This window comes from Xanthocytophaga flava (assembly GCF_030068545.1).
Taxonomy (GTDB): domain Bacteria; phylum Bacteroidota; class Bacteroidia; order Cytophagales; family 172606-1; genus Xanthocytophaga; species Xanthocytophaga flava.
This window is the reverse complement of record NZ_JASJOR010000028.1, coordinates 1-110,670: the sequence shown is the minus strand read 5'-3', so window position 1 is coordinate 110,670 and position 110,670 is coordinate 1. Positions and strand designations below refer to the sequence as shown.

86 protein-coding genes and 1 rRNA gene are annotated in these 110,670 nt (G+C 37.8%); 56 read left to right on the top strand and 31 right to left on the bottom strand.

What is annotated here, in order from left to right; genetic code table 11:
* Nucleotides 1-115: 115 nt before the first annotated feature.
* The 16 genes from QNI15_RS30165 (at nt 116) to QNI15_RS30090 (ending at nt 21,684) form a co-directional block, all read left to right on the top strand.
* Nucleotides 116-463 (top strand): Imm30 family immunity protein, encoded by a 348-nt coding sequence (locus tag QNI15_RS30165; RefSeq protein WP_314035417.1) that lies wholly within the window; start codon nt 116-118, stop codon nt 461-463.
* A 706-nt stretch (nt 464-1,169) separates the two neighbouring features.
* On the top strand, nt 1,170-4,037 hold the full coding sequence (locus QNI15_RS30160) for a TonB-dependent receptor (protein WP_314035415.1): 2,868 nt from the start codon (nt 1,170-1,172) through the stop codon (nt 4,035-4,037).
* A 42-nt stretch (nt 4,038-4,079) separates the two neighbouring features.
* Entirely contained in the window at nt 4,080-5,741 is a 1,662-nt protein-coding gene (locus QNI15_RS30155) for an IPT/TIG domain-containing protein (RefSeq protein ID WP_314035413.1), read from the top strand.
* Nucleotides 5,742-5,946: 205 nt separating this feature from the next.
* Nucleotides 5,947-6,519, top strand: coding sequence for a DUF6273 domain-containing protein (locus tag QNI15_RS30150; protein WP_314035411.1), 573 nt, complete (start codon nt 5,947-5,949; stop codon nt 6,517-6,519).
* Between the two features lie 605 nt (nt 6,520-7,124).
* The gene (locus tag QNI15_RS30145; protein ID WP_314035409.1) at nt 7,125-7,700 is read left to right on the top strand and encodes a hypothetical protein; all 576 of its coding nucleotides are present in this window, start codon (nt 7,125-7,127) and stop codon (nt 7,698-7,700) included.
* A gap of 224 nt (nt 7,701-7,924) precedes the next feature.
* Entirely contained in the window at nt 7,925-8,485 is a 561-nt protein-coding gene (locus tag QNI15_RS30140; RefSeq protein ID WP_314035407.1) for a carboxymuconolactone decarboxylase family protein, read from the top strand.
* A 94-nt stretch (nt 8,486-8,579) separates the two neighbouring features.
* Nucleotides 8,580-11,327: a TonB-dependent receptor gene (locus tag QNI15_RS30135; RefSeq protein WP_314035405.1), complete on the top strand. Its 2,748-nt coding sequence runs from the start codon at nt 8,580-8,582 to the stop codon at nt 11,325-11,327.
* Between the two features lie 43 nt (nt 11,328-11,370).
* A complete protein-coding gene (locus tag QNI15_RS30130; protein ID WP_314035403.1) occupies nt 11,371-12,606 on the top strand; it encodes an MFS transporter in 1,236 nt (411 codons plus the stop codon).
* Between the two features lie 37 nt (nt 12,607-12,643).
* Nucleotides 12,644-13,792: a DUF3179 domain-containing (seleno)protein gene (locus QNI15_RS30125; protein ID WP_314035402.1), complete on the top strand. Its 1,149-nt coding sequence runs from the start codon at nt 12,644-12,646 to the stop codon at nt 13,790-13,792.
* A 57-nt stretch (nt 13,793-13,849) separates the two neighbouring features.
* On the top strand, nt 13,850-14,413 hold the full coding sequence (locus tag QNI15_RS30120; RefSeq protein WP_314035400.1) for a carboxymuconolactone decarboxylase family protein: 564 nt from the start codon (nt 13,850-13,852) through the stop codon (nt 14,411-14,413).
* 24 nt (nt 14,414-14,437) lie between these two features.
* Nucleotides 14,438-14,983, top strand: coding sequence for a carboxymuconolactone decarboxylase family protein (locus QNI15_RS30115; RefSeq protein ID WP_314035398.1), 546 nt, complete (start codon nt 14,438-14,440; stop codon nt 14,981-14,983).
* A 253-nt stretch (nt 14,984-15,236) separates the two neighbouring features.
* On the top strand, nt 15,237-15,776 hold the full coding sequence (locus tag QNI15_RS30110; RefSeq protein ID WP_314035396.1) for an MOSC domain-containing protein: 540 nt from the start codon (nt 15,237-15,239) through the stop codon (nt 15,774-15,776).
* 277 nt (nt 15,777-16,053) lie between these two features.
* Nucleotides 16,054-17,904, top strand: coding sequence for an asparagine synthase (glutamine-hydrolyzing) (gene asnB, locus QNI15_RS30105; protein WP_314035394.1), 1,851 nt, complete (start codon nt 16,054-16,056; stop codon nt 17,902-17,904).
* A 138-nt stretch (nt 17,905-18,042) separates the two neighbouring features.
* Nucleotides 18,043-19,284 (top strand): glycosyltransferase, encoded by a 1,242-nt coding sequence (locus QNI15_RS30100; protein WP_313998909.1) that lies wholly within the window; start codon nt 18,043-18,045, stop codon nt 19,282-19,284.
* Nucleotides 19,277-20,398, top strand: a complete 1,122-nt coding sequence (locus QNI15_RS30095) for a glycosyltransferase (RefSeq protein ID WP_313998907.1) — start codon at nt 19,277-19,279, stop codon at nt 20,396-20,398. Before QNI15_RS30100 ends, QNI15_RS30095 begins: the two co-directional genes overlap by 8 nt.
* Entirely contained in the window at nt 20,398-21,684 is a 1,287-nt protein-coding gene (locus QNI15_RS30090) for a glycosyltransferase family 39 protein (RefSeq protein ID WP_313998905.1), read from the top strand. Before QNI15_RS30095 ends, QNI15_RS30090 begins: the two co-directional genes overlap by 1 nt.
* Here the strand turns inward: QNI15_RS30090 and QNI15_RS30085 are convergent.
* Entirely contained in the window at nt 21,681-23,054 is a 1,374-nt protein-coding gene (locus QNI15_RS30085; RefSeq protein ID WP_314035392.1) for a hypothetical protein, read from the bottom strand. The genes QNI15_RS30090 and QNI15_RS30085 overlap by 4 nt on opposite strands.
* 104 nt (nt 23,055-23,158) lie before the next feature.
* A complete protein-coding gene (locus QNI15_RS30080; protein ID WP_314035390.1) occupies nt 23,159-23,746 on the bottom strand; it encodes a helix-turn-helix domain-containing protein in 588 nt (195 codons plus the stop codon).
* 412 nt (nt 23,747-24,158) lie between these two features.
* Between QNI15_RS30080 and QNI15_RS30075 the strand changes: the two genes are divergently transcribed.
* The 6 genes from QNI15_RS30075 (at nt 24,159) to QNI15_RS30050 (ending at nt 32,568) form a co-directional block, all read left to right on the top strand.
* Nucleotides 24,159-27,437 carry a SusC/RagA family TonB-linked outer membrane protein gene (locus QNI15_RS30075; RefSeq protein WP_314035388.1) on the top strand — a complete coding sequence of 1,093 codons (3,279 nt, stop codon included), beginning with the start codon at nt 24,159-24,161 and terminating at the stop codon, nt 27,435-27,437.
* A gap of 85 nt (nt 27,438-27,522) precedes the next feature.
* Complete coding sequence (locus tag QNI15_RS30070) at nt 27,523-29,103, top strand: SusD/RagB family nutrient-binding outer membrane lipoprotein (protein ID WP_314035386.1); 1,581 nt, start codon at nt 27,523-27,525, stop codon at nt 29,101-29,103.
* Nucleotides 29,104-29,189: 86 nt separating this feature from the next.
* Nucleotides 29,190-30,044 carry a glycerophosphodiester phosphodiesterase family protein gene (locus QNI15_RS30065; protein WP_314035384.1) on the top strand — a complete coding sequence of 285 codons (855 nt, stop codon included), beginning with the start codon at nt 29,190-29,192 and terminating at the stop codon, nt 30,042-30,044.
* A gap of 14 nt (nt 30,045-30,058) precedes the next feature.
* Nucleotides 30,059-30,745, top strand: a complete 687-nt coding sequence (locus QNI15_RS30060) for an HAD hydrolase-like protein (protein ID WP_314035382.1) — start codon at nt 30,059-30,061, stop codon at nt 30,743-30,745.
* 33 nt (nt 30,746-30,778) lie between these two features.
* A complete protein-coding gene (locus QNI15_RS30055; RefSeq protein ID WP_313998891.1) occupies nt 30,779-31,954 on the top strand; it encodes a TIGR03364 family FAD-dependent oxidoreductase in 1,176 nt (391 codons plus the stop codon).
* Between the two features lie 50 nt (nt 31,955-32,004).
* Nucleotides 32,005-32,568: a phosphonate degradation HD-domain oxygenase gene (locus tag QNI15_RS30050; protein WP_313998889.1), complete on the top strand. Its 564-nt coding sequence runs from the start codon at nt 32,005-32,007 to the stop codon at nt 32,566-32,568.
* 58 nt (nt 32,569-32,626) lie between these two features.
* Here QNI15_RS30050 and QNI15_RS30045 read toward each other — a convergent pair whose 3' ends face one another.
* From QNI15_RS30045 to QNI15_RS30030, 4 genes are all read right to left on the bottom strand, one after another.
* On the bottom strand, nt 32,627-33,547 hold the full coding sequence (locus QNI15_RS30045; protein ID WP_314035380.1) for a glycosyltransferase: 921 nt from the start codon (nt 33,545-33,547) through the stop codon (nt 32,627-32,629).
* 134 nt (nt 33,548-33,681) lie between these two features.
* The gene (locus QNI15_RS30040; protein WP_313998885.1) at nt 33,682-34,134 is read right to left on the bottom strand and encodes a hypothetical protein; all 453 of its coding nucleotides are present in this window, start codon (nt 34,132-34,134) and stop codon (nt 33,682-33,684) included.
* 310 nt (nt 34,135-34,444) lie between these two features.
* Nucleotides 34,445-35,755 (bottom strand): adenosylhomocysteinase, encoded by a 1,311-nt coding sequence (gene ahcY, locus QNI15_RS30035; RefSeq protein WP_313998883.1) that lies wholly within the window; start codon nt 35,753-35,755, stop codon nt 34,445-34,447.
* Between the two features lie 236 nt (nt 35,756-35,991).
* A complete protein-coding gene (locus tag QNI15_RS30030) occupies nt 35,992-36,768 on the bottom strand; it encodes a biotin--[acetyl-CoA-carboxylase] ligase (protein WP_314035378.1) in 777 nt (258 codons plus the stop codon).
* A gap of 115 nt (nt 36,769-36,883) precedes the next feature.
* Between QNI15_RS30030 and rsfS the strand changes: the two genes are divergently transcribed.
* Both rsfS and ftsH read left to right on the top strand, forming a co-directional pair.
* Nucleotides 36,884-37,267, top strand: coding sequence for a ribosome silencing factor (gene rsfS / locus QNI15_RS30025; RefSeq protein ID WP_313985579.1), 384 nt, complete (start codon nt 36,884-36,886; stop codon nt 37,265-37,267).
* A gap of 103 nt (nt 37,268-37,370) precedes the next feature.
* Nucleotides 37,371-39,422: an ATP-dependent zinc metalloprotease FtsH gene (gene ftsH, locus QNI15_RS30020; RefSeq protein ID WP_313998879.1), complete on the top strand. Its 2,052-nt coding sequence runs from the start codon at nt 37,371-37,373 to the stop codon at nt 39,420-39,422.
* A gap of 127 nt (nt 39,423-39,549) precedes the next feature.
* On the opposite strand, the gene QNI15_RS30015 is transcribed toward ftsH, so the two are convergent.
* The 4 genes from QNI15_RS30015 to QNI15_RS30000 all read right to left on the bottom strand — a co-directional run bounded on the left by QNI15_RS30015 (nt 39,550) and on the right by QNI15_RS30000 (nt 45,083).
* Complete coding sequence (locus QNI15_RS30015) at nt 39,550-40,377, bottom strand: hypothetical protein (protein WP_313998877.1); 828 nt, start codon at nt 40,375-40,377, stop codon at nt 39,550-39,552.
* Between the two features lie 151 nt (nt 40,378-40,528).
* The gene (locus QNI15_RS30010) at nt 40,529-40,738 is read right to left on the bottom strand and encodes a hypothetical protein (RefSeq protein WP_313985588.1); all 210 of its coding nucleotides are present in this window, start codon (nt 40,736-40,738) and stop codon (nt 40,529-40,531) included.
* A gap of 311 nt (nt 40,739-41,049) precedes the next feature.
* Complete coding sequence (locus QNI15_RS30005) at nt 41,050-41,724, bottom strand: hypothetical protein (RefSeq protein ID WP_313985590.1); 675 nt, start codon at nt 41,722-41,724, stop codon at nt 41,050-41,052.
* Between the two features lie 143 nt (nt 41,725-41,867).
* On the bottom strand, nt 41,868-45,083 hold the full coding sequence (locus tag QNI15_RS30000; RefSeq protein WP_314035376.1) for a glycoside hydrolase family 2 TIM barrel-domain containing protein: 3,216 nt from the start codon (nt 45,081-45,083) through the stop codon (nt 41,868-41,870).
* Between the two features lie 809 nt (nt 45,084-45,892).
* Between QNI15_RS30000 and QNI15_RS29995 the strand changes: the two genes are divergently transcribed.
* From QNI15_RS29995 to QNI15_RS29980, 4 genes are all read left to right on the top strand, one after another.
* Nucleotides 45,893-46,885, top strand: a complete 993-nt coding sequence (locus QNI15_RS29995; protein ID WP_313998872.1) for a ribonucleoside-diphosphate reductase small subunit — start codon at nt 45,893-45,895, stop codon at nt 46,883-46,885.
* 428 nt (nt 46,886-47,313) lie between these two features.
* The gene (locus tag QNI15_RS29990) at nt 47,314-49,785 is read left to right on the top strand and encodes a ribonucleoside-diphosphate reductase subunit alpha (protein WP_313998870.1); all 2,472 of its coding nucleotides are present in this window, start codon (nt 47,314-47,316) and stop codon (nt 49,783-49,785) included.
* A gap of 674 nt (nt 49,786-50,459) precedes the next feature.
* Nucleotides 50,460-51,374 (top strand): hypothetical protein, encoded by a 915-nt coding sequence (locus QNI15_RS29985; RefSeq protein ID WP_313998868.1) that lies wholly within the window; start codon nt 50,460-50,462, stop codon nt 51,372-51,374.
* 472 nt (nt 51,375-51,846) lie between these two features.
* Nucleotides 51,847-54,849: a leucine-rich repeat domain-containing protein gene (locus QNI15_RS29980; protein WP_314035374.1), complete on the top strand. Its 3,003-nt coding sequence runs from the start codon at nt 51,847-51,849 to the stop codon at nt 54,847-54,849.
* 171 nt (nt 54,850-55,020) lie between these two features.
* Here QNI15_RS29980 and QNI15_RS29975 read toward each other — a convergent pair whose 3' ends face one another.
* The 4 genes from QNI15_RS29975 to QNI15_RS29960 form a co-directional block, all read right to left on the bottom strand.
* Entirely contained in the window at nt 55,021-56,409 is a 1,389-nt protein-coding gene (locus tag QNI15_RS29975) for a serine hydrolase domain-containing protein (RefSeq protein ID WP_314035372.1), read from the bottom strand.
* 23 nt (nt 56,410-56,432) lie between these two features.
* Nucleotides 56,433-57,125: a LytR/AlgR family response regulator transcription factor gene (locus tag QNI15_RS29970; protein WP_314035370.1), complete on the bottom strand. Its 693-nt coding sequence runs from the start codon at nt 57,123-57,125 to the stop codon at nt 56,433-56,435.
* Between the two features lie 7 nt (nt 57,126-57,132).
* On the bottom strand, nt 57,133-58,728 hold the full coding sequence (locus QNI15_RS29965; protein ID WP_314035368.1) for a sensor histidine kinase: 1,596 nt from the start codon (nt 58,726-58,728) through the stop codon (nt 57,133-57,135).
* A gap of 207 nt (nt 58,729-58,935) precedes the next feature.
* Nucleotides 58,936-59,871, bottom strand: coding sequence for an extracellular catalytic domain type 1 short-chain-length polyhydroxyalkanoate depolymerase (locus QNI15_RS29960; RefSeq protein ID WP_314035366.1), 936 nt, complete (start codon nt 59,869-59,871; stop codon nt 58,936-58,938).
* 183 nt (nt 59,872-60,054) lie between these two features.
* On the opposite strand from QNI15_RS29960, the gene QNI15_RS29955 reads away from it, so the two are divergent.
* Together QNI15_RS29955 and QNI15_RS29950 are read left to right on the top strand one after the other, a co-directional pair.
* Nucleotides 60,055-60,969, top strand: a complete 915-nt coding sequence (locus QNI15_RS29955) for an SMI1/KNR4 family protein (protein ID WP_314035365.1) — start codon at nt 60,055-60,057, stop codon at nt 60,967-60,969.
* A 183-nt stretch (nt 60,970-61,152) separates the two neighbouring features.
* Nucleotides 61,153-61,971: a DUF1963 domain-containing protein gene (locus tag QNI15_RS29950; protein ID WP_314035363.1), complete on the top strand. Its 819-nt coding sequence runs from the start codon at nt 61,153-61,155 to the stop codon at nt 61,969-61,971.
* 87 nt (nt 61,972-62,058) lie between these two features.
* Here the strand turns inward: QNI15_RS29950 and QNI15_RS29945 are convergent, their stop codons facing one another.
* Complete coding sequence (locus QNI15_RS29945) at nt 62,059-62,514, bottom strand: GNAT family N-acetyltransferase (RefSeq protein WP_314035360.1); 456 nt, start codon at nt 62,512-62,514, stop codon at nt 62,059-62,061.
* A 209-nt stretch (nt 62,515-62,723) separates the two neighbouring features.
* On the opposite strand from QNI15_RS29945, the gene QNI15_RS29940 reads away from it, so the two are divergent.
* A complete protein-coding gene (locus QNI15_RS29940) occupies nt 62,724-64,142 on the top strand; it encodes an alpha/beta hydrolase family protein (RefSeq protein WP_314035358.1) in 1,419 nt (472 codons plus the stop codon).
* 213 nt (nt 64,143-64,355) lie between these two features.
* On the opposite strand, the gene QNI15_RS29935 is transcribed toward QNI15_RS29940, so the two are convergent.
* On the bottom strand, nt 64,356-64,670 hold the full coding sequence (locus tag QNI15_RS29935) for a hypothetical protein (protein ID WP_313985625.1): 315 nt from the start codon (nt 64,668-64,670) through the stop codon (nt 64,356-64,358).
* Nucleotides 64,671-64,981: 311 nt separating this feature from the next.
* On the opposite strand from QNI15_RS29935, the gene QNI15_RS29930 reads away from it, so the two are divergent.
* From QNI15_RS29930 to QNI15_RS29915, 4 genes are all read left to right on the top strand, one after another.
* Entirely contained in the window at nt 64,982-65,911 is a 930-nt protein-coding gene (locus QNI15_RS29930) for a DMT family transporter (RefSeq protein ID WP_314035356.1), read from the top strand.
* 134 nt (nt 65,912-66,045) lie between these two features.
* Nucleotides 66,046-67,689 carry an ABC-F family ATP-binding cassette domain-containing protein gene (locus tag QNI15_RS29925; protein ID WP_313998843.1) on the top strand — a complete coding sequence of 548 codons (1,644 nt, stop codon included), beginning with the start codon at nt 66,046-66,048 and terminating at the stop codon, nt 67,687-67,689.
* A 184-nt stretch (nt 67,690-67,873) separates the two neighbouring features.
* The gene (locus tag QNI15_RS29920) at nt 67,874-68,356 is read left to right on the top strand and encodes a hypothetical protein (protein ID WP_313998841.1); all 483 of its coding nucleotides are present in this window, start codon (nt 67,874-67,876) and stop codon (nt 68,354-68,356) included.
* A gap of 273 nt (nt 68,357-68,629) precedes the next feature.
* Nucleotides 68,630-69,889, top strand: coding sequence for an Hsp70 family protein (locus tag QNI15_RS29915; protein ID WP_314035354.1), 1,260 nt, complete (start codon nt 68,630-68,632; stop codon nt 69,887-69,889).
* 84 nt (nt 69,890-69,973) lie between these two features.
* On the opposite strand, the gene QNI15_RS29910 is transcribed toward QNI15_RS29915, so the two are convergent.
* The 5 genes from QNI15_RS29910 to QNI15_RS29890 all read right to left on the bottom strand — a co-directional run bounded on the left by QNI15_RS29910 (nt 69,974) and on the right by QNI15_RS29890 (nt 74,003).
* Complete coding sequence (locus QNI15_RS29910; RefSeq protein WP_314035352.1) at nt 69,974-70,447, bottom strand: hypothetical protein; 474 nt, start codon at nt 70,445-70,447, stop codon at nt 69,974-69,976.
* Between the two features lie 282 nt (nt 70,448-70,729).
* Nucleotides 70,730-71,035: a (2Fe-2S) ferredoxin domain-containing protein gene (locus tag QNI15_RS29905; protein WP_314035349.1), complete on the bottom strand. Its 306-nt coding sequence runs from the start codon at nt 71,033-71,035 to the stop codon at nt 70,730-70,732.
* A gap of 39 nt (nt 71,036-71,074) precedes the next feature.
* Nucleotides 71,075-71,485 (bottom strand): ArsR/SmtB family transcription factor, encoded by a 411-nt coding sequence (locus QNI15_RS29900; protein ID WP_313985642.1) that lies wholly within the window; start codon nt 71,483-71,485, stop codon nt 71,075-71,077.
* Between the two features lie 77 nt (nt 71,486-71,562).
* Nucleotides 71,563-72,201 (bottom strand): acetyltransferase, encoded by a 639-nt coding sequence (locus QNI15_RS29895; protein ID WP_314035347.1) that lies wholly within the window; start codon nt 72,199-72,201, stop codon nt 71,563-71,565.
* A 38-nt stretch (nt 72,202-72,239) separates the two neighbouring features.
* Nucleotides 72,240-74,003 carry a hypothetical protein gene (locus QNI15_RS29890; protein ID WP_314035345.1) on the bottom strand — a complete coding sequence of 588 codons (1,764 nt, stop codon included), beginning with the start codon at nt 74,001-74,003 and terminating at the stop codon, nt 72,240-72,242.
* Between the two features lie 55 nt (nt 74,004-74,058).
* Between QNI15_RS29890 and QNI15_RS29885 the strand changes: the two genes are divergently transcribed.
* Nucleotides 74,059-74,457, top strand: a complete 399-nt coding sequence (locus QNI15_RS29885; RefSeq protein WP_314035343.1) for a hypothetical protein — start codon at nt 74,059-74,061, stop codon at nt 74,455-74,457.
* The gene (locus tag QNI15_RS29880; RefSeq protein ID WP_314035341.1) at nt 74,450-75,562 is read left to right on the top strand and encodes an HTTM domain-containing protein; all 1,113 of its coding nucleotides are present in this window, start codon (nt 74,450-74,452) and stop codon (nt 75,560-75,562) included. The genes QNI15_RS29885 and QNI15_RS29880 overlap by 8 nt, the downstream gene beginning before the upstream one ends.
* On the opposite strand, the gene QNI15_RS29875 is transcribed toward QNI15_RS29880, so the two are convergent.
* A complete protein-coding gene (locus tag QNI15_RS29875) occupies nt 75,559-76,107 on the bottom strand; it encodes a GNAT family N-acetyltransferase (RefSeq protein ID WP_313998828.1) in 549 nt (182 codons plus the stop codon). The two genes, QNI15_RS29880 and QNI15_RS29875, sit on opposite strands and share 4 nt — an antisense overlap.
* Nucleotides 76,108-76,450: 343 nt before the next feature.
* Here QNI15_RS29875 and QNI15_RS29870 point away from each other — a divergent pair, with 343 nt between their 5' ends.
* The 10 genes from QNI15_RS29870 to QNI15_RS29825 all read left to right on the top strand — a co-directional run bounded on the left by QNI15_RS29870 (nt 76,451) and on the right by QNI15_RS29825 (nt 89,953).
* Nucleotides 76,451-79,531 (top strand): SusC/RagA family TonB-linked outer membrane protein, encoded by a 3,081-nt coding sequence (locus tag QNI15_RS29870; protein WP_314035339.1) that lies wholly within the window; start codon nt 76,451-76,453, stop codon nt 79,529-79,531.
* Nucleotides 79,532-79,557: 26 nt separating this feature from the next.
* Nucleotides 79,558-80,925, top strand: coding sequence for a RagB/SusD family nutrient uptake outer membrane protein (locus QNI15_RS29865; protein ID WP_314035337.1), 1,368 nt, complete (start codon nt 79,558-79,560; stop codon nt 80,923-80,925).
* A 50-nt stretch (nt 80,926-80,975) separates the two neighbouring features.
* Entirely contained in the window at nt 80,976-81,824 is an 849-nt protein-coding gene (locus QNI15_RS29860; protein ID WP_313998821.1) for a Calx-beta domain-containing protein, read from the top strand.
* Nucleotides 81,825-81,830: 6 nt separating this feature from the next.
* On the top strand, nt 81,831-82,334 hold the full coding sequence (locus tag QNI15_RS29855) for a lipocalin family protein (RefSeq protein WP_313998819.1): 504 nt from the start codon (nt 81,831-81,833) through the stop codon (nt 82,332-82,334).
* Nucleotides 82,335-82,416: 82 nt separating this feature from the next.
* Nucleotides 82,417-84,792, top strand: a complete 2,376-nt coding sequence (locus tag QNI15_RS29850) for a M43 family zinc metalloprotease (protein ID WP_314035335.1) — start codon at nt 82,417-82,419, stop codon at nt 84,790-84,792.
* Between the two features lie 120 nt (nt 84,793-84,912).
* Nucleotides 84,913-85,425 (top strand): hypothetical protein, encoded by a 513-nt coding sequence (locus QNI15_RS29845; RefSeq protein ID WP_314035333.1) that lies wholly within the window; start codon nt 84,913-84,915, stop codon nt 85,423-85,425.
* A 143-nt stretch (nt 85,426-85,568) separates the two neighbouring features.
* The gene (locus tag QNI15_RS29840; RefSeq protein ID WP_314035331.1) at nt 85,569-87,314 is read left to right on the top strand and encodes a GMC family oxidoreductase; all 1,746 of its coding nucleotides are present in this window, start codon (nt 85,569-85,571) and stop codon (nt 87,312-87,314) included.
* 63 nt (nt 87,315-87,377) lie between these two features.
* Complete coding sequence (locus QNI15_RS29835; RefSeq protein WP_314035329.1) at nt 87,378-87,983, top strand: gluconate 2-dehydrogenase subunit 3 family protein; 606 nt, start codon at nt 87,378-87,380, stop codon at nt 87,981-87,983.
* 354 nt (nt 87,984-88,337) lie between these two features.
* Entirely contained in the window at nt 88,338-89,291 is a 954-nt protein-coding gene (locus QNI15_RS29830) for a DUF3078 domain-containing protein (protein WP_313998810.1), read from the top strand.
* 155 nt (nt 89,292-89,446) lie between these two features.
* A complete protein-coding gene (locus QNI15_RS29825; protein WP_314035327.1) occupies nt 89,447-89,953 on the top strand; it encodes a hypothetical protein in 507 nt (168 codons plus the stop codon).
* A gap of 8 nt (nt 89,954-89,961) precedes the next feature.
* Here the strand turns inward: QNI15_RS29825 and QNI15_RS29820 are convergent, their stop codons facing one another.
* From QNI15_RS29820 to QNI15_RS29800, 5 genes are all read right to left on the bottom strand, one after another.
* Nucleotides 89,962-90,318: a hypothetical protein gene (locus QNI15_RS29820; protein WP_314035325.1), complete on the bottom strand. Its 357-nt coding sequence runs from the start codon at nt 90,316-90,318 to the stop codon at nt 89,962-89,964.
* Between the two features lie 452 nt (nt 90,319-90,770).
* Complete coding sequence (locus tag QNI15_RS29815) at nt 90,771-91,610, bottom strand: hypothetical protein (protein WP_313998805.1); 840 nt, start codon at nt 91,608-91,610, stop codon at nt 90,771-90,773.
* Between the two features lie 193 nt (nt 91,611-91,803).
* Complete coding sequence (locus QNI15_RS29810) at nt 91,804-92,241, bottom strand: hypothetical protein (protein WP_313998803.1); 438 nt, start codon at nt 92,239-92,241, stop codon at nt 91,804-91,806.
* A gap of 372 nt (nt 92,242-92,613) precedes the next feature.
* The gene (locus tag QNI15_RS29805; protein ID WP_314035323.1) at nt 92,614-93,585 is read right to left on the bottom strand and encodes a quinone oxidoreductase family protein; all 972 of its coding nucleotides are present in this window, start codon (nt 93,583-93,585) and stop codon (nt 92,614-92,616) included.
* Between the two features lie 164 nt (nt 93,586-93,749).
* On the bottom strand, nt 93,750-94,328 hold the full coding sequence (locus QNI15_RS29800; RefSeq protein WP_314035321.1) for a Crp/Fnr family transcriptional regulator: 579 nt from the start codon (nt 94,326-94,328) through the stop codon (nt 93,750-93,752).
* A gap of 222 nt (nt 94,329-94,550) precedes the next feature.
* Between QNI15_RS29800 and QNI15_RS29795 the strand changes: the two genes are divergently transcribed.
* Entirely contained in the window at nt 94,551-95,222 is a 672-nt protein-coding gene (locus QNI15_RS29795) for a type 1 glutamine amidotransferase domain-containing protein (protein WP_314035319.1), read from the top strand.
* A 134-nt stretch (nt 95,223-95,356) separates the two neighbouring features.
* Here the strand turns inward: QNI15_RS29795 and QNI15_RS29790 are convergent, their stop codons facing one another.
* The gene (locus QNI15_RS29790; protein WP_314035317.1) at nt 95,357-95,908 is read right to left on the bottom strand and encodes a redoxin domain-containing protein; all 552 of its coding nucleotides are present in this window, start codon (nt 95,906-95,908) and stop codon (nt 95,357-95,359) included.
* A gap of 248 nt (nt 95,909-96,156) precedes the next feature.
* Here QNI15_RS29790 and QNI15_RS29785 point away from each other — a divergent pair, with 248 nt between their 5' ends.
* Nucleotides 96,157-96,738, top strand: a complete 582-nt coding sequence (locus tag QNI15_RS29785) for a DUF308 domain-containing protein (protein WP_313998794.1) — start codon at nt 96,157-96,159, stop codon at nt 96,736-96,738.
* A gap of 100 nt (nt 96,739-96,838) precedes the next feature.
* On the opposite strand, the gene QNI15_RS29780 is transcribed toward QNI15_RS29785, so the two are convergent.
* Entirely contained in the window at nt 96,839-97,426 is a 588-nt protein-coding gene (locus tag QNI15_RS29780; RefSeq protein WP_313998791.1) for a Crp/Fnr family transcriptional regulator, read from the bottom strand.
* Between the two features lie 631 nt (nt 97,427-98,057).
* Here QNI15_RS29780 and QNI15_RS29775 point away from each other — a divergent pair.
* The 3 genes from QNI15_RS29775 to QNI15_RS29765 all read left to right on the top strand — a co-directional run bounded on the left by QNI15_RS29775 (nt 98,058) and on the right by QNI15_RS29765 (nt 101,007).
* A complete protein-coding gene (locus QNI15_RS29775) occupies nt 98,058-98,636 on the top strand; it encodes a Crp/Fnr family transcriptional regulator (RefSeq protein ID WP_314035315.1) in 579 nt (192 codons plus the stop codon).
* Between the two features lie 74 nt (nt 98,637-98,710).
* On the top strand, nt 98,711-99,598 hold the full coding sequence (locus QNI15_RS29770; RefSeq protein WP_313998780.1) for an SDR family oxidoreductase: 888 nt from the start codon (nt 98,711-98,713) through the stop codon (nt 99,596-99,598).
* A 1,172-nt stretch (nt 99,599-100,770) separates the two neighbouring features.
* Entirely contained in the window at nt 100,771-101,007 is a 237-nt protein-coding gene (locus tag QNI15_RS29765; protein WP_313998779.1) for a hypothetical protein, read from the top strand.
* Nucleotides 101,008-101,863: 856 nt separating this feature from the next.
* Here QNI15_RS29765 and QNI15_RS29760 read toward each other — a convergent pair.
* Together QNI15_RS29760 and QNI15_RS29755 are read right to left on the bottom strand one after the other, a co-directional pair.
* Nucleotides 101,864-103,084 carry a GAF domain-containing sensor histidine kinase gene (locus tag QNI15_RS29760; RefSeq protein WP_314035313.1) on the bottom strand — a complete coding sequence of 407 codons (1,221 nt, stop codon included), beginning with the start codon at nt 103,082-103,084 and terminating at the stop codon, nt 101,864-101,866.
* Between the two features lie 570 nt (nt 103,085-103,654).
* Nucleotides 103,655-105,571 (bottom strand): YfbK domain-containing protein, encoded by a 1,917-nt coding sequence (locus tag QNI15_RS29755; RefSeq protein WP_314035311.1) that lies wholly within the window; start codon nt 105,569-105,571, stop codon nt 103,655-103,657.
* Nucleotides 105,572-106,344: 773 nt separating this feature from the next.
* Between QNI15_RS29755 and QNI15_RS29750 the strand changes: the two genes are divergently transcribed.
* The 4 genes from QNI15_RS29750 to QNI15_RS29735 form a co-directional block, all read left to right on the top strand.
* On the top strand, nt 106,345-106,926 hold the full coding sequence (locus QNI15_RS29750; protein WP_314035309.1) for an RNA polymerase sigma factor: 582 nt from the start codon (nt 106,345-106,347) through the stop codon (nt 106,924-106,926).
* 69 nt (nt 106,927-106,995) lie between these two features.
* The gene (locus QNI15_RS29745) at nt 106,996-108,438 is read left to right on the top strand and encodes an energy transducer TonB (protein WP_314035307.1); all 1,443 of its coding nucleotides are present in this window, start codon (nt 106,996-106,998) and stop codon (nt 108,436-108,438) included.
* 258 nt (nt 108,439-108,696) lie between these two features.
* Nucleotides 108,697-109,806: a glycoside hydrolase family 43 protein gene (locus QNI15_RS29740; protein WP_314035305.1), complete on the top strand. Its 1,110-nt coding sequence runs from the start codon at nt 108,697-108,699 to the stop codon at nt 109,804-109,806.
* Nucleotides 109,807-110,565: 759 nt separating this feature from the next.
* Nucleotides 110,566-110,670: ribosomal RNA gene (locus tag QNI15_RS29735) — 16S ribosomal RNA — on the top strand; the annotation flags it as partial.

Genomic DNA, 110,670 nt, shown 5'->3' with positions numbered 1-110,670 from the left:
CATTACTTTAAAGGCTCTGTCATAGAGTTTTCGTGTGCTACTCATCTTGCTTACAGATTAAGTTCAACTATATAATAAAGATAGCAATTGATCTTAACTTGATGTCCACTTAAAGATAGCAACTACACGTTGTATTACCTTACTTGTAGATCATTTTAATGATCATTCAGAATTTAGTGAGTTAATGTTTGGGATAATTCACTTACTGGAAAGCTTTGATGATGAATCCTATATTAAAGAACTTATAAAAGTATCACCAAAATTATTTGAAAAAGCTCCTGGATGGGCATCTACTCTGTTTATAAGGATAATGAATCATCCCCCATCATTATTTATACTAAGAGAAGTCTTAAACAATATCAATGAAGCAAATCCGGAAAGGCAAGCTGTTGCTAGTATACTAGGATATGTAAAAGTCAATGAACCAGCATTGATAGAAAAAGTCAATATTGTATTAAACTAAGTGCAGTGATCGTTTTAGATGCGATTTTTTAGTGCACCTGAAAAGGAGCTTACCTCTCTGTCCTTCTGTAATGATTTTCCCGCTATTGTCGGGACAGGTTTGACAAGAATGGTAGCCTTCCCCTACTGGAATACATTCTCTCATAATCCAAACATGGCTCTATTTGTCACAAGATTCTTTCAGAAGGACAGCGAGGGAGACAACGGAGGACAATAATGCTGTTCCTTTTTTATTACAGGATCTTTGTTCTACAAAAGATAGGAGACAAGATAAGACTTCTGTACTACACCTTTACTTATTTTAACCCATCACCTCGTCTCACACCCGAATCCGCTCATTGACTCTTTAATCATATAGAGACGCCCACAAAAAATATGTGGTCTGTTATAACTGGCTAGAGGACAGCTATGTGTGAGATACTTATACTTTGTGGTGAGTATTTATACTTCTCTTTTGCATAGATGAAAATAACTTGTCATCACTGTTTTAAATAGGTAATCCGTTTAAATTCAAAACCTTACATAGTATTTATGTATACATATTATGTCAAAATGTTTCGAATTGGTGATTCGGTAACAAATCGGTAACATTCGGCGCTCCTCTAATAACGTTTATTTAACTTCTCAATAAACATGGGCTAATTCTGTAGATCTACCTTTGCTGCATCAAAAATCTACCAGAGAAATATCATAAAAAGTATTCGCCAATGTTACATCCCAACTCATTTCTAGCTTCGCTAGTAATCTCATTATTTTCCATATCAGTCCTTATAGCCCAAACAGGCAGTATAAAAGGAACTGTAAAAGACTCTAAAACAAACGAACCCCTAATCGGTGCTGCCGTAGCTATTCAAGGCACCACCAATGGTTCGATAACCGACTCCGAAGGAAATTTCCTTATCTCCAAAGCCCCTGTAGGGAAACAAGTTCTTACAATCACCTACATTTCCTATCTAACTAAGAAAATCGAAATTTCTGTAGAAGCAGGAAAACAAATCATTTTGAATACAGCTCTGGATGAAGACGCTGGACAGACATTACAGGAGGTAGTCGTAACAGCTTCCAAAGCAACCAACACAGAGGTTGCGGTTATTTCAGAAATTAAAAGTATTCAACAGGTAGCCGTGGGTGTATCTGCCCAGCAGATTACCAAATCCCAGGATAGAGATGCTGCACAGGTTGCCAGACGTATTCCTGGAGTATCGATTGTCGATAATCGTTTTATATTAATTCGTGGCTTAAGCCAACGCTATAATACAGTAATGATTAATGATATTATAGCACCTAGTACTGAGATAGATAGTAGAGCCTTCTCATTTGACATGATTCCAAGTAATATCATTGATAGGATTCTAATATATAAATCTGGTGCAGCAGAACTACCTGGTGAATTCGCTGGGGGAATAATTAAGATTTATACCAAAAGAGCTCCAGAAGAAAACTTTACCAATGTTGGGCTGTCCTTGGGATACAGAGCTAATACGACATTTCAACAGGTACAAAGAACAAATTATGGAAAATGGGATTTCTTAGGCTTTGAGGGTAAAGATAGACAAGTTCCAAGCAGTATTCCATCCAATCCAACTCTATTTAACAGTTTAAGTCCAGAAGCTAGAGCGCTGTATGCAAATAAGTTACCTAACACATGGGATGTTCAGTCTAAAAATGTTCCCCTGGATATCAGAGGAAGTTTAAACTTTGGCCGTAGATTCGACGCGGGTTCTGTTCAAATAGGTAATTTAACAAGTATCAATTATACCTCAACAAATCAGTATTCTGAAAATCAATTTGGGATTTACAGAAACGGAACAACTGCAGGGAGTAGATCTGTAAATTATACAGATGATCAGTTCGTTTATAACTCCAGGTTAGGTCTATTACATAACTGGTCTTTTAGATTCAATCCGAAATTTACCTTAGAATTTAAAAACTTATTTAATCAGTTAGGATTTTCTGAGACTGTTGTCCGAAATGGGCAAGATGTTGATGACAACAGAGAAATAAAAAGTTATTCCGAAAGATTTGAAAGTAGAAGTATCTATTCTGGCCAGTTGATTGGTAAGCATAATTTTACACCGCGCTGGATGCTTAACTGGCAATTAGGCTATTCCTATACAAGACGTACTGAACCAGACTGGAGACGATTAAAATATACTCGCAATATTCCAGAACCAGGAGAAACTCCACAAGAGTTTTCTGCTCAGACAGATGGTCTTTTGGTTAATTCTGCAAGATTTAATTCTAAACTCACCGAATCAGTTTATTCAATAAATATAAATAATGAATATACACTTGGTTCTAAAGTAGAAGAAGGTTCAGATAGTCCAAAATTGCGATTTGGTTTATATGCAGAGAAAAAGATGAGAGACTTCTCTTCTCGATGGTTCGGATATACAGGAGGAGATCAAGCTGTCCGCAAACAGGATATTGGTACTATTTTTAACCCTGCCAATGTTACAGGAGCCTCCAATGCATATTTCACAATTGTTGAGGGCACTCAGCCTAATGACAAATACACAGCATCCAATGATTTAGTTGCTGGATATGTGGGGACGACACTTCCTGTTACAACGAAGTTTAATCTTACAGCAGGAGTACGTGTAGAAGCTAATAATCAGTATATGAAGAGTAAGCCTAGTCCAACTACAGGAAGTACTACAGATTTGAAAGTAGATAAGAATGTAGTAGTTGCCTTACCGTCTTTAAACTTAACTTATGACTTGAATGATAAGCAATTGGTAAGGTTAGCATACTTCTCTTCTATAAACAGGCCAGAACTTAGAGAGTTAGCACCTTTTCAATATTATGACTTTAACAATAACGCAAACGTTCAAGGAAACGAATCTCTGAAAACAGTCCGCATCCAAAACGTTGATGCTCGTTGGGAATATTATCCAACTCCTAGTGAACTGGTATCATTTGGAGCATTCTATAAACACTTTAAAAATCCGATCGAAACATTTTTACCTGAACCTAATACTCCTCTTATCCTGGATTACACATTTATTAATGCAAAATCAGCTTATAGTTATGGATTAGAGGCAGAAGTAAGAAAATCCTTTAGCGAATTATCATCTAATAGCTTCTTACAAAAACTCACAGTAGTAGCAAATGCTTCTTACATTATTAGTCGCATCGATTTAGGAGACTATGTACAACTTCCTTCAGCTATTACAACAGAACCATATGATGTAAGAGGTATTACAGATACCAAACGTCCTATGATGAATCAGTCTCCTTATCTTATAAATGCAGGATTGTATTATAACAATGAGGCTACAGGAATACAGGCAAATATTTTATACAACGTATATGGCCCTAGAATTTACGCAGTTGGAAGTAGCTTAACCAGAACCATTTATGAAATGCCAAGAAACGTTATTGACCTCACGTTTATTAAGACTTTTGCTCAGAAATGGGAGATTAAAGCGGGTATTCAGGATATCCTTAATCAAAAATTTCGCCTTGAACAAGATTATAACAGAGATGCAAAGATTACAGCTGCTGATAAGCAACCTGTAAGAACCTTCCGTCGGGGATCTTATCTTACATTAGGCGTTACTTATAACTTTTAAATATCAACCACAAATTAAACTTTTCACCAAAACGCAGAAACTATGAGAAATTTGAAAATTCTCGCATTTATGTTTGCCTTAACATTTATTGCATTTTCTTGTAAAAATGATGATGACGATAACGAAGTATTATCTATTGTTGATTTCACCCCTAAAACTGCTACAGCGGGTACAGAAGTAACGATAGTTGGTACTAAATTCAGTGCTACTGCTTCAGAAAATGTAGTAAAGTTTGGAACTGTGGAGGCTGCTATTAAGTCTGCAACTACTAATCAAATTGTTGCAATTGTTCCATCTAATGCTACTACAGGTAAAATATCAGTAACAGTAAATGGCCAGACTGTATCTTCATCTTCAGACTTCACAATCTCTACTCGTTCTGTAGTTGAAGTTTCTGGAGAAATTAAATCATCTCGTACATGGTCTTCTGATAGTATATATCTTTTGAAAGGATTTGTGTATGTAACAGATGGCGTTACACTTACAATAGAGCCAGGTACGCTTATTAAAGGTGATAAAGAAAGTAAAGGGGCCTTAGTAATCGAAAAAGGTGCTAAACTTATCGCAGAAGGAACTGCTCAAAATCCAATCGTATTTACATCTAATCAAGCTAAAGGTAGTAGAAGTTATGGTGATTGGGGTGGGGTGGTTTTAATGGGCAAGGCTCCTCACAACCGTTTGGCAACTCAAACTTTTGAAGGCGGACTACGTGGTACATATGGTGCTTTTAATGTTGCTGATGATAACTCAGGTTCATTAAAGTATGTTAGAATAGAATTTGCAGGTGTTGCTCTTACTGCTTCTGCGAATAGTGAAGTCAATGGTTTGACATTGTATAGCGTAGGTTCTGGAACAACACTGGAACACATTCAGGTTTCTTACAGTGGTGATGATTCTTACGAATGGTTTGGAGGAACAGTAAATGCCAAATATCTTGTTGCTTACAGAGGCTTTGATGATGATTTTGATACAGACTTTGGGTTCTCAGGAAAAGTACAATATGGTGTATCTTTGAGAGACCCAAATGTAGCTGACCAATCTGGTTCTAATGGATTTGAATCTGATAACTTTGGAAATTCTGGTACACCTGCAACAGATCAAAATAATGGGTTACCTCTTACTAGCCCTGTATTCGCGAATATAAGTGTTTTTGGAACTAGTGGAACACCTTCTTCTGCCGCAACTCCAGCTCCAGGAAGCGGACCTTATCAGTCAGCTATGCACTTAAGAAGAAATACCTCTATTAGTATTTTTAACTCTGTACTTGTAGGATACCCAGAAGGCTTGAGACTAGATAATAACGATGTTGACACAACTGTTCAAACTGTTGGTACTAGTACGTATGCAAATGCAATAAGTGGAAATCTTCAATTACGTGGTATTGTATTAGCTAATGTAACAAATGCACTCCTTGGTAAAGGAAAAGTTACCAACGATCAGGCATCTAAAGTATTCAACATGACAGGTAACAACAATTTGGTTGCTACAACACTATCTGAACTATCACTAAATGCCGCGAACTTCACTTTAGGAACGCCTAACTTCCTACCTGCCAGTAGTTCTCCTTTGTTGCAAAATGCAGTTTGGACTGGAAAGGGTGATAATGCTTTCTTTACGAAAGAAACTTTCAGAGGTGCATTTGGTACTGTGGATTGGACTGCAGGTTGGACTAACTTCGATCCTCAAAACACTGATTATAAATAACAATTGATCTAAAATACTTTTTGAATATCTCTTTTGATATTTCTCCACTACAAAAGCCGAGGCAATTTGCCTCGGTTTTTTGTTTTTATACCCATTGCTTACTCTAGATTTGTCGGTTATAACTTAAAAGAAACTTAATGAATAGATTTTAAAACAAGACAATACTATTTTGCAGGCGTTAAACCATTTAAGACTCCTACAAGAAATGGTAAAAGGCGATATACTACCCTTTGGCGATTATACATGGCAAGTACTTGCCGTTAAAGACAACAGAGCCCTGATTATTACTGAAAACATAGTAGCGCTGCGTTGGTATCACACTCAATTTATAGAGACCACCTGGGCTGACTGTGCGGTAAGAAACTATCTTAACAATGATTTTTACAATACCTTCAGTCAGGAGGAAAAGGCAAATATCCTCACTGTTACCAATAGAAATCCGGATAGTCCCTGGTTTAAATCAAAAGGAGGGGAAGATACTACCGATAGTATATTTCTGCTAAGTCTGGAAGAAGTCTGTGAATATTTCGGGGATAGTAAAGCAAAGCTACAGCATAAAGACAGTCAGACATGGTATATAGATGACGAAAACAACAGCAAGCGACAAGCAAAGTATGGCAACGACTTTCACTGGTGGAGGCTTCGGTCACCAGGCTATTACGGTCGCACAGCTGCAAGTATTACCAAAGACGGTTATGTCTATGTCCGTGGCAATGGCGTCTATGGAACACCCAAAGATGGCGGCGGCCTTCGCCCCGCCTTATGGTTGTTGATGTAAGAGCATTTTACTCTTATTTATTTCTGTCCTTTTGATAGAAACTTCCCCTTTGTCGGGACACGTGTAACAAATACAGTAATCTCTGTTTCCAGAGAAGAAAATATTTTCCAAGTACAAAGGCCGCCGGTCTTGCCACGAGTTCCTTTCAGGAGGACAAAAAAGGAGAGATCTTTTAGGAAATACGCTACAAAGAGAGCAATGTTTACTTTAATCGTGAGTGGCAGTGTAGGTGCGTGAGGATAAAAATTCCGCGGGCCTAGCGTTAGCCTGTGGGGCGAAGCTTTGCAATTTTTTGCCCTTTTTTGCTCACGCACAAATCTGGCTCACCAAATTCTCATTTGGTGCCCTGCTTTTTGGGCAAGCAAAAAATGAAGAAGCCTGTGGAAGAGAAAAGTAAGAGACTATAAACCAACTTAGGAAAAGGCAAGCAAAAAAGTGACAAGGCGATAAGAAGAGATATGTTCTGGATTATAAACCGACTTTGCAAACAAGCAAACTTATATTCATAATCTGATACTACTCATGTTTATCAATAAAATAATGCATTATTTTATTGATAAAGTATAAATAACTTCTATATTTGGCGTACATACCGTCGCACTGTCTTGAAAAGACCTATCTCCATACTCCTTTTGGGCTTACTTCTCTATAATACAATAGGGTATTACCTGTATTATGAGTATGCACAGGTACAGGCACGATTACACCTACGTACGGTACTGGAAAGCAAAGGACAGGGAGTATATAGCAGTATGGAAAATAGCAAAGACAATGAAAACTGGATTGTCTTTCGGATTCCCATTGAACTTTATCACCAGATAGACAGAGATCTGGAGCCTGTAGAAGGAGAATTTCGCTACCAGGATAAGATCTACGAAAAAGCCCTGCGACGCATTCACAATGATACCTTATATCTGTATTGTATCAATAATCAGGCAAAGGAACAGGTACAGGACGACTTGTCAAAACATGTCAAAACACATGTGGTTGACTATACAGATACACATACTTCTAAAAATCATAAAATCGCCAAACTGGTTTTACAGGAATATTTACCTTTGGGTGAAGAGCCTTTCTCCCTTTTGCCTGTAAGTGCTATGGCTGACTACTCATATTGTCCGGATTTTTCGTATTCCTCTTTGTATCCGGAAACAACCTCACCTCCTCCCAGACATAGTTAATCTTCTTTTACTGGAACTGGATTGCTGCTTTGGATTCTATTGAGTCAATGGATAGTCTTATCACTTTGTTTACGCAAAGCTGTTTAGATTTTTAATTGCTGCCTGGTGCTCCAGGTATCGATTATTCACGCCGTTTACCAGATCCGCAGCCCTTCCTTCTATGCCTGTTTCACTACAGGACATCTTTCTATTCTTTCCACACCACTTTACTAAAAAGATTATCTATGCCACATATACCTCTGGAAGAACATCTTCCTGGAATTACCGGATTGCTTGAATATCGTCAGGATTCTGCTGCTCCTATTCGTGTACTTACTCAGATACTGCTTCGGGGTGATTCTACCCTTACGCAAGGCGAACGAGAGCTAATCGCTACACTGGTATCACACCGCAACCAATGCCGGTTCTGTACTACGGCTCACACAGCAGCAGCTGACCTGCTGTTACATGAAGCGGAAACCTGTGAAGCTGTAAAACAGGATTTTGAAACAGCCCCGGTTTCAGAGAAAATGAAAGCATTGCTGGCAATCGCTGCACTGGTACAGCAAAATGGCAAAAATGTGACTACAGAAGCTGTAGACAGAGCCAAGAAGGAAGGAGCTACTGATTTGGAGATCCATGACACGGTACTGATTGCTTCCCTGTTTTGCCTGTACAACAAGTATGTAGATGGCCTTGCCAGTGTTACACCTACCGACCCTGCTTTTTATACACGTCTGGGAGAACGGATTGTGAATCATGGCTATACCCGCTTGCCAGGAGGATACGATCATCTGAAAAAATAATTTTCATGTAATGCCTGATTGACCAATGGTGTAGTGCCATTGGATACCACTGTCTTACCCTTTCTTTATTTACCCCTAAACTCGTAATCAATTTATGAAACAACTGTACGCTTGCCTTTTATTTCTCTGTAGTGTTACATTTTCTATTGCGCAAACCTTAACAGGTACTATCACCGATGCTTCTACGCAAAAGCCATTGGCAGGTGTGTCTGTTACTGTAAAAGGCACTACAAAAGGAGTTGTTACCAATGCTTCCGGAGAATTCGAAATAACCTCTAAGGCCGATAATCCTGTTTTGGTGATCTCAATGATTGGATACGACAAACAGGAGATTACAGCCAGCAGTGGACAACCTATACAGGTGAGTCTGGTGGTAGCCAATGAACTGTTACAGCAAGTAGTAGTTTCTGCTTCCCGTGTGGAAGAGAACATTCTGCGTTCGCCTGTAAGTATCGAAAAAATGGACGTTCGTATGATCCAGCAGACGCCTTCTGTGAGCTTTTATGATGCGTTGCTGAATGTGAAGTCTATAGATATGGTGACTAGTAGTCTTACCTACAAACAAATCAATACCAGAGGATTTAATGGTACAGGTAATAGCCGTTTTCTACAACTTATCGATGGTGTAGACAACCAGACACCCGGTCTGGGATTTGCGGTAGGGAATTTGTTTGGCTCTTCTGATCTGGATGTAGAGAGTGTCGAACTAATCCCGGGTGCAGCCTCTGCTTTGTATGGTCCGGTGGCCTTTAATGGACTACTGATGACCCGTACAAAAAATCCATTTCAGTATACAGGTTTGAGTGCACAAACCAAAGTAGGCGTAAACCATTTGTCTGATCCTGCTGGGGGAGGTGCAAAACTGTTTAATGAAACAGCCCTGCGTTATGCTCAGGTTATCAATGAAAAGCTGGCTTTTAAAGTAAATGCTTCCTATTTGACAGGAACAGACTGGTATGGAAGTAATTATACTGATATTGATCCTAATACTCCTGTTAATCAACGTGGTCCTTCCAACCCAGGACGGAATGCATTAAATATTTATGGAGATGAAGTAGCACAAACACTTCAGGGGATTGGCAGAGTGTCACGCACAGGCTATGAAGAAAAAGATTTATCACCTTATGGTGTATATAGTGTGAAACTAAATGGTGCCGTGCATTATCGTTTTACAGACAAGCTGGAAGCTATTTATCAGGCTAATTATAGTCAGGGAACTACCAACTATACAGGAAGTAGCCGGTTTGCACTAAATGACTTCCATTTATGGCAACATAGAGTAGAACTCCGCGGAACCAATTTCTTTGTTCGGGCATATTCTACTGCTGAAAACTCAACCAACTCTTACAATAGCCGTTCACTGGCCCAGCAGCTTAACCGAAGCTGGGTGCAGGATCTGGACGGAAATGTAGTGACTCCGGATAAGGCAGATGCCACCTGGTTTACCCGTTATGCTGCTGCTTATAATGGGAGTGTTGAGAATGTAACGGCGGGCAATCATACCGCTGCCCGAAATTTTGCTGATGAAGGACGTTTCTTACCAGGAACAACAAACTTTAATCAGCAAAAAGATCGCCTGATTCATACCGCAGGTCTGGCAGGTGCAGGCGTATTGAGTAAAAGTAAACTCTATCATATAGATGCCCAGTATGATTTAAGTTCACTGGTTAAAGTTGTTCAGTTACAGGCAGGTGGTAACTTCCGCTATTATGATATGTTTACCAATGGTACTTTATTTGATGATAAAGAAAATAAAGTACGGGTGAAGGAGTATGGGTTGTTTGTACAGGCCTCTAAAACCTTATTCAATGAGAAATTAAAACTTATTGCTTCTGGCCGCTATGACAAGAATGAGAACTTTGATGGCAACTTTACACCCCGTGCCTCCGCTGTATTCTCGCCTACTCAGAATCATAACTTCAGAGCCTCTTACCAGACTGGATTCCGAAACCCTACGGTTCCTGATCAGTTTATTAAGCTGAATGTTGGGCCTATCATTATTCTGGGTGGTGCTCCTGCCAATAGTGCCGGATTGAATGCCTATGAAAACTCCTTTACTGCGGCTTCTGTAGGTGCCTTTGCCAGCGGATTCCAGGCTGATATGCAACAGGGTGTTTCTTTTTCACAGGCTGTTGAAAACAACAAATCAAAGCTGGTAAAATCCAATGTGCCTTACATTCGTCCCGAACAACTCCAGTCTTTTGAAATTGGTTACAAAGGTTTGCTTGGCAAAAACGTAATGATAGATCTGAACTTCTATCAAAGCTGGTACACCAACTTCCTGATTAACCAGGTGGTTATTCGTCCCGACAGCCCTGTATTAGCAGGAGATGGTAGTATTAATTCGGCAGCTGCACAGGATATTCTGAATCGGAAAACACAAGCCTTTCAGCTGTATACCAATGCCGCAGACCGGGTAACAGCTCAGGGTGCCTCACTGGGGCTAACCTATTTTCTTCCCAAAGGGTATCGGGTAAATGCCAACTCTACCTGGTCCAAGTTTAATCTGCTGGATGCTAACCCCAATAACATTCCTGCTTTCAATACACCTGAATGGAAAACCAACCTGACTGTAAGCAATGCCAATCTGTTTGATAAAGTAGGCTTTAGCATTGCCTGGCACTGGCAATCTGCTTTTGACTGGTATAGCACCTTCACCGAGTTAGCACCAGGCCGTATTTCATCTTATAGCTTGCTGGATGCACAGGTTAGCTATCGTATTCCTACTATACGCACCATGCTCAAGTTAGGGGCCAGCAACCTTACCAATCAGTACAGAATGCAAGCCTATGGGTCACCTGCTGTGGGAGGGTTGTATTATCTAAGTCTGACATTTGAATGAAAAATTATGGAATTAAACTCATTGTTGCCTAATCATTTTTCCTATGCAAACGATTACTTCTTCTCAGTCAACAGTTAGCTTGCGCAATGCGCTGGCTTTTGGATTGTGTCTGGTCTGTTATCTTCTGGGAGGTACTGTCTCTACGTTATTGTCAGTATACCTGCCTGTGGCTATTCCTGAATTGTTGCAGACAAGTGTATCAGAAGCAGAAATGGGACGCATCGGAGCTTACCTGAATTCTGCTTTTATCTATGGCTGGATGCTGGGTGGGTTAACCCTGGGGATTGTCAGTGATAGAGTAGGTCGGTTAAAAACACTGGCTTTTTCTACGGGTTTGTATGGCCTGTTTACACTATGCATTGTATTTATCTCAGACTGGCATATTTTACTGGCCTGTCGTTTTATAGCAGGTATAGGCGTAGGAGGGGTATTACTAATCAGCACTGTATACATAGCTGAAATATGGGACGAGAAAACTCGTCCCATTGCACTAGGCATTCTGGCCGTGGCATTTCCTGTTGGTATCATCCTGGCAGGTATTCTTAACGTCCAGATTCCTTATTGGAAACATGCATTCTGGTTGGGTGTACTACCTGTAACATTGTCTTTAGTGTTACCTGTGGTTTTGTCTGAGCCAGCTCAATGGAAAGATGCCCGCAAAACAAAAGCTGTAGAGATGCAGACGATCTTTTCGCCCGAGTACCGCAGAAATTTGCTGATAGGGGGGCTGATTTTTGGCTCCGTGCTGATTGGCTTGTGGGCCGTTTTTTCCTGGGTGCCTACCTGGGTACAGAGCTTACTTTCCAATACCTCTGATGGACAAAAGGAAAGAGGTACTGTCATGATGCTTTTTGGAATGGGAGGGATCATAGGGGGGATTGTGTCTGGCTTCCTGATTCGTGCCATGGGAACCCGCTATACATTACTCTTTACGTTTAGTGGCTGTATTGTGGCCTGTATCGCTTTATTTATGAACAAACAGTTTTCGCCTGTAATCTATATAGAAACAGCAGTACTTGCGCTATTCTTTGGAATTAGCCAGGGAACGCTCTCCAGTTATATACCGGCACTGTTTCCAACATCGATCCGGGCTACTGCTACTGGATTTTGCTTCAATATCGGACGTTTTTTCACGGCTACAGCTGTGTTTTTTGTAGGTAATCTGGTATCTGTAGTAGGAGGATTCAACAATGCCCTGCTGCTATTTTCTTCTACCTTTATTATAGCCTGGATAGTTGCTTTTTACAATCGGGAAGCAAACGAAAAGACGCCTGAATAATGTATTCTCTATAGTTAGTTACACCTTACCATCTGTTATGAAACTGCTCTTTTATCTTGGATTAGCCGGATTTCTATTGTTTGAAATACTGAATGTCTATTTTATTATGCCCATGCCCGGTAGTCAACGTATGGAAAGCATTGATTTTGCCTATTTTCTCTATTCGTGGCGATGGGTTTTCAGAAGTTTATTCGGTTTAGCCATACTGGTCAGCATTTGGCCAATGTATCAGAAACAACGTTGGGTTGTAGTGGGTGGTTTGGTTATTTTGCTGGGAATAATCTACTTCTTCAATTTCCGTATGTCTGCTGATCATATGTTTTATCAGCCAGAAAAGCTACAAATGCTGAATAGCCAGGAGAATAAGGTCAAAACAGAAAAACTGATAACCGGTATTGTGCTGAATGGAGAAGCCAGAGCCTATCCCATTCAGTTGATTGCCTATCACCATCAGGTACTGGATACGGTAGGAGGTAAGCCTATAATGGTGACGTATTGCTCGGTATGTCGTACAGGCCGAATTTTTGATCCCGCTGTGAATGGTAAACCTGAATCCTTCCGATTAGTAGGAATGGACCACTTCAATGCCATGTTTGAAGATGCTGCTACCGGCAGCTGGTGGAGGCAGGCTACCGGTGAGGCTATTACGGGTGAACGGAAAGGAGAAGCTTTGACAGAACTGCTTTCAGAACAGATGACCTTGTCCCAATGGCTAACTCTCCATCCGAAAAGTCTGATTATGCAACCCGATGTAGCCGCTGAAGAAAAGTACAAAGGGTTACTTACCTATGAAGATGGCAAAAGCAAAGGTGATCTGACCCGGACGGACAGTCTTTCCTGGAAAGATAAGTCATGGGTAGTAGGGATTGAGATAGATAAACATAGCAAAGCCTTTGACTGGAATCGTCTGAAGAAAGAACGTATTATCAACGAAACCGTAGGCAATAGGCCTATAGTGCTGGTGCTGGCTAACGACAACAAAAGCTTTACAGCCTTTGCCCGCCCAACTTCAGAGGCTCTCTTTACTGTGAAGAACGATACCTTATTTTCTGGTGATCAGTCATTTTTACTTAGTGGACAATCGGTTAGTAATGACAGTAAAATTACTGGTCTCACACCTGTAAATGCCTATCAGGAGTTCTGGCATAGCTGGCAGACCTTTCACCCAAAGACAGAACAGTACTAAAATAATTCGTTTCCATTGACAATAGATTATTCTTACAACTTCTAAACAGATCATACCATGCCACACATTTCTTTACCAGAAGGAGTACCCGGTATTCGGAGCCTGGTTTTATTTCGTCCGGACACGGGCCAGCCTTTATATGAGTTAGCTCAGATCTTACTGAGAGGTGAGTCCCCATTAAGTCCTGCCGAGCGGGAGTTGATTGCCACCTATGTATCCTTTCTGAATGCTTGCGTTTTTTGTTCCTGTAGTCATGCTGCAGCAGCACGTTACCTATACAAAGACGAACAACAGACAGTAGATCTGGTATTGGAGGATTATCAGAATGCACCTATTTCTGATAAGCTTAAATCCCTATTGACCATTGCCGGAAGAGTTCAGAAAGATGCCCGTACCGTATCAACGGACGATGTTGCACTGGCCCGGAGTTTTGGGGCGACAGATCGGGATATTCATGATACTGTATTAATCGCTGCTACTTTTTGTATGTTCAACAGATATGTAGATGGATTGGCAACTATTGCTCCTGCAAAAGACGACATAAGCGCCTATGCTCAAATGGGTGAACGTATGGGTACCATAGGGTATGTAATGCCTAAACCAGTTTCTGCCGCAGTCTGATATATAGTAAACGTACTTATCCCTATGGCTCATATCCAACTTCCTGAAGAATTACCTGGTATTCGCGGACTTATGGCATTTCGTCCTTATACAGCGAAACCTTTAAATGCTTTAGCAGAAGCGTTGTTACGTATTGATGAAGGTCTCTCAAAAGGAGAGCGGGAGTTGATCGCAACTTTTGTATCATATCTCAACGATTGCTTTTTCTGTCAGAGTATTCATGGGGCTGTGGCCCAATACTACTATCCGGACTCGGAGATTGTACAACAAGTAAAAGCAGATTATCTGTCAGCTCCTATCTCCGATAAAATGAAAGCTTTACTGACCATTGCCAAAAGTGTACAGCAAGGAGGAAAATATGTTACAGAAGAACAAATCTCACAGGCAAAGAATGCAGGTGCCACTGATCTGGAAATTCATGATACGGTTCTGATTGCAGCCGCCTTCTGTATGTTCAACCGATACGTAGATGGGTTGGGAACATTTGCCCCTAATTCTCCTGAATTGTATCAGCAACGTGCCAAACGGATAGCCGAAGAAACAGGATATCAATATTCTGTGCCTCAATAATATTTATCAAACAAAGATATTGTGGAAGTTTTTCTACATGCTATTTATTTTCTGATTATGCGCCTTCATTCCTATACTATCGGAGTGAAGGCGCATTTTTTGTAAATCCCTTTTTATTTTATATGTTGCTGAAAAAGAACTTTTTGATACTTTTTTACATTTTCAGAATAGTACAGTTTTCTTTAGCCGACATACTTAGTTTATTAGGTTCTAAGAAACTTTATGATTTAACTAGAAACTGGTTTTACAATAAATGAACCTTCCCAAAGATTCTGCTATAGGCCAATTAATGGGCCATTTTCCAAAAGCTGGTATCATTACATGGATAGGATTACGTCCGGACAGAAGAGTCCCTGTTCAGGCAGTAGATCAGGTTGAAGCGATTGCTGGGAAAGGATTAGTAGGTGATCATTACCAGGGGCGATCTACCAGCAACCGTCAGGTTACACTGATTCAGGAAGAACATTTGTCAACTGTTGCTTCATTCCTTTTTGTGGAGAGACTTGATCCTGCCTTGGTTAGGCGTAATATTGTGGTGAAAGGTCTCAATTTACTTGCACTAAAAGATAAACAATTTTATATAGGAGATGTTCTTCTGGAAATGACAGGCTTATGTCAGCCATGCTCACGAATGGAAGAGGTGCTGGGGCCGGGAGGATACAATGCTATGAGAGGGCATGGTGGTATAACAGCAAAGATACTTCAAGGTGGTATTATACAATTGGGAGCTCAGGTAATTGTAGCAGAGAAAGAAGAGGTTAAGGACCTATATGTTTATGGAAAAAGCTTATAAAATAAGCTTGGCAAAGATTGTAACAAATTTGACAAACTATACTTTTTCCTGATCGGGGAGAAAATATGTTTTCCATATACTAAATCGTTAAAATGCAGGTTAACATATAGTGCGACAGATAAGGTATAGATGGTATTTCTTAAAACCTTACCTTTGTAAGGTAATCGACTCAATTATTACTAAAATCACGGTTACTTTTTCGGTACTTTATAAGTGTCAACCCAAGCTATAATGCGCTAAAAAGGTACTACATCAGGATAACTATTTATTTACAGCTATGTGCGGTATTACAGGGTTCTATTCGACTCAACAAGATTTCTCTGAACACGATTTGCGGGAGATGACTGCAGCTATTCGTCATCGGGGACCCAATGCTGAAGGACACTTTTTAGACGAAATTTGTGGCTTAGGGCATCGCCGGTTAAGTATTCTTGACTTATCTGAAGGTGCAAACCAACCATTTTACAGTAACAATGATCGATTCGTTATTGTTTACAATGGTGAAGTCTATAATTACAAAGAGGTTGCCAATCAGTATGGTATTACACCACACACAACCTCTGATACAGAGATCATTCTTGAAGCTTTTGTAAAAGATGGCATACACTGTGTGAATTATTTCAATGGCATGTTTGCCTTTGCCGTGTATGATAAACATAAAAAAGAACTGTGGTTATGTCGGGATCGACTAGGTATTAAGCCTTTATTTTATTATTGGGATGGGAGTAAACTGGCTTTTGCCTCTGAACTGAAATCTTTGTTAACTCTGCCCATAGCCAAAACTCTGAATAAGCCCGCTATTGCTGAGTTTTTACATCGTGGCTTTATTCCTGCCCCATACACCATTTATCAGAATATCTACAAACTATCTCCTGGTAGCTGGCTAAAAATTTCCGATAATGTATTGGAAGAACAGAAATACTGGAAGATAACTGAGAATATTGGTAAAGAAATTATTTCGGATGAGCGCCAGGCGATGGAGCGTGTAGAGGAATTATTACTCAGTTCGGTTAAGTATCAATTGATTAGTGATGTTCCGACAGGGGTATTTCTCAGCGGTGGAGTGGATTCCAGTACAGTGGCTGCCCTTACTGCTCACCAGCTTTCACATCCTATCAATACATTTTCTATTGGCTTTAGAGAATCGCGTCATAACGAAGCCCCTTATGCAAGAGAAGTAGCTGAGCATTTACATACAAACCATCATGAGTTTATTGTTTCTGTTCAGGATGCAAAAGACCTGGTAGAAACAATGCTGGATATTTATGATGAACCTTATGCTGATTCATCTGCTATTCCAACTATGCTTGTTTCTCAGATGGCAAGTAAGTATGTGGGTGTAGTATTAACAGGTGAAGGCGGAGATGAGCTTTTTCATGGGTATGGTATGTACCAGTGGGCAGATCGTTTATCACAGGGTTGGCTTAAACTTTTGCGAAAACCTCTGGCATCTCTATTAGCTGTAGGAAAAGAAGCCCGATACCAGAAAGCAGCAGAGTTGTTGGAATATTTTTCTGAAGATGATATATCCAGCCATATTTTTTGTAAGGAACAAGGGTATTTCTCTTATCCGGACCTGAAAAAACTGGTAGGAGAGCCTTGGGTAAATGGGAAAGGATTTCTTTCCAAATCGAGTTTGCCTCCTGTTGTAGAGAATCGTCTGTTAACGGCATCCGAGACACAGAGTCTGTTTGATATGGTAATGTATCTGCCTGACGATTTGCTTACAAAGGTGGATAGAGCTAGTATGCAATATGGCCTTGAAGCTCGTGTGCCGTTACTGGATCACAGATTAGTTGAGCTGGCTTTAAATATCTCACCTGAATTAAAAAATAATGGAGGCACTACAAAATATATCCTAAAGCAGATCCTCTATAAATATCTTCCTTCTGAGTTATTCAATCGACCCAAGCAAGGATTCTCCATTCCATTGTATGACTGGCTGCTGACAGATCTACGTTATTTGATAGATACTTATTTAAGTAATGACGTAATAGAACGGCATGGATATGTCAACAAGGAAATGGTAAGTACGATGAAAAAAGAGTTCTTTGCCGGAAAAAAATATGTGTATAACCGGTTGTGGACACTTATTATTCTACACCGTTGGTTGGAGAAAAATACCTAAACCTGCTAAATTTCCAGAGCGCCAATTGATATTGGCGCTTTTTTATTACCAGTACAAGGCGCTCTAATAAGTCAGAGGCCGGTGGGATGAATGGTAAAAAGAATATCTTTGTCCCTCTAAAATGATTTCTTCTTTTGTATGTCCTCAGATACTATTCATACTATAACACCTGCTACACCTACCTCTGTTCTTTATCTTAGTTATGATGGCTTAACTGATCCTTTGGGACAGTCGCAGGTATTACCTTATATCATGGGACTTGCTAAACGTGGCTATCAGTTTACTATTATTAGTACAGAGAAGACAGAGGCTTATGAAAAAAGAAAAGATATAATTAAGGGACTTATTGAGCCATTTGGGAAAGATATTGATTGGCAACCCATTTTCTATACCAAAAAACCCCCTGTAGTATCAACGCTATGGGATGTGAGGAAAATGCAAAGCAAGGCAGTTGAGTTGCATAAGAAAAAACACTTTCAGATAGTACATTGTCGCAGTTATATCACAGCCTTGGTAGGTGCATTTCTGAAAAAGAAGTTTCAGATTACTTTTATCTTTGACATGCGTGGTTTTTGGGCAGACGAACGAATAGAAGGTGGAATCTGGAATCTGAAGAATCCGCTTTTTAAAAGTGTTTATCAATTCTTCAAGAAAAAAGAAAAACAGTTTCTGCAACTTGCAGACCATACCATATCACTTACATTTAATGCGAAGCAGGAGATTCATTCCTGGCCTGGCTTTAGCACTGTCCCTATTCAGGTGATACCTTGTTGTGTTGATACGCAATTATTTCAACGCAATAACGATCTGTCTGAGTCTAAAGAATTAACGATTTCCTATCTGGGTTCATTGGGAACTTGGTACATGCTTGATGAGATGCTGCATTTTTTCAAGCGGGTTCTGGTTTACTATCCTCATGCTCATTTTCTATTTATTACTCCGGATGATCCCGAAATGATTCGAACTAATGCCCGAAAGTATGGAATTTCAGGCGATACCATTCGTATTATGAAAGCAGAACGAAAAGAAGTGCCGATCCGACTGGCAGAAAGCCATATCTCGTTATTTTTTATTAAGCCCTCTTTCTCAAAAAAAGCATCTTCTCCAACAAAGATGGGCGAGATCCTGTCTATGGGGATTCCTGTGATTTGTAATGCCAATGTAGGAGATGCTAACTATCTAATGGAGAATTATTCTTCAGGAGAGTTGGTCAGAACTTTCACAGAGGTCGAATATGATAGAGTAATCAGTCAGCTTGATGAGATTCGTAAGATTTCTTCTGAATCTTTACGTCAGACAGCTCTCGATTATTTTGACCTGGAGAAAGGGATTGGTTTATATGAGGAAGTGTATCAGAAACTATCTACTGCTAATGTCTGAAAAGAAATCTAAAGCTATCCGTTCCATTCTTTTTATATTTCCTTATCCATCAGGCACCGCTGCTTCTCAACGATTCCGGTTTGAACAGTATCTGGATTTCTTACCAGAAAATGGTTTGCAGTATCAGCTAGCTCCTTTTATGGATGAAGAAACCTGGAAGATTCTCTATAAACCAGGTAATACCTGGAAGAAGATAAAAGGAATTGGGAAGGGATTTTTACGTCGAATAGGTTTATTGTTCTCTGTACATAAATATGACTTTGTTTTTATTCATAGAGAAGCTACTCCTGTTGGCCCGCCATTTATTGAGTGGATCATCGCAAAAGTATTTCGCAAACGCATTATTTTTGACTTTGACGATGCTATATGGTTACCCAATACCTCTGAGAATAATAGCATCATAGCAGGGATAAAGTGGCACCAAAAAACGAAAAGTATTTGTCAATGGGCATGGAAGATAAGCGCTGGCAATAAATACCTAGCAGATTTTGCGAAAAGTTCTAGAAAAGCTGATAAAAGTGAGGAAAAAAGTGTCATTGTTAACCCTACAACCATTGATACAAAGAACCTGCACAATCGCTTAAAAGAACAGAATACTGACAGTTTTGTTATTGGCTGGACAGGAACTCACTCTACGATTGGATACCTGGAGTCTTTATTGCCAGTTTTGAAGAAACTAGAGGAAGATTACTCCTTTACTTTCCTTGTTATCTCAGATCGTAAACCAGACTTTAACCTTAAGTCATTGCAGTATATCCCCTGGACAAAAGCTACGGAAGCTAATGACCTGCTGAGAATGAATGTAGGGGTGATGCCGTTACGTGATGATCAATGGAGCCGTGGTAAGTGTGGATTTAAGGCATTACAATATATGTCTTTAGGAATACCTGCGTTAGCTTCTCCTGTTGGCGTAAACGCAGATATTATTCAACATGGAACTGACGGTTTTCTATGTTCCGAACCTCAGGAATGGATAGATTGTATAAAGTTATTAATCCATGATGTTGAATTACGTACCACAATGGGATTTATCGCAAGACAAAAAATTGATAAAATATATTCAGTTACAGGTAATCAGAATAATTTTATATGCTTATTCCAAACACAAAACTGATGATCCTACAAAAAAGAGCTTCTGCTTTGGCCAATAGCCGTTATGTAAATATTTATATCTTTTTCCTTTTTTTCTTTGTCAGATTAGCCTTCGTATTTTTTAGTAGGTTTGATAATTATGAATTAAGTGGTGATAGTGGATGGATTATTAAGTTAGGTATGAATGTATTGGATGGAAATCTGGATTTTGACATTGGTCGTTTTATTGCAGCTCCTTTCTATCCTTACTTTATTGCTGTTAATATGTGGATTTTTGGATCTTTCTGGAATGTAAGTGTGGTATTTTTTCAATTGGTTCTTTCTGCTTTGTCTGGAGTAGCTTTGTACAAAATTGCTCTATACTACTTTGATAAATTAACCAGTTTACTAGCGACTCATCTCTACGCTCTATTCCCATTAACATTTTGGTGGGTACATACATTTGCTACGGAAATGGTCTTCCAGTGTTTTCTTATATTTGCGATATATTATTTGATTGTTTTTGTACATTCACAAAAGAAAGTGCATTTGATCGTATCTGCATTATTATTTTCGCTATGTTATCTGACAAAGTCCCATATACTACTATTCTCTCCTTTCATTATTCTATACATTTTTTATAATCTGAAGAGCGCAATTCATACAAAAATAATATATGGGGGGATATATGGAGGAATATGTTTGTTGGCCTCTTTACCTTTCGGAGTTTATAATATAACATCTCATCAAATATATGTTATTTCAAGTAATGGGTTGGGGTATCAGTATTATTTAGGTAATTCAGATGCAGGCTATGTTACAATTGTAGATGTACCTCCTGTGGGAAGTGAGGCCTACCAGAAGATGAAAAATATAAATGAAGATGCGGGTTTTTTTAATGGGAGCAAATACGATAGTATTTTAGTTCTGCCACAACGGGTGAAACAGTCTTTATTTTTACAGGAAAGTATGCGGTGGATTATACTACATCCACAGAAGTTCTTGAAGATAAAAGTGTACAACCTATTTTTCTTTTTGATGCCCGGTGTTTCGTTCAGACATTATTCAATAGGGGCATGGGCCTTTTCGTTTATTTTATCTTGCCCTATATATTTACTGGCTTATAGTGGAATGTTTACTTTATTCAGACAGGATTTTAAAAAGCATATATGGATGGCAGGCTTATTTATTGCTATGCTTGTATTTTCCGTTGGAATATATGTGCAAAACCGTTTCAGAACTATTACACTTGAACCATTTTTTCTTATATACGCAGCCTATACATTGACAAGTCTTTATCAAAAGTGGAAACTTACTCAGAAAACCTAACTTTTCAATACTAGAGGATTTTCTAGAGTATTGTTCTGAAATGAATTCTGGAAGATTTTCTTTTTTTTCTTTTTTATTGCCTGACTTTGAATGATATACAAAGCTGAAAGAAAGAATGGCATCATAGGAATTTTGTATCTTACCAATGTTCCAAAGTTGTAACTACTTACACCAACGGCAAAAGAGAACGTAATAGCAAAGATCAGACAGAATAAAAGAATAGGTTGAGAGGTGAGTATGGAAAATAAGCGACTCAGCTTTATTTGTATCAGGATACGGACAGTGAGAAATAAAAAGAATGTAGCTTCCAATGCAGACAAAAGCATAACAGGGTTCTTAGCTTCCCAAAGATAAGGGCGGTATAAACTTACGTTAATTGCAACTGGAGCTTTGGAAATCATGTTTGTCCATGTTCCATCAAATTCGCCTAATGAGTAAACGGAACCTCCCTGACTAGTTCCAACAGTACGTAGCCATTCTGCAGTGGTCTTAGTTGTAGCAGTAATATTATCTAGTTGATAACGGGTGTTTTCTTCTGTAATCTTTGTAATAGCCCGATAACTGATGGGTATTGAGATGGCTATGACAATGGGAAGAGTTATAAAGCGTAGAAGACCTGAACGTATACGCGCTCTATATTCCATAAAAATCCAAAAGAATGCTGCAGGTAGAAAACAAAGCAAAATATATACCTTTATACCTTGTACAACCAGAATAGCTAGAAACATAACAACAATGTTGGTTACTATGTATTGCCGTTTGATAATACCAAAATAAAAGGCATGAAACATCCATCCCAATGCACCCAATGTAATGGTATCCTTCAAAAGGCCTGATCCCCAGAAAAATACGGATGGAATAAAGAATATAGCATAGGCTAACTTTTTATGTAAGTGAGGATATAAGTCATAAAAGACTTTGTACAATGCCCACATACCAGAAAAGCACGTAATAGCAAAAAATATAGCAATCAGACTATAGGTATGAAATGTAAATAGCCCAAAAAAGCCGGAAAGGCGAACAACATGATAGGAATTGGGGTCAACATAGAAATAAATACGTCTTACATACTCATAGATGCTGGGATCATACTGTCTATCAGTGAAAATAATACTGATAGCTTTGAATGGAGAATCCAGAAACGCTTCCCATATAACTTTACTATCTTTAAAATAATTATATGTATCACCTCCATAATAATAAAACTGATAAATAAGTCCCAATGCTATGGCCCCTATAATCTTTACATTGAGTGCAGGAATAAAATAAGGGCGAATGACTTTATTGCGGATTCGGTTGTTTATCATGAATGCGACTGCATAGATAAACAGCAGATATACTGGGGTTAAAAACAGGTCTTTTATATCCATTCGGGTATGACTACTGATTGTCCTATCTGAAGAGATCCATTCTCACATATAGGCAAATACTTAAAATTCAGATCTACTTTTATGTAAATATAGTCGTTGTTACCCTAATTTCCATTACTACCTGTTGGCAAAAGAAGATATATAACCAGAATTGATGCAGGTGAAGTTGTACGATTTACAGGTACATGTGGAATCTTACCATTAAAAAACAAAGAATCACCTTCCTGCATTACAACCACTTCATCACCTAAGTGATATTCTATTTCACCTTTAAGCAGATACTTAAATTCGTATCCATCCGTTATAACCTGATCTCTTTGCGAACCTGGTTGAAGATCCAGAATAACAGCCTCGATAGTGACAGAAGGAATGCTGGAGGTTAGGATGGAATGATAAAGGAATCCGAAACCTTCTTCTTTCTCAAAGGGTGTATACTCTGATTTGCGACGAAGAATATATTTTTGTTGTTCAGGTAGGTCAAGCCCTTCAAAAAAAACATCCAGATTTATTTTTAATGACCTGACAATGGATAGAAGTACAGGTAGAGAGGGAATAGTGCGTCCATTTTCAATACGAGATAGTAAGCCCTTACTTATTTGTGATTCTTCTGCTAGTTCGTGGAGTTTGATTTGTTGCTGGTTTCGTATCTCCCGAATTTTCTTTCCAATTCGTATAAAGATTTGATTATTCATGCCATTATTTTGAGTACTGGTGCATTTGAGATTCTCACTGAAATGGTGTCTGTTGTATCATGCAAATATGGAGAATAGTTTAATGTAGTTAAACTTGAGTTGCCATCAGGGGCAAAATTTAACAATCATTTAAAATTAAGTTGTATATTAGTAAACTTAGAGTTTATACTTTTGAACCATACAAAACCTAAACCAACCTTCTCTCTATCTAATAGACTATGATAAAATAAAAGACTCCCTATTTTCATAAGGCTATAAAAAAACCGGGATTGCGGCAACAACCCCGGTTAATGCAAAAGCCTTTGTTTGTCCATCTTCCCATGAACACCAGGTCACTTTTCAGTTAAAAAGTGATCCAGGGCTTTCTTTGTTTTTAACAAATACCACTATTCATTAAAAAACGACCAAATGTATGAAAAATTATTTACACAACACATTTGATTTACCAAAGAGGTGTGTAAGATTTACGCTTTTCTGTGTATTTTCCTTGCTTGCGTTCAGTAGCTATGCTCAAACCCGAATTATTACAGGAAAGGTTACTTCTGTAGAGGAGGCATCTGGATTACCTGGAGTATCTGTTGTGGTTAAAGGTACCACAAAAGGCACTACTACTGGGGCTGATGGTAAATATTCCATAGAAGTGCCAGAAGGGAAAGATATACTGATATTTTCTTTTATAGGTTTTTTGCCACAAGAGGTGGCTGTAGGTAATAGAGCTGTTATAGATGTACCTATGGATGTTGATACTAAGGCATTGCAGGAAGTAGTTGTGACAGCCCTGGGTATTAAAAAAGATGCGAAAACTATTGGGTATGCTACACAGGAAGTAAAAGGTGCTGACTTAATTAAAGCACGTGAACCTAATCCTATTAATTCATTGGTAGGTAAAGTAGCAGGTTTGACTGTTGGTGCTTCTGCTGAAATGCTGGGTCGCCCTCAACTGGTACTTAGAGGAAATGAAGATGTACTTTTTGTGGTAGATGGTGTACCTGTAAACTCAGATACCTGGAATGTAAGCCCTGATGACATAGAAACATATACTGTTTTGAAAGGGCCAAACGCATCTGCTCTCTATGGTTTTAGAGGTAAGAATGGGGCCATTCTGATTACTACCAAAAGAGGTTCTTCTGATAAAAGAGGATTTTCTATAGAGTTTAATTCAAGTACTATGTTTGATAGAGGATTTAATGCAATCCCTAAAACACAGAATATGTATGGTCCTGGAGACCATGGAGTGTATGCGTTTGGTGATGGCAAAGGTGCTGGAAAAAATGATGGAGATTATGACATCTGGGGACCTGCACTGAATGGACAATTGTTGCCTCAATATGATAGTCCTATTACACCTGGAAAAACATATACTACTACATTCCCGAATGGAGTTGCATTTACCAGTGACAGACAGCCTACACCTTTTATAGCTCGTGGTAAAGATAACCTGAATAGATTTATTCAAACCGGGATATTGTCTACCAACAATATCTCAATATCATCCAGTAATGACAAGTATGATCTGCGGTTTTCAGTTTCTAATTCTTATCAGAAAGGGATTGTTCCTAATACCCAGTTGAATATTACCAACTTCAACATGGCAAATGGAATAAATTTCTCTCCTAAGCTTCGTCTGGAATCAAGTATTAACTACAACCGACAGAGTACTCCCAATATTCCGGATGTAAATTATGGACCTAATAGCTTAATCTATAACATTACTATATGGGGAGGTGCAGACTGGAACATTGATGATTTCAACCCGGATAAGGGTGGATCATACTGGCAACCTGGTAAAGAAGGTACTAGTCAGATTTATGCCGAATACCAGCGGTATAACAACCCATGGTTTGTTGTAAAAGAATGGTTGCGTGGACATTACAAAAATGATGTATATGGGTATACTTCATTACGTTACAAACTGAGTGATTATCTGGAAGCAACTTTGCGCACTCAGGTAACTACCTGGAATGTGTTGAGAACAGAAAAGATGCCTTTCTCTGCTATCTCTTATGACAAAACTCAAGGATTTGGGGATTACCGGGAAGATCGTAGAAACCTGTTTGAAAATAATACAGATGTATTGTTAAAGTTTGCGAAAGATGTATTGCCTGGTTTGAACATGACCGTTTTTGCAGGTGGTAGCATTCGGACATTTAATTATACATCTACCTATGCTACAACAGATTATCTTAATACACCTGGTGTATATAATTTTAGTAACTCCCGTAATGCCGTTCAGGTCTATAACTTTAATTCAAAGATGCAGGTTATTGGCGGCTACTACTCACTTGATCTTTCATACAAAGGATTTCTTAATCTTTCCACAACGGGTCGTGTAGATAAACTTTCCACATTACCGTCTCAGAATAATACTTATTTCTATCCATCTGTTGCAGCAAGTACTGTGATTTCTGATTATGTACATTTGCCTTCTGTTGTCTCCTTTCTGAAAGTAAGAGGATCTTACGCAAATGTGAAAGATGGTGGTACTTCTTCTACAATTGGGCCTGCAGGATATCCTATTGGATATGGTGCACCTTATTCATCCTCTTATGATGGGCCAAGTTATATCAATTCTCCTACTTATACATTAGGTAAGTATTACAACAATCAACCTTATGCTGTCTATACAGATGTTATAAATAATCCTAATTTAAAACGTGCCTCAAATTCTTCTTTTGAAACAGGTTTTGATATACGCTTTCTACAAAACCGACTAGGGTTAGATCTGACCTATTATACTACTCTTAATGGACCACAGATATTTCCTCTGACAATATCGGAAGGTACTGGATATTTAAAGGCTTTAGTGAATGCTATTAAAACACGTAAAACAGGTTTGGAAATTTCTGTAACAGGAACTCCTATAAAATCTACTAACGGATTTACTTGGGATGTATTGGCTAACTGGTCAACGTATAAAGAGGTTTATAAAGAATTTCACCCAAGTTTAGATGTTTTATATAATTATTTTAAAGTAGGAGATCGTGTAGATAAGTATTATGATCAGGCATTCGTGCGGACTCCTGATGGCCAGATTATTAATGATGCCGGTGGACGACCTATTCAAACAACTAGGAATCAGTTTCTGGGGTATTCAAATCCTGACTGGGTTTGGTCTATTAATAACAAGTTCAACTACAAAGGAATCACATTAAGCTTACAGTTTGATGGTCGTGTAGGAGGTGTTATGGTTGACTATGTGAAACGCCAGACTTTCCGTGGTGGTCGTCATATCGCTACTGTGGAAGGTGAAATGGGCATTGCTAGAGCAAATGATGTTCAAAATGTAAAATCTTATGTAGGTCAGGGAGTAGTCGTTTCTAATGGTGCAGCTATTAACTACGATTCAGAGGGAAAGGTGACAAACTATAATGAGTTGGCCTATGCGCCTAATACTACTAAGACCTTCTTACAGGATTATATAAGCCGTTACTACTCTACAGCTGAAGGGAACCTGATTAGCAAAACATTTGGAAAACTTAGAGAAGTAGTCGTAGGATATACTATCCCGTCTTCCTGGTTGTCAAAAACGTTTATCAGACAAGCAAATGTCTCTTTTGTAGGACGTAACCTTCTTTATTTTGCAAAAGAGAAAGATGTAGACATAGATCAGTATGCAGGTAACCAAAGTTCTTCCAACCTTCAGACACCTACTACGCGCCGTTACGGATTTAACCTAAATGTGGTTTTCTAAATAATCTTTCTGTATAGAAGGCAACTATCTAAGATTCTATTGCCTTCTGTACTTTATTCTGCTATCAATTTAAAAATACACATCCATGAAGACATATATATCTATATTCATTATTCTTTCCGGAACGTTTTTTCTGGGGGGATGTCAGAACTTCAAAGAATTAGAAAAGAACCCTAATAACCCAACTTCTGTACCTGCCTCTCTGGTATTGCAAGGTGTGTTGAAAGATCTTTATTCTCCAACAGGTGTTGAACAACCATGGGGAGATGTACATCGCTGGAATCAGTTTTATTGTATCAACTATAATTACTATGGTAATAACCAATATACCTGGACTTCTACTTCCTGGAATTATACAACCTTAAAAAATGTGGTAAAGATGGAGGAAGAAGCGTTGGCAGCAGGAGCTGGTGACGTAAATCCCTATTCTGCATTAGCGAAATTCTTTAAGGCTTACTTTTTCATTTATATGACACAACGAGTAGGAGATATACCAATGACTGACGCATTGAAGGGACTTGAACTTACTCATCCTACATATGATACGCAAAAATCTGTATACATACAATCTTTGAAATTACTGGATGAGGCTAATTCGGATCTGGCTGAACTTATTGCTGCCAATAATACGACACTGATTGGAGATTTTTATTATGACGCTGCAGGTGGTACAGACAAGGTAACACTACTGAAACAATGGCAAAAGCTTGTGAATACTTATACTCTTCGGGTTTTGATAAGTCTAAGCAAGAAGGAAGCTGATGCTGATTTAAACATCAAACAAAAGTTTGCTGCTATTATTAATAATCCAACTCAGTATCCGATAATGACTGGTTTGGGTGATAATCTTCAGTTTACTTATGATGCTACATACAATAAATATCCTACTAATCCTGGTAATTTTGGAAATGATGCTACTCGTCAGAACATGTCCAAACTGCATCTTGATTTGCTGAAATCATTAAAAGATCCTCGTATCTTTATTGCTGCTGCTCCTGCACAAGCTAAGCTAAATGCTGGAATTAAATTTGACAGTTTTGATGCATATGTTGGAGCTAGTTCAGGCGAAGATCTAGGGGATATGTCTACTAAAGCAAACCAGGGCGAGTATTCTTTTATCAACCGCTTGAGATATTATAGTAACTATACCGGTGAGCCAGGTATTATTGTAGGATATTCGGAAATGTGCTTTAACATTGCAGAAGCTATCAACAGAGGATGGATAAGTGGGAATGCAGAGGAATCTTATGTAAAAGGAATTAAAGCTTCTATGAAGTTTTATGACATTACTGATGGTGGAACTATTACGGTAGCTGATCAGGACAGGAAGCAACTAGGAACTGTAACAACTTCAGTAACTGATTATTTGGATCAGTCTTCAGTAAAATATAAGGGCAATAATGCAGATGGATTAACCCAGATTCTTACACAAAAATATCTTTCATTTTTTCAGAACTCAGGATTTGAGGCATTTTATAATCAAAGGCGTACAGGTGTGCCTGCTTTCCTGACAGGGGTTGGGACAGGTAACAGTGCTCGGATTCCGAGAAGATGGCTCTATCCACAATCAGAAGAATCTACAAATACAGAAAATCTAAAGAATGCATTACAATCTCAGTTTGGAGGTACAGACGATATTAATACTGATATGTGGTTATTAAAATAATTTCCTCTTTTTGACTTTCCTCATGAGCATCTCTATATCTGATATAGAGATGCTCATATACTATTCTCTCATATTAGTTTTTAGGAATGAAATATTATCATATAACTTGTTCTGTCATTACTATTTGGAATGTATTAATTGCATGTCTGGTAACTACTTCAATCTTTGGATGGAGTGGTTTTTCTGACAAACATAAATCTGTTGTATTTCCTTCTACCCGTTATCCATTTATTGTTATTGCGCATCGCGGAAATCATGTGAATGCACCTGAAAACTCTATTCAGAGTTTACAGGACGCAATACGGGTTGGAGCTGATTATGTTGAAGTAGATATCCGAACTACCCAAGATGGGCATCTGGTAATTATGCATGATGGCTCTGTAAACCGAACTACCAATGGGGAGGGCAAAATAGCAGAAATGACTTTGTCCCAGTTTAAAGCATTAAAGCTGAAAAATGACCCTACCAATCAAACTCCTCCTATGTTTGAAGAGATTCTGAAAGAAGCTCGGGGGAAAATAAATCTTTATCTGGATTGCAAAGATGTCAAGCCGGAACAGGTTAAGAGTTTACTAAACAAATACAAAATGCTGGGTTCTGTTATTGTATATACAGAGCCTGGAGAAGTCCAGGACTGGAAGAAAACAATGCCTTCTGTACCTGTAATGGTTAGCATGCCAGATTCTATAACTAGTTATGCTGAACTCAAACAATGGATTGTAAAGAATCCGGTAGATATTCTGGACGGATCTGTATTGTCTTATACCAGAGAGAATGTGGATTTTCTTACAAAGCAGGATATCAAAGTCTGGCCTGATATTCAAAACCCTGATGAAAATCCTACACAATGGCAGAAAGCAATAGATATGGGTATTACAAGCTTGCAGACCGACCATCCTCAAGAATTAATTCAGTATTTGAAAACATTAGGTAAACACTAATTTATTATTATCCTATGTTACCACAATTGATTGTATTTGATCTGGCAGGAACCACTGTAGATGGTGCAGACAAAGTGCCTCATTTCCTGCAAAAAGCGCTAGCAGATTACCAGGTGACTATTCCGTTTGCGGATGCCAATGAACTGATGGGATTACCTAAGCCTGTTGCTATCCGGCAATTACTGGAACGCCATGCAAGCCCCGCACTCATAACAGAAGAACTGATAGATCAGATTCACCAACGTTTTGTAGAAGATATGACAGACTATTATCAGAATAGTCCGGATGTAAAAGAAAAAGAAGGTGCAAGCGAAACGTTTGCTTTATTAAAGAAGCACAATGTCAAAGTGGTGGTAGATACAGGTTTTGACCGTCAGATCACTAATGCTATTCTTGAAAGATTGTTATGGAAAGCAAAGGATCTGATAGATAATAGTGTGACTAGTGATGAAGTTGAAAATGGAAGACCTTTTCCGGATATGATATTTAGAGCTATGGAACTGACTCATGTACAGGATAGCAAGCAAGTGGCAAAAGTAGGAGATACTGCATCCGACATGCAACAGGGAAATTCTGCTGGTTGTGGATGGGTAATTGGTGTAACTACTGGAGCTTATACTACTGAAGAGTTGGAGCAAGAGCCTCATACACATCTGATTCATACTCTTGCTGACTTGCAGCAGATTTTCTCCTTCTCCTAAATAAAATTTCTGAAGAACTAAAAATAAAAGAGTATGACTCATTCACCTACAAACAGTACGCAAAGCAGATATGATATTGCCATAGTTGGAGCAGGGATTGTGGGACTAGCTATGGCTTATACCGCTGCCAGACGAGGTCTTAAGGTTGGTGTTTTCGAACGTAATGGCAAAGCCATTGGTGCATCTATTCGTAATTTTGGGATGATATGGCCGATAGGACAACCTTCTGGAGTACTGTTAGAACGTGCATTAAGAAGCCGTGAGATCTATCTGGACGTGGCTAAACAGGCTGGTTTCTGGTATAATCCCAATGGGTCATTACATGTCGCATATCACAAAGATGAATGGGCTGTTTTGGAAGAATTTGTGGAACAGAATCGTGGTAATGGATATACCTGTGAACTTATCACTGATACAAAAAAGATTCAGGAAAAGAGTCCCGCTGTAAAAGCGGAGGGTTTGATAGGTGCCTTATGGAGCGAGACTGAAATGATTGTAGACCCACGTGAAGTTATTGCTACATTACCTGACTTTCTACACCAAAAATATGAGGTTGATTTTCATTTTGGTACTGCCATTACTGGCGTAAATGGTTCTTACCTGGAAGCTGGTAACCAAAAGTGGCAAGCAGACCGAATAGTGATATGTAGTGGTGCTGACTTTGAAACATTGTATCCTGAACTATTTGCCTCTTCGTCTATCACAAAATGCAAACTGCAGATGATGAGAACCAGTTCTCAAGGTAATGGTTGGAGTATGGGTGCTTCTCTGTGTGCGGGTTTAACACTTACTCATTATGCTGCTTTTAAGGATTGTCCCTCTTTAGCTGATTTAAATGAACGCTTTGCACAAACAATGCCTGCATATAAGAAGTATGGTATCCATGTATTGGTTTCTCAGAATGCAAAAGGTGAATTGACTTTAGGTGATTCACATGAATATGGTCTTACACCAGAACCATTTGACAAATCTGAAATTGATCAGTGGGTATTAGACTATCTGGCTACGTTTGCGCACTTTCCTGATTTGCATATCAAGGAACGCTGGCATGGTATCTATCCTAAACTCACAAATGGAGGAACTGAACTGGTAGTAGAAGCAGAATCTAATGTATGGATTGTTAATGGATTGGGTGGTGCCGGAATGACTCTATCATTGGGGCTGGCAGAATACGTGTTTGAGTCAAAACTACATGAATCTGTAAGTTAGCAGGCCATACATTATTTATTTATTTATCAAATTATTCTAACTGCATAGGTATGGAAACCACCACTAAGCAAAAAATTGAAGAAATTTTTCGATTATATGAAATACATGGTGCTGACGATTACATAGGTGAGCCTGTATCACAGGTTGAGCATATGACTCAAGCAGCTTTACTGGCTGAACAACAGGGTTACGATGAAGAAGTTATTCTGGCAGCTTTCTTTCATGATTTTGGACATTTGTGTGCTGATGAAACTGTAGGACATATGGATGGGTATGGTGTTACTGATCATGAGAAGCTAGGAGCTGATTATTTGAGAGCGGTAGGATTTTCAGAGAAGATAGCCCGATTGGTTGAGTCTCATGTACAAGCAAAACGATATCTCACATTCAAGAATCCGGATTATTATAATAATCTCTCAGAAGCTAGTAAGAAAACACTGGAGTTTCAGGGAGGGCGTATGAGTGTCGGCGAAGCAGCCGCATTTGAGGCTGAAGAATGGTTTTACCTATATTTGCAAATGCGTTATTGGGATGAACAAGCTAAAGAAATGAATATTCCAGTACCAGATTTATCCATTTATAAAGCTATGGCATTACGCCATCTGGAAAAATAAAACCTTCTGTTAATGGGTTGATTTTTATCTCATTAACAGAAGGCCATTTATTTTCGTTTTATAGTTTGTCAACCGGAATAAAGCTATTCTTAGGTTTATCAAAAATCTGATGTATTAGTTCTGACGGGTCTAATATAACATGACTATTCTTACGTACATAATCACTGATAAACTCAACATATCGTTGGCGATCCTGGTTTAGTTTGGCTATGGTTTTTTCCCGAATATAATTGGGATCTATTTGACGAGCTACCATTTCTTCTACACCTTTGCGAATTGCGGTAGGGTTATCATTTACTATAAGACAATATTCCTTGTCATAATACTCATCCCGTCCACCTTCACTTTCGGTACTTACTACCGGAAGCCCTGAAAGCATGTATTCAAGACTAGCCAGCATTGGTCCTTCTTCTTTTGACAAACATAAACCAACCTGTGATTGGTTAAATAATCGGTTTTTGCCAATGTGGTCTACCCATGTTTTATTGTAATCTGCATGCTTCATAGCTGGACAGAAACTTGGCAAATCATTTTCCCCACTTTTGCCTGCTCCGGGAGTATAGGTAAGAACAAATACCTTATTCAGTTCTTTGGCTAACTCAATACGTTTAAAAGGCATAAGTTGAGCTGCATAGACAGCATCATACTTTTTGTCAACACTCAATATACCATAGTCTTTCTCATCTGTATAAATATAAGCAGAACATTGTAGACCAGGTATTCGAAATAATTTTCGATAGGACTCTTCCTTTTTGGAATTAGTAAACATGACAGGCAAAAATCCTTTCCCACTTAATTGAGAAAAGAATAATTTTTTTCGCAACATCTTTTGAAAATTACCATGGTTCCATGGCAGATGCAGCAGAAAATAGGTGTCATGTTTTTTTTGTTGAGAAGTGATTTTCTGAAGGGCTACATCATCCCAGAGACTAACAATGCGAGGATTTTCGTGTAAAATATAGGCGCCGTGAAATAACATAATATAAGTTTATTCTCTGAAGTATACTGGATTGGATGTAACAAAGGATAATAACTAGACAACTGCTTGAATAGCTTTTGTTATTAATACTAAAAATCGTAAAAAGAAAACTTCTGAATGTAAAAACATTTTACTTATGGTACTAATTGTAGGACAATAGTAGGGGTTACACCTGATACTGTATAACGTGTGCTAAGATTTAATTCCTCTTTTGTGAGTGCATCAATAGAAAAATCAAACGTGTCAGATTTTGATTTTAATCTAAGCTTAGTCTCATTATCAGTAAAATACCAGGTATCCGTAAATGTGGAGTCTGTCTGCTGATCAGTTGCCGTATATGTACTGTCAGTCTTAAACAAAATAGAGGATCGGGTAAGTTGTGCAAGAGATGACCCACTTCCTAATATGAGTTGAATTGCATTATCATCTACAGGTGTACCATTTGCCAGAACCTGACTTATTTTCCATGAATGACTGGTGAGGAGTTCAGTACGAGTAGACTCTGGAGTTTCTTCATCTTTTTTACAGGAAGATAAAAAAGTAAATGCACCAATCAGGATTGTTAATAGTACTATCTGGAATTTCATCCGAATAATTATTAATAAGTATGGTGTTGTGTATTATTAGGTATACAAATATATTAATTTATTTGTAGCATTCAGTAATATGTTCAGTATGAGGTCTGCTTTCTCAAGAAAATCAAATGTAAAGCAAATTGTGTTCTTATACGTGGATTATGAAAATCAGTTACTACTAAAAATTGCCTCTCTGATAATTTATTTGTATAAGATAGAGCATACTGCCTGCCATTTATTCATCTTTGCTTTATAAAAAAAAGAGTCATTGGATAGTGGGAATCCAATGACTCTTTGCATTTTAGTATAGAAACATTATCTATTAATAACGATAGTGATCTTTTTTGAATGGACCTTGAACATCTACTCCAATGTATTCAGCTTGATCAGTAGTTAGTTCTTCCAATTCAACACCTACTTTAGCCAAATGCAAACGTGCCACTTTTTCATCAAGATGTTTAGGAAGTACATATACTTGATTTTCGTAGTTTTTGCCATTTTGCCATAATTCTAGCTGCGCCAGTGTTTGGTTAGTAAATGACATTGACATTACAAACGATGGGTGACCCATTGCAACCCCAAGGTTTACAAGACGACCTTCTGCCAGAACAATGATTTCTTTTCCATCAATGGTATATTTGTCTACCTGAGGCTTTATTATCTCTTTAGTATTACCATAATTTGCATTAAGCCATGCCATATCAATTTCTGTATCAAAATGGCCAATGTTACAAACTACAGCCTTATCTTTCATTTTCTTGAAATGCTGACCTGTAATAATTGAGTGATTACCAGTAGCTGTAACGAAGATATCTGCAATTTCAGCAGCTTTGTCCATTTTCATTACCTGGTAACCTTCCATTGCTGCCTGAAGAGCACAGATTGGATCAATTTCTGTCACAATTACACGGCAACCTGCTCCTGCAAGAGAACGAGCTGATCCTTTACCTACATCACCATAACCTGCCACAACAGCAATTTTCCCTGCCAGCATTAAGTCTGTACCTCTGCGTATAGCATCCACACATGATTCTTTACAGCCGTACAGGTTATCAAATTTAGATTTTGTTACAGAGTCATTTACGTTAATCGCAGGTACAGGAAGTGTTCCTTTTTTCATGCGCTCATACAAACGTAAAACACCTGTTGTAGTTTCTTCTGAAATACCACCAATATTACTGATCAGTTCAGGATATTTATCTAAAACCATATTGGTAAGATCTCCACCATCATCCAGAATCATGTTCAATGGTTTACGATCTTCTCCAAAGAATAATGTCTGTTCTATACACCAGTCAAATTCTTCAGCATTTTGTCCTTTCCAGGCATACACCTGGATACCCGCAGCTGCAATAGCAGCAGCAGCATGATCTTGTGTTGAGAAGATATTACAAGAAGACCAGGTTACTTCAGCACCTAGTTCAACCAGAGTTTCAATCAGTACTGCAGTTTGGATGGTCATGTGCAGACAGCCTGCTACACGAGCACCTTTAAGAGGTTTAGATGGACCAAACTCAGCACGAATCGACATTAAACCAGGCATTTCAGCTTCTGCTAATTTAATTTCTTTGCGGCCCCATTCTGCCAATGCAATATCTTTAACTTTGTATGGAACGTAAGCTGTTTCAACCATTGTTCAAAAGTTTTTTAGTGTATAATGAAAATGTAGAGATGATTTTGTCTATAAGTACCTTTTGAGGCGCAAAGGTAAATATTCTTACGCCAAAAGGAAACTTTTATATGTGTTTTTAACAATAAGCCAGCTTGGAATAGATTTTTTGTTTTATAGTATGGTATTGTTTTACAGAGTATTGTATTGCAGCGTCGTTTTAGAAAATAGATAGAGTTCTTTGAAATATTTCATGTGTATCAGAATACAAATTCGATTTCTTTAAATAAGAAATAACAAAGTTTATTGTCCTTTTCAATAACCAGACGACCTTGTGAATCTACTCCTGTAATGGTGCCTTCAAAACGATTTCCATCTGATACGAAAAAGCGTTTCTCTCCATATCCATATAAATTTCGGAGATAATAAGCTCTTAAACTGTCCGTTTTGCCATTTCGTAATAGAAGATAAAATTTTTCAAACACAATGAGTAATTCGGATAACAATATTTCCAGATCATATTCGTCTTCCTTAATGAATGGCTGGCTGGCCAGTTTCAGTGAGATTGCTCGTGGTTGTTCTGGAAATGATTTTTGGTTGATATTGAGACCTATACCAACAATTGAATGGGTTAGAGAAAGACCTTGAATAGTATTTTCGATTAAAATGCCTCCCATTTTCTGAGACTTCCAGTAAATATCATTTGGCCATTTAATGCTGAGATTCTGAGGAAGGTATTTTGAAAGAAATTCATGTATAGCCAGCGAAACTGCAATATTTAATAAAAACTGTTGATTGGCGGTTAGAAAAGTTGGCTTAAGAATAATGGAAAGTGTCAGGTTTTTGCCTGGTTCTGTATGCCAGTTGTTTCCTCGCTGACCTCGTCCGCGGGTTTGTTGAGAGGTAATCACAACAGTTCCTTCCGGAGTGCTGGCTGTATTGATCAGGTCTGCGGCAATGTCATTGGTAGAGTGACATTCTGGCAGAAACAGGAGCTTTTGGCCAACGAATAATGTTTTGGGTGGATTATTGTACAATATTGTTTACTTTTGTTTTAATAAAGACACTTAAAAAGTTGCAAAGTTAAAAGATGGGATGTTTATTACCTGTTTACTTTTCAATTTTTTAATCTATTAACTTTAAAAAATTCGAATGCAATTAATTAAAAAACGAAAAAATAAAGGTGTGAGCTCTGAACAATTAAGCCATTTGATTGTTCAGGGAATGCAGGAAAAGAAGGCCGAGGATATTGTTGTGCTGGATCTGCGACAGGTAAAGAATGCTGTAACTGACTATTTTGTGATCTGTTCAGGAAATTCAGATACTCAGGTCGATTCTATCACCAACTCTATTGAGGAGCAAATTTATAAGAATCTGGGTGAAGATCCCTGGCATAAAGAAGGGAAAGCTAACCGCGAATGGATTCTCCTTGATTATGTAGATGTGGTAGCGCATGTTTTTAAAAAGGATCGCCGGGCATTTTATGCATTGGAAGATCTTTGGGGCGATGCACAGTCAACAAGGATTGAGTCCTGACCTGTGTTAGTAGATCAGACACGAAACTCTCTGCTATAAAGATTGTTCTGAGAGTGAATTTACACAACATAGTATTTTTCAATTAATCTTTTTTATACGGAAAATGAACGAAAATCAAGACAGAAATATCCGGAAGCCACTCCTTCCCAAACCTCCTCAACGGCCAGGTTATCAGATTTGGGTAGTAGTGGGTCTGGTGATGCTCGCACTCTTCACGTTTTTTAATCGTGGGAGTGATCCTCGGACAATTACAAAAAAAGAGTTCAAATCTATGGCTCAGGAAGGTGATGTAAACGCTGTTACCATTCTTCCTACGCAGAACTCTGTAGAGATTACACTTAAAGATGAAGCCTTAAAAAATATTAAATATCGTGACAGAATTCCAAAACCTAGTTTATTAACCCCTTATACTACCGGACCTCACTTTCAGTTTGATGTGGTTGATGCAAAGGTATTTGAAGAGGAATTACAGAAAGAGTTCCCTGGGATTAAATACAAAGTAGAGCGCCGTGCGGATATTACAGGAGGATTATTATACTGGGGATTGTTTATTTTGATGATGGTAGGGCTTTGGATGATTATGCGTCGGGTTGCTACCGGAGGTCCTGGTGGGCAGATCTTCAATATTGGCCGTTCCAGAGCAACATTATTTGATGCTGAGAACAAAGTTAAAATTACTTTCAATGATGTGGCTGGTCTGGATGAGGCGAAAGAAGAGATTAAAGAAATCGTTGAGTTTTTAAAGAATCCCAAGAAGTTTACAGATCTGGGTGGTAAAATCCCTAAAGGCGCTCTTTTAGTCGGATCTCCTGGTACAGGTAAAACTTTGCTTGCAAAAGCTGTTGCCGGAGAAGCTAATGTTCCCTTCTTCTCATTATCCGGTTCTGACTTTGTTGAAATGTTTGTAGGGGTAGGTGCAGCCCGTGTGAGAGATTTGTTCAAACAGGCAAAGGAAAAGGCCCCTTGTATTATATTTATAGATGAGATTGATGCAATTGGCCGTTCTCGTGGTCGGGGTTCTATGCCTGGTGCCAATGATGAGCGTGAGAACACACTGAACTCTTTGCTGGTAGAAATGGATGGATTTGCGACAGACTCAGGCGTTATCATCTTGGCTGCAACAAACCGTCCCGATGTATTGGATTCTGCTTTAATGCGTCCAGGTCGTTTTGATAGGATGATCAGTATTGATAAACCTGATTTGAATGGAAGGGAATCTATTTTTAAAGTGCACTTGAAACCATTAAAACTTTCAAGTGACGTAGACCCTAAAAAACTAGCCGCTCAGACTCCTGGTTTTGCTGGTGCAGAGATTGCCAATGTGTGTAATGAAGCTGCTTTGATCGCTGCACGCCGCAATAAATCTTCTGTTGATATGCAGGATTTTCAGGATGCAGTAGATCGTGTAATTGGTGGTCTTGAAAAGAAAAATAAATTAATTTCTCCTGAAGAGAAAAAGATTGTTGCCTATCATGAAGCAGGCCATGCCGTTGCTGCCTGGTTTTTGGAGCATGCTAACCCATTGGTGAAGGTAAGTATTGTGCCACGAGGAGTAGCTGCATTAGGGTATGCCCAGTATTTACCGAGGGAACAGTTCCTTTATACATACGAGCAGTTGTTTGATGAAATGTGTATGACTTTGGGAGGACGTGCTGCAGAAGAGATTATATTTGGAAAGGTTTCGACAGGAGCACTAAGTGATCTGGAACATATTACCAAAATGTCTTATGCTATGGTCACTGTGTACGGAATGAATGAAAAGATTGGAAATGTATCTTTTTATGATTCTAAACAGTCTGAGTATAATTTTAACAAACCTTACTCTGAAGAAACCGGAAAAACTATTGATGAGGAGGTTCGTAAAATTATTGATACAGCTTATCAACATACCAAAAATCTCCTGCTGGAAAAACGTGAGCAATTAGAGATTCTTGCAAAGGAATTGCTTAAGAGAGAAATTATTTTTCAGTCAGACCTTGAGAATCTGATAGGTAAACGTCCATTCGATGAGCCCACTACTTATCAGGCATATCTGAATGGAAATAAAAAGAAGGATGAAGCAGGTGATGAAGAAGAAACAACCAATGTCCCTGTACATAAGGGACCGGGTACTGTTCCTGACATGGAAGGTAATACTGCACCTCTTGAAAAATAATTATTTATCAGGTTGACACTAAAAAGAAAGACGCATAATGTACATTATGCGTCTTTCTTTTTAGTATTTATTCTTCTTTAGATTAAATGTGAATTGCTAATGTTTTTATTGGAGGGATATGACAGAATTATTTTTTAACAAATTTATTATTCTGTGTTCCTGTTTTCAATACATATGCGCCAGCTTTTAATGTTTTGATGTTTATCTTTTGTCCTTTTCCTTTTAAAATTACCTTTTTCTGTGAATCTACTATTTCATAATCAGTTTCTTTGGACAAGGTAAGCAGATCCGTAGGATTGGCAGGTGCAAATGTTATCACTTCTTCTACTGGAGGGGGCGGAGGGGCTGTCTCTGGATTGAAAGTAATAGTTCTGCTATAAAATGTTTGGTGTGTATCTGTATTTTGAGCTTTTACACGATATTTATTATCTCCATTTGAGTGCATAACAGGTACTGAATAAACCGCCTGTCCTTGCCCATTAGCGTTATGCTTTTCTAACACAAGCCAGTTGCCATTGCGAAGACTTTCTATGTAGTAAACAAATTTGGGAGTTTCGTCTGTGATTTTCCAGCGAATAGAAGTATGCAATACTTCTACACTATCAATCTGAAATCCTGCACTTGGACGTATAACCTGTGGGTTAATTAACCGAGGAGCACAACCATCTTTGTGTGTGATACGAATAGTGACAGGTGTGTTCATTTCCAGAAAGGAGAGATCTATCTCAAATGCAGCTAGCTTTATGTTTGAAATAGTTTTCTGGTCGTTTACGTATACCTCGTCTGCACAGTAACTTTTCTTATCCGGAGAAAACGGATTTTGTACAAAAATGTTTTTACCCTGATAAATACCAGATATAATAATTTCTCCTGCATATGATGCATAAAAGGATAGAAACAGCCCTGCCAGCAAGCAAAGCTTTCGTAGATTTTTCTTAGAATAAAGATGGGTCACAGTTGAAAAATGTATAGTATGTGCAAATTTGCGCGAAATATGGATTTATTTCCAGATAAAAAAATGCAAAAATGCCTATGTGCAATAAAAAAGCAGAAACAGTATATTCTGCTCTGCTTTTTTAATACTGACTTGTAGTTAGTTGATGATGTTAGCTAAGCGTTTTAGGCTTGTTTTCTTCAATTTCTTGTGTGTCAGATTGAAGTTCTCTTAGCAAATGAACAATTTCCCTGATTTGACTACATAATTCAGGATGTTCACGGAATAAAGTACTTGCATGTTGTGGGTACTGTTGAATAAGTTTGCGCATCTTATCCATTCGGGAACTAATCTGTTGTAACTCTTGAGTTATGATAGCCATGCATGAGATGAGTTTGGTTGGCGTAGTTTTTCTTTAACGCTGGCTTTAGAGTTAAAAACTCTATAAAAATAGAAGGCTAAGGTAATAAAATTTGTGAGTGATTATCAAGAGAATGCATATAAAAAATAAAGTACATTGGTAAGGCGTTGATAAATAGTACTTTATCTTTAGATATAACTAATAAATAAAGCTCATAGTGAAGACTATGAGCTTTGGAGACAGAGTGAACACAACTAACGAATGAGATAAACTCATATCGTTAAATCTTAGGTATTATTAAAAGCGATAGGCCTTAGTATCATTATATGGAATTAAAATCCATTGGCTGTTTTTTCTTGTTCAGCAATTCGAGCCATTGCCTGTGGCTTCCATTGATTATAGGCCATAATTAATTGCTCATATGTTTCAGGAGTGATTTTCTCATGACTTAATAGAGATTCTGTACCTGGGAAATCATAAAAGTAGGTGGCAAGTTCTTGTTTCCGTTTGGAAATATGTGGGTCAAATATCTTTAGTGCTTTTCCTTCTCCTGAAATCACAGGAATCTTTCCTCCAAAGTAATCAGGCGTTTTTACGGAATTGACCGCAGAACTAAGAGCTTCTTTCAGTGAATAGCCTATTTCATCTCCTAACCGTGGAGAGTTTTGTATTAGATCAGCCAATACTGCCTCGTCACAGTAATAGAGATTAGCATAACCAGCTGTATGTCTGAGTAAAAATATAGGAGTAGAACCAAGATATTGTGTTTCAAATTCCTGAAGGCCGTTATAGAATGCTTTGATATCACCTGGAGTATAGCGGACATTCCGGTTTTTCACAAATGCAAACATCTCCCGATTATTATCTGAAAGACGTTGTGTGAACTTAATCGCTGTATAAATAGTATCCCCTTCATTGGTAACCAAATAGCTACGAGCAGATTGACCAAATACAGTAGATGACAAGCTAAGAAAAAGAAGTATTCCTGTAAGAGTAAATTTTTGCATAGTCTGATTCTAGTTTGAGTTTTATATAGAATCAGGTAGAAAAAGTAACTGAAATAAACAGTAACAAGTGTGTAAGAAAATTGTCAATTTTAGCTAATTCATCATTATTCTTGTATGAGAATGATGAATTAGCTTCTTGTATTTTATTTTCGTATAGAAGGTAGAGCAGTAGTAACTATATCCTGAACAGATACCTGACTAGTATCAATAAGTCGCAGACGGAAGCGATATGTATATGTTTTGGAAATTAGTTGATAGTCAGGATGTACACGAGGCGACCAGCTATCATCACCTCCCAGCCCCATCTGCTGATAATCAAGATTAATTACAGTTGTTGATCCATGAGACAACTCCTGACTAGTTTTCGCCCGAAGAAGAGCTTCATCTGTATAGTCTCTTATATTAATATTAAGAAAAGGATCACCCATTGTTAACAAACCAATTCCTTCTGGGGTAGTTATTGTTGCCCAACGTACGTCAGTTTTATTCCCATTTTCTTGTGCCATCAGGTAGTTAAAAAACTGATCAATTACTTTTCCATTATATGTGCCAATACGTGCACCTTCTTTTCTATCCCAATAACTTTCATGCGGACCTCGTCCATACCATTGTATCTGATTGAAGTTTCCGGGTATTTGCATCTGCATACCTACACGTGCCAGAGGAGGAAGAGTACTTTGTGGTGTAAATATATTTTCTACCTGAATATCTCCACTACCATAAATAATGTATGTGGTTGTTTGCAGGAAAATTGTACTTGGGGATGTAGTAGTTTTTGTTTGAACCTTATTGGTCATTGTAACTTTAACTACCTGAGGTTGGAGTTGTTCTACTACCGCTTTCTCTGGCACAGAGTATGTCTTGTCTAAGCCTGCTGCCCGCCAGCGGGAGGCAAAACTAGTATTTCTTCCTCCTTCATCATTATCTGTAGGAACTCGCCAGAAGTTAGGTTGAAGACCTTTTGTAATTATATTTCGTTCTTTATAACGGACAATATCCATTACACCCAGAGATTTATCAAAGTTTATCGTGAAGTCGCTTCCTTTTACTTCTATACGACTTGTATATTGATTGACTGTAAGAGGCTGCATTTTTGTCAATGATACTACAGTACTACTACCTTGGGGAATATTTAGTCGTAATTGATGCCAGGCTACTTCATGTTCTGCCTCTGCCCAACTTGTCTTGTTTTTTAAACGAAAACTAATTGTTAAGTAATATTCTGTTTTAGGTTTGATAGAAGGATTCGCAAATGGAATTGTAATATCTTGTTCCTGTCCTGGTAAGGCTGTTAAATTGGCTATTTCCCCTGTTTGAGTGGTATTGCCATTTTCCTGTACCTGCCAGATTAACTTAAATGCAGACAAATCCTGAAAATCGTAGTTGTTCTTGATTCGAATAGTAGTCTGAGTGGGTTCGATAGTATCTTTAGATAGTATCTTTATATACTGATATACTTTTTTAACTTCATTGATTTCAGGTTGAGGTGTCCGATCGGCATTGACTATCCCATCACCTGCATTTGCTCCATCTATATAATTAAAATGATCCAGGTAATCTTTACCATTTTTCTTTATACGTAATCCCTGATCTACCCAATCCCAAATAAAAGCCCCCTGCATCCGGGGATACTTTTCTATCGCATTCCAGTAGTCACGAAGATTGCCTACACTGTTTCCCATAGCATGAGCATATTCGCAAACAATAACAGGTCTGGAAGGATCTGCTTCCATCATTTTGACCATAAAGTCAACAGATGGATACATTGTAGAAATTATATCAAAACTGGGAAGCATAGTAGGATCTCTGTACGCTTCAGGCTGGCGACTTTCATAATGAATAGGACGGGTAGGATCTATAGTGCGGATCTCTTCTGCCATAGTGCTAAAGTTTTCACCCATACCTGTTTCATTTCCTAACGACCAAAGGATAATGCTCGGATGATTCTTATCTCTTTCTGCCATTGCAATACCTCTGGCAACAAATGCATTACGCCATTCTGGTTTTTGAGCTGGTGAATTATAGTTATTCCATAATTCGTGGCTTTCTATATTGGCTTCGTCAATAACATATAGTCCATAAGCATCACATAGATCATACCAGATAGGGTCATTAGGATAGTGGGAAGTGCGAACTGCATTTATATTGAATTGTTTCATTAACCGGATGTCTCTTTCCATTAAGGCTCTGCTAATAACCCGTCCGGTATTAGGGTCAAATTCATGTCGGTTTACTCCTTTCAGTTTAATGGCTTTCCCATTTATCAATAATTGTCCGTTTTTTTGTTCTATGCTTCGAAATCCGACTTTGCTACTTAGTGCTTCCTGAGGTCTGTCTGCCGGATCTATAAGTTGTAGTGTTAGCAGATATAAATAAGGTGTTTCAGCTGACCATAGATAAGGGTTTTCTATATGAGTTGTCCACTCAAGTTGTACTTCCTGATTGGCTAATATCTTTTCAGATGATGGAACGATTGCAGTCCAGATTTCTTTGTTTTGTGCATCATACAGGGTAGCTTTTATTTTGTGTGATTTTAGTTCACGGTTTTGATAATTTTTTAAACGGGTATGTATATAAAGGGTAGCATTTTTATATTGTTCATCCAGATCTGTAGTAACATAAAAATTACGCATATGTATCTGAGGAGTAGAAAATAAATATACATCACGAAAGATTCCTGATAGTCGCCAAAAATCCTGATCTTCCAAATAACTGGCATCAGACCAGTTGATTACCTGAACTGCTAATGTATTATCACCACTTTGAACAAATTCTGTAATGTCAAATTCTGCTGGTGTCATACTATCTTCATGATATCCTACAGATTTACCATTAACCCATACATAACAGGCTGATTGAACGCCCGCAAAATGCAGAAATATACGACGCCCATTCCAATTTGACGGAACCCCGAAATTAGTTCGATAGAGACCTACGGCATTAGTATCTGTCTGAATAAGAGGAGGTGTTGCTGGAAAAGGATGTTTGATATTGGTGAAAATTGGATGATCATAAGGGCGATTTTCCTGAGCTGCTACTACCTGCCAATTGGAAGGCACTTTTAAGTTATCCCAGTTGATTACCCCTGTAGATGGCAGAAAGAAATCCGAAGGAACTAGTGATGGGTGTTTAACCCACTTGAATTTCCAGATCCCATTCAGTGACTTATAATAAGGAGATGCCGATCTGTCAAACGCCTGTGCTTGTGTTTCACTTCCATAAGGGATAAGTGTGGCATGTGGAGGGGTTGTATTGATACTTACAACAGATGGATTTTGCCATTCAGGAGTAGGAGTCTGGCTAAAAGCTTTACCGGATAACAGAGCAACAAAGAGTAAAAAAAGTCTTGAGTTGTACATATAACAATGGGATGATTTAGCTAAGGGATGGGTAGAATGCTCAGAATCAAAAGTGTATAAATAAATGTTATAAGTAAAGTAAGGCAAATAATGGAAAATGAGAAAATGAAATAGTACAACTTTACTTGTAACCGATGTTTCCATTTTTCTCTAGCTTGTTATTTAAACAAAACTTATCCGAATAGCATATGAGCTCGGAAAGAAATAAATAAATCTTGTTACATAAAATGTTTTGTATTACGCACATAAATTGTATTTCTTTCAGTGATGGTTGGATTATCTCGTGTAAGGTATAAATATGTATAACCTATACATGAAAGGGATTAAAAAATGTTTGAATAAAGCTGCAATAAAAGATAAAGATATTACAGTGTAAGAAATGAGGTGTAATCGCTAAGATATTGCCGTATATGATAATTGGTGTTAAGTTTTTGTTAAAATGGCTGTTGGTTATATTGTTGATTATGAATATATTAACAGTTATTAACATTTATCCACAAGTTATCCACAATATTTTGTGGGTAATCTCTTTAGGCTCACTTTTACATTTGTAATACTCAAACCTCACAACTGAGTCAATGACTATTATTTATGTGTGAGTGGAAAAAAAGATCTGATAAAATAATAGCTTTGTGTACAGCGAAACTTCCACCCATTAACCTGCAAATAAATAATTTCAGTTCGTTTAGCGAACATTATGTTGTAGGTTTGTTACAAGAAAATCAGAGCCCGCTGCTGATTAGACAGATGTTTGATCAGATACCAAAGGACATAGTAAAATGATCTGTTAATTTTAATTGAAAAGAAATATGAGTAAATCTTCAGGCACTGCTCCTGAGCCATTACTGGCAGAGGATCCAAATCGGTTTGTATTGTTTCCGATTGAGCATAATGACATCTGGCAAATGTATAAGCAGGCTGAAGCAAGTTTTTGGACTGCAGAAGAAATAGATCTGTCACCAGATTTAGTAGACTGGGAAAAATTGAATGATGGAGAGCGGCATTTTATATCTCACGTACTGGCGTTCTTTGCTGCTAGTGATGGTATTGTAAATGAAAATCTGGGTGTCAACTTTCTGGCTGAAGTACAGTTTCCTGAAGCTAAATGTTTCTATGGATTTCAGGTAATGATGGAAAATATCCATTCTGAAACCTACTCTTTGCTGATTGATACGTATGTAAAAGATCCCAAAGAGAAAAACAAGCTTTTCAATGCATTAGAGACAGTACCTTGTGTGGCTAAAAAAGGAGAGTGGGCATTACGTTGGATAAATAGTGAGAACTTTGTAGAACGCCTTATTGCTTTTGCCGCTGTAGAAGGAATATTCTTTTCTGGATCGTTTTGTTCTATCTTCTGGTTGAAAAAGCGGGGCTTGATGCCAGGATTATCATTTTCGAATGAACTGATTTCGCGTGATGAGGGTTTGCATTGTGAGTTTGCTTGTTTATTGTATACTCAATATGTAGTAAATAAACTGCCACAGGAGGAGATCTATGCAATCATTACTGATGCTGTAGCCATTGAAAAAGAGTTTATTACAGAAGCATTACCAGTAGATTTGATTGGTATGAACTCCCGGTTGATGGCTCAGTATATTGAGTACGTAGCTGATTTCTGGCTGATTCGTTTAGGGTATGAACCATATTACAATACGGCTAATCCATTCGATTTTATGACCGCTATCTCTCTACAAGGAAAAACAAATTTCTTTGAGAAACGTGTGGGAGAATACCAGAAAGCTGGAGTGTTGTCAGGAGGAGAAAAAGACGGAGCCAAGTTCACACTAGACGAAGATTTTTAAGAGCCTCCCCAACCTCTGTAAAGAGGAAGTATAAGTGCCTTCTTTGGGGAGAGAAGGCGGGGATACCCCCAGCTACAGCCATCTATGAACAATACGGAGCCTCGATGCGTCGGGGCACCTTTTCTATAAATCCGGAATTCCGGGTATTATTTTTTATAAAATATATTGTCTGAGTGAGGATATATTTGCGACAATGTGAATAATTTACAGGAGTTGTGATCCTGGAAGTTCTGGTTGATCAATTGTATTCTGGTGCGGGCAATTTCCATAACAAACCCATAAACTGTCCTTGTAGAAAGGCAGAAAAACAAACCACTATCAACCTCTTTATTTCTATTTTTAATAGAAATAAGATAACTGAAAATGAACGATTTTCCATTTTGAATCAGGAACATTAAAACCGTTTCAACCACAAATTATTCTAAATTATGTATGTAATTAAAAGAGACGGGCGACGTGAATCAGTCAAATTTGACAAAGTAACGGCGCGTATTGAAAAACTTTGCTACGGACTTGAGACCAGTTATGTAAATCCCATTACTGTAGCACGTCGCGTTATTGACGGCATCTATGACGGTGTAACTACTGTTGAGCTGGATAATCTGGCTGCTGAAACTGCTGCATCATTAACCACTACGCACCCAGATTATGCTATCCTGGCCGCGCGTATTGCCATCTCCAACCTGCACAAAATTACCAGTAAGTCGTTTTTCAATACAATGAAGCGACTATATACTTATGTTGATCCTAAGACAGGTGAAAATGCCGGATTGTTGTCTAAGGAAACATTTGATGTTATTAAGAAACATGCAGATCTGCTAGATTCCAGTATTATCTATGATAGAGATTTTGGATATGACTACTTTGGTTTCAAAACCTTAGAGCGTTCTTATCTGATGAAGCTTGATGGGAAGGTTGTTGAACGTCCTCAACACATGTTGATGCGTGTGTCTGTAGGGATTCATGGAGATGATATTGAGAAAGTTATTGAAACATATAACCTGTTGTCTGAACGTTGGTTTACACATGCTACACCAACATTATTCAACGCAGGTACACCAAAACCACAGTTGTCAAGTTGCTTCCTGCTGACAACTCAGGATGATAGCATTGATGGTATCTATGATACATTAAAGCAGTGTGCATTGATCTCTCAGTCTGCTGGTGGTATTGGTTTGTCTATCCATAACGTTCGTGCTACGGGTAGCTATATCAAAGGAACTAATGGTACCTCAAATGGTATCATTCCAATGCTGAAAGTATTTAACGATACCGCACGTTATGTAGATCAGGGTGGTGGAAAACGTAAGGGGGCATTTGCGATCTATCTGGAACCATGGCATGCAGATATCTTTGAGTTTCTGCAACTAAAGAAAAACCACGGTAAAGAAGAATTACGTGCACGTGATTTGTTCTATGCTTTGTGGATTTCTGACCTGTTCATGAAACGCGTAGAGCAGAACAGTACCTGGACGCTGATGTGTCCAAATGAATGTCCAGGTCTGGCTGATTGTTATGGCGATGAGTTTGAAGCATTGTATGAGAAATATGAACGCGAAGGTCGTGGCCGTAAGACAATTAAAGCACAGGATCTGTGGTTTGAGATTATTGAGTCTCAGATTGAGACAGGTACCCCTTATATTCTGTATAAAGATCATGCGAACCGTAAGTCTAACCAGAAAAACCTGGGTACTATCAAGTCTTCAAACTTGTGTACAGAGATCATGGAGTATACTTCAAAAGATGAAGTAGCTGTATGTAACCTGGCATCTATTGCATTGCCTAAATTTATTGAAGATGGTAAGTTTAATCACCAGAAGTTATATGATGTAACAAAGGTAATTACACGTAACCTGAACAAGATTATTGATATTAACTATTACCCAGTACCTGAAGCTGAACGTAGTAACAAACGTCACCGTCCTATTGGTATTGGTGTGCAAGGTCTGGCTGATGCATTTATCATGCTACGTATGCCATTCGAATCAGAAGAGGCTCGTGGCTTGAATGAAGATATCTTTGAAACGATTTACTTTGCTGCAATGACAGCTTCTATGGAGCTGGCAAAAGAGCATGGACCTTATGAAACTTTCAAAGGTTCTCCATTATCAAAAGGCATATTTCAGTTTGATATGTGGGATGTTACACCAAAATCAAACCGTTGGGACTGGAATGCATTGCGTGCAGATGTGAAGAAACATGGAGCCAGAAACTCTTTGTTATTAGCTCCAATGCCAACCGCTTCTACATCTCAGATTCTGGGTAATAACGAATGTTTTGAACCATATACTTCTAATATCTACACTCGTCGTGTATTGTCTGGAGAGTTTGCAGTTGTAAACAAACACTTGTTGAAAGATCTGGTACGTCTGGGATTGTGGAATACACAAATGCGTGATGCGATTATCGCAGGTAAAGGTTCAATCCAACATATTGCTGATATTCCTCAGCATATCAAAGACTTGTACAAAACTGTATGGGAGATCAAGCAAAAGGCAATCATCGAAATGTCTGCTGATCGTGGAGCATATATCTGTCAGAGTCAGAGTCTGAACCTGCATATTCAGGATCCTAACTTTGGTAAACTGACTTCTATGCACTTCTATGCATGGAAAAAAGGTCTGAAAACAGGTATGTATTACTTGCGTACCAAAGCTGCTGCTGATGCTGTACAGTTTACATTGCAAAAACAAGCTGAAGTTGCTTTACAACCTGTAGTAACAGAAGCTGATCATGCATTGGCTACAGCTGCAAAGACTGTGGTAGATGAAGTACGTAAAATGGAGTCCCAAGCACCTAAAGTAGCTTCTCCACAAATTGATATGGATTACGAACAAAAAATGAAAGATATGACCTGTTCACTGGATAATCCAGAAGGTTGTGAAGCTTGCGGATCGTAATTATTTAAGTACTGATGTGATATAAGTCAAAATCCTCTCAATGTATATTGAGGGGATTTTTTGTTGAAAGCTGACTGATAGATAACGTATTTGGAGAAGTAACTATTGTTAAAAATTTTATACATCCAATATTTCACTAATGGATCATTTTATACAAACGCTCTGGAAATCACCTCTATTGGTATGATTGGGTCTGTGTATTCTCCAGCAGAAAATAATGAACGGACTTGCTATGCTGCTTTTGTTCCTGAACAGCCTTCAATCAGATTTTTATGAACAAATTTTCCGTTCGATTAACCAATATAAAGAATGGTCTAATTATAAGGAGTATAATGATTTGGAGAGTATCATTTTTTTTAGTGTGACTTGTGTGTTAATTACACAAGCTTGGCTAAATAGTTAGTGATGTTATTTTGAAAGAAAATACAGATATATATGTTGAATTTGGGTATAATTCTGGGGATTACTGGAAGTTAGTAAATTAATAGAAAAAGGATTTGAATAGAATGCGAAATAAAATGTTTTCTGTACTATACAAATATAAAGGTTTGTAAACGATTTTAAATAGTTGATTTATATTTGAAATTATTTATATCTTGTTTTATGCCTTAATTTTTAATGCATAAGATAAATGCTACTTATTTATGTAACAATACTGTTAACTCAATTTTCCTATGAAAGTATTCAAAAGAACTCTGTACACATTACTTGTTTTTTCTTCTATGTTGCTAATTGCCTGTGATGACAAAAAAGATCCCGTTATTACAGATCCTTCTGAAAAGGTAATTGGCACAGAAGGAGGGAGTGTTACCTCTGAAGATAGTAAAGTTTTAGTGACTATTCCAGGTCAGGCTATAACGAGTAGTATTACAGTCTCTGTAAAACCAACATCAACAAAAGCTACCAATGGGATTGGATCTGTTTATAAAATAAGTCCGGAAGGAACTACATTTAGTAAACCAGTAACTATTTCCTTTAAGTATACAGAATCTGACGCTCAGCAAACAAATCCCGAACTCATGTCTATTGCTTATAAAAAAGCAGATAATACCTGGGAGATATTATCCAATGTACAATTGAATAAATCTTCCAAATCGGTTTCTGTTCAGACAAATCATTTTAGTGAATGGTCTCTTGTTTCTGTGAATGAGGGTGTTAGCTTTAAGGTTAGCGCTTTTTCTGTAGAGGACATGCCTGGTACGTTTACAAGAGAAAGTCATAATAGCAATGATGTTTATGCTCTTGAAGGAACAGCCAACGGGCAGATTTTTTCACTTAGCGTTTTAGCTAATAATCTAAAAAGTGGTATCAAGCACCCACTGTATTCTCTCGCCTATAATTCTGATGATTATACTAATTTGGAAGGAAAATATCTAATTCAACCCTATGGTTTTTCGCCTTTACAGGATACAACTCTTAATTATATACGTCCCACTTCTATTGCTGATTCTATTGGGAAGTATAATATTGGAGAATTCTCTTTATTAGTAAATGTACTAAAGTATACAAGCAATTCCGGTTCAGATACCATTGCGGTTACTCATCAAGATACTTTGCGCGGATTATATCGCATTAAAAAAACGCAATAACCTTCAATACCCAACAAATATTTTTTGTTGGGTATTTTACTAACTCTATTTTTTTTGATTTTTACTTTTTCCTTTTCTTCAAACTACAATCTATTTTTTTAGTGATCAGGAGTCACTTTTAGTGATGCTATTTTGTATATAAGATTCGTAGTTCTTCAATAATATCCACCTTCCCAAAAAATCAATAATTCACAAAAGATACTTGTGTCTGTAAGCGTTCTTGTGTTTTAATGATTTTTATTGATCTGGAGAACGTCTTTATATTGTATTATATTCTTTGTGAAGGACTTTGTAGGCTGAATGTATAATATGAGTGTAGGTTTTTGTTGTTTTATTGTTTTTATGTAGTCAGTAGAATACATACCTTTCAGAATAGTTATATTCTCCTCTTCCAGATAACCTTCCTATTCTATTAAATACCTGGCATCTATATAAGGTGTTGGTAGCTATGTTATATGTAATTTTTTCTTTTATGCAAAAACTATACACTAATGAACTCTTAAAATCAGTACATTTAATTCTGTTAATTATTTTTGTTCTATTCCTTTTTACTGGAAACGTAACTGTATTCGCACAGAAACGGAGCCTCGTTCCACAAGACTCTGTGATTCTGGCGCGCTTTCAGCAGGAGATGGAAAAAGCAGGATGGCCTTTAACATGGAAAAATAAGCCTACTTCACAATGGAAAGGAATAGTACTATCCAATCATTCTGATCGGGTTGTAGGCATTTCTCTGTATAACTATATTGATTCTGTGCTGGATGGAAACCCTAAAAATGATGCCTTGCCTGCATGCATAGAAATACTCAATGAACTAGACTCATTAAATTCTTTTTACCTGGCGGCAATATCGGGTATGCCTGTCAGAGTGATACCTGCCAGTATTGGTAAACTGACTAAAATTAACTTTCTCGCACTTGGATACTGCTTGTTTGAACACTTACCAGAAGAGGTTGGCAATCTTACTAAGCTGGAATATCTGAGTATAAGTATGAATCCCAATATAAAAGAACTTCCTGTCAGTATATTCTCATTACCGCGCCTGAAACGTCTGGATGTAAGTTATTGTACGAACTTTACCACTGTTCCCAGTGCCATCTCAAATTTAAAGACATTGGAACAACTGTACTTAGATAAGAATAAGATCAATATCCTGCCAGAGGCAGTTGGGTCGTTATCAAAATTGCAGGAGATAAAACTCGAGTGGAACCAGCTTTCGACTCTTCCTGAAAGCTTTTCTAATTTAACCAATCTTACCCGGCTATCTGCGGAACATAATGTGATTACAAGTTTGCCAGCCAGCTTGTCCAAACTTACGAAGCTACAATCGCTGAATTTTGCGCAAAATAAGCTCACAGATATAGGATTTAGTTTTTCTTCTATGACAGTTTTGATAGACGTTAATTTTAGTGAAAACCAGTTTACAGCCATACCCAATGTTTTGATTCAATCAATACCTCCTAAGCTAGTAATGATCAATCTGGCTAAGAATCAAATACGAGGGGCTGTTCCACAGCAATGGTTTAAATCGGGCTTAAAAAAGATGTCACTACATCTGGAGAATAACTTTTTATCCGGACCTGTTGTGGTTGAGTATCCTTATGCTGCAGAAGCAATGTATCTGGAAGGAAATAACTTTACACTCAGTGATATTGCCAATGTATATAAAAGCAGGAAAAACTATCTGGTTAGTATATTACATTTTACTCCCCAACAGAAGATTGGATTACCACAAACGATTAAACCTTCTGCAGGCGTATCCCAATCTATTTCTATCGCTAATTTTACACACTTGGATGGGAGTGTATATACATGGTATAAGAAAAGTAGCGCAGGTCTAAATGCTTTCAAAGAAGTATATACCACCACTTCTTTACCTACTCTGTCTTTTTCAAACTTTGACCCGCAAACTAATGGAGGAATTTATTTTTGTGAAGTTACACACCCGCAAATGCCTGGTAATATTGATACAGAGGGTATTGCATATATAGATATGCCTCAACCAAAAAATGAAAGTGAAGAAATACGGATAATAGGAAAGGATATGCCTCCTGTTGTAACTTCACTTACAGACATTCGTTTCCGGCAGGATAAAAATGCTGTGTTATATGTTGAAGCTACGGATGATTTTACACCTTCCAAAGATCTTGTCTGGAATTATTCGGGTGCTACTAATCTGAATGTAAAAAGTGTAAAAGATAGCTATGGTCGTATGAGTTATACTATTGCTGCTACTAGTAACTGGGCTGGACGAGATACACTACGTCTGAGTACTACAGATGAGTTTGGAAATACCACAATCACAAAAATAGCTGTAGAGGTAGCACCTGTGGTTAATACCCCTCCTGTTATCAGTTATATACCACCTGTGTATTTACATATGGAAGCGTTTACCTGTGAGGAAAAGTGTGATAGTCTGTTTCTATATGATGCGGTCACATATATGCAATACTTCGTGTCTGATGACCTGGATGATTGGAGTTCATTTTCCATAACTCTTGACTCAAACGATGTGAATCGTCTGAAAAAAAAAGAGGTCTACGTGTCTGTCTCTAATAGGAGTATATCTACGTTTGCTTATTCAAAATCTCCACTGGCCCTTACTGATTCTGTTAGAGTAAAGATTACAGATAGCGATGGAAGTTTTGCAATCGTGACATTGCAGTTTCGGATTGTCGAACCTAATGAATACCCTCAATTAATAGACTTTCCAGTACAGACTATCTATAGGGGAACTCAAACCTTTTCCATTGTAGATCTAAAAAGCAATCTGACTGATGATTACTTGCCTACTGAATACTTATCTATACAACTTGGAGTTGTGCCACCAACTCTGCATGCATCGATAGAAAATGGTAAATTACAGGTCGCACCTGTTTCTACTACTACTGTTTTCCTGGATTCTGTACAGGTATATGCATTTGAAATGACCAATCACTTTATGATAAAAGCTTTCTATATAAAATATCAGGTGCTTGCGAATGGGTATGTCGTTTCTGGAACCGTTACTGACAGTCTTGGCAATGCTGTCTCAGGTGTAAGCATGAATGGATTTACTCAACCTGTTAGTACAGACAGTAATGGATTTTACAGTGCCAGTGAAATAGCAGGTTGGAGTGGAACGATTACTCCTGTATTAAAAAATTATTCATTCTCTCCTGCATCTATATCAATCAGTAATCTTCAAAAAGATACAGGTTATTCTTTTCGGGCTACGCTCATTACTGGGATAGAGGATGAGGTAGGTAAAGATTGTGTAAAGGTATATCCCAATCCTTCAAGTAATGGCTCATTCACTATTCATCTATCCAATAAGACTGTATCCTTTGTTCGTATTATGACAATGAATGGAGTAGTAGTATATGAGAAAACGATACAAGGAGAAGAGCAGATTTACTTGCCATACAAAGGAATGTTTGTGGTAGAAGTAAAAGATGAAAAGTCAGTTGTACATAGTAAGATTGTGATACAATAATGGTTTATTGTCTATTAAATAGAATTTTGAACAACTAGAAATAATCCTTTAGGTTATGAATCTTGCTTATTCAATTGAACTGGTAACAAAGATTTAAGATTTTCACAGTAAATACTCTGTCTGTAGACATAGGCAGAATATTTACTAAAGGAGAATTATTAGCTGATAAACTTAAGGAACCTTCCTATAGGGAATCTTCAATCCGAATTGATCTGAAAATAGCTGATATAACTTTCCCTTATTATCTCTGACTACTTCTAATTCTGCTCCTATCTCTTTTAATATAAAATGCTTTCCGGTTAGAGGTGTAATCTCAAATTGTGGCCCTTTTCTGGAGTGGCGGCTAGCCTGAGCAATCAGCTTAGTGCCTTCAAGTTTTATTTCTAGGACTTCAGGAGACATAGCATTGCTATATTTTAGATCTACTTTATAAATACCTGTATACTGTCTCAATGACTCTACACTTAGCTGAATAGCGGGTTTTGAAGGTGAAGGTAAGCTGTAAGGCCACTGATAGAGGATAGACAAAATCTTGTTGGTGATCGTAGTGAGGCGTTCGTTGTCTTCTATATTACTAAGTAATACAATACAGATATCATCGGTGGGAACTCTGGTAAAATTAGTTTTAAATCCCCATATATCCCCACTATGAGATACAATCCGCGTATTAAACAACGAATCTACTATCCAGCCGTATCCATATCGGTTTCTATACGCAGTATAAGCCTTCTCTTGGGATGCCTTACTGATTACTTGATTATCTTGCAATCCTTCGTGCCACTTGTACAAATCACCTACAGTAGAGTAAATAGCTCCTGCTGCAAAAGGGCCTGCTGAATCCAGTATAGTCGCTACTTCTGACTTGGAACGCGTTGGATAGGTATAATATCCTGTGGCTTTATGGGTGTCTGTTAAATGGATAAAATCAAATCCACTATGTGTCATCTGCAAAGGTTGAAAGATATAGTGTCGGAGAGCATCATAGTAAGACAATTCGGTTACTTTTTGAATGATGTACCCTAACAGTGCATACCCCAGATTACTATAGTTCCAGTTACTACCTGGAGCAAACTCCAAAGCTGGACCTTTCATTAATGCATTAATCATAATTGATTCGTTTGCCAGTTTGTTTTCTTCTTTATTAATTTCTGTGGTATCTAAGGATATATTTGAGATACCAGATGTATGAGTAAGCAGATGTTCAATAGTAATGCTATCTCCATGCGGAAGATTAGGATAAAACCGGCTTAACTTATCAGATAGAGTAAGCTTCTTTTGTTCGGCTAGCTTTAAAATCAATGCAGATGTAAAAGTCTTGGTTACAGAGGCTATCTGATAAATAGTTTCAGTAGTGCAAGGTGTTTTCGCCTGAATATTCTGATAGCCATATCCTTTTTTTAGAAGGATTTTTCCGTTTTTAGCTATCAGTACTGTGCCATTAAACTGATTCAGTTGTGTATAAGCATTTATGAGCTTGTCTAGTTTCTGAGGTATAGTCTGGCTAAAAACAGGCCATAGCATTCCCAGTGCCATTAAAATGGCAAGATTGATCTTTTGCATAGGATTGATAATTAGTTAGAGTGTTACTGAAAGATTGTTTCAATTTCATGAGCATAGGCTGCTCCAATGGGAAGTTCGGTTTGTCGTATCCATACACTGTGTCTGTCTACTTTGCTGACTTGCTTTTTGGCAACAATAAACGAACGATGTATGCGTATAAAATCTGAAGCAGGTAAAAGGGCTTCTGCTTCACTCATGGTAAGTCTGGAGGCTATCTTTTGTTTTTCGAGTACAAACTTCATGTAGTTGCCACTGCTTTCAACATACCAGATTTCGTCAAGTGCAACACGAATCTGTTCATATCCACTTTTGATGAAGATTGATGAGGTTACTGGTGGTGTGATTATATTATTTTTTCGAAGTTCGTACTGTTCATGGGCTTTGGTACAGGCTTTTAAGAAACGTGATAGCGAAAAAGGCTTAAGCAGATAATCAATAGCATCGAGTTCAAAACTTTGCACAGCATGCTCGCTGTAGGCAGTAGTAAAGATAACCATAGGTGGACTGGCAAGAGATTGCAGAAACTCAATTCCTGAGATATCAGGCATCTTAATATCCAGAAAGAGCAAGTCTACTTTATTTTTTTGCAGAAAGTCTACCGCTTCAAAGGCATTGGCAAAATAGGCTTTAAATTCAATAAATGCTACTTTCCTTGAAAGGCTTCTGATTATTTCCAATGCAATGGGTTCATCATCTATAACTATGGCTGTCATCATACATTTTTTAAGGTTGAATCACCAGTTGAACAACAAACTCATTTCCATCACCATGTGCATTGAACTGGTGTTTGTGCTTATAGAGCAAGTTCAGACGTTCCAGTACATTCTTTAACCCAATACCTGATTTTTCCTTTTCTGGATTATTGGTTTTATGAATATGCATACTGTTTCGTACTTCAAATCGGATAGTTTCCTGGTCACATTCCAGTTTGATCTTTATCCATGATTTTTCATTCAGACTTATACCATGTTTAAATGCATTTTCTACAAACGGAATCAGAAGCATAGGTGCAATGGTATGATTACAGTATTGAGAGTCAATAGTATCTTCAATTTCGATTGCAGAAGAGGAGTGAATTCGTAGCTTTTGCAATGAAATATAGTTTTTCAGATACTCTATTTCGCGATGCATGGAAATAAAATTCTGGTTGTTTTCATGGAGCATAAATCGCATCATATCTCCCAGTTTCTGAATCCCTTCTGCTGTGCGTTCTGATCCATCCAGTATAGCAGTTCCATATAATGTGTTCAATGCATTAAACAAAAAATGGGGGTTAATCTGAGAACGCAAAAATTGCAAATCTGTTTTGGAACGGACTAATTCCTTTTCGACTCCTCTGAGCTGAAGGATTTTGTCTTCTTTTTGCTGATACAACACCCATGAAACAGGAGTGACAATAAAAAGTTGAAGTCCCACATTGATCCAAAAGAGTCTGACAAATGGATTATAATGTTCTATAGCAACAAAAGTAAAAATCAAGGGTGGAAGTAAAATAGACAGTAAGCGGAAAATAACATGGGAATGTAAAAAGGATCTTTGGCCTTTCAGTGGAAATAACCAATAGGTTGTATAGAGATAAGTGATAATACAGGGCGGAATAAAGGCAAAGTATACTTCAAAGAATGGAGTATCTCCAATCAGATGAAAGACCGCCAGAAAGAAAGGTATACACAGGAAAATAACGAACGAGCCTGTAATCTGATTGGCCACCAATATATAATAAGAGCTTCGACGACTGGTTGTGGTAATGAAGTGAATACAAAATTCGCGTATTGCAACATATGCCAGGTAGATACATACTAGTGCCAGTGCCCGGCCAAATCCAGCTAGTAAGTTTGTTAGTGGATGGTCATTGTATCCAAACAAGGCCAGAATTCTGAAGTCCCCATAGTTAACGTAATCTGGACGTGCAAAATAAGAGGCTACATTAGCTCCCAACGCCAGCAAATAGCTAATCAATAGGAGTTGTATAATACCCCAGATGTATTTTCTAGGGAAAAGATGACTAATTACTTCCAATGAAACAAATTTGGATTCTACGATAACTATTTTTTTATCTGTATCTGACTGCAATATGTTGGGTAGTATTCTCAGATTGATCCAGAGATAAAAGAGGTAGAGCACCAGTAATACACCTGTTTGTGGAATTACTCTGTGGCAGATCAAGCTAAAAAGAATGTGGGCTTTTGCAAAGTGAGAACGAATTTCTTCCAGTTGCCAGACTGTAAGATGTTGTGTATCCCATATATAACTGAATGCTGTAATAACAGTCAGTATGGTTGCTAACAATACTTCATGTTCCCTCCATCTGATTTTCATAGGATATAGTAATTGAGTGGTAGTAAATCTGTACAAACCTGTTTCTGTTCGTATCTTTTACCAAGATTACTATAGGATAAGGAATATTTCCTACAAATGTGACAGACCTGCCTGAAAATGTGACAGAATCAAAATGGGTGGGGAATATAGAGTGGAGCATATGACTATCTCCTGCTTTAAATATGTGAAAGCAGGAGATAATTTGGATCAGGGAAGCTGATACTGCTGGAAGAAATCCCAAAGCAAATCATTTGCATTAATCACAGTGGAAGGTGTATCACCATTAGAGCTTCCAGGTAGTCCTCCTGGCCAGGCATGACCACCATCCTGGGTGAGGTAGTACTGTATGGTTACATTGTCTTCACAATCTGACCATTTAGTGTATTTATATTTGTTGTCATTGACTAAAACCTGAGCAGGGTTGGCACAGACATTAATGGCTGACCATGCATTCAATACTGAATCAATTGGAGGGAAATACGCATTGCTGATACCCACACCTCCCTTATAGGGGACATGGTCATCCTTTACAGAATGCATATGTAATACAGGAACTGGACGAGATGGATTGCAAGGTTGTTTTACTACCATTGTACAGGAACTGGTTGCAATGGCTGCAATTTTTTCAGGCATCTCACAGGCTAGACGATAAGATAACATACCTCCATTGGAATGCCCTGTAGCATAAACTCTTTTGGGATTTATTTTATAGGTACTTACCAGATGGTTGATAAGCTGCCTGATAAAGTTTACATCATCAATGTTATGATCACGGGCATAGTCACAACATCCACCTGCATTCCATGTACGAGCTTTCAGCAGTCCATCGCTTTGAACTCCTTCCGGATACACCACAATAAATCCGGCAGAATTAGCCTTATCAGTTAATTTGGAGGTGGTTTCAAACTGGTCTGCATTTCCTCCACCTCCATGCATAGCAATAACCAGTGAAAAATCAGAAGAAGTATAATAGGTGGGAGGCAGGTTTAATGTATAAGTTCTTTGCAGACCATCTACAGTTAGTGTCTCTTTAAAACGAAATACATTATCGATAGGAATAGAATCTCTTCGTCGACAACCTGTAAAAGAAAAGATAGTGAAGAGTACTATAGTCAAAGAGATGTATATGCCGGTTCTAATCATATGGAGCTTAGTAAATTGTTTAGTCAGATGCTTTGATTGAGAAATGACAAAAAAGTTTAATGAGTGTTTTTATCCAAAAAAATATAGTCAGTACAATGTGGCTCCAACAAATAGAAAAATTGCAAATCTCCAAAAAAAATCTATGTTTGAAAATGTATTGTGTACACATAAATGTTTTTGATAATGCTTACAGATGATTTTTGGATTCAGCCAGCTAAGGGATTTACAGACCGTACCAGAGGAAGAACAGAAGAGGAAATTCTTAAAATAGAATCCACTATTGGATTTCGCTTTCCGGAATTGTATAGAGATTTGATGAAGATTCAGAATGGCGGCCATCTCAGAAGACGTGCTTATCCTTTCGAAGATGGTATACAGGAATTATTCTACAACAATGCCAAACTTGATCCGATTTTTGTTGGTTCAGTAGTAAATGTTCTTCAGGAATTAAGTGAGTTTATGGATGAAGAAGAAATTGAAGAACTAGTACAAACAGAAATTAATCATATGGATCGTCTGATTATTGTTTCAAGTATGTATGGACATTCATATATGTGTTTCGACTATGGCTGGCATGAAGAAACAGTGAGGTCAGAGCCGGAAGTTTGTTTCTTTGATATGGAACGTGGGAATGGTTTTGAAGAGTATCTAAGAGTTGAATCATTTGAAAAGCTAGTTAGTGAACTTGTTTATTATGGATATGAATCTACTAGTTTTTATATAGGTATCAGATCTTCACTAAGTATTGATGCGATTATTGATGTATTGGCTGTTCAATGGAGTGTGAAATTTCAGGAACATACAACAGATCGGTATGGCTGGTTTAATTTTGATAAATGGTTTAGTGGAGAGTTAGAGATTACATCTGATTTATCTTTCCACATTGTGGTAAGTCCCAATCAGCATCGTTCTGGAACTTACCTGTTTCAGAATCATGCAGACAATACTTTTGTGATAGAAATTGTGCCCACACAAAAAGATGCTACATCAGAACGTGATAGTACAGAATATGCAGTGGTAATCAACAATCTATTACTAAAACTCAAGGAAAAAGAAATAACTGCTTCAATATTGCTGGTGCCTTTTGATGAATCTTGATTCTTCGATATTTTATTCCCAAAGTATTGGTATATGGTGGGAAATTGTAAGATAATATAGCATATGTAAATATTACGTGTAGGCTACTGCTTTCTTTAAGATTATTTTTAAAATTAGACGCTGTATTTTCATTTTTTACTCTCTGCCTGTGTTAATCATCTCAGACAGAATAACTATTTAGCTATGGCATCTGTACCTTTGGATGCAGCCACTGATTGCATTCGTCATTATTCCTGGAAGGCAGATATTCAATCTGTCATTCAAGCCTTGAAACCTACTATTGTATTAAGTGAAGCAGGTCAACCCAAATTTGGACAGTCCAAATTCAGAGGTTTGCCAGATATACCTGACAATATGATATTAGATATTGGAAGAGAGGATAACTTTCTTTTTCAACTCAATTTCTCTGAAATTGCTCCTTTTGATAGTCAGAGTCTATTGCCAACAGAAGGAATGCTATATGCATTTCTCAAAGGATTACAATCAAACGGTGCGTATCCAGATGCAAAAGAGGATCTTAAGCTAATTTACATCCCAGAGTCTATTCAGTCAAACAGGTCTACTGATGGTAAAAGGATGAGCTTTGAGATATCGCATACATTACCTGGATACAAATCTGCCGCATATGAAAAATTAAATCTGGGTGAAGACTTTGATACTCTGCAAAAGGTAGCCAGATCCATACAAGAAATAGACGGCTCAGATGACTATAGCAGTAACCTGCTAGGGCATCCACAACAAACACAGTATAACCCCTGGTTCTATCATTTTCGTCAGAATATATGGAAGCTACATGGCCGTGCTCCCAGTGATCCGGAAAAATACAAAGTCTGGAATGAGAAATATGAGTCAGAGATGAAGGCTTTAAACGATTCGCATGTACTTCTTTACCAAGGTGCAACGCCTTTTAAGAGTCTGGCAATTTTGTATATTGGTATCTCAAAAGAGGATCTGGCAAACCGAAATTTTAGTGCTGCATTTTATGACATTCAAAGTACATAATACAGATAGATATGTTGGACAAAATAATCAATCAACTGGTGTGGTTATTCTAAATTAGTTGATTGATTAATATAGTTGCATTCTTTACTACAAATACAGTTTCATTCCTTCATGTGAGTCAACAAAGCCTAGTGACTCATAAAACTTTTTGGCCTCCGGACGTTTTTTATCAGTTGTCAACTGAAGCAAATGAGCTCCTTTGTCTTTTGATCGCCGGATAGCATACTGAAATATTTCGGTTCCTAATCCTTGTCCTCTATAGTCAGATTTAACTCGTACAGCCTCAATCTGTGCTCTAGTAATTCCCTGATAAGTCAGGTAGGGGATAAAGGTTAGCTGAAAGGTAGCTACTATCTCTCCTTCCTGTTCTACTATCGTTAATTCCTGATTGGGGTCACGAATGATTGCCTCAAATGCATTCAGATAAGATACTGGTAGCGGGAGCAGAAAGTTTTCTCTTTCTGCTCCCAATTTGTCATCAGACAGCATTTGTACAATCGTAATCAGATCGGACTTTAACGCCAGGCGATAAGTGAGGTTCATGATAGATAGAGGTGGTAGTGAGTAGTAAACGATAGGAAAGAATATGTACTTATACTTGATTACTTGAAGTATGTATGACAGGATAACCTTTCGTAAAAAAGAATTTGATAATATATTCTATTCTATAATTTTATGGGTATAGCTTCTGCTAATTTACAGTATTACTTATCAAAAGTGTTACACATAGTAAATAACCACACAAGACAATTATGAAAGCATGTATACCTGGATTTTTCTTATTGGTCTGCTTATGCCTTTCTGTGAAAGCCCAGCAACTCTCACCTGTGGAAGGTTCCTGGGTAGGGACATTAGCCGTATCGGGCATTAAATTGCGATTGATAACACATATTCATACAGAGGCCAACGGGTATAAGGCAACATTGGATAGCCCAGATCAGGGTGCGAAAGATATCCCTATTGATATTGTTACATTTCAGAATGATAGTCTGACGTTAATTATGAATCGGCTAGGAGCTGTGTATAAAGGATTGTATCGTAAAGACAGTGTTTTGATACAAGGCCTATTTACTCAGAATGGACACAGTTTTCCACTTGTTATGCAGAAGAGCGAAAAGGGAATTACTGTAAACAGACCTCAGCTTCCTTTACGTCCTTTCCCATATAAAGAAGAAGATGTTATTTATGAGAATCCATCCACTCACACTAAACTTGCCGGAACATTGACTTTGCCCCAAACGGGAACAGCTTTTCCTGTTGTGATATTGATTTCAGGATCCGGGCCACAGGATCGAGATGAGACATTGTTTGCCCATAAACCATTCCTTGTATTATCTGATTATCTGACAAAACAAGGGTTTGCCGTCCTTCGGGTGGATGATCGGGGCGTGGGAAAATCTACAGGAAGTTTTTCTACTGCTACAAGTGCTGATTTTGCCGAGGATGTCAAAGCCGGAATCGATTATCTAAAAACAAGAAAAGAAATAAATCCCTGGAAGATTGGCTTGATAGGGCATAGTGAAGGAGGTATGATAGCACCCATCGTAGCTTCCAAAAGCCCGGATGTAGCTTTTATTGTATTAATGGCTGGACCCGGAATAACCGGAGAACAAATTCTCAGAACCCAGGCAATTACTTTTTATAAGAAAATGGGTGCTAGTGATAGCGAAATAAAAACCATTCTGGAGTTATCAGATGCAGTCGACAAGCTTGCTGAGAACAATAATACAGATAAACAAAAACGTAAAGAAGGCATTGCTAAACTTATAAAAGATAAAGCAGCGGGTATAAGTGACACTCGTAAAAAACAGCTGGAAATCACGGAAGATGCCTTTTTACAAAGCGTAGAACTTGCTCAATCTCCCTGGATGAAATACTTCATCCATTTTGATCCAATTCCTGTTCTTAAACAAGTACGTATACCTGTATTGGCTATCAACGGGAGTAAAGATGTTCAGGTACTGGCAGATAACAATTTGAAAGGCATTGAAACTGCATTGAAGCAAGGAGGAAACAAAAAGTATCAGGTACAAAAGCTGGAAGGACTTAATCACTTGTTTCAGAAAGCTGATAGTGGATTTCCTGACGAATATGGTACTATTGAGCAGACAATTGACCCGACTGCACTCACTGCAATAGGAGACTGGTTAAAAAAAGTAGCAGGGAAATAAATTCTATTTACTCATGTATTCACCTATAGACCTCTTCATAGCCTATAGGTGAATACATGAGTAAACAGATGTCTGGATATATTGAAACTTTACAGTTTCTTTTTGTTAAAGTTCGGATTAACTACTATCATAAAAAAAGCCTATTAAAATAATAGGCTTGATTAATAGATAGTTATGGAGGTTAGATATTATTATAGAAATATAAATTGGTCACTAAAATCTTTCCTGAATAGCTGGATTCCAGCGTAGATCTACATTAAATGAATGGCAATCAGTGATAAAGTCATTCAGGGTTACAGGCCATTTCAACTCAGTCCCGTTAATGCAATAGGTTGATTCATTAAACCATACAATATTGCGACTCTCTGTATCATCAATGTAGCGATTGTAAGGCTCATAAAACTCCCATCCTTCAAAAAACAACACTATCTGCTGTGGTTCAAAAGAACTTTGGTAAAGCTCATTAATAGATTTAGAAAGTAACTGAGGGAAATACTGGCTTAATGCGTCAAGTTGTATAGACTTCATAGTTGTGCAAAAATGATTTAAAACTTACATGATAGCTGTTGAAGCTTATATCTAAAGTTAACCTTTTCGTGAATTCCTGCTTTTAAAATCCCACCAAACTGAAACGTTTTTCGGTAGACATAAGACTTTATTCGATGAACTAAAGAATGACTCTTAACACCTGTAAATTGGATAGGTAAAATAGTACTTAGCAGAAACAGATATCTTACTTTTATTCTAAAAGGTTATACACTTTGCTAGTAGTTGAATGTTAGGTTAATAACAACTACAGGAGAAACTTTCAGGTATATTTGCGCCTGTATTCTTATTTTATGACTATACATAGTAAAGCTGTCGTTAAGGTTACTTTAGTAATGCTTATCTGGGCAGGTTCATTTTCAGTAACTAAGGCAGGCGTTGATCACATCCCACCTGTATTTTTTGCGTTTCTGCGTTTTGCTCTCGCATCTGTTATCTTACTTATTATTCTGTTTGTAAAAGAACGAAACAAACCAAATTATATTGGCTGGGATCGGTCTGTTTGGTATAAAGTAATAGGTATGAGTATTACAGGAGTGACCTTATATTATACATTCTTTAATCTGGCATTACAATATACTTCTGCTGCCATTGGGTCTTTGATTCAGGGATTTATTCCTGTGGGTGTGGTAGTACTGGCTGCTCTTTATTTGAAAGAGAGACTTCAATCGATTCAACTTGTGGGTGTGGTAATTTCCATTATTGGTGTGATCTGTATAGGTTTTGTATCCAATCCTGAAACTACTGATTTTATAGAGTCTTTTGTTTGGGGGATGCCTTCTGTGATTGTTGGAAATATCCTGGTAATTCTATCTGCATTATGCTGGGTGATCTATACCATCATTTCCAAAAAACTATCACATCTGGATTCGACACATCTTACTACCTGGTCTACTGTAATTGGAACGATATGTTTTCTCCCTCTGATGGGAGTAGAATTATACTATGAACCATTACCTGTTATTTCCTGGCGAGGCTGGCTTGAAATTTTCTATCTGGGAGTACTGGCTTCTGCATTAAGCTATTTCTGGTATAATGATGCCATGAAATACCTAAATGCGGTTGAGGTAGGGATATTTAATAATCTTGACCCGGTGATGGGAGCCGTTATTGCAGTTGTTTTTTTGCACGAACCAATTTCCCTATGGCAAGTTGCCGGGACTGTTCTTGTTCTGCTTGGGGTCTGGATCAGTACTGTTTCTAATAAGAAGTCTGTTTCTTAGTAAAGGTGCCTGATAGTGAGGTAGAAGGAACTACGGTTTTAGGAAATTTATCACATGGGCAGTCGTGTTAAAAACAACAATAGAATATTTCCAAGGATATACCCTATATTTGTGTTTTAAAATCTTTATACCTCATGATCTCAGTTGATTCGATTACAGTAGAGTTTAACGGTGCCGCTCTTTTTAGCAACATTACCTTTAATATTAATGAGAATGACCGGATTGCCTTAATGGGTAAAAACGGTGCCGGAAAGTCAACCTTACTGAAAATTATTGCTGGCGTAAATAAACCCACACGCGGAAAAATATCTGCTCCCAAGGATGCAGTAATTGCTTATCTGCCTCAACATTTGCTAACAGAAGACAATTGTACTGTATTTGAAGAAGCCTCCAAAGCTTTTGGAAAAATACTGGAAATGAAAAAGCAGATGGATGAGTTGAATCTGGCATTGGAGACGCGGACAGATTATGAATCAGATGAATATGCCAAGATCATAGAACAGGTATCTGAACTTAGTGAGAAATACTATTCGATAGAAGATAGCAATTTTGATGCAGAAGTAGAAAAGACGTTGATGGGATTAGGCTTTCAACGGAGTGATTTTACCCGTCCTACCAATGAGTTTAGTGGTGGGTGGCGTATGCGGATCGAGCTTGCTAAGATTTTGTTGCAAAAACCGGATCTGATTCTGTTGGATGAGCCTACTAACCACATGGATATTGAATCTATTCAGTGGCTGGAAGAATTTCTGGTAAATAATGCCAAAGCTGTAATTGTGATATCCCACGATAAAACATTTGTTGACAATATCACAAACCGGACCATAGAAGTGACAATGGGGCGTATTTACGATTACAAAGCGACCTACTCTCATTATCTTCAGTTGCGGAAAGAACGTCGCGAACAGCAGCAAAAACAATACGATGATCAGCAGAAGCAGATTGCTGAGATTCAGGAATTCATAGATCGGTTCAAAGGAACCTATTCCAAAACACTTCAGGTACAATCTCGTGTGAAGATGCTGGAAAAGATTGAGATCATTGAAGTGGATGAAGTGGATACTTCACATTTGAATCTGAAGTTCCCTCCGGCTCCTCGTTCAGGTAATTACCCTGTTATTGTAGAAGGATTAACCAAGCGTTATGGAGATCATGTGGTATTTGCAGACGCTTCTGTCACTATTGAACGTGGGCAGAAAGTGGCCTTTGTAGGCCGGAATGGTGAAGGTAAATCTACATTGGTGAAGGCAATTATGGGCGAGATTGATTTTGAAGGAAAGTTACAGGTGGGTCATAACAGCATGATCGGATACTTTGCACAGGATCAGGCTTCTAAGCTAGATGGTGAACTAACTGTTTTCCAGACTATTGACCAGATTGCAGTAGGGGAGATTCGTACAAAAATCAAAGATATTCTTGGTGCTTTTATGTTCAGTGGGGAGACTATTGATAAGAAAGTTAAATTTCTTTCTGGTGGTGAAAGAACTCGTTTGGCTATGATAAAGTTATTGTTACAACCTGTGAACTTGTTAATTCTTGACGAACCTACCAACCACCTGGATATAAAAACAAAAGATATTCTGAAAGAAGCATTGAAGGCTTTTGATGGTACATTGATTCTGGTATCACACGATCGTGACTTCCTGGATGGTTTGGCTGATAAAGTATTTGAGTTTGGCAATAAACGTATTAAGGAGCACTTTGAAGATATCAATGGCTTCCTGAGAAATAAGAAGATGGAAAACCTACGTGAAATTGAGCGGAAAGCTGTAAAATAAACTATAGTGTTCTGCTATATATAGAAACCCTCTGTCTTATCATAAGGCAGAGGGTTTTATTTTGTCATTATTCTGATAGAATTGCAATTTGGGCAGGGCGTTTACCTTTTCCGTATTTCGTTGATATAGATTCAAAGATTGTCAGACTCTATGTATTATTTTATAAACAGGATTTTTCACAACTATGTTATTTGAAAAAGATTTTCAGGGACAGGAATGGTATGAACCTTTTAAGGATACCAGTCTCAAGAATATGACTTGGGCAAAGTCCTTGCTAAAAAGAGAGTTTTATTGTTTTCTGGATTATAAATCTTTCTATGATACAGAGAGCTATGTAAGTGTATTTCATCAATTGTCAACTTTCTGCAAGCCTGATCTTGATTTTCAGGTTCTATCATACGATGGCCCATTTATCTATCTGCTCATAGATGGTGAGGAGCTTATTTATGAAAAAGAGGATACCCACTATTCGGATGATCAGTTATGTTTTAAGTTAAATCTGTTTCTCTGTGAACGTACAACCTGTTCGTTGCGATTCTCGCAATTTCATGTCAGCGACTGGACTTGTATTGGGCTAATGAGTAAAGAACAGTATGATGTAATGAAGCAACTTCAGTTAGTGCCCTTAGTAGAAGGCGAAATAGATAGTCAGGAAATGTTGTGGTGAAAATAGGACAGGGATACAGGAAAATAGATTTATATTTCTTATTTTTGCCCCCCTTTTTGCAAAGCATAACGGATTCAATTGAGTAATTTTCTCTGAAATACAAGGTACTGAGTTAACTTACTGCAAATAAGGGTAAGATCTGATTAGGATTAGGTATAGTTTGAAATACATGTACCACTATGAATATGGAGTTCATATTTATAGTGGTATCATCGTCTTTATACTACTCCACAGATCTGTGTGTTTTCTCTAAGATTGCTAAAACCTCCTACTATGACAAATATATCCTGTGGAATTGATTTTGGAACATCCAATTCAAGTATCGCTGTTGCTAATAATGGAAATATCAGCCTGGTTCCGATAGAAGGAACCTCTGTCACTATTCCTAGTGCAATCTTTTACCCTTATAAAGAGGCTGTTCCTCATTATGGCAGAGCTGCTATTCGAATGTTCTTTGAACGGAAAGAAGGCCGATTTATGCGAAGCTTGAAACGGGTATTGGGAACCTCTGTGATGAAACAAGGCACAATCATCAATGGTCGTCCGATAAAATTCGAAAAGATCATTGCAGAATTTCTGGTTAATTTGAAGGCCAAAGCAGAGAGTATAGCAGGCAAAGAAATAGAACATGTGGTTATGGGACGCCCTGTACACTTTGTTGACAATGATCTAGAGGCTGATAAGCGGGCAGAAGCTGAGTTGCGTGAGGTGGCTCGGAGCTTAGGATTTGCACATATAGATTTTCAGTTTGAACCTATTGCTGCTGCATTTGCACATGAAGTCAAGCTATCAGGTGAAAAGCTGGCTATTGTAGTAGATCTAGGTGGAGGTACTTCAGACTTTACAGTAATTCGCTTGTCTAATCAGTATGTACATAAAACAGATAGAGCTTCGGATATCCTGGCTAATACGGGTGTTCGGATTGGTGGAAATGATTTTGATAAGGATCTGAGTCTGGCTGTTGTCATGCCGGAACTAGGCTATAAAACCACCTATGGCGATAAAAAACTGGAAGTACCTTTAAAACCTTATTTTGATCTTTCGGAATGGAGTAAGATTAACTTCCTGTATACAACCAAAATGGTAGTCCATACACGTCAGCTGTTATTTCAGTCGCATGATAAGACACGTTTTGGCAGATTGTTGCGAGTGTTGGAACAGGAGAGTGGACATGCACTGCTGGCAAGTGTTGAAGATACAAAAATTGCCTTGACCGGGCAGGCAGAATATAACGCGTCTTTTGAGTTTATTGAGGATAGCTTTTCTATTCAGATCAAACGGGATCTATTTGAAGATGCCATACGGGAAGAGGTTGAGAAGATTTCTGATTCTGCCAAACAGTGTATCCAGGAAGCAGGAGTGAAGCGGGAAGATATTGATCTGGTTATACTTACCGGCGGAACTACAGAGGTACCATTAGTGCAACAGGAATTTAAGCTATTGTTTCCCAATGCGGCTATAGCTGATGAAAATAAATTATCCAGTGTAGGGCTTGGATTGGCTTATGATAGTCAGAATAAATTTGGTAGATAAACGGGTTTGATGCCTAAAAGAGAGAGAAACATAGCTTTAAGAAGAGACTTTACTGTCAGATAGTAAAGTCTCTTGCTATAGAGTTTATTCTTTCACAAAAGAACCTGCAAGCAACTTAATATTACCCGTTAGTTGAACTGATTTATTATCAGTGTCATAGGCGTTGATCTGATCATTGGGGATTGTGATATCGGCTGATAATTGATTCCCTTGTACAATCACAGTTCCTCCCACATTCTTGCCAGTTGGCGCAGTTTGCTGTGTGAGTGTAAATGAATAACTTTTGGTATTTCCTGTTTCTACGGAAGCAGTTACATCTGCAGTGAATTCGCGTTCAAAATCCGGTACTGCTGAGATTTTGATGGTAGCCTTCTGATCAAGGCGTGTAATCGTGATTTTTGTATTTAATAAATTCCCTCCAGTATTATCCTGACTTACAGCCGCCGTTCCGGAATACGTCCCAAGATTTGTGGCCTGAGGATCTTTGTCATCATCTTTACAGGCTACTGCAGTCCATAAAAGCAACCCAAATAAAATACCTTTTCTTAAATTTTTCATGAAACAAATTTAGGTTCTACAATTAAGTGTACTGCCATATCTTACGATATGGCTTCCTGCAGGGTTACATACTAAAAGATTTCAGATAGGGTTGTATAGGGCTTAGATAAATGCTTTTATTAGGGTAATATATTCATTTATAGTAGTTTAGTGGAATTGTGTGGGGTCTCTGGCGAATCGTAATTTTGTAGATACTTATCTGAGCATTACTGGATAAAAATAAAAACTGCCTATCCGGATATATATTCCGGATAGGCAGTTTTGTATAAAGAAACAGCCTCTTTAAAAGGGTAGAACCAATCGTTGAACAGGGCGGTCTGCTATCAGATGCTCTTCTACAATCTCTTTTACATCTGTCAGCTGTACATTACCATAGTAGACTCCCTCCGGATATACAACCAGGCTTGGGCCAAATGCACAGGCATCCAGGCAGCCTGCACGTTGCGCTCTGATTTCGATCTGAAGACCTCTTTCTTTCAATTCTTTTTTAAATTCCTCTACCAAAGCCATCCCGTTCGCTTCTCCACACGACTTTTTAGGCGCTTCTTTCTGATTTGTGCAGATAAATACGTGCTTCTTAAATTTCATAATAAATTGTTGGTATAGATATAGTAATATATTGGTTAATTATTCTTTTCCACGTAAACGAAACTCTTTCATTCGTTGCCGATCCTGATGAAGCTTATTAATTGCCAACTCACGATTAGAATACAAGACCTGAAACGTCTCATAGTCATTTTGCAGAGTGGTATCTTTGCTCATATACTGAAACAACTGTCCTACAATCTCAGTAAACTCATCTTTCAGATAATAGTATACCCACTGGTCCATTTTCTTGAAACTCAATAATCCGGAATTTTTCAGGTATAACACATGGCGGGATGTTTTAGCCTGTGTAAAGTCCAAGATCTGCTCCAGATCAGATATGCACATTTCTTTGTTTTTATAAAGAAGAAATAAAATGCGTACCCGGGATTCGTCACTGAAAGTTTTGAATAGCTGACTTCCGAAAGTAAGATTGAAGTTTTTGAGTTTCATTTTGTGAGTGATTTATGAATAGAATAATGGCAGAATAGTTGTACAAGAAAACTTGCATCCATCAAGCCATCATTCGTTTATCTTTCGATAACCTTTGCCGGGTTACCAAATACGGTTGCTCCTGCTTTAACATTCTCAATAACAACAGATCCCGCACCAATTCGGGCGTTTTTGCCTATGGTAATTCCTGAAACAATAGTAACGCCACTTCCTATAAATGTGCCATTTTCAATAGTAACACCACTTCCAATAATACTACCCGTGCCTACCTGTACCAGATCACCAAGTGTAGTTTCATAGTCAACTACAGTATTGGCATGCAAAATGCAATGACTACCTACGCTGGCAGCCGAATTGATGATTACACCTGCACTAATTAAATTTCCATGACTGATTGATGCTGAAGGGGCAATATAGGCTTGTTTGTGAATAGCATTAACAGGCATTATTTTACGTTTTTCCAGTAGTACTTCCACCAGATGTTTTCGTAATTTATTGTCGTCTGTCGCTATAAATGCTTCACATTTTTTGCCAATCAGCTTCAGAAAGCCATCATCATCTGTATCGCCAAGTACAGAGATATCCATAATTTCTGTATTGTGCAACTGTTTGTCATCGTCCAGAAATCCATATACTACCACCTCATTGCTCTGAAAGATATCCAATGCTACACGTCCCAGACCTTTTGCACCAAAAATAATAACCGGGTTTTCCATATATTAACTAATAAAAGTAAAGATTCTAAAATCCATTTTCAATGTCTGTATTGATAAATGGTGGCATCCGTGTCTTTATATACAATCTGGTATGAAGACATTGATAAAGATGCTGGGAATTCATGATCCTTATGAACTACGACAAAATTATATTTTTTTTTTGTGGAAAACCGATCTGCGCCAATATCTAACTGAATTGTTCTGTGATTCGTTTCATATTGAAATAAAATACATAATCCATACTCATAGTATTGTACAAATACTCCATTTGCCTGATGACTATATAGCCAGTAGCTAACATTGTCCAGACTGTTATATATTCCTTTACCTTTTGGCGTAGTTAGTTGATGAAATGTATTAATGCACGATAAAGCATATACTATAAGTCCACCTGTGATAAAAACACGATAATACTGGAAGTAAGAAAATACATACTGTCCTAAGATTGCTATGGCAGGCCATTGCAGAGGCAGGATATAGATCATAATACGACCATAAGGTAATACTCTTTGTAAAACCATAATGGGAATGATAATCCATAGTGTAAGAAGATACAGTTGCAGCCAGTGTTTCTGAAAACCAGTAATCTGGCGAGTGAAGATTAGAAGTATACTACCCATACTGATAAGTAGGGTAAACCAAATAGAATACGGAACACTATTCCACATGAAGTCTGCTAAATCAGTAAGGGTAGTTTGTAAACCCTCCAGAAATGTAGTCCATTCCAACTGGGTTGTCCATGTATTTGCTGTCACTGCACCCCAGCCGTTGAGCAATAGTACAGGGATGTACACCAATGTTACTAATATACCAATACAGATTTCCATCCAAAGAAGACAAACCAATTGATGCATATTTTTTTGTGTCAGAAAGAATAGCATCAGATATAAACTCAGGCCTGCAAATGGATACAGAAAGATCGGAATAGTATAAAATCCCAGAAAACAACTGATAATGAATATAATAGAAGTAAGTCTGCTTATTTTTCTTGCAGAGATAATAGAAAGTACACAACCCGTTGCCAGTACTATCCAGCAAATCAGCAGGCTATATCCACGGCCCTGAATGCTATACCCAAAGACTTGTGGTGAAAAAGCCAGTAAGCTTACGGAAACGATCGCAATGAATGCTGAAAAATGATAACGTGTAATAACCCAAATTCCAAAGAGTGCTACTATACCAGATAGCAATGCGGGAAGACGTAGTACCCACAATGGGCTTTGGAGAAAAAAATTAACTATTGTGCAAAGCAAAGAGAATAGAATGTGATTGTTGGGACCTGGATAGTATACTGCCGAAACAATCCATCCTTTACTTACAAAATACAGATAAGTAAACCGTTCGTCTACATGTAGTGGGAGTTTAGTGAGAAAGTATATTCTACTTATACAGATCAGAATACATAAACCTAGTAGATATATACGTTCTATATCGGTTGTTTTAACATATGTCTTTTGTAATAGATTATAGATAGAAAGTATCCAGTCAGTTATTAGTTGTATAGCAGGTGGTATTTTTTTCCAGATTAAATAAGTACATAGGGCTGAAACAAGTGTTGCTATCACAGAGAAATAGCGTACCAGAACAAATCTCGATGGAGTCAGGATAGAATGCTGAAATTTGTCCAGCTTATTCGTAGGTATATACGTTTGAGCAATCCATTGGATAATGTTAGCGTAGGAAGAACTAACTAGAAGGTAACTTACTACTAAGAATAGTATAGTAACTACAATAAATCCAGATCGAAGGAGCAGGCTACCTATAATCTGCATGATCCGGATTTTGCCTGAAGTTGTTTTCATAACTGGCGAAGATGAACATTTTTTTTCAACTTTGGCGCATCACTTATCATGCATTATGAAAACAGGGAAGATTATCATACCCGTTGTGTTGCTACTAGTATGGATACCTTTTGTTTTCCAAACAGATCTCTATCCTTTGTTTCGGTTTGGAATGTTTGCAGAACCTGTTCATCGGGAAATACAAACAGAGTATTTTTCTCTGCGAATAATCAGTAATGCAGATAAAACATATATACTATCTCCTGAAGAAACTAAACTGGGTAGCCTGGCATACCTGATGCGTAATTATTACTATCGTCATGAAGCAGATACACTTTTGAGGCGTATTCATTCCATTACCCCTCATGCGGATACAATTTCTGAATGGCAGTTGCTGCGTATGGTAAGTGAGGTAGATCATCGTAAGGTGGATACAACAGTTGTAGCTTCTTTTAAACCCAGTTCACATGAATAAAAAGTTAGTAATAGGATGGAGTAGCATCTGGGTGGTCACAACTTTGGTCTATATACTATGGATACGCAATTTGGTAATACAAAGTTTTTATGATAGAGCGCCTGATTGGTTCACTCAACTGGTAAATAGTCTGTATCCTCGGTTTCCAATAGAAAAACATCGTTTCGAGCTTTCTTTTTTTCTCGGACATGCCGATCAGATCATCATCCGTTTGGGATTGATTACTTGCTTCCTGGTATTTACTTGGTTTGCCAGAAACTACTGGACATCTCATACAACCTGGTTAGATCAACTGTGGCAGGTACGAATTTCGCAGAGGAATATTCAGATATACATATGGGTTGTATATACCTGTGTTATTTATTTTACCTATGACTGGTATATTGTTCTAACTCATCTTTATGAGGCGCAGGTACTATATAAGCCTTTATTACTACTGAGATTATTGCACCTCTCATTTCCTTCTCCTATATGGATAGGTATTGGGTATGGGTTATTACTGATTGGCTGTTTTGGAATGCTGTTTCGTTTTAAGAGTAGTATATGCGCAATGGTAGTAGCCATAGTATTTACTTTGTTGCAGGGCTGGCTATACAGTTTTGAAAAACTGGATCATGCATTCGCTCCTTTGACTTATGTGTTGTGGCTTATGCCGCTTCTGATTATACAGACTAATCATTCCTATGTACAATGGGCTTTGCCATTAATCCGGATGGTAATAGGAATTTTATATCTTCAGGCTGGTTTGGAAAAACTTTTGATAGGAGGAATGGAATGGTTAGATCCTGAAACTTTTCGGAATTATCTGTACTTACATTCAACCCCTACTGGCTTGTGGGTTGCCAATCAGGATTGGCTATGTATACTCTTGCCAGCTATGGCTTTACTATTTCAACTAAGTTTTATTCTTATCGTTTTCTTTCCTGCTACACGTTGGATAATTCTGCCAGTAGGTGTTCTATTTCATAGTAGCACATATATATTGATGGGAGTAGGAGGTATTGTAAATGCCTGGGTATGGCTGTATGGCTTATTCTTATTTGATGGACTCAATACAAAGAATGCAGATTTGACAGGCAAAAAGTCGGTAGATAAAGAAGCTTAACTTGATTTCCAGTACTTTTTCAGCATGCCATAGATGACCACATCTACGAATTCCTGACGATGTCGGTAGTAGTTTCGTAATAAACCTTCTTCCTCAAAGCCAAGTCGTTCGGCTACTGAGCGACTACGGCGGTTTTTCTCAGCAACCAGGATTTCAACCCGGTTTAGTTTTAGTTCGTCAAACGCATAATTGATCATTTGCCGACAGGCTCGGGTAATAATTCCTTTTTCCTGATAGTTGCGGGAAAGCCAATAGCCTATTTCAGCTTTTTGATGGAATGTTTGTATATTATTCAAACCAATACATCCTATAATCCTGTTTTCGCACCAGATTGCAGCTACAACACACTCTCCCTGTTTGTATTGTGTTATCGTGTCTTCAATAAATGCCAGCGAATCATCTACATTCAATGTTCCATCAACCCATGGAAGCCATTGTCGCAGATAGGCGCGGTTAGTATGGATAGTATAAAAAAGTTGACTGGCATCCTCTGCCTGTAACAGACGTAGTTGAAATGGAATAGTTCGGGCTCGGCTAAATAGCATATGCTCAGTTTATGCATTGACAACGAATATACAAAAAAGAAAATGCAATAACGAAAAAATAATAAAACAGGATAATTTTAATGTTTTATAACAACCTGCTGTGTTTTTTTTGTAAAAAATAGTACCTTGTTACAAGTCTTCTCTTCATCTGCTTGTTTTCTAAAAAAAGGATCTGTTTGTATGATCAAAACTAGCAATAGATAGGGTATTTGCATACTATCTGCTGGTTTATGTATGGATTATGGAAAATCCAGATACTAAGTAAGTAGAGACCTAATGTGCCTTTAGTAAGAATATTCTTTAGAAATACTATCTGCCTGACCACATTCATAATGATTATTGCATGAATATATTTTTACGATTTGGTTTATCATTTTTTGTCTCCGTATTACTCTTTTGTGAGCTTTCTGCTCAGCAGACCCGCACTATAACAGGTAAGGTAACGCAGTCTGAAGACAATGAAGCAATGCCTGGAGTTTCTGTATCTGTAAAAGGAACTACCAATGGCACTCTTACAGATGTTAGTGGCAATTACTCGATTTCAAACGTACCCGAAAAGGCTTTACTTGTTTTTAGCTTCATTGGACGTCAGACAATGGAAGTACCCATTGGTAACCGTGCCACTATAAATGTACAGATGGAACCCAATGTGACAGAGCTGACTCAGGTAGTAGTAACGGGTTATAAGACAGAACAACGACGTGATATTCGTGGCTCTATTGCAACTATAACAAGTGATAAATTTAAGGATATTCCAGTAGTAGGGATGGATCAGGCACTGCAAGGACAGGTAGCTGGTGTACAGGTTACTCAATCTTCAGGAACACCAGGTGGAGGGATCTCAGTTAGAGTTAGAGGAAGTACTTCAATTTCAGCATCCAATAGGCCTTTATTTATTGTAGATGGGATTCCTGTTGAAGATGGCGAATTAGGGTTACGTGATTTTGGTGGGCAGAAGGATAATGCATTTTCTACAATTAATCCTAATGATATCGAATCTATTGAAGTCTTAAAGGATGCTTCTGCAAAAGCTATTTATGGATCTCGGGCTGCTAATGGAGTGGTGTTGGTCACAACTAAAAGAGGAAAGGCTAATACCCGTACTACAATTGAAGCTGATATACAACGAGGACTTATTGATGTCGTTAGAAAACCTGAATTATTAAATGCCCATGAACTTCTAGAGTTACAACGTGAAGCAGTAGTAAATGGAGGTGGCGATCCAGATAAATTAGGCTTAATTCCGGGAGTAACAGATGCTGTGAATACAGATTGGATAGATGCTGTACTGCGTCGGGCATTGTATCAGCAATACCAAATTAGTGCAAGAGGAGGTAATGAACGTACACGCTTCTATACAAGTATCAACTACCGTGATGAAGAAGGTGTACAGTTAAATAATAAATTTATCCGTTTTTCAGGGACTATTAACTTAGACCATAAAGCTACAGATAAACTTTCATTTGGTAATAATCTTATGGTTTCCCGTACTCGAAATGATAGAGTAAAAGGAGATAATTTTTTAGATGGAGTTTATTCTGGTGCTATTAAAAGCTTACCATTTGATAGTCCTTATAATGAACAAGGACAATTATTGGTTCCCAATAGCCCTGGTTATCCAGGCTTTCCCAATTTTAATCCAGTTGGTCAAGCATTACTTCCCAGATTCCAGACATTTACTACAAAAATAGTCGCTGGTCTCACTGCTGAATATGCTTTCTTACCAAATCTCAGGTTTCGAACCAAATTAAGTACAGATTATAATGGTGTGACAGATGATCAGTTTGAGCCCTCAACTACTGCAATAGGTGGATTTCTTCCTTCTGTTGGAGGAAAAGGTTACGGTATATACGGTAGTGGAAACTACATTACATTAAATAATACGAATTTATTGACATATAACTATGTAAAAGGTGAGAATCATGTTCATGAATTTGATATTTTATTAGGAAATGAAATTCTTAAACGAACAGAACGTACCTCTCAAATAGTAGGCCGATTATTTCCAAGAGATGAATTTACATATATCACAGATCCTATTACTGGAGATCCAATTGCCTCTATTAATGAGGGCAGCTCTTTTTTGGTTTCCAATGGTTTAGTTTCATTTTTTGGGGAAGTAAAATATAAGTTTAAAGATAAATATTTATTTGGTGCAACTGCGCGATATGATGGATCTTCTAGATTTGGTAAAGGAAAAAGATATGGTGTATTTCCCTCTCTCTCTGCTGCATGGCGCATTTCTGCTGAAGATTTTATGAAAGAATATACATTTTTAGATGACTTGCGTTTGAAAGCTAGTTATGGGTTTACAGGAAATGAACGCATAGGAGAGTTTCAGTTTTTAACCAGATTTAGTGGTGCTACTTATAATGGTACAACTGGGCTGACACCTTCTGCTTTAGGCAATAATAACTTACAATGGGAGAAGACCCGTGAAATAAATGTAGGTATTGAAGCATCTTTATGGAGTGGACGATTGGGTGTGACATTAGATGTATATAATAACTTAACATCAAAATTACTCAATACTTTTCCTCTACCCACAACCACTGGGTTTAGTGGATTTCAGGGAAATATAGGGTCTGTTTCAAATAAGGGTATTGAGTTTTCTGTGAACGGGGTTGTAGTAGATAGAGCGATTAAATGGCGTACTAATATTAATATATCTCATAACAAAAACAAGGTTGAATCTTTATCGGATTCTTTACCCCTATATAGAGGGTATCCTGCTAGTGGAACTTCTAGTACAAATATTATTAAAGTAGGTGAGCCATTGGGAACATTTTGGGGCTTAGATTTTTTAGGTGTAGATCCTGCGACAGGTGATGCTATTTATAGAGATAACACAGGTGATGGAACTATTTCTGCCGAGGATGCGCAAGTAATAGGAAATGCACAACCTAAATTAATAGGTGGTATAACTAATACCTTATCCTGGAAAAATCTAGATCTAAGTGTGTTTTTTCAGTTTTCCTATGGTAATAAAATTCTCAATTTTAGTAATACTACCCTACTTAATTCAGGACAAAATATTCGTAACAATCAGTCAAGAACAGCTTTAAGAAGATGGAGAAAGCCCGGAGATATTACAGATGTGCCCAGATATCAGTATAATCCAGAGAGAAACGAAGATGATAATCCAAATACAATGTTAAGCAGTCGTTTTGTAGAAGATGGATCTTATATTCGTTTAAAGAATATCTCTTTGGGATATACTCTACCAAAGCAATTGCTTACACGCTTTAAAGTACAGTCTGTACGAATACTCCTATCCGCAACTAACTTAATTACTCTTACTCGTTACTCTGGTCCAGACCCGGAAGTAAGTACCTTGGATGGTTCCACGGCTGCTCAAGGTCTAGATCTCTTTACTTTTCCACAGGTGAGGAATATAATGGTAGGAGTGACTATTGGTTTTTAATGTTTACTATCTAAAGAATTTGATTAATGCGAGGATCAATACTATATATATTCATTATTGGATTATTTATATGTACTCTTTGTGGATGTGAAGATGTACTAAATCCTAAACCTAACAATATTTTATCAGCTGAGATTGTGTTAACCTCTCCGGATGATGTACCACAAGTACGTATTGGGTTATATAATGCACTAAGAAGTACTGCAGCCTTGTCTGTGGTTGCTGGTGATCTTACTGCTGATCTTGTTGTACATAATGGTACATTTACAGTTTATAATGAGTTAAGTAATAAAAGGATACCTTCAACTAATGAGGCCGCAGCAGAATTTTGGAGAACTATTTATAATGTTGTTTATATTACTAACTTCATTGAAGAACGCTTGCCTGGCTTAGCTGGTGTACCGACTGTTGAAAAGAATCGATTGATGGCTGAGGCTCGACTCTTAAGAGGATATGTGTATTTTATAGGCGCAAATACTTTTGGTGGTATTCCACTTGTCACTACTACAGATGTTGAAACCAATAGCAATATTGGTCGTTCTTCAAAGGAAGAAATACTTGCTTTTGCTCTGGAGAATATTACACAGTCTATAGGTGGACTTCCTGATTCTTCTACTATTGGTGCAGGATACGCTACCAAATATGTTGCTAGAGCTCTACTTGCCAGATATTATTTATATCAAGGGGATTGGGTACAGGCTGAACAGTTTGCTACACAGGTTATTAACTCTGGACAATATCAACTTGAACCGAGTTTCAGTACTATCGTTACCAAAGATTTTACAAGAGAATCCATTCTTGAAGTAGGATATGGAGCAACAGATGATCCTGGAAGTGATACTTATAGTCTTAATAATCTATTTGTTGGTAGGAGAGAGGTGATTCCTGCCAATTCATTCCTTCTGAAGATTATTAACAATGAATCCGGAGATCGTAACCTGACTGTAAGTTTTGATGTACGAAATCAGCGGGGCAACGATAATGGATTTTCTGTGGCAAAATATGGTACTTCGGATGCGGATAATAATAACATTGTCTTGTTCCGACTAGCTGAAATGTATTTGATCCGGGCCGAAGCCAGAGCACGTCAGGGTAAGTTAACAGGGGCAGGTGGAGCAATCGCAGATATTAACGTACTGAGAACTCGTGCCAAAGCAAATACAATTACATCCAGTAATCAGTCTGATATATTAACAGCTATAGAGAATGAACGTTTGTATGAACTGGCATTTGAAGGGCATCGATGGTATGATTTAGTTCGAACTCAGAGAGCTAATGCCGTAATGACAACTTTTTCTTCAAATTGGAAAGATACCTATACTGTCTGGCCTGTACCTCAAATAGAAATACAACGCAATCCCGCCTTGAGAGGGCATCAGAACCCAGGCTATTAATAGAATAAAGTCAGAACAGATCCAATATTACATTTTTTAGTACAATGGCAATGAAGAAACTACTACTTACAAAAGTTATACAGATCATTTTTATTACGGGATTAGCCGGCTCTGTATTTTCCTGTGAAGCTGATAGGATTACTTTTCAGGGACCCTATCATGTGCGTTTTACAGATACTGTTGCCTCAGTGAAAGAAAGTTATCCGCAAATTGTCAAAGTACAGATACACAACGTAGGACCTCAGTTGAATGAGGATATTACCGTGAAATATTTGGTGGGTGGCACTGCCCGTGAAGGTATAGATTACACAATATTGGGAACAAAAGGTACTGTTGTGATTCCTGCAAATCAAAGTTTTGGAGAGATCCAGGTTCGTTTGATTAATAATGCAAATGATCGACTAGAATCACAGACTCTTACATTCACATTGACAGATGTATCTCCAACTTCACTAATTGTAGGATTTGGTAAAAATAACAATATTGGTCGTCACATGACTTATACTATTGAAGATGACTGTATTTTGGGTGGTTATTATATTGGAACACGCAAAATAGGATCATCTACGATTACTGTACCAAATGTTGAGGTGACAAGTGTAGATTGTGATAACTTTATTCTGTCTAACTGGAATATTGGCTTTGCTAATCGACCTGACTTCGATATCTTTTCATTTAATGCAATTCATCCCACATTAAGCATTATTGACAAAAAAGACAATACAATTGAAATTCCTGCACAGAATAATGGTGATGTTGTATTGAGTGGAACTGGCTCATGGAATCCTCAGAATGGAAACCTGCTGCTAAATATTCAACTAAAGTTTCCTCTTTCTAATCCAACCAGAGATACGGTTATTGCCTTACCAACTTTGACTTTCATTCCACAAAAAAATTAACGTTGAATGTATACCTCTATACAAAATATAGCCTGGAGAATAGGGAAAGCCTTTTTCGTTTTGGGTGGGCTTTTTTGGGGTGGCTCTGCCTGTTCTGAAAAGATTGAGCCTAAACCTTATACTTTTTCACAATTACTGACAGGAAAAGAAAGTAAAAAGTGGCAACTTGTTGCATTTCAGGTAGTAGATGAAGGTCAGGTATATAATGCAAGACTTTTTCCCTGTGAGCAAAATGATATATATACATTCTATGCAAATGCTGCCAAAGAGGTAGAAATACAGAATGGCGACTCCAAATGTGATGAAGCTGAACCTGATGCTTATGAAGGAAATTGGGCATTAATAAATGCTACTGCAACACTAGCTATTCCAATACCTTTTCTTTCTGGATCTTCTTCTATCCCTTTTACTCTTAAACAAATAACAGCAACATCATTTATTGTTGAATATTATTTTCTGGATATTGAGGCTAGTTATCGCTTTACTTTTAATGCAATTCAGGGAGGTTAATCTAATAAGATAAGGTTAGCACTAACCAACACCTATTTCATATTTGTCAGTAAATGAATTCTGGATAATAGCAAATACTTCTATGAAGCTACTTTTACTCAAAATATTAATTTTATCTACTTTTATCTTACTTGCAATTATTCCATCTATTGCACAACAACAAGTAAATAGATGTGCTACTATGGAGATGGATTCTTTATTGCGAAAGAAGTATCCCCAACTTGGAAGTCTTATTGACTTTGAACTGGAGTTACAGAGCAAGGTTAAAGAGATTGAACTACAAAGACAATCTGGACGTACCACTGCTGCTGTGATTACTATTCCTGTGATAGTTCATATTATCCATAATGGAGAAGCCATAGGACAAGGACGTAACATTAGCGCGGCTCAGGTACAGTCACAGTTGGATGTTTTGAATGAGGATTTTCGCCGTAGGGCTGGTTCTCGTGGCTATAATACAGATTCTAGGGGTGCGGATATAGAAATAGAGTTTTGTCTCGCTGCTTTTAATCCACAGGGAATAGCAATGGCCGAAAAAGGTATTGACCGTCGACAAGGTTCCCGTGCTGCATTTACCAAAGAACAGATGGATGGCGAAGTAAAACCATTAACCGTTTGGGATCCTAATCGTTATTATAATATCTGGGTTGCTGATTTTACAGGCAGCGCACAAAATTTGCTGGGATATGCCCAGTTTCCCAGCAAATCAGGATTAGGTGGTATGCCTGAAGATGGTGGTCCTGCAAGTACAGATGGGGTAGTGATTAAGTATACCGCCTTTGGGTCCAAAGACAAAGGTAGTTTTCCTGTTCTGCAAGCTCCCTATGATCTGGGTCGTACGCTTACACATGAAACAGGTCACTGGTTAGGTTTACGCCATATATGGGGGGATGGCAATTGTGCTACAGATTATGTAGATGATACACCTACTCAACAGTCAGAAAGTCGCGGGTGCCAGAAAGGACGAGTTTCTTGTGGTACTGCCAATATGGTAGAAAACTATATGGATTATTCGGACGATGCCTGTTCGAATATCTTTACAAGAGGACAGAAAACAAGAATGCTGGCTGTGATGGAGATCAGTCCACGCAGACGCGAACTGATTTCATCTAATGTATGTGGTAATGCCATTGTAGAAGCACCTATTCCTAACTTCCGGGTAGATAAACAACAAGTATTACGTGGTGGTAAAGTAACCTTTACAGATCTATCTGCTAACCTGCCAACTCAATGGCAATGGACATTTGAAGGTGGAAATCCATCTGCCTCAACCGCTCAAAACCCAGTTGTAACATATGATACTCCAGGTAAGTTTAATGTGACACTGGTGGCTATAAACTCTATAGGTTCTTCTGCTCCGTTGGTTCGTACTGATTACATTGAAGTATTAGAGGCTGGCTTATGTAATTCCATCACGAACTTTAAAGGCACCGCTACTGTCCTGAAAGAAACCTCTCCTGCAACAGGGTATATAACAGGGCATAACTCCCGGAAGGATCAGGCGAAAGCTGAATATTTTGGCAATAATCTTGGCTATGAGAATGTAAGTGGTACCTCTATCCGTTTTGGCTATGCCTATGCTGCTGAAGGATCTGCTACCGAATCAACAGTGACTGTAGTGGTTTGGAATGCACGTGGTTTGCAAAGTAGTCCAGGACAAATTCTTGAACAGAAAGAAATACCACTAAGAACTATTTTGCAGGATGTAGCTCAAAATAGAGAAACAAAGATTTCGTTTGACCGAAACGTACCTGTTGGTGGTTATCCTTTCTTCATAGGTGTAATATTGAACTATGATAAGAAAGATTCTGTAGCAATAGTTTCCAATCAAAATGGTCAGTCCTCTCAGATTACTGCCTGGGAACGTAATTCTCAGGGTGTATGGCAAACCTATTCTATCTCCAGAGGTATAAATGTGGCACATGCCATCACAGCTAATGTTGGAATGAATGAATCTGTGCAGGTAGGGGCCTCGACCTTATTTACAGATGCAGGACAGCCTGTTACTCTCAATGCCAGAGGCGCAGGTTTATTCACTTGGACACCTGCTACTACATTGAGTTCTTCACTGGGTGCACAGGTGATAGCGTATCCTACACAAACTACTACTTATACTGTAACAGGAACGGGGACGGATTTATGTAATCCAGAGGCTTCTATTACTGTATTTGTACGAAATCCTACTGCTGTAGAACCTAATCCTATTGAACGAAACCTGATTATTAGTCCGAATCCTACTGAAGGTCAATTACAATTTGCCTTATCCAATTCGATAAGAGGCAATGTGGAAATTTCACTGTATAACTTTATTGGCCAAAAGGTAGCTGGTGTGAAGGAACAAAAGACAACTGCGGAATATGTGAAAACTATCGACCTGGGATCCGTAGCCGCCGGAATATACATTGTAGAGTTTCGGTTGAATAGCTGGAAGGTAATGCGGAAGATTGTAAAGATTTAATGGGATAGAAGTGCCATTGAGGTACAGAATTGTATTTTTAGTGTAAATAGAACGAAGAAATATTGTTTATTATAGACAGATTTTTCATTTTGTATAAGATAATTTAATCCAAACCTAACCATGAGACAATTTCGACAACTTTTTCTTTTGGCCATTCTTGCTTTGACTGTATTTGCCTGTAGCAAAGACGATGATCCCAAACCTCAGACAAATGCAGATCTGTTGGTTGCTCATTCATGGCGTCTCACTGCATTATCTTCTGATAAGCCTATTCCTTTTGTAGATGAAGATGATACTACAGTTATTACTCCAATTTCAGATCTCTACAACCAGTACTTTCCTCCTTGTATGAGAGATGATGTCTTTAGTTTTACAAGTGATGGTAAATACACAATAGATGATGTAGGAACATCTTGTGGAGGGGATAAGATTAGTGTATTTGGTACTTGGTTTATGAGTGGGGATAAAGATGCCTTAGTACTTACTGGTGGAGGATATATATCGTATTTCACACAAAATATTGAGAACTGGACGATTACAGAATTAAATTCAACCTCTTTCAAAGCAACTACCTATTTGTCCAGTTCTACAACAGCCTACACAATTACTTATACTTTTACTGCTGCTGACTAAGCTTTTAAAAAAGTATATGCTTTTGAGAAGCACGCATTAATGCGTGCTTTTTTTATGTCTTTCGTTTTCACTATAAAGTAAATATTCTTTAAAATTGTATTAGTTTTATAAAAAATATTTTCAATTCCTTCTAATTTATCATCATGTCAGATTTTAATATTCAGGAGCAACCCAAAGAGTTTGATGTATGCATTGTTGGGTCTGGTGCTGGTGGGGGTATGGCAGCTTATATGCTAACCAAAGCAGGAGCAAATGTTTTGTTATTGGAAGCCGGTGGCTACTATGATCCTGCTGATGCTAAGTATATTACACAGCTTAAATGGCCGTGGGAATCTCCACGGAGAGGTGCCAGCACAACCCGTCCTTTCGGAGATTTTGATGCGGCATGGGGCGGATGGCAGATTGAGGGAGAGCCTTATACTGCTGCTCCCGGAACAGAGTTTCACTGGTTCCGTTCTCGTATGTTAGGTGGACGTACCAATCACTGGGGTCGTATTTCTCTCCGTTTCGGTCCAGACGATTTCAGACGTGGTACCCTGACAGGTATTGGAGACGACTGGCCAATTACCTATGATGATATCAAACCTTATTATGATAGAGTAGATAAGTTGATAGGTGTTTTTGGAACAGTAGAAAACTTCCCAAATGAACCGGATGGCATTTTCCTTCCGCCTCCCAAGCCACGTTTGCATGAGTTAATGCTGAAAAAAGCAGGTAAAGATATCGGTGTGCCCGTTATTCCATCCCGTTTGTCTATCCTAACCCAGCCTATCAATGACGAAAGAGGCCAATGCTTCTACTGTCATCAGTGTAACCGGGGATGTCAGGCGTATGCGGATTTTTCTTCTTCTTCTGTACTTGTAAAGCCAGCCTTGAAGACAGGCAAACTGACATTGGTAAATAATGCCATGGTGAGAGAGGTATTGACAGACGACAAGACTGGTCTATGTACAGGCGTTTCGTATGTCAATACAGTCAATCTTCAGGAATACAAAGTAAAAGCAAAAGTAGTCATACTGGCAGCTAGTGCGTGTGAGTCTGCACGTTTGTTGCTGAACTCCAAATCCGCTCGTTTCCCGAATGGACTAGCTAACGATAGTGGTATCATCGGTAAGTACCTGAACGACTCTACAGGTGCAGGACGGTCTGCATTTGTACCAGCATTGATGGATCGGAAAAGATACAACGAAGATGGAGTAGGCGGAATGCACGTATACACCCCTTGGTGGTTAGATAATAAGAAACTGGATTTCCCAAGAGGATATCATATTGAATATGGTGGAGGTATGGGAATGCCAACGTATGGCTTTATGTCAGGATTGGAAGGGGTTAACGGAAAAGTACCTGGAAAAGATGGTAAGATGAAGCCTGCCGGAGGATATGGTGCATCGCTGAAAGAAGACTATCGTCGTTTTTATGGTGCGTTTATCGGTATGGCCGGACGAGGCGAGCCTGTACCATTGGAAAGCAACTATTGTGAGATTGACCCTACTACAGTGGATAGATTTGGTATTCCTGTACTGCGATTCCATTACAAGTGGTCTGATTACGAGGTAAAGCAGGCAAAACATATGCAGGATACTTTTGAAGAGATTATTCATGCAATGGGTGGGATCCCATTAGGACAGAAGCCAGGTGCTGATCGTAACTATGGATTGGAAGCTCCTGGTAAAATTATCCATGAGATTGGTACGGTACGTATGGGAAATGATCCCAAACGATCTGCACTGAATAAATTCCAGCAGGCACATGCTGTGAAAAATTTATTTGTGGTAGATGCAGCCCCATTTGTATCTCAGGGTGATAAAAACGTAACATGGACTATTCTCGCTTCTTCTATGCGTACATCAGAATACCTGACTGAAGAGGTGAAGAAGGGAAATATATAGGAAACTAGCTGACTAAAGTACCATTGTCTGGATATGATCAAAACCGATAGCATTAACTAAGATATGAAACGTAGAGAGTCACTTAAAGCTTTAACACTGAGTTCACTTGCTGGCCTTACTGTTACAGCACCCGTAGATGTTAAGCCACCACAGACACCCGTAACTATTCCAGGTGGTCGTACCAAAAAAGAAGCGATCCGGGACGCAAAGCTGATGTCTGAAAAGTATTTCACAGATACGGAATTACAAACTATTCGCATCTTGTGTGATATTATTATTCCTGCTGATGCACATTCGGGAAGTGCGTCACAAGCTAAGGTGCCTGAGTTTATTGAATTTATGGCAAAAGATATTCCTTCGCTCCAGACTCCTCTGACAGGAGGATTACAGTGGATTAATCAGCAGTCCAACAAACGATTTGGAAAAGCATTTGCTCTGTGTACTGCTGCTCAACGTATTGAAATAGTAGACGATATCGCCTATCCTGAACAGGCTAAACCTGAAATGAGTCAGGGTGTTGCCTTCTTTAATCTAATGCGCAATCTGACTGCTGCGGGATTCTTTAGCAGCCAGATGGGAATTAAGGATATCGGCTATATGGGAAATACACCCAATCAATGGGATGGAGTTCCTGAAGATGTACTTAAACAATATGGATTGAGCTATTAGATCCAAAAAGATAAATTCTTGTCTTAATACCCTGTAGAATAACATCTCTACAGGGTATTGTTTTTTATAAGTGAATACATTCGTATATTTTAAAAATCCTATATCTGTAGTACTTCTTCTACGATTTTTTCAAACTGAAAGAAACCCACAGCTGTCTGGAATATACTGTAAATGTCTATAGAGTCCTATAAATCAGAGTTCTATCTTTAAATACATTATATTGGATCTTTTATATACTAATGTATATTTGTTGCCAGGTATAAAAACTTTTTCCTTTGTAAGAAGTTAGTATTTGAAATGTGCTATTTCAATACTTTCATTGACCACTTATTTCAATTCTAAATTTTAGGCAGCATGATTAAAAAACAACTATTAACTGTTCTGTTTTTATCAATAACCTTTGTGGGGTATGCACAAACAGATACACTTCGGACAGATACCACATACTGGCAAAAATCCTTTAATGGTGGAATCAATTTTAATCAGGCATCTTTTAGCTCCAACTGGGCTGGGGGTGGTGTGAACTCTATTTCTCTGGGAGGCCTGATCAATGGGCGTGCTTTGTATCAAAAAGAAAAATGGTCATGGGACAATGTAGCAGATCTGCAACTAGGTTTTGTGAAACAACAGAATATCGGAGTAAGAAAAGCTGCTGATCAGCTTTATCTGAATTCGGTGGCAGGGTATAAGATTGCCAATCATCTCGACTTGTTTATGTCTGGTACATTTAACTCTTTCTTTGCTGCTGGCTATAAATATGGAGAGCGGGATAGCAATAATGATGGTACAAAGGATAGCGACTTGTTTGTATCCAGATTCTTCTCACCTGCCTTCCTGACATTTGCCTGGGGGGTGGCCTATAAGCCTGTCGATTGGTTTTCTCTGCGTGTCTCACCATTTGCTCCCCGCTTTACCTTTGTGACAGATGATGCCGTTCGATATCGGGAGACGGTCGCTGGTTCGGGTGTCTTTGTACAAGATCCTACTGCTGTAGCTTATGGTGTTGCTGCGGGTAAGACGGTACGTACTGAATGGCTGGCGTTTCAACTTCAGTCAGAATTAAATAAGGACATTGCTCCCAATGTCAACCTGAAGGTTCGTTATCAGATGTTTTTAAACTATGAAACATTTGATCCGGATCACAGACTGGATATCTCTTTAACAGCAAAGATCAATCGATTCTTTAGCTCTACATTCGGGTTAACCAGTATTTATGACTCTGATATCAGTGGAGACATACAAGTGCAACAAGTGTTGGGTATTGGGTTCCTATACAACGTAACTACCTTTAAGGAAGCAAAGAAATAGATAAGACCATATACTAACCATTTAGATAATAGCCTCGTTGCAGTATTGTAGAGGCTATTGTTATTTAATACTATACCCATAAATAGGAGAGTGAAGGCGTAATTTAGTATACTTATGGTTAGTCCCTATGGTAGACAAATCGCTTATTGGTTCAAATGAAGAAGCATTATCCAAAACAGTTATTCAGATCTGTTATTTACGATATAGAGGCGTATACTAGCCGAAAGTGGCTAGTTAAAGAAATTGTTGAAAATCAGTATCCAACCACTTTTCAGCATGCAGTTCTGGAATCACAGATAAGACCTAAGAGACAAAGGATAATTGTTTCTAATGTCTATGCTCCTATATTTGGAGTAGTTGACACTAATTTACTAGATAATAACGAATTTTTTAAGGATGGTTTTGTCCAGGAACCAGAAATTGAACAAGCTCTTATTTTATCTCTGACATCTCATCATACTGAATACAACATATTGGCTCCTGAGGTTTTAAACTTATCATTTGCTAATGAAGCAGAATTAGAATATAAACTCAAACAGATTGGAGTTGAGCGGAAAGAGATTGAGTTGACGTTACGTACAATTGAATGCAAAAAAAATGATTACCAGCTTTTTCATGGCGAGACTATAGGGTATGAGTTGTTTAATCATTGGGATGACTGAGAACGACCCTATGCATTTTCAGAAAGCTCTCTCATGAGCGAAATGATTTTTTCATTGGAACCATAGTCTTTTTCATTGCTACTTTGGCTATCTTCTTTGTACATATATAGATTGATCTGTTGATCTTCAGAAATTACCTCCTTACGGATAACTTTAATTCGTACAGTAGGGAGGAGTTGAAATAACTTTTCAACCATACGCATACGTTTTTCCTGTTCTATAAATGGAAGATCTGAGGGAACCTGTATACCAAAATTACCCATGTATAACTCTATAACTTCTCCTACAGCGGGGACATTTTCCCAATTAGGCAATATAAAATCAAACGAATATCCAGTTAACAGTCTTATTAAAGTAATTGTCATTTATTTAGTATGCAAGCAACCTGCATCTTTCTTGGAATGCAGTAATGGGTAAACGCTGTATTCTCTTATCTGCAAAACTTGTAAAACTGCGTCTTTAAGAAAAGCGGATAAATACCTGTTTTTGTAATTGAGTATTTACCACAAGTAGGTATTTGACACATTTCAAAGAAGTAAAATGCTGGCAAAAGTTATCTATTAACCTAACCAGACATAAAAGAATAAAACTGTTTATGTACAAAGGCACTATTTATGAAGTGGATAGCTCAGAATACTTAGTCTGCTGGCTTTGGATTATTGTTGGGGGTGTTGTTTGGCAGGTACTCTTATTTTTCAGGTACTATTCTGGTTTATGTAGTTCTTGTCTGGGAATTTGTGAACACATCTTGGGCTCTATAAATTGTAAGAGAAAGTGTATTCATATACAAAAGATGTAGGCTAATGAATAATATACCTCACTCATCCCAGTACTCTATTTTTCGGGTGTAAAGTCGTTCTGATTTTTTCTTCTTTTTTCCATTCTTATCTATTGTCACTATATATTCTTTCTTTTCCAGCCAATTATTTTGCTGATCATACTTGTATTCATATAACTTGTAACTATTTCTGGAAACACTTTCCCAAAGCAGATCCCCTTGTTGATTAAACTTCTTATTCGGATTTTTAAATTTATAGTCCTCCAATGGATTTAAAACAAGTGTATCTTTTTCTACTTTCTTTCCATCTACAGATAAATGAGTTAAGATATATTGATTTTGATTATACAGATATCTTGCACTGTTAGGCCCTTTAGATAAGCTGTCTTTACTATCAAAAAAAGCCAAATCTATAGGATGTCCTCTTTCATTGACTTTAAGAATAGTTCTACTGATTTTTCTTCCTAATGTATCAGGGCTATAGTGGGTAACTCCTATATAAAAGCCATGCTGATCGTAGTGATAGACATACAGAGACAGATTATGGCCTAAGAAAGGGTCCCATCTCTCAGATGCGTGAAAAAGCTTCAAGCCTGTTAAGCTATCAATGGTATATTTGTGATTATAGAAGAACTTGGTCTTTTCCAGACTTTCTTCTGAAATCACCAGATTATTCTTATTCAAAAACTGAATATATTCTGTGACAGGAACAGGTTTACTCCCTCCAAAGTAGGCATGCTCGTGTACTTCTATCTTTTTTGCCTTGTTATATCTAACATCTGCCTTCTGATTCAGCGTAATAGAAAGAGGAATGTTTTGTGCTATGGTATTTACTTGTAGTATAAAGTAGAGTAGGATTATGAAGATGCTTTTATCCATTAGTTGATCTAAATGTATGTTGGAGTTGGAGCAATAAAACCATCATACTATTAATGTTTTTTCCTGTTGAAAGGAAACAAAACTCAATAACTACTTCTCTCACTCACAAAGATTAATAACACAGTTCATATGGAAAATGTAGGATACAAGACTATATATTCTTATTTTAATGAACAGGTGCCTTATAAAAGCATTAATCAAAAGGTAGTAATTCCGGAGTCAGATACTTTTCTTTTGCCTGGTGTGAGTTGAAAATGTCAGTTGTATAATGAAATGCCATTAGTTCTCTAAAATTGTATTTTAGTCTTGGATTTTCTGTAATGAAGTCCTTGAAGTTATCTGTCTTTGATTTAAGCATGAAGTGGTACACGGCTTTTATGGCAGCTATCGTCACGGTTTCATTATACTTATCCCTTGCTCCCAAATGGTCCACAAACTGTTGTAGTTGAAAACGAATATTGTCAATGGCTGTATCTGCACCATACTTATAAATATGTATCCAGGCAAGTCGCAAATGAGCTTCGTGGGTGAAGAGGATTGGATCAAGCACACAGACCTGGAATTGTTTTTCAAATTCGTTGTCAGTTAATGTAAAGTGAGGTTCCATTTGGCTTATGATTAAGGTTGCCATGAATATACAACTTAGTAAATGAAGTTTTAAAAAAAACAGATCAATACTGTCAACATAATAAATTTAAAAACCTTTCTTGTCCTGAAAGGACCTTCCCGCCTTTTTGGATTCACCCTTTTTTGTCCTCCTTTGGGATCTTGTGACAAGACTGGCGTCATTTAGATTCAGCATCCAAACATGGCTCTATTTGTCACAAGATTCCTTCAGAAAGACAGGAGCAGATCCTTTCAGGAAGAAGGCTGACGCAATTTTTTAAAAACAAGAAACTTTTATATTTACAGCTTTGAGTTACTTGCCATTTCTACTGAATGACTTCATAAATGCGGTTTGTAGGAAAGTAACAAGCAGGCAGGTCTTGTAGCCTACTCACAGTTATATTTCCACTACTAATCTGGTGCCACTAGATATATCTGTATCCCATACTTGTTCAATTTCCTTGAGGGGAATGTTCATCGTGTCTACTTTTAATTTGTTATCAGCTGCCAATTGAAACATTTCGGGAATGATTTCGGTGAGCAGAAGCTGCATTTCTTCTTTTGTCCAGCTACCCAAGCCTGAACCTGATAATTGCAAATTAACACTTCTGAGAATTTGTGAAGATAGTTGAATGGTATCACCTGTCATGGAGCCAACAGAAACAAAACGGGTTCTGTGTGTAAATGCACCTGTACCTTTTAAAGTTTCCAAAATAAGCTCTGCTGTACGGCCCCATAAATAGTCTACTACGATATCTATGGGCGTCTGCTGGTGAATCTTCTTGAGCTGTTTCACAAAGGTTTCATCATGGGTAGTTAACAGATATTCATCGGCACCGAGTGCTTGCAGGGCTTGTAAGGCTGATTCGTTTCTGCCTGTTACAATAATTTTTCCAGCACCATATAATTTTGCAATCTGAATGGCTAGTTTGCCTGTAACTCCTGTAGCTCCATTAATTAAAATGATTTCTCCTCCATTCATTCTGGCACTAAATCGTAGTGCCATAGCCGATCCTGCAACCGCATTCGGCAGGGCTGCTGCGGTAACATTATCAATGCTATCTGGCAACTTTATCATTCTGTTTTTTTCTACTACTGCTTTTTCTGCCAGCATTCCGGTGACACCCAATGCATACACTCTCGTTCCGTCTGCCAGTAATCCTACTCCATCACCTCCGGGTATGATTGCCTGGCTTTTTTCGCCTTCTGTAGAATAGTGTCTTCCGCTTGCCTTTGCTTTGTCCAGATTCTTAATGGCTGCAGCTTTTACTGAAATAATAGCTTGTTCATCACTGGTTGTGATTGGTTCTGAAAAACTTTCTGTGTATTGTGGTATACCACTTTGGGGAAATATTACTGCTGCTTTCATTGTTGATTAGCTTTGAATTGTTATACTAAATGTAATTGTAACATTCACAGAAAAAGGAGAGAATAATCTCATGTTAAAAATTCTGAGAGAAATTTTATCTCCTTTGTTCTGAAATACAATACAAAGCTAGGTGTTCCACTACCCGCAGACGATAACATTTGTTATTAAATTCCGTCTTTTGCCAGTTTGCTTTTGATACGGCTCAGATGAACCGTGCTAATGCCCAGATAAGAAGCAATATAATGTTGAGGAATACGCTGAATGATCTGAGGCCTTTCGTTAAGGAGGTTAAGATATCGTTGTTGTGGTGTGTCTTTGATCGATGATACGAACTGTCGTATATAGTCATATGTCCGGTCAAATATTGCATCAATAAACAGATCCCGCAATACGGGTGTTTCTTTTATCTCCTCAATCAATCGGTCCATATCTTTTTTATATATCCACCAGATTGTACTTGGTTCGATAGTTTCGATGGTTACAAGGCTGGGAATGTTTTTTCTGAAACTCTCAATAGAGCCAACCATATTGTTTTCAAAGAAAAATTGTGTGGTGATATCTTTTCCTTTGTTGTTAAACCATACACGAATACAACCTGTTTCGATAAGAAACATCTTTTTGGATATTTCGCCTTCGTTTAGAAGGGTAGTTTTGGCAGGAACCTTCATGTGTTTGAAACAACTAACAAAGTCGTCCCATTTTTTTTCTTCAAGTGAAAACTTTTTTCGAAACTGCTCAAACATGTGTTTCTGAGTTATTAAAGTTGCTTACATAGGTGAGTGATGCCAAATTTAGGTTTTTCCTCTAGTATATGAAGTGTTTATCACGTCATACACTGAAAAGTGTGATTCAAATCACTCATTCTTAGTGATTTGAATCCTCCTCCAGGTGCTTTTGCACTCCTACCTTTGTCTTATTGAAAGTCGCTCAATTAATTCATTTCCAAACCATTAAAAGTTAAAATCATGAAAAAGAGAATTCTTATTATCGTTTCTAACGCCAATGCTATTGGCCCTCATAACAGAAGAACTGGTACTTTTTTACCTGAAGTAGCACATCCTTATGCTGAATTTGACAAAGCAGGATATCAGATAGATTTTGCCAGTTTAACAGGAGATACTCCTTATCTGGATGCACTGAATCTGGCAGATGATCCTGATAATCTGACCTTTTTAACAGGCAAAGGCTGGGCTTCCATGCAAAAAGCTGTTAAACTTTCAGATGTAGATGTGAGTAAATACGATGCTGTATTTGTACCAGGTGGTCTTGCACCAATGGTAGATATGCCGGAAAATGCGCTACTGAAAAAAGTAATTGCAGAAACCTATGAACGGAATGCCGTTGTGGGAGCTGTTTGTCATGGTCCGGTATCGTTGCTGAATATAAAACTAAGTGATGGCTCTTATTTAGTAAATGGCAAAAACATCGCATCATTCACAACTGAAGAAGAAGATAACTATGCCAGACCTGATGTGCCATTCGATCTGCAAACGGCTCTTACCAACCAAGGTGCTATCTTTCATGCGGCTTCTCCCTGGTCTGCCAACAGTATTGCGGATGGTCATATTGTAACAGGTCAGAACCCTGCTTCAGCCAAAGGGGTAGGGGAGAAAATAGTTGCCATTTTAGAGTCCTGATAAAACTAATATCATAAACCGAATCATCTAATAAGAGTTGCATCCGGATTGTAGATATTCTGTAAAGACAAAGACGCTTCTTAGTAGTTGGACTACTGAGAAGCGTCTTTGGAATTTTTTGTACTGGCTACAAACTACTTTTGGTTGGCAAAGGCCGAAACCGCATCCAATGGAATATTGTCTCCCAGATCCTGTCCGTAGTGAATGTGACGAATGATTGCTTTTTCATCCAGTAAAAAAGCAGCTGGTAAGGCAGCCTGATTAACTCCATCTTCTTTTTCTGTACTAGCTAACTTCAAAGCTTGTGACGCCTGGAGATCTTCCATGCGGCTGGGAATGGCAAATACTTTCTCTATCTTATCAGCAGTTATCTCTGCGCCGTATTGTGTATAGATTTTTCGTTTCGGATCGGAAATGATAGTTAGCTTCTGATCTGTCAGGAAGCTGCTTTTGAGAATTACCTCCGCCTGTGATTCAAAGAATACCACTACTTCCAACCCTTTTTCCTGTAACTGAGGATAGATTTTATTGAGTCGGAAAAGCTGGTAGCTACAAAATGGACAAGCAGTGTTTCGCTGAAACGCTAACAATAGCTTACGCCCCTGAAAGTCTTTTAAACTAATTTGTTTTCCGTATATGTCTGTGATAGAAAATTCTGGAGCAGTTTGCCCGAGTGATAGTTTCATATCTTTGCAAAAGGAGTGAGTCAATAAAAATGTAACTTACTTACAAAAGTACCTTTAGTGCCTTGCTCTGTAAATATAAAGAAGGTAATTCCGGTACTCATGTAACATTTCAGATAATACAACTGAAGTGTATAAAACAGCTACTTACGAAAAATTGTCTTTCCTATTGTCCATTTTAACTTAAGTGAAAAACGGACTGAATAATACTGTCGAACTTTAGCCTATCAAAATACTTAAAATTTAAAGTTATGACATCTACCACATATTCAAGTGTAACAAAGGAAGCACAACCCATTGAAACAGCAAGAGCATTACGCAAACTCTATTTCATCCGTACGATATTTTCAGTAACCTGGGTGATACTTGTTAGCCTTTTCGCCAAAACATCTGTAGAAATAGCCAGTATTCTACTGATCATTTATCCGGCCTGGGACTTGATTGGGACTTTCATGGATATTCGTGCTAATCAAAGCAGCTCATCAAAAACGATGTTATATATTAATGCCGGCATTAGTGCGGTAACTACAGTGGCGGTAGGTCTGGCCTTACAAAAAGGTATCCCTGAAACCCTACAGGTTTTTGGTGTTTGGGCAATTGTTACAGGATTAATCCAACTGGTTTTAGGTTTACGACGCAGAAAAGTAGTGGGTGGACAATGGCCCATGATTATCAGTGGCGGACAATCGATGCTTGCAGGGGTGTCTTTTATCCTTCTGGCACATGATCCAAAGACGGGTATCGCTAATCTTGCCGGTTACTCAGCATTTGGTGCATTTTACTATCTCCTTTCAGCTATCCGTTTGTCAAGGTCAATTAATCAAATGAGTTAAATAGACGAGTTTTTAAGCTGATTCCAAGTGAATGAAGCTGCTGGTCTTCTGTTTGGGCTGAAACCAGTAGCTTCATTAGCTCTATTTAAACTAGTGTGTTTCAACGTTTAATACGCTTCCTGATCCTGCTCAGCGAGGGGTTTGTAATACCTAAAAAAGAAGAAATATGATAGGCTGGAATACGTTCAACAATATTTGGATGTTCTTCTAGTAATCTAAGATATCGTTCTTCATGCGAAAAAAACATGAATTCTTCTGTACGTGTCTGTGCATAGGAAAAGAACAATTCGGCCAATAGCCTGCCAAATTTTCCCCAACTGGGATTGGTTTCATAAAGGCTGTTGAGATCCTTATAGGAAATAAAAACAATCTCAGAGTCTTCCATTGCTTCTATAAAATACCAGCAGGGATTTTGTGATATAAAGCTTCTAAAAGAAACGACGAACTGATTTTCCGAAAAAAAGAACAGGTTTTTGTCTTCTTCTGTCTTTGGGTCGTGATAGTAAATCCGGAAGATTCCCTTTACGACCAAACCAAGGTCATTACAAACCATACTCTGCATGTTAAAGAAATCACCCTTGTTGATTTTTCGAGCTTTCCAGAACGGCAGACTTTCACTGATATCTTTATCAGTGAGTGCAGCAAAGTTTTTCAGATGCTGTGCTATGATTTCGTTTTTATCAGTCATTGGTTCTATATATCAAGTGAGTTAGTACATATCTTTGTCTGCTATAGAAGAATAGCAGACAAAACACTGTAAATTTCGGTAACTGCCACGGACAATAATTTTAACTTAAGTTAAAATGGATATGATTTTACAAAAATATTTTGAAGAAACATCTCCAGGTTGGGTGGTTGAAGACCGGGGAGCGTTTCCAGACAGTGGTACAGGTTACTTTCAAAACTATCTTATTCTTAACAGCACTAAATTACAGAAAGTTATATCCTCTATTAGTATTTCTTTGTCAAATACAATTGTAATTATTTTTTGTTGTATGTGTATTCCTATCCTAAAATAATACCCTCTATTGTCCTTCTGAAAGAATCTCTTGGCAAATAGAGTTTCCTCTGGATTCTGAGAGAAAAAATCCAGATCTAGGAGCGCTCCGTCTTGTCACAGGTTCCTTTCTGAAGGACAAAAAAGAGAAATGAAGATATGTTATCTTATTCCTTTAATTTCAAACTAAAAAGCAGAAGGGCAACAGGTAGAGTAAAATTTTCAAAAGAGGATTTATTTAAGTTATTTAGTGTTTAGCCTTTATAACCGCTTCTTTATAAAATTACGATTCTTCTCTGAATTTACTTCATTGTTGTCTGTGATGTTATCCGAATTTAAAAAATATCTTAGCGAGTCTTTGGAGTTGCCTGACCAAGAGATACAGCCTATCCTAAGCAGTGCGATACCCAGAAAACTGCGTCGCAATGAGTTATTACTTCAGGCTGGCGACGTTTGCCGTCATAAGGTGTTTATTGTCAGTGGTATATTGCGTACATATAGTATCAGTGCCAATGGCAATGAACATATAGTGCAATTTTCATCTGAGAAGGAATGGACACTGGATATTGAAAGCTATGATCTGGAAATACCTTCTATTGTAAATATAGCAGCTGTAGAGCCTACCGAGGCGGTTCTTTGGAAGAAGAATGATTTCAATGCATTGCTGGCTAGCCTTCCACTATTAAAAAAGTATTCGGAACAATTGATTTCCAGGAAAATATACGAAAATAGGCAACGTTTACTAACTGCGATAAGTGCTACTCCCGAAGAGAAGTACGATGATTTTATCCGCAACAATCCTCACCTGGTTACCCGATTGCCTTTGCATATGATAGCCGCCTATCTGGGCATTTCTCTCAAAACACTCACGAGAATACGTCACGCACAATTGTATCGATAAGCAAAGTATGGTCAAATGACCACGTTTTTCGGATAGGGTTTATTTTACTTTGTAGCACCTTAAACTATACTATTATGCATGTATTTGTTACAGGAGCTTCAGGTTTTGTAGGCTCCGCTGTTGTAAATGAATTATTGTCCGCAGGGCATACTGTACTGGGACTGGTACGTTCTGAAATTGCTTTCCAAAAGCTACAGGAGATGGGTGCCGAAGTGCAATTGGGAGATGTAAATGATCTGGAAACGATTAAAAAATGCGCCATTCGCTGTGATGCAGTTATTCACACAGCGTTTAACCACGATTTTTCGAAATTTAAAGCTAACTGTGAGGCTGACCGCCTTGTCATCGAAGCATTGGGTGATGCTTTAGCAGGCACTGAAAAACCACTGGTGGTAACCTCAGGAATAGGACTGCTTCGATACGATCGTCTTCTAACTGAAGATGATAAACCTGCAGTGAGTTCGGAAGTGTTACCAAGGGTTGCCACTGAAGAGGCTTCTGCTGTTGCTGCTGCCAAAGGTGTAAATGTATATATTGTACGTTTGCCTCCTACAGTGCATGGTCATGGCGATCACGGCTTTATCTCTATCCTGATCGGCATGGCGAAAACAAATGGTCGATCTGCCTTTATAGGTGATGGACAAAATCGATGGCCTGCTGTGCATCGGCTGGATGCTGCAAAGGTATACCGCCTGATTGTAGAAAAGCAGCCTAAACAGAAAGTATTCCATGCTGTGGCAGAAGAAGGTATTACCTTTAAAGACATTGCCGAGAGAATTGGCAAGGGTATACAACTACCGACAGAAGGTCTGGAAGGAGCAGATGCTGAAAAACATTTTAGCTGGTTTTTACACTTTGCCTCTATAAATTGCGCTTCATCAAGCCAAAAGACGCATGCAGCTCTGGACTGGAAAACTACACAAATTGGACTGTTGGAAGATATAGAGACTGCCTATGTTTAAAAAAAATAAAAATGTTTAAAACAAAAACCGTCCGAAAATATTTTCGGACGGTTTTTGTTTAGGGCTAGTTTGGGCTAAATATGATTCATCCTGAATTAAGGCTAAAGACTTGCCTCTCCGAGCAACATGTGTTTTTCGTAAAATTCCTATTGTTGCGGGTAATTCAATACAACTGTTATTTTACGCTATTTCTATGTAAATAATAGTTTGCGGTGAATTCCGATCAGATTTTATTTTTGTGGTGAACTATGTGCAAAGGTAAAAGTGACTGGAGTTCCGGTCAAAATAAAATCTGTCGTGAGTTATGCGCAGAAGAGAAACTGTCGTGAATAAAACGAAATTTGTTTGCTGATCGCTGAGGTTGTCCTGCTCCAATAAGAAATCTTTTGCTGTGAACTATGCGCGGACTGGAAAGCCTTCTCAAAAGAAGTATACATTTTTTACAAAATTTGGGCTGATCCTGTTTAGGATAGAATAGTTTTTATCCTCATATCAAAGCTTCTTCAATTTAAATGAAACGTTTTTATAATACCTTTAAATTAATATAAGGCATCATTACCATAGTGCTCTTGCAAGATCCGAGGAATGTCCTTTATTATAAAGAGAAAATTAGAGAAATTTATTGGTTAGCTATTATGTCTTGTTTAATGTGTTCATAGACAGTCGCTTTATTTGTACAATTAAAAAGTTGATTGTAAATCGTATTAGCAAAGTATAAAAATAATTCAAAAAAGTGCAGTCTTGTGAAGTGTCTAAAAACTTGTATTTTTTTTATTGACAGACCTGCTTTACATTGTACGCGAAAATTTGTATGTTGGATGTAGAGTAGTGTATATATTCAAAAAAAATCCCACATGCAAAGCTGGCGGGATTTTTCATACACCTGAATTTCAATTAAAAAAGGATAACACCTTTTTTGTTTATACAAACTTAAACAAGTTTTATATAAAAAACACTGCATTTCTGTATCTCTATTACAGATGTTGTTTTTGATAGAATTGAGTTATACGTAAAATTCAGATAGTGAATAGTTTGAGCACTAGCCTATGCAAATACAATGCTGCTTTTTTCTTTTCTTTTCTTTCAGAGGCAGAAAGGGATAGAATAGGTAATAACTAAAAGTATAAAACAGAATATCTTATCACCGGAGAAAAATTAATTTAAGTCTGAAAATGGCTACACTTAATCAAATACTTACAGGGTTATCCATAATTGCGAAATATGACTCAGAACAACTGGATACGCATATTTTTGAAACAGAACATGACCAGATCTGGGCTGGTGCACCTGGCGGTAAATCCATAACAGATATAACTCCCGAAGACAAAGAAACGATGCGTTATATGGGTTGGTTCATTGCAAATGAAGATGGCCCTATAGATACATTTGTGTGGTCACACTTTACATAGGTCTACCATTTTATTTGTCATAACGACCTTGGTTTTGTCTCCCTTGATTCAAACATACTCTTGATTTTGTTTGCTATACTAATGTAGGATGCCTACAATTATTGATGTGGGTAGAGGTCTTAGTATGAGGTTTTTACAAAAACAATAATTTCCTTACACTTACTTGTAAATAGAATTGCATATATGCAAATTGCATCGCTGTAGAGTTAATACTTTGGTGTTATACTCAGATATTACTAACAACAAAGCCCTTCTTTTGGAAGGGCTTTTGTGTTTTATATAAACAGGTATCTTATCTGAATAAGTGAACAGAAAATAGTTAGTGTATATACAATAAGCACCTCCGGTTAGCTAGGCTTGTGCTTACTATTACGACCTGTATAACTGCTCAATAAACCCATAGCGAAAAATATAGCGGCAATAACAGGTAGAGAAAACATTTCTATAATTTCCATAATCAACAGAGGTTTTTGTAAGGGATGTAATAAATAATACCGGATTGGTACAGATAGATTCTGTTGGAATGGAATAGGTAAGTAATGATTTAGCTACTTTAAGACTAACATAGTCAAATCATCGACGAATAGCTCTTTACAAAAGTTTAAATGATCTGTAACTAAAATGGAGAGGCAATCAATAGCATTATGTAATGTAAGAAATATTCTGATCTTGTCAACTCAACTTCCTTAGGTTCCTTTTCTTTTTTCTTCTTACAGCAATATTACATTTGCTTTTCTATGATCGTTGTTGAGGTGTTTTATATAGTAGGATATTGCTTTCTCAGATTTTTCTCCAGAAGGATAAGACCAGAAGGATAAGAAAGGATGAGTTATAATCTGATTTTGACAGCAGAGAATTATATTTGGTTTGGAATCGTAAACGAAAATAGACTTCCTTTTCCTTCTTCGCTTAGAACTTCAATACTTCCTCCCAGTTTTTCGATAAACTCACGACACATAATTAATCCGAAGCCTATTCCTTTTTCACCTTGTGTGCCTCTACTGGTTTGGCGTTGGGAGAATAAGGTGCTTAGTATGTCCTGACTTATTCCATGTCCCGTATCACTGACGCTTACTTTAATCTGTTTGTCTATCTTCTCAGCGGAAATCTTGATTGTACCACTATCTGTAAATTTGTTGGCATTCCCTACAAGATTGCGCAAAATAAACCAGAGCATATCTTTATCTGCACGAATGTGCTCAATAGTAACCAGATTGATAATTGTGTTATTTTTCTGTTGTGCCTTATATTCCTGTTCCTGTTTTACTTTTTCAATCAGTTCTTGCAGATTTACTGTTGAATGGATCATGTCATTGCCAGAAAGCTGAGAGGCTCCCCACTGAACAAGGGTTGTTAGTATCTCATCTGTAGAATCCAGCATTTCATTCAGTTTTTGGATCAAATGCTGAATCTGGATTGGTAAACCTTCTTCAATTTCCAAAAAGTTAATCATGCCCCGAATGGTATTGAGTGGACTACGCAAATCATGTGAAATCACAGAAATGATTTTGCTGTTCATCTCATTCAAATGATTAATCCGATTGGTTTGTGCCTGAGATTGTTCGATGGCTGACATCAAACTAAAATTGCGTCGGCGAAGTTCGAGCTGGTGTACTACCTGCTGTCCTAATACCTGAAGAGCAAATTGTTGTTCGGAAGTAAGCTCTCTGGGTACTCTATCAATGACACAGAGCGTTCCGAGGCGAAAACCATCCGGATTAATAAGAGGGATGCCTGCATAAAACCGGATACCTGGATCCCCTTCTACCAGCGGATTATCTATAAAGCGCTCATCAGTATGAGTATCTTTTACAACAAATATTCCAGCCTGAAGTATTGCATGCCCACAGAATGAGGTCTCTCTAGGCAATTCCTTATAATCTAGTCCTACACGTGATTTAAACCATTGTCGTTGTTGTTCAACAAGTGAAATAAGCGAAATGGGAGTCTGACAGATCTGTGACGCCAGTTGTACAATATCATCAAAATCTTTTTCAGGTTGAGTATCCAGAATGTGATATCCTTGTAAGGCCTGTAGACGAGATTCTTCATTTGAGGGAATTTCTGGCGCTTTCATAGTATGACTGCTCACGAACTATTACCACTTGGTAGTTCTGATTGTTAGGGTGTGAAATGTACTGAAAAATATACTATGTTTTGTATTTATCAAACGACTTTCTTTTACGGAATTCAATTTCATCTTTGGGGTACCAGGAAGTTAAATTACATAGAATCCTGATTCTGAAAGAAGAGCGTTACTAGTTTGGTCGTGAACAAATGCCTGTATCTTGTTCTGAAACCAGGGTATAGGTTTAAACCAGCATTATATCACAAATGACACACACGCTGTTTTGAGTATACGATTTATAAAAGGTAGGAGATTGCACTAATTAATTCCGCAAAGAAAGGAAAAATACTCAATAAAAAAAGGGTGAAAATACGGTGGCTAAATAGTTTGAATCTTTCCTATATTGCCGGAATTAAGAGTTTATGCACAAAGACACGATAAACATCTCATTCTATTGGAATGCCAGAATGTTTTTGCTACAAAGCTTCCCCGGTAATTTTGCTGGGGAAGCTTTGTTTTAGGGCAGACTCTCTACAATGAAAAGGTACTATCAGCTACCTGATTCGATTCTATATCAACTTATCTTTTAGCTTGTAAAAATTCACTAGCCTTTACCATATTGATAAACTCAATTCGATATCCTTCCTCATCCTTGCCTTTTGCCTGAGTAGCTAATGTGATCACCTGATTATAAGTAGCGTTACCTTTGTATTCTGACTCACGTAACAACATGGCATATTCTGCTACTGCTGCTGAGAACCGGAAATTGTCAGAAGTTTTGCTCAGAGGTGTTTTATGGTCAACCAATGTTGTTTCAATAAGACTGCTGGTAGTTTCATTCGGTTTCTTATACCGTAATTTTACTGTCATCATTTCCCTGGCTTTATAAGCTTTGGGATCAACCACATTCTTTTGGTATTTAAGTGGATCTATAGTACCAGATGAATTGTCTGAAGACTCTCCTGTAGGAACAATTTCATACAGCGCGGTTACATTATGTCCCGAACCTAACTCTCCTGCGTCTTTCTTATCATTGTTAAAGTCTTCGTTTTTTAATGTTCTGTTTTCATAACCAACCAGTCGATAGGCTTTTACCTGTGCCGGGTTAAACTCAATCTGAATCTTCACATCTTTGGCAATAGTAAACAATGTACCTCCAAATTCATTGACAAATATTTTCTTGCCTTCCAGCAGGTTATCAATATAGGCATAATTGCCATCTCCTTTGTCTGCTAGAATTTCCATTTTAGAATCTTTGTAGTTACCCATTCCAAAGCCCAATACAGTTAGAAATATGCCTGTACTACGTTTTTGCTCTATCAGCCTTTCCATTTCTGCATCACTGGATGCCCCAACATTGAAATCCCCATCTGTAGCGAGTATAATCCGGTTATTGCCCTCTTTCTGAAAGTACTCCTGTGCCACTTTATAGGCCAATTCAATTCCTTGTCCACCCGCAGTAGATCCGCCAGCTTCCAGTTGATTAAGCGCATTTCTGATTTTTTCTTTCTGATTACCTGAAGTAGAAGGTAACACCAGACCAGCTGCTCCTGCATATACTACTATTGCCACATGGTCTTGAGGACGTAATTGTTCAATAAGTAATCCAAAGGCTGATTTAAGCAATGACAACTTGTTAGCATCCTGCATAGAGCCGGAAACATCAATCAGGAACACCAGATTGGAAGGAGGCAGATTTTGGGTAGGAATATTTTTGCCTTGCAACCCAATATGTACAAGTCGGTTTTTTGGGTTCCATGGGCATTCTGATACTTCAGTTGTTATCGAAAATGGCACATTGCCAGTAGGCTGAGGATAATCATATTCAAAATAATTAATCATTTCCTCTATCCGAACTGCATCTTTGGGAGGGGCTTGTCCCAGATCCACAAAACGTCTTATATTACTATAACTGGCCGCATCTACATCTATAGAAAAGGTTGAAAGCGGATTGCGAAGAGCTTCATGAAATATATTCTCATGAATGGTACTATACGACTCTATATTATAGTCTTGAGTCATGACTGGTGATGCAACACCAGGAGGAGCCATATTGGACTCCGTAAAATACATCTCTGCTGCTTCTATTTCTTCTTGAGTTGTAATAGAAATCTCTTTATCTACTATATTTTTCCGTTTAGCCACATCTTTTGGTTGATAGGCTTTTTCGTTTGAGGCTACTACCGGTTTTCGCCGACCTTTGACAAGTCTTACATCGATCCGTGAAAGATTATTAATTGGTATATTTTTGGGCGCATATCCACTATACGTAAAAACAAGAACAGACTGATTTCCTGCTACCTGAATAGAATAATTTCCCTGTCCATCGGTTTTAGTCTCAGTGGCAGTACCTTGTACCGTAATTTTTACTCCTGCCAGTTTTTGATGGGTGACAGAGTCTGTTACTGTACCTGTAATGGTTTTATGCGTATGAATAAGAGCAAACCCTAGCCAGGAAAGGCAAAATAAGGTAGGAACTATAAGTAGTTTACTCATGAGTGATAGGTTTTAGATGTTTTTACAATAGATGCAGGCCTATTGTTATTTCCACACCTATTCTGCAGAGAATATTTGCTAGCCTTCTGAGATCACTTTGTAAACAGCTTTGAAATAGTTTTAATACGCATAGATGTATGCAGAAGAGCTTGTTGATCTAAACTATGCGCAAGAGATCTTTTTGCGGTAAATTCCGATCAAACACAAAAAGTATAGTTTATCCAACTCATCAGTGATTTGTTATAGACACAAATTGTTTTGATTCGATCAACTATGGTTAACTCTTCAATATGTCACTTGCGATGAATTCACAACAAGATTAACCCTATGTATAATTCAGATCAAGCTGTAGATACTCTTCTGTTTCTACTTATAGGTGGAACGATTTTTTCTACTGTAACTGTGTGTTTTCAAACTTGAGGAATGCCAAAAATAGGCTATTGGATTTTTGGTAGGAAGAGTTTTGAGATTAGCATAGTGTTTAAATAGTATGATGTTGTCATACAGTATTTTATGTGTGCAGATGGGAAGAGGAGAGGTTCTTTCTCTCTCGATTGAATTTAAATAATTGAAGAAAATATAGTATAGTTATTAGTTTTGTGAAAAAAAATATTACTTTTATCTTCTGTATCGAATAAATAGATAGTATTATTATTTAAGGAGATGTTTGTAATTTTAGATGAAGATCAAATTTGAACCTTGATACAAAGTGGAGCAGAAAGTATAGTCGAGAGAAAATTATCTTATTCATTAACTATTAAATTAGTCGCTGCATGCTCTTTTTCCGCCGTTCACCTAAAAAAGCCCCAGCAGATGATGCAGAACTCCTACGGCGTTACCGTGAGTCTGGTGATCTGAAAGTACTGGGTGAGCTTTATGAAAGATATATGCATTTGGTGTTTGGGGTTTGCCTGAAGTATCTGAAAAAGGAAGACGACAGCAAAGATGCCACCATGCAGATTTTTGAAAAGCTGGTTACTGAATTAAGAATTCACGAAGTGAAAAACTTTAGTAGTTGGCTGCATACACTGGCACGCAATCACTGTCTGATGCAGCTAAGAGTACATAAAACTTATACATCTCAGGGAACGATTTATTTATCTGCTGATGAGAATATGGAATTTGAGGTTGCATCGCATCCAGAAGAGGAAGACATAGAGTATCGGTTGACACAGATAGAAGATGGGATGAACGAATTGCCCGAAGAGCAAAAACGTTGTCTTGAGCTTTTTTATATCGAACAGAAGTCATACAAAGAGATATGTGATATGACTGGATTCGATTTTAAACAGGTTAAGAGCTATTTGCAGAATGGAAAGAGAAATCTTAAGCTTTATCTGGACAAAACCGGATAAGATTCTATTCAACTCTTAATTCTTTAATCATAAAGTAGATCAGACTTATCAGGTATATAGCTAAGCGAAATGACCCGACATAAAAAAAATACTCCTTCCCTACAGTCACCTTTGTCTCAGGATATCATTGAGAAATATCTTTTCAGTAAAGAAAATAACGATATTTCCTATCCTGTAGAATCCAAATTAGCCAACGATGCATTCACTGCGGATGCTGTTGATGGTTTGGGCACTCAACAAAGTGCACAGCAGATGAAGGGTAATATGAATGATTTGAAATCACGATTACATCAACGGATTTCACAACAGAAGCAAAAACGAGGTGGTATTAGCATTCCGTTTGGTATGCAACCTTATGCTATTGCTGCTTCAGTGGCTTTATTATTATGCTGTGCTGTAGTTGTAATATTCAATGTTAAATATTCAGAAAAAACGGTTCCTTCTCTGGCTAAAACCCAGAATGGACCTCCCGTTGTTTCTCCAAATGAAACCTCTTCAGCTAATGCACCTGAACAAAGCGAAATTGCAATGCAGCAAGCATCTTCTTATAAGAAGCCTGCTAGTACTCAAGGTGAATCCAATAAAGTAGAGGCTGATAAAAATGTGACTAAATCGTTTCTGACTACAAATGAAAAGGATAAACCTGTTGTAGTAAAATCTGAAACTGTGGTAGAATCAAAAGGTAAGAATCCTGTAAGTACTGCAACAGTTACAATGCTGGCAAAAGAAGACCAACCAGTTGCTACATCTAATCAACCTGTTTTGCTGGAAGAAAAGATGGCCGTACCTCCAACAGAATCTGTCCAGGGAAATTCATTTGCTTCGGTTAAACCTTCTGCAGACAAGAGTATTATTGCTGGTGATGAATCAAATGCAGTCGTTAAATCAAAAGCAAAGGTGATAGCAGGAGGAGTACAAACTCCACGAATAGTAAAAGGAAGAGTAGTAGACGCAGAAGATGGCATGGCTATACCTGGAACAGTTGTTACTGTAAAAGGAACGAACATTACAACGTATACCAATCAGAATGGTGAATATGCAATCACAGTTCCGGCCGATGGAGAATTAGCCTTTAGTTTTGTAGGTTATATAACATACCGTATTCCTGTAGATCAACATGGTACTATCAATGCCAGCTTATCCCCTGATATGAAGTCGTTGAGTGAGGTAGTAGTGATAGGAAGTGAAGATGAGAAAAGTGGTAAAGCTGCCTATACTCCTGCACAACCCGAAAAAGGAATGCCTGAATTTATGAAAACAATAGAGCAAAAGCTAGAGGCATCTCCTAATGCAGGTTCTTATGGATCTGGTACTATAAAAATAGGTTTCACAGTTGAACCGGATGGTAGTCTTACCAATGTAAAAGTACTGAAAAGTATTGGTGGTGAATCCGATCAGACAGCAGTACAAGCAGTAAAAGACGCATCCCGCTGGACTCCTGCTCAGGAAAATGGAAAGCCAGTATCTCAAAAAATGAAAATCCGTATTCCGCTTAAAAATAAGAAGAAATAGTCTTTCTATTAAACTGAGAATCACCCCTGCCAGACTATTTATATAGTCCAGCAGGGGTGATTTTTTTATGACTTTATTTAAGGAATCTCAACCAAGTATATAAAATAGCTTATTAAAGTCTGTATAAAATACTATTATCTATAAAAATAATAAAAGTGTCAGGATAACATTTAATATTTTTCTATATTTGGATCATGCTCAGATCGCCTTAGCGGAAGAGTAAGACAATCTAATCTTTCACCTACTACTTATAGAAAAATGATCAAACACCTATCTTTAAAAGTACCTACTCTCATTGTATTAGTTGTACTGAGTTTAATGAGTGCCTGTACAAGTAAGAACTCCGAAAAAGAGGAATCCGCTTCTGTACAAACAACCTCTGTTAAAGAAGATAGCTTGCATCCTATATCTGATCCATTGGTTACAGCTATTTATACTGCTGATCCTTCTGCTCATGTATTTAATGGAAAGCTATATATTTATCCTTCTCATGATATTGAAGCTGGAATTCCTCAAAATGATAATGGAGATCATTTTGATATGAGAGACTATCATATTTTATCTATGGATAGCATACCCGGAAGTGTAAAGGATAATGGCATTGCATTAAATATTAAGGATATTCCTTGGGCCGGACGTCAGCTGTGGGCTCCAGATGCGGCATATGCAAATAAAACTTACTATCTATATTTCCCTGTAAAAGACAAGCAAGATATCTTCAGGATAGGAGTAGCTAAAAGTGATTCTCCAACAGGACCTTTCAAAGCTGAACCTACACCCATTGAAGGAAGCTTTAGCATTGACCCTGCTGTATTTGCAGATTCGGATGGTAAGCATTATATGTATTTTGGTGGAATCTGGGGTGGACAATTACAGAGATGGCGTTCTGGTAAATATGATGTAAATAGTAAGGAACCTGATTCTAATCAAGTAGCTCTTAGCCCTAAAGTTGCCAGACTCAGTAAAGACATGCTCCACTTTGATGAAAAAGTAAGAGATATTCAAATTCTGGATAAAGACGGAAAACCTTTGCTAGCAGGGGATCATGATCGTCGTTTTTTTGAAGCGTCCTGGTTACATAAATATGATGGGAAGTACTATTTCTCTTATTCTACTGGTGATACACATTATATAGTATATGCTACTGGCGACAGTCCTTATGGCCCCTTTACTTATCAGGGTGTAATTCTTAAACCTGTTATTGGATGGACAAATCATCATTCTATTGTTGAGTTTAAAGGGAAGTGGTATTTATTTTATCATGATAGTTCTTTATCAGGTGGTAAAACTCATTTGAGAAGTGTGAAAGTTACTGAATTGACACATCGACCTGATGGAACTATTGAAACAATCTCTGCCTATAAATAGGAAATATACCTGCTTCAACTTTATTGTTGAAGCAGGTATATCTGTTGACTTAATGTTACTTCATGATAGAGAGAGAGAGTTATTGATTTACTATAACTTTAATCTTTAAAAAGTTGAAAATATATTTGGAGAATAGGATTGGGTCGTATACTTTTGTAACCCTGTTCGCAAATCAAGAGAAGATCATGAGCAGCGTAAGAAAAAAGAAGAAAATAAATTTTAGTTTTTTCTTGCAGCAGTCAAAAACAACTTCTACTTTTGCATCCCGATTCACACACAGTGAAGAAAGAAACAAGAAACAGAAGAAATAAAGTAAAAGCAAGTAAAGTGAAGGAAGAGGCGATACGGAAGTCAAGTAGTGAAAAAAAATAAAAAAATAAATTTTCACAAAATACTTGACAGAAAAGAAAAAGAAACTTACCTTTGCATCCCGATTCTGAAAGAGAGAAAAATAAGAGTGGTAAAGTAAAAGTAAGAATCCAAAATAAGAAAACCAAATTTTACAAAGGTTTTTTTAAGTAAAGAAAAAAGAGTAAAAAAATAATACTACCTAGTAGATAGGTCTATCTTCCAAAAGTGGAAGAGAAGTTCTTTGAGTGATTGAAGCAAAAGATAGCAAGCAAATAAAGCAAGGTAAGGTTTTGTTAAAATCTTAGGATTGAAAACAAACCGTCAACTTGATTCCTTTAATAAGAGAGTTATCGGGACAGACACTGTTCTTTATCACTAGCAATAGCAATAAAGGACAAAACTTCATATACTATGGAGAGTTTGATCCTGGCTCAGGATGAACGCTAGCGGCAGGCCTAATACATGCAAGTCGAACGGGTAGCAATACCAGTGGCGCACGGGTGCGTAACGCGT

Excerpts from the sequence above, each read along its gene's own strand:
- QNI15_RS30155 (WP_314035413.1), top strand. The coding sequence starts at position 4,080 with ATGAGAAATTTGAAAATTCTCGCATTTATGTTTGCCTTAACATTTATT.
- QNI15_RS30005 (WP_313985590.1), bottom strand. The coding sequence starts at position 41,724 with ATGCAAAAATTTACTCTTACAGGAATACTTCTTTTTCTTAGCTTGTCA.
- QNI15_RS29910 (WP_314035352.1), bottom strand. The coding sequence starts at position 70,447 with ATGAAAAATTTAAGAAAAGGTATTTTATTTGGGTTGCTTTTATGGACT.
- QNI15_RS30120 (WP_314035400.1), top strand. The coding sequence starts at position 13,850 with ATGCCACACATTTCTTTACCAGAAGGAGTACCCGGTATTCGGAGCCTG.
- QNI15_RS30090 (WP_313998905.1), top strand. The coding sequence starts at position 20,398 with ATGATCCTACAAAAAAGAGCTTCTGCTTTGGCCAATAGCCGTTATGTA.
- QNI15_RS30095 (WP_313998907.1), top strand. The coding sequence starts at position 19,277 with ATGTCTGAAAAGAAATCTAAAGCTATCCGTTCCATTCTTTTTATATTT.
- ftsH (WP_313998879.1), top strand. The coding sequence starts at position 37,371 with ATGAACGAAAATCAAGACAGAAATATCCGGAAGCCACTCCTTCCCAAA.
- QNI15_RS30085 (WP_314035392.1), bottom strand. The coding sequence starts at position 23,054 with ATGGATATAAAAGACCTGTTTTTAACCCCAGTATATCTGCTGTTTATC.
- QNI15_RS29895 (WP_314035347.1), bottom strand. The coding sequence starts at position 72,201 with ATGGAAAACCCGGTTATTATTTTTGGTGCAAAAGGTCTGGGACGTGTA.
- QNI15_RS29755 (WP_314035311.1), bottom strand. The coding sequence starts at position 105,571 with ATGAGTAAACTACTTATAGTTCCTACCTTATTTTGCCTTTCCTGGCTA.
- QNI15_RS30010 (WP_313985588.1), bottom strand. The coding sequence starts at position 40,738 with ATGGCTATCATAACTCAAGAGTTACAACAGATTAGTTCCCGAATGGAT.
- QNI15_RS30130 (WP_314035403.1), top strand. The coding sequence starts at position 11,371 with ATGCAAACGATTACTTCTTCTCAGTCAACAGTTAGCTTGCGCAATGCG.
- QNI15_RS30050 (WP_313998889.1), top strand. The coding sequence starts at position 32,005 with ATGGAAACCACCACTAAGCAAAAAATTGAAGAAATTTTTCGATTATAT.
- QNI15_RS29905 (WP_314035349.1), bottom strand. The coding sequence starts at position 71,035 with ATGAAATTTAAGAAGCACGTATTTATCTGCACAAATCAGAAAGAAGCG.
- QNI15_RS29860 (WP_313998821.1), top strand. The coding sequence starts at position 80,976 with ATGAAGAAACTACTACTTACAAAAGTTATACAGATCATTTTTATTACG.
- QNI15_RS29950 (WP_314035363.1), top strand. The coding sequence starts at position 61,153 with ATGGCATCTGTACCTTTGGATGCAGCCACTGATTGCATTCGTCATTAT.
- QNI15_RS29745 (WP_314035307.1), top strand. The coding sequence starts at position 106,996 with ATGACCCGACATAAAAAAAATACTCCTTCCCTACAGTCACCTTTGTCT.
- QNI15_RS29995 (WP_313998872.1), top strand. The coding sequence starts at position 45,893 with ATGAGTAAATCTTCAGGCACTGCTCCTGAGCCATTACTGGCAGAGGAT.
- QNI15_RS29810 (WP_313998803.1), bottom strand. The coding sequence starts at position 92,241 with ATGGCAACCTTAATCATAAGCCAAATGGAACCTCACTTTACATTAACT.
- QNI15_RS30150 (WP_314035411.1), top strand. The coding sequence starts at position 5,947 with ATGGTAAAAGGCGATATACTACCCTTTGGCGATTATACATGGCAAGTA.
- QNI15_RS29980 (WP_314035374.1), top strand. The coding sequence starts at position 51,847 with ATGCAAAAACTATACACTAATGAACTCTTAAAATCAGTACATTTAATT.
- QNI15_RS29850 (WP_314035335.1), top strand. The coding sequence starts at position 82,417 with ATGAAGCTACTTTTACTCAAAATATTAATTTTATCTACTTTTATCTTA.
- QNI15_RS29800 (WP_314035321.1), bottom strand. The coding sequence starts at position 94,328 with ATGTTTGAGCAGTTTCGAAAAAAGTTTTCACTTGAAGAAAAAAAATGG.
- QNI15_RS29920 (WP_313998841.1), top strand. The coding sequence starts at position 67,874 with ATGTTATTTGAAAAAGATTTTCAGGGACAGGAATGGTATGAACCTTTT.
- QNI15_RS30065 (WP_314035384.1), top strand. The coding sequence starts at position 29,190 with ATGAAATATTATCATATAACTTGTTCTGTCATTACTATTTGGAATGTA.
- QNI15_RS30080 (WP_314035390.1), bottom strand. The coding sequence starts at position 23,746 with ATGAATAATCAAATCTTTATACGAATTGGAAAGAAAATTCGGGAGATA.
- QNI15_RS29870 (WP_314035339.1), top strand. The coding sequence starts at position 76,451 with ATGAATATATTTTTACGATTTGGTTTATCATTTTTTGTCTCCGTATTA.
- QNI15_RS29765 (WP_313998779.1), top strand. The coding sequence starts at position 100,771 with ATGGCTACACTTAATCAAATACTTACAGGGTTATCCATAATTGCGAAA.
- QNI15_RS29880 (WP_314035341.1), top strand. The coding sequence starts at position 74,450 with ATGAATAAAAAGTTAGTAATAGGATGGAGTAGCATCTGGGTGGTCACA.
- QNI15_RS30160 (WP_314035415.1), top strand. The coding sequence starts at position 1,170 with ATGTTACATCCCAACTCATTTCTAGCTTCGCTAGTAATCTCATTATTT.
- QNI15_RS29930 (WP_314035356.1), top strand. The coding sequence starts at position 64,982 with ATGACTATACATAGTAAAGCTGTCGTTAAGGTTACTTTAGTAATGCTT.
- QNI15_RS29975 (WP_314035372.1), bottom strand. The coding sequence starts at position 56,409 with ATGCAAAAGATCAATCTTGCCATTTTAATGGCACTGGGAATGCTATGG.
- QNI15_RS30040 (WP_313998885.1), bottom strand. The coding sequence starts at position 34,134 with ATGAAATTCCAGATAGTACTATTAACAATCCTGATTGGTGCATTTACT.
- QNI15_RS29885 (WP_314035343.1), top strand. The coding sequence starts at position 74,059 with ATGAAAACAGGGAAGATTATCATACCCGTTGTGTTGCTACTAGTATGG.
- QNI15_RS29750 (WP_314035309.1), top strand. The coding sequence starts at position 106,345 with ATGCTCTTTTTCCGCCGTTCACCTAAAAAAGCCCCAGCAGATGATGCA.
- QNI15_RS29785 (WP_313998794.1), top strand. The coding sequence starts at position 96,157 with ATGACATCTACCACATATTCAAGTGTAACAAAGGAAGCACAACCCATT.
- QNI15_RS29940 (WP_314035358.1), top strand. The coding sequence starts at position 62,724 with ATGAAAGCATGTATACCTGGATTTTTCTTATTGGTCTGCTTATGCCTT.
- QNI15_RS29775 (WP_314035315.1), top strand. The coding sequence starts at position 98,058 with ATGTTATCCGAATTTAAAAAATATCTTAGCGAGTCTTTGGAGTTGCCT.
- rsfS (WP_313985579.1), top strand. The coding sequence starts at position 36,884 with ATGCAATTAATTAAAAAACGAAAAAATAAAGGTGTGAGCTCTGAACAA.
- QNI15_RS29830 (WP_313998810.1), top strand. The coding sequence starts at position 88,338 with ATGATTAAAAAACAACTATTAACTGTTCTGTTTTTATCAATAACCTTT.
- QNI15_RS29780 (WP_313998791.1), bottom strand. The coding sequence starts at position 97,426 with ATGACTGATAAAAACGAAATCATAGCACAGCATCTGAAAAACTTTGCT.
- QNI15_RS29835 (WP_314035329.1), top strand. The coding sequence starts at position 87,378 with ATGAAACGTAGAGAGTCACTTAAAGCTTTAACACTGAGTTCACTTGCT.
- QNI15_RS29770 (WP_313998780.1), top strand. The coding sequence starts at position 98,711 with ATGCATGTATTTGTTACAGGAGCTTCAGGTTTTGTAGGCTCCGCTGTT.
- QNI15_RS30000 (WP_314035376.1), bottom strand. The coding sequence starts at position 45,083 with ATGTACAACTCAAGACTTTTTTTACTCTTTGTTGCTCTGTTATCCGGT.
- QNI15_RS29990 (WP_313998870.1), top strand. The coding sequence starts at position 47,314 with ATGTATGTAATTAAAAGAGACGGGCGACGTGAATCAGTCAAATTTGAC.
- QNI15_RS30140 (WP_314035407.1), top strand. The coding sequence starts at position 7,925 with ATGCCACATATACCTCTGGAAGAACATCTTCCTGGAATTACCGGATTG.
- QNI15_RS29840 (WP_314035331.1), top strand. The coding sequence starts at position 85,569 with ATGTCAGATTTTAATATTCAGGAGCAACCCAAAGAGTTTGATGTATGC.
- QNI15_RS29820 (WP_314035325.1), bottom strand. The coding sequence starts at position 90,318 with ATGACAATTACTTTAATAAGACTGTTAACTGGATATTCGTTTGATTTT.
- QNI15_RS29740 (WP_314035305.1), top strand. The coding sequence starts at position 108,697 with ATGATCAAACACCTATCTTTAAAAGTACCTACTCTCATTGTATTAGTT.
- QNI15_RS29945 (WP_314035360.1), bottom strand. The coding sequence starts at position 62,514 with ATGAACCTCACTTATCGCCTGGCGTTAAAGTCCGATCTGATTACGATT.
- QNI15_RS29925 (WP_313998843.1), top strand. The coding sequence starts at position 66,046 with ATGATCTCAGTTGATTCGATTACAGTAGAGTTTAACGGTGCCGCTCTT.
- QNI15_RS29845 (WP_314035333.1), top strand. The coding sequence starts at position 84,913 with ATGAGACAATTTCGACAACTTTTTCTTTTGGCCATTCTTGCTTTGACT.
- QNI15_RS30115 (WP_314035398.1), top strand. The coding sequence starts at position 14,438 with ATGGCTCATATCCAACTTCCTGAAGAATTACCTGGTATTCGCGGACTT.
- QNI15_RS29955 (WP_314035365.1), top strand. The coding sequence starts at position 60,055 with ATGCTTACAGATGATTTTTGGATTCAGCCAGCTAAGGGATTTACAGAC.
- QNI15_RS29890 (WP_314035345.1), bottom strand. The coding sequence starts at position 74,003 with ATGAAAACAACTTCAGGCAAAATCCGGATCATGCAGATTATAGGTAGC.
- QNI15_RS29790 (WP_314035317.1), bottom strand. The coding sequence starts at position 95,908 with ATGAAACTATCACTCGGGCAAACTGCTCCAGAATTTTCTATCACAGAC.
- QNI15_RS30135 (WP_314035405.1), top strand. The coding sequence starts at position 8,580 with ATGAAACAACTGTACGCTTGCCTTTTATTTCTCTGTAGTGTTACATTT.
- QNI15_RS29960 (WP_314035366.1), bottom strand. The coding sequence starts at position 59,871 with ATGATTAGAACCGGCATATACATCTCTTTGACTATAGTACTCTTCACT.
- QNI15_RS29985 (WP_313998868.1), top strand. The coding sequence starts at position 50,460 with ATGAAAGTATTCAAAAGAACTCTGTACACATTACTTGTTTTTTCTTCT.
- QNI15_RS30100 (WP_313998909.1), top strand. The coding sequence starts at position 18,043 with ATGTCCTCAGATACTATTCATACTATAACACCTGCTACACCTACCTCT.
- QNI15_RS29935 (WP_313985625.1), bottom strand. The coding sequence starts at position 64,670 with ATGAAGTCTATACAACTTGACGCATTAAGCCAGTATTTCCCTCAGTTA.
- QNI15_RS29825 (WP_314035327.1), top strand. The coding sequence starts at position 89,447 with ATGAAGAAGCATTATCCAAAACAGTTATTCAGATCTGTTATTTACGAT.
- QNI15_RS29915 (WP_314035354.1), top strand. The coding sequence starts at position 68,630 with ATGACAAATATATCCTGTGGAATTGATTTTGGAACATCCAATTCAAGT.
- QNI15_RS30075 (WP_314035388.1), top strand. The coding sequence starts at position 24,159 with ATGAAAAATTATTTACACAACACATTTGATTTACCAAAGAGGTGTGTA.
- QNI15_RS30070 (WP_314035386.1), top strand. The coding sequence starts at position 27,523 with ATGAAGACATATATATCTATATTCATTATTCTTTCCGGAACGTTTTTT.
- QNI15_RS29815 (WP_313998805.1), bottom strand. The coding sequence starts at position 91,610 with ATGGATAAAAGCATCTTCATAATCCTACTCTACTTTATACTACAAGTA.
- QNI15_RS29760 (WP_314035313.1), bottom strand. The coding sequence starts at position 103,084 with ATGAAAGCGCCAGAAATTCCCTCAAATGAAGAATCTCGTCTACAGGCC.
- QNI15_RS29865 (WP_314035337.1), top strand. The coding sequence starts at position 79,558 with ATGCGAGGATCAATACTATATATATTCATTATTGGATTATTTATATGT.
- QNI15_RS29900 (WP_313985642.1), bottom strand. The coding sequence starts at position 71,485 with ATGAAACTCAAAAACTTCAATCTTACTTTCGGAAGTCAGCTATTCAAA.
- QNI15_RS30045 (WP_314035380.1), bottom strand. The coding sequence starts at position 33,547 with ATGTTATTTCACGGCGCCTATATTTTACACGAAAATCCTCGCATTGTT.
- QNI15_RS29795 (WP_314035319.1), top strand. The coding sequence starts at position 94,551 with ATGAAAAAGAGAATTCTTATTATCGTTTCTAACGCCAATGCTATTGGC.
- ahcY (WP_313998883.1), bottom strand. The coding sequence starts at position 35,755 with ATGGTTGAAACAGCTTACGTTCCATACAAAGTTAAAGATATTGCATTG.
- QNI15_RS30060 (WP_314035382.1), top strand. The coding sequence starts at position 30,059 with ATGTTACCACAATTGATTGTATTTGATCTGGCAGGAACCACTGTAGAT.
- QNI15_RS30110 (WP_314035396.1), top strand. The coding sequence starts at position 15,237 with ATGAACCTTCCCAAAGATTCTGCTATAGGCCAATTAATGGGCCATTTT.
- asnB (WP_314035394.1), top strand. The coding sequence starts at position 16,054 with ATGTGCGGTATTACAGGGTTCTATTCGACTCAACAAGATTTCTCTGAA.
- QNI15_RS29965 (WP_314035368.1), bottom strand. The coding sequence starts at position 58,728 with ATGAAAATCAGATGGAGGGAACATGAAGTATTGTTAGCAACCATACTG.
- QNI15_RS29970 (WP_314035370.1), bottom strand. The coding sequence starts at position 57,125 with ATGATGACAGCCATAGTTATAGATGATGAACCCATTGCATTGGAAATA.
- QNI15_RS30125 (WP_314035402.1), top strand. The coding sequence starts at position 12,644 with ATGAAACTGCTCTTTTATCTTGGATTAGCCGGATTTCTATTGTTTGAA.
- QNI15_RS29855 (WP_313998819.1), top strand. The coding sequence starts at position 81,831 with ATGTATACCTCTATACAAAATATAGCCTGGAGAATAGGGAAAGCCTTT.
- QNI15_RS29805 (WP_314035323.1), bottom strand. The coding sequence starts at position 93,585 with ATGAAAGCAGCAGTAATATTTCCCCAAAGTGGTATACCACAATACACA.
- QNI15_RS29875 (WP_313998828.1), bottom strand. The coding sequence starts at position 76,107 with ATGCTATTTAGCCGAGCCCGAACTATTCCATTTCAACTACGTCTGTTA.
- QNI15_RS30055 (WP_313998891.1), top strand. The coding sequence starts at position 30,779 with ATGACTCATTCACCTACAAACAGTACGCAAAGCAGATATGATATTGCC.